Origin of the sequence: Benzoatithermus flavus (assembly GCF_037908215.1) — a bacterium.
Classification (GTDB): domain Bacteria; phylum Pseudomonadota; class Alphaproteobacteria; order Geminicoccales; family Geminicoccaceae; genus Benzoatithermus; species Benzoatithermus flavus.
The window spans coordinates 1-110,455 of the sequence record NZ_JBBLZC010000004.1 but is presented as its reverse complement, the minus strand read 5'-3'; the positions used below and the strand labels follow the sequence as shown (position 1 = coordinate 110,455).

The window sequence follows — 110,455 nt, the reverse complement described above, 5'->3', positions numbered from 1 at the left end:
ACCACCCGGTCCGGCGGCAGCTTGAAGTAGCGGTTCGCGGCGAGCGCCGTCGTGTTGAGGGCGATGAACAGCTTCTCCTCGATCCCGCCCATCTCGGGACGGGTGCTCGGGATCAACGTCTCGCGGCCGAGAAAGTAGCTGGTCGCCATCGGCTCGATCGCGAGGCCCAAGCTGCGGCACAATTCGAGCGCTTTGGGCACGTCCGGCTCGTCCATGAAGCCGTAGCTGGCCCAGACCTGGAAGAAGCCCTTGCCCAGGCGCTCGACCACCACGCGCTTCTTGTCCGGGACGTAAGGCACGTCCTCGGTGATCACGGTCATGAGCACGACCCGCTCGTGGATGACCTTGTTGTGGCGCAGATTGTGGAGAAGCGGGGTCGGGACCACGGCGGGGTTGCCGGTCATGAACACGGCGGTGCCAGCGACGCGCTGGATCGAGGGGCTCAGGTTCTCGATGAACTTCAGGGTCGGCATCGCGTCCTTGTAGAGCCGGTCGTAGAGCACGCTCCGACCGTGGCGCCAGGTCATGACCACCATCGAGAAGGCGCCGGCGAGCAGCAGCGGGAACCAACCGCCATGCGGGATCTTGAGGCTGTTCGCGGCGACGTAGCCGAGATCGCCCAAAAGGAAGGTGCCGAACACGGCACCGGCCACGAGGCCGGGCCAGCCCCAGAGCCAGACGGCGACGAGACCGGCGAGGACGGCATCGATGCTCATGGCGGCCGTGACCGAGATGCCGTAAGCCGCGGCGAGGTTGCTCGAGGTGCCGAAGCCCAGGACGAGCACGAGCACGCCCAGCATCAAGAGCCAGTTCACCCGCGGCAGGTAGATCTGGCCGATCTCGCTGGCCGAGGTGTGGCGGATCGCCATGCGCGGCAGGTAGCCGAGCTGGATCGCCTGCCGGGTCAGGGAGAACACCCCCGAGATCACCGCCTGGCTCGCGATCACCGTGGCGCAGGTCGCGAGCAGGATCAGGGGCCAGAGCAGGAAGGTGGGGGCGAGGTGATAGAAGGGGTGCTCGAGGGCGGCGGGGTCGCGCAGCACGAGCGCCCCCTGGCCGAAATAATTGAGGACGAGCGAAGGCAGCACGAGGCCGAGCCAGGCGACGCGGATCGGCGTACGGCCGAAATGGCCCATGTCGGCATAGAGCGCTTCGGCACCGGTGACGGCGAGCACGATGGCGCCCAGGGCGACGAAGGCCTGCCAGCCCGCGAGTTCGAACAGGGCGAGCGCGCGGGCCGGGTGCAGGGCCGCGAGCACGGCGGGGTTCTGTACGATCTGGGCGAGGCCCAGGACCGCGAGCGTGCCGAACCACACGATCATCACCGGGCCGAACAGCCTGCCCACGCTCGCCGTGCCGAAGCGCTGGATCATGAAGAGCAGGAAGAGCACGCCGGTTGCGATCGGCAGGACGTAAGGCTCGAGCTCGGGGGTTGCGGTCTCGAGGCCTTCCACGGCCGAGAGCACCGAGATCGCCGGCGTGATCAGCCCGTCGCCGTAGAACAGGGCGAGGCCCGCGATCGAGAGCCCCAGGACGAGGCGCCGGGCCTGCCGGCTGCTGCCGGCGCCGCGCAGGGCGAGCGCGCTCATCGAGAGCACGCCGCCTTCGCCGCGATTGTCGGCGCGCAGGATCAGGGCGACATATTTGAGGGTGACGATGACGATGAGCGACCAGAACACCAGCGAGAGCACGCCGAGCACCGCCGCCTCGCTCAGATGCAACCCGCCCGCCTCGCCGAACGCCTCCTTCAGCGTGTAGAGCGGGCTCGTCCCGATGTCGCCGTAGACGACGCCGATGGCGCCGATCACGAGCGTGCGCAGATCGGCATGGCCATGGCCGCCGTTCCCCGCATCGTTGGACGGCGTGCCTTTTTCCGCCTTGCCGGCGGCGACGGCGGGAGAACCGATCAGGACGGGAGCCATGCGGCCGATACGCTCTCCGGCCACGCCGCGCTGCTTGTGGCCAGGGGTCCGGGTTCGTCACGATGGAGAGCGGTCCACGCCCGCGGTGCGGACCATCCTCGACGCTGCGGGGCGGGACCGGTTCGACGATGCTTCTTGTCCATGTCGGCGTCGCCTAGCACGACCGGGATGGCGGTGGAAGTCCGTCCCTGTCGGGATCCGAAAGGGTCGCTCGGGCGCCATTTGCTTTATCCACAGACAATCCACAGACCGTCCCGAGGGCGACATCTGCTGCCATCGGCAGAAAACCTTGGAAGATCATATAGTTGAGAGAAAGGCGCGGATTGGTCCCCGATTCCTGTCCGTAAGACGTGTCGGTGAGTGCAGATTTTCTTCCGCAGGTTTCACAAGCTTTTCCACAGCTTTGCGACAGCATTCCACACCGGGAGGACGCGCACGGCCGGCGTGCGGGGCAGCAGCATCTGCACCGGGGACGCTGGCCCTTTCGCCGGGAACCGCCTATCTCCCGTCCAGCCAGAACCGGAGTGCCGGAGAGATGAGCAAGGATGCGACGCGGCCGCGGCCGACCGACAACGCGTTCCTGGGGCCGCTGCACGGCGGATCGAAGGAGCCGACCTATGCCGGTGCTCTGTCCTTCATGCGACGCCGCTACAGCCGCGATCTCGCCGGCGTCGACGTCGTGGTCTGGGGCATTCCGCTCGACGCGGCGGTGTCGAACCGGCCGGGTGCCCGCTTCGGGCCGCAGGCGATCCGGCGCGCCTCGGCGATCTTCGACGGCGACCCGCAATACCCGTTCGCCCGCGACCCGTTCGCCGAGCTCGCCGTCGTCGATTACGGCGACTGCGTGTTCGACTATGGCCGCCATGCCGAGATCCCGCGCTGCATCGAGGCGCAGGCCAGGGAGATCCTGGCCACGGGCGCCCATCTCGTGAGCCTGGGCGGCGATCATTACGTCACCTGGCCGCTGCTCAAGGCCCATGCGGCCCGGCACGGGCCTCTGGCGCTGGTGCAGTTCGACGCGCACCAGGACACGTGGGACGATGACGGCGAGCGGCTGGATCACGGCACCTTCGTGGCGCGGGCGGTGCGGGAAGGCATCATCGACCCGCAGCGCTCGATCCAGATCGGCATCCGTACCCATGCGCCCGACACGTGCGGGATCGGGATCCTCGACGCCTACACCGTGCACGAGCAGGGCGTGCGCGGAACCGTGGAGCGCGTGCTGGCGCGGGTGGGTGCCGGACCCGCCTACCTCACCGTCGACATCGACTGCCTCGATCCGGCCTTCGCGCCCGGTACCGGCACGCCCGTCGCGGGCGGCCTGAGCTCGGCGCAGGCGCTCATGATCCTCAAGGGCCTCGCCGGAATCGACTGGCGCGGGATGGACGTGGTCGAGGTCGCCCCGGCCTACGACCACGGCGACATCACCGCGATCGCGGCGGCGACCTTCGTGCAGCATTATCTGGGGATGCTGGCAGAGAGGCGGCGGGGCTGACGCCGATGCCGGCCGGTGGCATGATCGTCCCGGAGCCGGCGACGAGAAGCGGGCCATGGCGATGAACGCGGCGAGCGAGCGGACCGAGCGGCGCATGACGGTGGCCGAGTTCCTGGCCTGGAACGACGGCACCGAGACGCGCTACGAGCTGGTGAACGGCATGCTGGTCGCCATGAACCAGCCGGCCATCCGGCATGCGCTCGTCTGTGACAATATCGGCCGGGCGCTCGAGCGTCAGGTTCGGCCACCCTGCCGGGTCTTTCGCGCCATCGCCGGCGTGGCGCATGGCGAAGACGACCGTACCTGGCGCGAACCCGATCTCGTCGTCACCTGCAAGCGTCCCGCCGAAGGCTTCATCGCCGAGCCGCGCTTCGTCGTCGAGGTGCTCTCGCCCTCGACGGAGAGAGAGGACCGGACCGTCAAGCTCGACTTCTACGAGAGCTTCCCGACCCTCGAGGCCGTCCTGCTCGTCTAACAGGACGAGCGGCGCGTCCGGCTGCGTTCGCGCAGCGACGACGGCTGGCAGGACCACGACACGATCGGCTCCGGCACCGTGCACGTGCCGGTCCTCGGCGTCACGATCTCCATGGACGAGATCTATGCCGATCCTTGGGCCGAGGCCGGCTAGCGGATCTCGAGTTCGCCCGAGAGGCTCGTCCGCTCGAAGTCGGAGACGAGGAGGGATAGCGTCAGCCGCCAGCGCCCCGACATCGGGATCAGGAGGTCGGGAGCCGTGAAGCGGCCGATGCCGGCCGCCTGCAGAGGACGGGTCAAAGGCGCCATCCCGGCCTCGGGCCGCTCGAGCGCGAGCTCGGCCTCGAGCGCCGTCGCGGGATGGCCTTCGGCGTCGGTGAGGGTGACGTCGAGGCGGTTCGGGCCGACCAGACCCGGCTCCAGCCGGAGCACGGCCCTGAAGCCGCCTTCGTTCAGCGTGAGCGCACGCGCGGCCTGCATCGCCGCGTCGCCGACACGGCTCGCGGCAGGATGCGGCGAGGTCGCACTCAGCTCGGCCGTCGCGAGGAGGACGAGCCCGGCGCAGACGATCTCGGCGCCGATCGAGCGGCGCAGGGCATGCGCGGCATTCGTTCCGCCTGCCGCGAGCGCGGGCAGCAGGCGCTGGCGATTGAGGGTGCCCAGCGCCAGGAGCGCTGCGACGGCCGCGAGCTTCGTGCTCAGGAGCAGGCCGTAGCGTGTCGTCCACAAGGCCGGGGGCCCGTCGAGCTCGTGGCTCGCGAGGAGGATGCCGGCCGCAAGCAGGAGCGGGACGGCGATCGTGGCGAGACGGGAAAAGCGCTCGACGGTGACGACGGCCTCGGCGGCAGGACGCTCGCGCAGGAGCCGGAAGAGCGGCCACAGCGCGCCCAGCCAGAAGGACGCGAAGCCGACATGGAGGACGAGGGCGAGGGCCCAGGGCCAGCGCGGCACCGCAGCCGCGGTGTGCCCGGCCAGAGGAAAGGCACCGAGTGCCGTGGCGAGACCGAGGATCGCCCAGGGTTGCCGGCCTCTCGTGGCCACGAGCAGCATCAGCCCCAGGAGTGCCGAGCCGATGCGAAAGCCCAAAGGGCTCGCCCAGCCGCTCAGGAGCGCTTCCGGGTCGAGCGGGCCTTTACCCGAGAGCGCGCAGCCCCTGCACAAGACCGCCACCGCGCCGCCGACGAGCGCCACCGCCGCGGCGGTGGCCAGGGCAGGGCGCGATAGCGGTGGCCGGACCAGAAGCGCGAAGAGCACGAGACCGACGGCACCCAGCGTGCCGGCATAGAACAGGGCCTGCGCGAAAGGCTCGAGGGTCTCGGGCCAGGTGCCCGCCTCGGAGGGCGCCACCGCGGTCCGGGAGACATGGCCGACCGAGAGGACGAGCGAGCCCGAGACCGGATGGCCGTCGGCGCTGCGCACGCGCCAGGACAGGACGTGGCTGCCCTGGCCCAGCACCGGTGGCAGGGGAACGGTCAGGCTGCGGTCCGCCGGCTGCGGCGGTCCGGGTAGGGCTACGGCCGCGCCGGCCGGATCGAGCAGGCGTACCTCCAGCGGGACGACGGGCTCGCTGAAGCGCAGCCGCACGGATGGCGGCGGCGCTGCGAGAACAGCGCCGTCGGCGGGCTCGCTGCCGAGGAATTCGGCATGGGCCAGAGCACGGTTCGCCCATGCCATGAGCAGCAGGCCGAGGCTCGCCAGCAGCACGATGGAACGCATGGAACCTCTCCGCCAGGAGCGTCGGGGAGGATGGCGGCAGGAGGGCAGGAAGAAAGCCCCTTCCTGCCGCCGGCGCTTCACTTCTTCGGCAGGAGCTTCACCCCGGGCGCGGGCAGCTTCAGATCGTGGGCACTCTGCCCGGCCTTGGGGATCTCGACCCAGCAGAGCCTGCCGCGCTCGCATTCCTGGATGATCGGAAAATAGATCGTCGCGCCGGGGCGGTCCGGCAGCCTCACCTGCGCGACGAACTCGCTGTAGTCCTCGTCTTCCAGCCTGCCGGTCCAGTCGACCTCGACGACGCCCTCGGCCGCCGTGTCGTCCTGAGCATCGACGGCTGGGGTCACGAGCCTGCCGCGTACGAGGGTGATCTCCCAGCCGGGCTTGGGCTCGGGCTCGACGTTCGTGACGCCCTCGGGGATGCGCATGCGGATCTTGAGGGTCGGCGAGCCCTCGCAGCCGTGATTGATGCGCACCACGACCCTGTAATTGCTGCCGGCCGGGGCCTCCTTGGTCTCGAGCGTGGCGTGGGCCAGCGCCGGACCGGCGAAGGCCGGAGCGAGAATGGTGGCGAGAGTCGCCAGCACGGCGACGCGAGAACGGGATGGCATGTCCTGCCTCCTTCGACCTGAGACGGCATGGGGGAAATCGCGTCGGATCAGGCCGGCAGCGGCGGGGCGCGGGGCAGGGAGGGGCGAAGCAGGGGGCGCAGGCCCGGCAGCGCCGGCTTGGCCGCGTGCCGGACGAGGATGTAGCCGGTCGGCGCGGCAAGCGCCGCCGGGGAGGCCGGCAGGATCGCGATCCCGATCCGGCCCTGGCAGAGCGGGCACTTCAGCCGGTCGAACGGCGCAGCCGGGGGTGCATCGTGGCGCCGGTGGCCACCGGCCGCGGCATGATCGTGCCCGCCGTACGCCGCGACGCCCGGCGCTGCCGCGTCCATGGGAAGCCAGCAGTGGCTCACCGGCATCAGGAGCGCCAAAAGCGCCAGCAGAGTCGCGAGCACGGCCGTGGTCGACCCGAGCCTGCGCGTGCTTCCAGACGCTCCTGCTTTCATCGTGCCCTGCGTCCCGCTGGCAGCGGTACGATCGGTCCTCGATGGAGACCGGGCCGTCTCGTGTCAAGCCCGCGCGCGATCGTGCTCAGATCTCGATCTGCGTGCCCAGCTCCACGACCCGGTCGGGCGGGATGCGGAAATAGGCGGTGGCGCTCACGGCGCTCGTGGACAGGAAGACGAAGATCTTCTCGGCGATGGGCCCCAGCTCCGGCCGCTTCGCGGGCACCAGGGTCTCGCGGCCGATGAAGAACGAAACGAAGTCGAGATCGATGGCGAGCCCGTGCTCGCGGCAGCGGGTCAGCGCCTTCGGCACGTCGGGCTCCTCCATGAAGCCGTAGCTGGCCGTGACCCGGAAGAAGCCCTTGCCCAGGCGGTCGACCTCGAGCCGCCGGTTGTCGGGGACGAAGGGCTCGTCCACGGTCCGCACCGTCATGAGCAGCACGCGCTCGTGCAGGACCTTGTTGTGCTTCAGGTTGTGCAGGAGCGCTGCCGGCGTGACGCTGCCGTTGCCGGTCATGTAGACCGCGGTGTCGGGCACGCGTGCGGCGCTCTTGTCGATGTGGGCGATGAAGCTCTGGATGGGCATGGCATCGGCATAGAGCCGCTGGCTCAGGATCCGCCGCCCGCGCTGCCAGGTCACCACCGTGTAGGAGAGGGCGGCGGCGATCAGGAGCGGCAGCCAGCCGCCGTGGGCGATCTTGAGGACATTGGCGGCGATGTAGGTGAGCTCGATCAGGAACAGGCCGCCGAACACCAGGGTCGCGGTCGCGGGCCGCCAGCGCCACAGACGCACCGCGACGATGCCGGCCAGGATCGTGGAGGTGCCCATCGTTCCGGTCACCGTGATGCCGTAGGCACCGGCGAGGTTGCTCGAGCTGCGGAAGGTGAGCGCGATGGCGAGGACGCCTGCCGCCAGGAGCCAGTTCACCGCAGGCAGATAGATCTGGCCCCGTTCGGTCGCCGAGGTGTGCCGGATGGTGAGGCGTGGCAGGTAGCCGAGCTGGATCGCCTGCCGGGTGACCGAGAACAGGCCCGAGATCAGGGCTTGGCTCGCGATGATCGTGGCCACGGTGGCGAGCCCGATCAGAGGGTAGAGCAGGTCCGCCGGCACCAGATGGTAGAAAGGGTCGGCCAGCGCCGCAGGTTCGCGCAGGATCAGAGCGCCCTGGCCGAAATAGTTGAGGACGAGCGAGGGCAGCACGAGGCCGAGCCAGGCGATGCGGATGGTCGTGCGGCCGAAATGGCCCATGTCGGCATAGATCGCCTCGGCGCCGGTGACGGCGAGCACGATGGCGCCCAGAGCGACGAGAACCCGAAGACCGGCGACCGCGAACAGGTCCAGCGCATGGCGCGGATCGAGCGCGCGCAGAACCGCGGGGTTCTCGGCGATCTGGGCCGCCCCGAGCACGGCGAGGACCGCGAACCAGACCACCATGACCGGGCCGAACAGCCGGCCGATCCTGGCCGTGCCCGAGCCCTGGAGCAGGAACAGGCCGGCCAGCACCACGGCTGCGATCGGCAGGACGTAAGGCTCGAGTTCGGGGGTCGCGGTCTCGAGGCCTTCCACGGCCGAGAGCACCGAGATCGCCGGCGTGATCAGCCCGTCGGCGTAGAACAGGGCGAGACCGAAGATGGCGAGCGCCAGCGTCATCCGGCGCAGCCGGGATGTTCGCCGCGTGCCGCGCAGCGCCAGAGAGCCGATGGCGAGGATGCCGCCTTCGCCGCGATTGTCGGCGTGCAGCATCACCAGAATATACTTGATGGTGACGATGAGGATCAGGGACCAGAAGATCATGGACAGCGCCGCGAGGACGGAGCGCTCGTCCGCGGCGAGGCCGCCGGTGGCATGGAAGGTCTCGCGGATCGTGTAGAGCGGGCTCGTGCCGATATCGCCGAAGACGATGCCCAACGCACCCAGCACCAGCGCCTGCCGGCTGCGCGTGCGGCGATCCGGCTCCGGGGAGACGGCGGCCTCGGCGGCTGGCGTGATCGAGGTCGTCATGATGTTCCCTGCTGCCCATCCCGGCTTCGGCTTTGAGCAGGTCGGCTCGTACACGGCAACCCTCGACCTGCGCCTCGAGCGGCCCGCGGTCTTCTCTTCCCCGCGCCCTGTGGCGTCCGGCCCATTGGCGCGGGGAAGGAAACAATCCATTTCGCGCGAGCGGGCTGGTGATCGCGCGGCTCCACCTTACCTTGCCGTGCATGCCGCAACGGTGAAGGAGAGACCGTAATGACCAAGGTGCTGGTGCTGTATTACAGCGCATACGGCCATATCGAGCAGATGGCCTACGCCGTCGCCGAAGGGGCGCGCCAGGTGGACGGGGTCGAGGCCGTCGTCAAGCGCGTGCCGGAGTTGGTGCCGGAAGAGGTGGCGAAGAAGGCCGGCATGAAGCTCGACCAGCCCGCCCCCATCGCGACCGTGGACGAGCTGCCCGACTATGACGCCATCATCGTCGGCACCGGCACGCGCTACGGCGGCATGACCTCGCAGATGCGCAGCTTCTGGGATCAGACCGGCAGCCTGTGGATGAAGGGCTCCCTGATCGGCAAGGTGGCCTCGATGTTTTCGAGCTCGGCCACCCAGCACGGCGGCAACGAGACCACGATCGTCACCGGCATCCCGCTCTTCCTGCACCAGGGCATGGTCTATGTCGGCCTGCCTTATAGCTGCCAGGAGCAGATGGGCCTCGACGAGATCAAGGGTGGCAGTCCGTACGGCGCCACGACGGTCGCGGGTGGCAAGGGCGAGCGGCAACCTTCCGAGCAGGAGCTCGCCATGGCGCGCTTCCAGGGTCGGCACGTCGCCGAGATCGCGAAGAAGCTCAAGGGCTGAGGAGCCGGGGCGGCGCCGGCGCGCCGCCCGCATATCCGGAGAATGGGATGACCATCGAGGTGCGGCCCTTCGCGGGCCTGGGCAAGTTCCGCATCGACTGGCTGAACGCCACCCACCATTTCAGCTTCGGCCACTATTACGATCCAGCGCGGATGGGCGTCGGCCCCTTGCGGGTGTGGAACGACGACGAGATCGCACCGCACACGGGCTTCGACCCGCACCCGCACCGCGACATGGAGATCGTCACCTATGTCCGGAAGGGTGCGATCACGCATCTGGACAGCCTCGGCAACCAGGGCAGGACCGAGGCCGGCGACGTGCAGGTGATGTCGGCCGGCACCGGCATCCGTCATGCCGAGTACAACCGCGAGGGCGAAGTCACCACGATCTTCCAGATCTGGATCACGCCGCGCACCCGCGGGCTCGAGCCGCGTTGGGGGCAGCGGGCGTTCCCGAAGGCCGACCGGGCCGGCGCGCTGGTGCCGCTGGCCTCGGGCATGGCCGGGCACGACGGGGCGCTGCCGATCGACCAGGATGCGGCCGTCCTGGGCGCCACCCTCGCGGCCGGCCAGAGCCTCACGCACCGGCTCGCACCCGGTCGCCAGGCCTATCTCGTGGCCGCGACCGGCCGCTACCGTGTCAATGGTGTGGAGGCGGCAGCGCGCGACGGTGTGGTCGTGCGCGGCGAGGACGCGATCCGGATCGAGGCGCTCGAGCCGACCGAGATCCTGCTTGCCGACCTGCCGCCGGGCTGAGGCGTGTCATGGGCCTCCTGATCGACGGCAAGTGGCACGACCAGTGGTACGACACGGCCAGGTCGGGCGGCCGCTTCGTGCGCACCGCGGCACGGTTCCGCAACTGGATAACACCCGACGGCGCGCCCGGACCCTCGGGCGAAGGCGGCTTTCCGGCCGAGCCCGGACGCTATCATCTCTACGTCTCGCTCGCCTGCCCCTGGGCGCACCGCACGCTGATCTTCCGCAAGCTGAAGCGGCTCGAGGGCATGATCGGCGTCTCGGTCGTGCACTGGCTCATGGGCGAGCAGGGCTGGACGTTCGACCCCGCTCCCGGAGCCACGGGCGACGGGCTCTACGGCAGCCGCTACCTCCACGAGCTCTACACACGCGCCGTGCCCGACTATACCGGCCGGGTGACGGTGCCGACCTTGTGGGACAAGGAACGGCGGACGATCGTGAACAACGAATCGGCCGAGATCATCCGTATGCTGAACGCCGCCTTCGATGGCGTGGGCGCCGCCCCCGGCGACTACTACCCGGAAGGGCTCCGGGGCGAGATCGACGCGGTCAACGAGCGTGTCTACACGAGCGTCAACAACGGGGTCTACCGGGCAGGCTTCGCCACCAGTCAGGAAGCCTACGACGAGGCGGTGAGCGAGCTGTTCGAGACGCTCGACTGGCTCGAGGAGCGGCTCGCGCGGCAGCGCTACCTCGCAGGGGACCGCATCACCGAAGCCGACTGGCGGCTGTTCACGACCATGGTGCGGTTCGATCCGGTCTATCACGGCCACTTCAAGTGCAACCTGCGCCGGATCATCGACTATCCGAATTTATGGGCCTGGACGCGCGAGCTCTACCAGTGGCCGGGTGTCGCCGAGACCGTGAACTTCCGGCACATCAAGGGCCACTATTACGGCAGCCACAAGACGATCAACCCGACCGGCATCGTGCCCATGGGCCCGCTGCTCGACTTCACGGCGCCGCACGGGCGCGAGCGGCTCGCGGCTGCGTCCGCCTGATCGGAGCGGACATGGCCGCTATTGAACGTTCGCTGCACCACCCCCCTCGGCGAGCCAGCGGTCGATCTCGGGCAGGCGCTCGCTGCGGACCTTGGCGCGCAGCTCGATCACGGCCGCGGCTCGGTGCGTGTCGGCACGGGCATCCTCCGGGATGTGGTCGGCGGCGAATTCCTCGAGCTCCCTCGCGCGCGCGGCATCGGCGAAGTTCGCCGCGATCGACGGCGGGAGCCGGTAGCGCCCGAGCGAGTCCAGGCTGGCCGTCACGGCGTCGAAGTGCTCGACCATGAACGTCCAGGCGAGATCGGGATGGCGCCCGTTCGCGGCGACGCCGCGCAGCAGGAGCGGACGAAGCTGTGTCGGCAGCTCGTCGCTCAGGCTGAAGGCGAGGGTGCGCCCGGCCAGCGCCGGGTCGCGCGCATAGGTGAGCGCCTCGTAGATCTGCTGCTTCTGCAGGAAGGAGGTCGTCTGCCGAGCGGCCGTATGCAGGGCATCGTAGGCCGAGGCATCGGCACGGGCCGCGGCGACGCGCAGCACCACGAGCCGCGTCGGCCCTTCCAGACTCGCCGGGTCGTTCCGGAACATGCCGAAACGCCGCTGCACCTCCGCCACCACCATCGGCTCGCCGAGGAGGCCCAGGAGCGTCAGGATCTGCTGGCGCAGGATCGCATCGTTGGCGGGCTCGCCGGGTTTTGCGTCCCAGCCCAGGCGGGCCGCGACGGGGGCGAGCACCGAGCGGGCATAGGCCTGGAACGCCGCCCGGCCCGGCGCTCCCTCGTAGAGCTCGTCGAGATAGGACAGCGTGTCGAACACCTGCCGCCAGACGGCATAGTCGGCATCGGCCGCGATCTTGCGGGTGAGGGTGAGATAGTTTCCGACCGGTGCCCGTCCCGCCTCGCTCAAGGCCCAGCTATCGGAGAGGACGGTCAGGGCGTCGGCCGGGGAAAGATCGGCGAACCGCCGGGTAAGGGCTGCAAACAGAGCGGGAGCATAGGCGACACGGTAATAGCCGATCCCGTCCGCGTTGGCGGTGACGGCGGCCTCCTCGCCGCACGACCCGAGCGGCACGGTTGCAGCACCGTCGAGCAGGATCTCGGCCGTGGCGGCTGGAGTGCCCACCGTCCGCAGCCCAACCGGCACCTGCCACGAGAGCGGCGGCGGGTTCGGGTCGTCGAGCGCGAAGCGCTGCTGGCGCAGCTCGATGGTACGCCGGCTGCCCTTGCAGGCACCCGGTTCGGCGGCGACGAGAGGAACGCCCGGCTGCCGGGTGAAGGACGCGGCGACGTCCGCCACCTTCTTTCCCGAGGCTGCGGCGAGCTGCTCCCAGAGATCGCCGGTCACCGTGTTGCCGTAGGCGTGGGCGCGCATGTAGCGCCGGATGCCGTCGCGGAACGTATCCGGCCCCAGATAGGCCTCGAGCATGCGGATGACGGCCTGCCCCTTCTGGTAGGTGATCTCGTCGAAGGCCTGGTCGGCCTGGGCAGGCGTCTCGATCGGCTGCACGATGGCGTGCGTGGTGCACAGCGCGTCCGAGCGCATGGCCCGGTCGCGGGCGCTCTTGGCCTGGAGCCAGATGCTCCATTCGGGATGGAACCGGTCCGTGGCCTTGTTCTCCATCCACGAGGCGAAGCCTTCGTTCAGCCAGAGATCGTCCCACCAGCGCATGGTCACGAGATCGCCGAACCATTGATGCGCCATCTCGTGTGCCACCACCACGAACACGCGCTGCCGGTCGGCTTCCGAAGAGGCGGTGGGGTCCAGGAGCAGGGCGGGCTCGAAGTAGAGGATGGCCCCCCAGTTCTCCATGGCGCTGAAGCCGCCGGCACCCGGCACGGCGAGGAGATCGAGCTTCGGCAGCGGGAAGGGGGTGCCGAAATAGTCATTGTAGTAGCGCAGGAGGCCGGCCGCCGCTTGAAGCGCGAAGCGGCCCTTCTCCGCATCGCCGCGCTTGGCGACGACGGCGACCCGCGTTCCTCCCACGTCGGTGGTGATCGATTCGAGATCGCCGACGCCGAGGAACAGGAGATAGGTCGACATTCTGGGCGTGGTGGCGAAGGTCACGCGCTGCTTGCCGGACCCCGCGGGCGTGGTCGCCGCCACCGGCATGTTCGAGACCGCGACGAGTCCGGCCGGGATCGTCGCGGTCAGATCGAAGGTCGCCTTGACCGCGGGCTCGTCCCAGCCGGGAAAGACGCGGCGCGCGTCGGCGGCCTCGAACTGCGTCGTCAGCATCCGCGCCGTGCCTTGCGGCGTCTGGTAGGGCGTCACGAACAGACCGGCGGCGGACTCGCTCACCTTGCCGTCGTAATCGATGGCCAGCGTCGAGCGGCCGGCGGGCAGGGGACGGTCGAAGAGCAGTGTCGCGGTCTCTGCCTTCTCGTCCACGACCACCCGCGCCGGATCGCTCTCGCGTCCGACGACGACGGCCCTGCCGATCGTCAGCTCCTTGGCATTGAGGACGACACGGTCCGTCGGTGCGGCGACGGTGACGTCGATACGGGTTGCGCCGCGAAAGGTCGGTGCGGCGGGGTCGACGTCGAGTGCGATGGCATAGTGCGTCGGCGTCACGCCCGCCGGGAGGCCGCCGGGCGTCGTCTCGGCTGCGGCAGTGCCTACGATCGGGAGCACCACCCCGAGCACCAGAAGCGCGAGCCCCCGGAACGCCATATGCCTCGACCACATGCCCGATACTCCGCTCGGCCGGATAACGCATCAGCATACGCTGGGGCTGCATCGCGAGCCAGGGCGAGCACCGCAGCGGTCCGATGCTGGCCGAGCGGACCGCCTGCTTGCCGGCGTTGGTCGCGCCGCCTAAAGCTGAGCCGCTTCGATCTGCGAGGGAGCTGCATGCGCAGGCTGGCGCTCTCGGGATTCCTGCTGCTGGCAGCCTGCACCACGGATGGAGGAGACGGGCCGCGGCGCCCTCCGGTCGAGATGCCGGCACCGCTGGCCGTGGTCGATCCGGCGCTCGTGGTCGGCACCTGGCAGTGCCGGGATCTCAACCCCTATCCCGGGCAGCCGGAGCAGACCGTCACCTCGACCTACGACGCGGACGGCAGCTTCACCGACCGCTCGCGCGTCGCGGGGCCGCCGCCAGCCGGCGGTGCCATCGACGTCGTCGCGCGCGGCCGCTGGGCGGTCGAGGGCGGGCGGATCGTCACGCGCGAGGTGCGGACCGAGGCGCACGCGGCCGGTGGCGACCCGAAGCTCGACGAGATCGCCGCCCTGAGCGCGGAATTCCTGAACAGCCGGCCACGGCACGAGCGCGACGGGGCCGTGGACGTGCTCCGCCTGTCGCCGGACGAGCTCGTGCTCCGCCCGGCCGAGGTGGAGGACCCCGCGATCGTGCGCTGCCTGCGCTGATGCAGCCGTACCGGCCTATTCGATCCTCACGGTTCCGCTTGTCAGGGGTGCCGTCGGCTGGTTCCCTGGCCGGTCACGAACCGAGGGAGGGACGCCATGCAGGGGTGGCCGGGCCGGATCGGCTTCGCAGGGACGGCGATGCTGCTCGCGGGATGCGCCATGGGCGGTGGCGGCAGCGAGGCCAGGCGGCCGCCGGTCAGCGTCGCCGACGAGGTAACAAAGGTTCAGCGCGACATGCTCGTCGGCGCGTGGCGCTGCCGCGAGCTCAACCCCTATCCCGAGCTGCCGAAGGCGTCCCGCACCATCACCTTCGGCGCGGACGGCACCGTCGTCGCCGAGGTGCGGACCGAGAACGACCCGCGCTACGGACCCCTGCAGGGTATCTCGCGCGGCAACTGGTCGGTCGAAGGCGACCGGCTCGTCATGCGGAACATGAAGCTCGAGGCCAGAGCCGCCGAGGGCAGCGCCAATCCCTTCGGCGGGTTCTTGGCCGGGCTCACCGCCACGGTCGCCAACACCTTCATGCGCAGCCAGCAGGACAGCACGAGCGACGTGCTGAAGCTGACCCGGAGCGAGCTGATCTTCCGCGGAACCGGCGAGGACCCGCCGATCGTCGCCTGCACGCGCTGAAGAAGGCCGCCCTCAGCGTCGCACGGCGCGGATCAGGGTCGGGGCGATCCTGGCCTCGCGCAAGTTGCGTAGGAGATTGTCGCGCATCTCGGCGAAGACCGGCCCGAACAGCAGGTGGAGGCCCACGGGCGGCGGGCCGCCCGCAGCCGCGGCCCGCGCCGCCATCGCCTCGAACCATTCGATGCTCTCGGCCGTCCGGTCGCGTATCTCGAGCACCTCGAAGCCGGCATCCGCGAGCAGCCGGCACAAGGCCGGCGGATCGACGAGAAAGCTCGTCCTGCCGTCCATCGACCACGGGGTCGGGTAGGCGACCTCGCCGCCCGGCCCCTGCAGGATGTCGTAGATCACGAACGCGGCGCCGGGCACGAGCACGCGCGCGGTCTCGCCATAGAGCGCCTCCTTGTCGGCGATGTTCATGGCGGCGTGCACCGTCACGGCCGCAGCGAAACTGCCGCTCGCGAACGGCATCCGGGTAGCGTCGGCCTCGAGAAAGCGCACGCGATCTTCGAGGCCACAGCGCCGGGTCAGCTCCCGTGCTGTGGCGACACATTGCGGCGTCAGGTCGATGCCCGCGACCTCGAGCCCATACCTGGCGGCGAGATAACGCGCCGGGCCGCCGATGCCGCTGCCGATGTCGAGCACCTCGCCCGTGATGCCGGCAGGCAGAGCCGCCGCGATCTCGACCGTCGCCTCACGGCCGCGGGCGTGGAACTCGTCGATCGGCGCCAGATCGTCGATCGTGAGCCGGGTCGGGTCCTTGCCGAGCTGGCGCAGCGCCGCGTCGAGCCGGGCCAGAAGCTCGTCGCGGCCGTAATGGGCGGCGACGTCGGTCTGCAGCGTCATGGTGACCTCCCCAAGGAGCACGAGCACTCCCCAGGGGCGATGTTAGCCCCGGCTCGGGTAAGTGCCAGAGAGGAAGAAGTCCCACACGCCGTAGGCGACGACGCCGAGGGCGAGCCAGAACCATAAGCCGCCGGGCTCGTACCAGCCCTCGAAAGCGAGCCAGGCCACGGCGAGCCCCAGCACCGCCACACGGCGGGACAGGGGCATCAGCCAGGGATGCGGCTCGGCCACGGAACCCGACGGCCGATCCGCTCAGGCCGCCATGGGCATGACGCCCAGCGCATCGTCGAGCCCGGCCTCGAGCCGGTCGAACAGGAGATCGATCTCCTGCTCGCTGATGATCAAGGGCGGGCAGATCCCGATCGTGTCGCCCGGCAGCGGCCTTAAGATCAGGCCGTGAGCGAGGCACTTGGCCACGACCTGCGCGTTGGCCTTGAGCTGCTGGTCGAACTGCTCCTTCGTGGCCTTGTCCTTGACGATCTCGATGCCGCCGATCAGGCCGACACCGCGCGCCTCGCCGACCAGAGGATGGCTCTCGAGCCGGCGCAGCCGCTCGAGGAAGCGGGGCGCCACCGCCTGCACGTGCTCGATCGTGTGGTCGCTCTCGTAGATCTTGAGCGTCTCCAGCGCCACCGCGGCCGCGACGGGATGGCCGCCATAGGTGTAGCCGACGCCGAGCGTGCCGAGATTGGCGCTCTGGTCGGCCAGGACCTGATAGAAGGCGTCGCTCATCAGAAGGCCCGCGATCGGCAGATAGGCCGAGCTGAGCTGCTTGGCGCAGGTGACGAGGTCGGGGGCGATATCGAAGGTGTTGCAGCCCCACCAGTTGCCGGTGCGGCCGAAGCCACAGATCACCTCGTCGGCGACGAACAGCACGTCGTATTTCTTGAGGATCGCCTGGACCTTCTCGAAATAGCCCTTGGGCGGGACGATGACGCCGCCCGCCCCCTGCACGGGCTCGGCGAAGAACGCCGCCACCGTCTCCGGGCCCTCGGCGAGGATGAGCTGCTCGAGCTCGTCGGCGAGCCGGTCCACGAACTGGGCCTCGCTCTCGCCCTCGAGGCCGTAGCGGTAATAGGAGGGGGCGGTGACGTGCCGGAAGCGGTCCATCATCGGCAGGTCGAAGCCGCTCGAGGTGTAGGCGAGCGAGGCCGTGAGATGGCCACCGGCGAGCGTGATGCCGTGATAGGCGCGCTGGCGGGCGATGATCTTCTTCTTCTGTGGCAGGCCGCGCGCGTTCTGGTAGTACCAGATCAGCTTGATCGCGGTGTCGATCGCTTCCGAGCCGGAATTGACGAAGTAGGCCTTCCTGATGGGGGCAGGTGCGATACCGATCAGCTTCTCGGCCAGCTCGATCACGGGCTCGGACGAGCGGCCGGCGAAGGTATGGGTGTAGGGCATGCGCTCCATCTGCCGGCGCGCCGCCTCGACCAGGCGCTTCTCGCTGAAGCCCAGCGACGTGCACCACAAGCCGGCCAAGCCCTCGATGTAATCCTTGCCGTCGTCGTCGGTGACGTAGATCCCCTTGCCGCCGGTGATGACGAGCGGCCCCTGCTGCTCGTGCTGGCGGAGGTTGGTGTAGGGGTGGACGGTGTAGGCAATGTCGCGCGCCTGCAGCGAGTTGGGCGCCAGGGTCATCCTGCTGCTCCTTTAGGGCCGCGCTCGCCGGAACGGGCCTTCCGCTGCGGCCGGCTGTCCAGCGTCTGCTCACGATCGGCGCACTCTAGCGACGGCGGTGGCGGGCGGCAATCGGCCGGCGGGCAGGATGCGGATGAGCGCGGCGCATGGCAGGTGCCGATAGCCATCGGCCCGGCATCGCTCGCCGGAACCTGCGCCTCGATACGCGCGATGTCGCGTTCCTTCCGGCGTGCCCGATGCGCGGCCAAAGCGTTCCGCGCCGTGCCCATCGCCGCACCTTCCAGGAACCGGGAAGGCCGGAAAGGTTGCAAGGCACGATGACCGCCGGGCCAGTCGGCGCGGCTGAGCAGCGTGGCGAAGCCGACCGCCGATGTTCAGCGAGATTGGTGCGGCTCCCGCGGTCTGCAGCCGGCTGCACGATCGGGTGCGCGAGCTCTGCAGGCTCTAACCCTTCGTGCTTCGCCTCGCCATCTTGCCGCGCCGTCGGGTCCGCCTATCTGCCCGGCCAGGACGAGAGATCACGGGTGAGACGATGGACGCAGCGGGGATGATGACGCGGGGGCAAGGAGCGGCGGGCGCCGGGGCGCCCGCCTCTGCCGATGTGGGGCCGCTGCCGGCGGATCATCCGCGGGTGCAGAAGCGGCGGATCGGGGTCGTGCTCATGAATCTCGGCACGCCCGATGCCACCGACTACTGGTCGATGCGGCGCTACCTGAGCGAGTTCCTGTCCGACAAGCGGGTGATCGACTATCCGTCCTGGCTCTGGCAGCCGCTCCTGCAGCTCGTGATCCTGAGCAGGCGGCCGAAGAGCAAGGGCAGGGACTACGAGACGATCTGGAACAGGGAGCTGAACGAGAGCCCGCTCAAGACCGTGACCCGGAGCCAGGCGGAGAAGCTCGGGGCGAGGCTTGCCGCCCGCGATCCCAGGCTCGTGGTCGATTGGGCCATGCGCTACGGCAATCCGAGCATCAAGAGCGTGCTCGACCGGCTGGTAGCGCAGGGCTGCGACCGGCTGCTGCTGATGGCGCTCTACCCGCAATACGCCGCACCCACCACCGCCACGGCCTACGACAAGGCGTTCGACGCCCTGAAGCAGATGCGCTGGCAGCCGGCCGTGCGCACGATGGGGCCCTATCACGACCATCCCCGCTATATCGGGCTTCTGGCCGACAGTATCCGGAGCCATCTCGCCGGGCTCGACTGGCAGCCCGATCGCGTCGTCTTCTCCTACCACGGCATGCCGAAGCGCCTCCTGCTCCAGGGCGACCCTTACCATTGCCACTGCCAGAAGACGACGCGGCTCGTGCGCGAGGCGCTGGGCTGGGGGCCAGAGCGGATCATGGTCTGCTTCCAGTCGCGCTTCGGCAGCGAGGAGTGGCTGCAGCCCTATCTCGACGAGACGATGAAGGCGCTGCCGGGCAAGGGCATCAGGAAGGTGGCGGTGATCTCGCCCGCCTTCGCCACCGACTGCCTCGAGACGCTCGAGGAGATCCAGGGCGAGAACCGCAGGCTCTTCCTCGAGGCCGGAGGCGAGCGCTTCACCTACATTCCCTGCCTCAATGACGGCGACGGCCACATCGCCTTCCTCGAGGATCTGGCCCTTGCCGAGCTCGGCGGGTGGGTGTAGCGGCAGGATCCGCCCTTCGTGCGACGCGGCGAGCGTTGCGCGGTGCGGCGCTCCTGTGCCATCGCTCCACCAGGACGGATCGCACCGGGGCGCCGGTGGCACGAGAGAAGGCCTTTCGCGCATGAGCCTCGCGCGCTCGCTGACGCTGAACATGCTGCTCCTGACGGTCGGCCGGGTGCTGACGATCGTCATGAGCCTCGTCACGATGGTGCTCCTGACCCGCAGCCTGGAGCCGACCGGGTTCGGCTTCTATCGCAGCATCACCGCCTATCTCGGGCTCGCCGGCATCTTCTCCTATCTCGGGTTGCACCTGATCTTCGTGCGCGAGTTCTCGCGCGAAGGCGCGCACCAGCCGACGCTTCTGGGGCAGGCCCTGAGCTTGCGCCTCGTGAGCGCCACCGTGCTCCTGATCGGCGCTGCGGGGCTCGCTTGGCTCTTCCCTTACGAGCCCGTGGTGCGCTGGGGCATCCTGCTCGGCGTTCCGGGCTTCATCGCCCTTGCCGCGCATCAGCTCCTCACGGGCGTGTTCCAGGAGAAGCTCCGCCAGGCGCCGCCGGTGGCGGCCGAGGTCGCGGGCGGGATGCTGACGCTCGGCCTGATCCTCGTGATGCTGCAGGCCGGTGCGGGGGTGATCCCGGTGCTGCTCGCGTTCGTCCTCGGCAACCTGCTCACGCTCGCGATCTCCTGGTGGGCTGCCTGGCGCCTCGTGCCGTTCCGACTCCAGATAGGCCTCGCGAGCTGGAAGGGGCTCCTGATTCCGGCCCTGCCGATCGCGGGTGCTCAGATCCTGCAGCAGACCTACTACAAGACCGACGTGATCGTGCTCTCGCTCCTGCGCCCTGCGGCCGATGTCGGCCTCTACAGCGTCGGACGGCAGATCCTCGACACCTTCGTCGGCTTCGCGCTCATGTACGCGGGCCTGATCATGCCGCTGCTCTCGCGCCATGCCGGCAAGGACACGGGCGCGTTCGCGGCGCACCTGCGCGACGGCTTCGACACGCTGGCGGTGGGCTCGATCGGTGCCGCCATGCTGTCGGTGGCCTTCGCTGCCCCGATCGCCACTCTCATCGGCGGGCACGGCTTCGCCGCCGCGGGCGACTCGCTCGCAGCACTGGCGCCCTTGATCGCGCTCTATCCCTTGTGCCTGATCTGCCGCTTCGCCGTGACCGCCCTCGACCGTCAGGCCGATCTCTTGCGCGGCTACGTGGTCGCGGCCGTGCTCGGGGTGGCGTCGTTCTTCCTCTTCGTCCCCTGGCTCGGCCCGGCCGGGGCCGCCGCGGGCCTCCTCGTCGGCGAGGCGGCCGTGTTCCTCGTAGCACTCGGGGTCCTGCGCCGTGTTGCCGGGGTGGGGCCGTCCTGGATCATCCCGGCGAAGGCCCTGGGCTGCGCCGCACTCGCCTACCTCGTCGCCCGCCTGCCGCTCGTGCGCGACCTGCCCTGGATCCCGGGTGCCGCCGCCACCGGGCTCGTCTATCTCGCGCTCCTGCTCGTCACCCGCGCCGTCCCGGCTCATCTTCTCGCCATGTTGAAGCGGCCGAAGACGCCGGCGGAGCCGAAGCTCGCTACCGAGTAGGGCGGCTACGCCGGATCCCTTCCCGGCGACTTCGGCCGGGAAGGGCGGGCGGTTCCGTTCAGCGGCCCGCGAACGGGCCCCAATCGTCGCGGATGCTGAGCCGGGTGCCATCCAGGCCGGCGAGCCATTCGGCGCCGATCTGGGTCAGGGTGTAGCCGCCGCCGGTCGAGTAGCGGGCGGCCCACTGCATGAAGGAGTTGCGCACCGACGGCCGCAAGATCCCCCGCCGGGCGAGCTCCCAGGCCGCGTCGAAGAACGGCACCGAGGCGTCGTAGGTGCGCTGGTCCTCGATCGGCGGCCGCGGCCGGATGCCCTGCACCTCCTCGAGATAGCGGGCGGCGTAGTCGCTGACCCAGAAATCGAAGCCGTCGCGGTCGAACTTGGCCGGCCCCTCGGTCCTGAGCTTCGTGAGGATGAAGTTGAGCGCGTCGTCGACGCTGATCGTCGTGGTCATGGATCGTCCCCTCGGTCGCGTGACGGCTCAGGCGAGGCCCAGATACTGGCCGAGCCCGAGCAGGCAGGCGATGGCGTAGACCGCCGTGATCAGCACCGTGCCGATGGCCGGGGTCGTGTAGTTGCCGGGGTACTGGGCGAAGCCCCAGAGATGAAGGAGGAATCCCGCGGTCAGGAGCAGGCCCTCGAGCCACATGACGGCCGGCGAGGCGCCGCCGCGCTCGATCAGGAACATCAGGAGCAGGGCGAGCGGCATGTACTGCGCCATGTGATCCCGGCCGTGGCCGCAGCGGTCGTACCAGCGCAGCGGCCAGTCGACCTGCTTCTTCCGGGACAGACGTCGCAGCCAGATCATGTACCAGGCCACGCACATGTAGAGGCCGGCCAGCAGGACGGCGAACAGGGTCGTTATCATCGGTGGTCGTGATCTCGTCTCGTGGAGCACCGCTCGGGGCACGCACCGCGCGGCCGATGCCGCCGACGCCTTCCTCTAGCCGATCCGGCCGCGCGCACCAATGCTGAGAATTGCCCGAGGCGGTTGGATCCTAGGAGTTGTGGAGGCGCCGGGCTGCCGCTGTAACGAGCCGCGCGGCGGATCCCGGCACGGCGAGCACCGGCGCCGCCGCCTCGGCGCATCCGGCCCTTGCAAGCCGGCTCGTTCCGGCCCCACTGTGTCGGCCGATGCGAACGAGGTCGGGCTCATGCATCCTTCGCAGGCGGTCGTCGGCTCCCCGGCGCTGGGTGGCAATCTCCTGGCCTTGCTCGGCACGGCCTTGTGGGCGAGCTCGTTCCCCGCGACCGAGCATCTGCTCCGCGGCTGGGATCCCCTGCTCTTGTGCTTCGCCCGGCTGGCGGGCGCAGCGCTCTGCCTCGCCTTCCTGGCGCTCGCGACCGGGCGCGGCGCGGAGCTGCGCCGTGCTCCCTGGCGCGACGTGCTGTACCTCGGCGCTCTCGGCGTCGCAGCACCCGTCTTCCTCCTGATCCTGGGTCAGACGCGCGCCGATGCGGTGACGGTCGCGGTCCTCAGCACCATGCTGCCGCTGATCTCGGCCGTCATGGGCTGGGCGCTCGACGGCGAGCGTCCGCGAGCGCCGGTGCTCGCCGGCATCCTGCTCGCGATCCTGGGCGGCAGCCTCGCGAGCCTCGCCGGCAGCGGTCCGGCCGCGGGCCCGCGCGGTGGCGAGGTGCTGGTGCTGGCCTCGATGGTCCTGTGGATCTGGTACTCGCGCGCGGCGCTGCGGCGGCTCGCCGGCCTCGGCGATCTCGCCATCAGCGGCCTCACCATGGCCGCGGGCGCTGCCGTCGTGGGGCTCGTCGGCGCCATGGCGTTGGCATCGGGGTTCGCGGCGCCACGCTTCGATCCGAGCCCGTCGGCGCTCGTCGTGCTCGCCTGGATGAGCATGGCCGCGATCGGACTCTCGACCCTGCTCTGGTTCACCTGCGCCCGGCTCCTGGGCGTCACCGTGGCCGCGATCCACACCAACCTCGCCCCGTTCTACGTGATGCTGATCGCGCTCGCTTTCGGCGGCCGGGTAGTGCCGCAGCAGGTGATGGGGGCGGTGCTGGTCGTCGTCGGGGCTCTTCTGGCCCAGATCGCGAGCCTGCGGCGCCGCTGAGGGCTCCTCTTCGCATCTGCAGCAGCGAAGCCGTAGACCTCGCCGGCCGCGATCCGCTAGAGCGGACGGCGAAGACGAGGACCAGACGCCCATGATGCCGCTGCAGCGCCTTCAGGCCAGGATCGCGAGCGGCGAGCTGCGCGCCGACCCGCTGCAGCTCGCGGCCGCCGAACGTCTCGACCGGCTCGCCCGCGAGCTCGCGAGCTGGCGTCCGGCGGCGCGGTCTTCCGGCGGGAGCAGCCTGCTCGGCCTCTTCGTCCGCCGCAGCGAGCCCGAGCCGCCGGCTCCGAAGGGAGTCTATCTCCACGGCGATGTCGGCCGGGGCAAGTCGATGCTCATGGACCTCTTTTACGAGGCGGCCCCGACCGAGCCCAAGCGCCGGGTCCACTTCCATGCGTTCATGCTCGAGGTGCAGCGGCGTCTGCACGCGCTGCGGCAGGACGGCAACCGCCCGGACCCGCTCAAGGTCCTGGCCGCCGAGCTGGCCAAGGAGAGCCGGCTCCTGTGCTTCGACGAGTTCCACGTCGTCAACATCGCCGATGCGATGGTCCTGGGCCGGCTGTTCGAGGGCCTGTTCGAGCAGGGGGTGGTCGTGGTCGCCACCTCGAACTGGCCGCCGCGGCGGCTCTACGAGAACGGCCTCAACCGCGACCGTTTCCTGCCGTTCATCGACCTGCTCCTGCGCAAGGTCGATGTGGTGGCCCTGGAAGGGCCGGTCGATTACCGGCTGCAGCGGCTGCGCGACATGCCGGTCTACCATCACCCGCTGGGTGCAGAGGCCACGGCGCGGCTGGAGCAGGTGTTCCGCACGCTCGCCGACGGCGAGGAGCCGAAGGCGGAGGAGATCTCGGTCGGCACGCGCCGCCTCGTCGTGCCCAAGGCCGCGGACGGGGTGGCCTGGCTCGAGTTCGCGGACCTGTGCGAGCGGGCGCTGGGAGCGGCCGACTATCTGGCGCTGACCGAGCGCTACCACACGCTGATTCTGAACGGCGTGCCGCTGCTGACACCCGACAAGCGCAACGAGGCGCGGCGGTTCATGACGCTGGTCGACGCGCTCTACGAGCGGCGGGCGATGCTGTTCGTCGCGGCCGAAGCACCGCCCGAGAGGCTCTATGCCAGCGGCGACGGCGCCTTCGAGTTCCAGCGCACGGTGAGCCGGCTCATGGAGATGCAATCCACGGACTATCTCGAGACCTGCCGCGACCGCCGCCCGGACCAGTTGCCCGCGACCTTCTCGCCCTTCGCGCTCACGAGCGACCTGACCTGACGCGGCCGCAAGGCCGCTATTGCAGGGTGGCGGGCCCCTGGACCGTGGGTGCGGGCAGGGTCGGCCGCTTGTCGCGGCGGCTGGCGATCGCGTCGCGCATCCGCTCGGTCGCCACCGCTAGCGCGTCCACGGCCGCCGCCGGCGTGTGCGACAGCCCGACGACATAGCCGAGCTCGACGAGGAGGCTGCCGGCGAGCCTGTGCTTCTCGATGCCGATCTCGTTGGCGAGCTGTGGCAGGAGCTGGACGATGATGGCCTCGGCGAGCCGCATCGCCCGGTCTTCTGCATCGGCCTGGATGCTCTTATCGGGCGAGGGCTCGGGCATCTCGACGTCGAGGGTGACGGTCAGCTTGATGGACATCGCGCAATTCCCGCAGTGCCAGCAGTCGGGCTCGATGAAGGTCGGGCCGGTCGGTCGTCAGCGAACGGCCGTAGCGGAGCACGTTCCTGTCCCGAGATGCAAGCGCGTGCGGCAACATTGCCTGCCGTTCCATCCGAACGGGCGGGCTGCGGCGCAGGGACGCGGCAGCCGCTGCTCCTTCGGAGCGCGAAAGTGACGGATTATTATCAACTTATAGGCGATAAACTTCGATGTGTCAAAGGCCGCACTGGCGCCACGGGCCGATATCGACGTGCAGGTGGTCCTGGTGCCGGCGATCGCTCTCCGGTGTGAGGGTGACGCTGAAGCGGCGGCAGGCGGCGCTCGCGACCGCGCGCAGGAAGCGCTGCTCGGCCCGCGTGCCGCGCCAGCCCTCGTGGACGGTGACGATCCGCCCGTCCGCGAGCCTGAAGCCCGAAATGTCGAGGGCTCTGGCACGGGCATGGAGGCTGGCGCGGCCGGCATTGCCGGTCATGCTGCGGCAGGCGTAGCTGCCGTAATGCTGGACCGCGACGACCGGGCTTCGCAGATGGGTCCGCGCCGCCCGGTTCACCTCGGCCTCGAAGTCGCTCCAGGCCACCAGCATGGCGCAGCTCGTCTCGAGCGGCGGGACGAAGCTCGCGAGCCTGCCGCTGCCGGCGCGGACCGGCGTGTCGACGCGGCAGGAGCGGTCGGGGATGTGCTGCCAGCGGCCGACCGCGATGCCCCGCTCCCGGAGCACGGCGAGGCAGGCCGCCCCGGAGAGACGGTAGGGCTCCGCACCCCTGATCCCCTGCGCCCGCTCGCTGCTGCACCCGGCCGGCAGCAGCAGGGCCAGGAGTGCGACGAGCCTCATCGTCGTGCTGCGTGGCGGCTTCATGCGTCGGCGAAGCACCTCCCGCCGGTCTTCTTACGGCAGGTGCCGTCGCTTTCACAGCCGCTCGGCGGCCCTGACGGGCGGAGAGGAGCCCGTGGCCACGTCAGCCGGCCGCTCCGTCGAGGAGACGCCGCACGGCTCGGACGGCCTCCGGGCCGTCCCACCGGGCGATGCCCAGCACGCGGCCGGTCTCGTTGCCGGCCTTGTCGACCAGGATCGTCGCCGGCAGGCCCGGCACGCCGACCGCGCGGGTTGCCGCCGCCTTGGGGTCGCGATAGACGTGCAGCCGCTGGACGCCGATCTCGTTCAGGAACGCTTCGACCCGCTCGGGTCCGGCGCGATCCACCGACAGGGCGAGCACCACCACCGGCTGATCCTCGAACCGTGCCTGCAGGCGGTCGAGGGAGGGCATCTCCTCGCGGCAGGGCGCGCACCACGTGGCCCAGAGATTGAGGACGACGACCTTGCCCCTGAAGTCCTCGAGGCTGGCCGGCTTGCCGTCCATGGTCTCGAAGGCGAGCGGCGGCAGCGGCTTGGGCTCGCTGGTCCGGATCGGCGCCTCGGCCGTGGCGGCGCCGGCGATCCCGGCGAGAAGCAGGCCCGAGGCGGCGAGGAGGCGCAGCGTGCGGCGCAAGGCGGTCTCCGGAAGGCTCGTGGAGGACGAAGGATGACGGAACAGGCCCGCAGCGGGCGCTCGCTCTGGGGTGGCCACTTCGAGGCCGACCCCGCACCCCTGATGACGCAGATTAATGCCTCGATCGGCTTCGACAAGCGGCTCTACGCTCAAGACATCGTGGGCTCGATGGCGCACGCGCGCATGCTGGCTGCGGTCGGCATCCTGAGCCCCACGGATCGGGACGCGATCCTGGACGGGCTGGAGCGCATCCGCGGCGAGATCGAGCGGGGCGAGTTCGTCTTCACGACCGAGCTCGAGGACATCCATCTCAACATCGAATCCCGCCTCACCGACCTCGTCGGCGAGCCCGGCCGGCGGTTGCACACGGCGCGCTCGCGCAACGACCAGGTCGCGACCGACTTCAAGCTCTGGGTCCGCGACGCCATGGACCGGGCCGATGCACGGTTGAAAGAGCTGCAGCGGGTGCTCCTCGGGCTCGCACGGACCCATGCCGCCACCGTGATGCCGGGCTTCACCCATCTCCAGGCGGCGCAGCCCGTGACCTTCGGCCATCATCTCATGGCCTACGTCGAGATGTTCGGCCGCGATCGCTCGCGCTTCCAGGACGCGCGCCGGCGCCTCAACGAATCGCCTTTGGGTGCGGCGGCGCTGGCCGGCACCAGCTTTCCGATCGACCGCGCCATGACGGCCGCGGATCTCGGTTTCGACCGGCCGATGGCGAACTCGATCGACGCCGTCTCGGATCGCGACTTCGCGCTCGATTATCTCGCGAGCGCCGCCATCGCCGCCGTCCATCTCTCGCGGCTCGCCGAGGAGCTGGTCTTGTGGTCGACGCCGCAGTTCGGGTTCGTACGGATGCCGGAGGCGTTCACCTCCGGCAGCTCGATCATGCCGCAGAAGCGCAATCCCGATGCGGCCGAGCTCGTGCGCGGCAAGTCGGGCCGCATCCTGGGCGACCTGCAAGCGCTCCTCGTCGTCCTGAAGGGCCTGCCGCTCGCCTATTCCAAGGACATGCAGGAGGACAAGGAGGGCGTGTTCGACGCCGCCGACAGCCTCGAGCTGTCCCTTGCGGCCACGGCCGCCATGCTCGACGGGATCACGGTCTTCCCGGAGCGGATGAAGGCGGCGGCCGGGGTCGGGTATACCACGGCGACCGACCTCGCCGACTGGCTCGTGCGGGTGAAGGGCGTGCCGTTCCGCGAGGCGCACGGGATCGCCGCGCGCGCGGTGAAGCTCGCCGAGAGCAAGGGCTGCGGGCTCGAGGATCTCGGCCGGGACGAACTTGCGGGCATCGACGCGCGCATCGACGCCGGCGTGTTCGAGGTTCTGGGCGTCGAGCGTTCGGTGGCGAGCCGACGCAGCTTCGGCGGCACGGCGCCGGAGCGGGTGCTCGAGGCGGTGGCGGCGGCGGAGGCGCGCTATCTCTAGGCCGCCTTGCGCCGTGCCTTGCGTTCCAGGGCCGCGAGCCGGCGGCGCCGGTGGCGGTTGAGCGGGCGCATCGGCGCGGGTTCGCTCGTGCCGTTCCGCAGCGGTGCCGGCGCCGGGCGGCAAAGGCGCGGGCTCGCCGGGCCGGCGGGTGGCGTTCGGGGCCGCGCGCCCCTTGCCCTCGGCGGTGACGGGACCGTGCGAGCGGGCGCCGTTGACGCGGGACTGCTCGGCGCGGGAAAGGATGGTGGCGGTGGTCATGGGTGAGCCTCGATGGCGGAGCTCCGGGGAGGCGGTTTTCATCCTATGGCCGTCGCCGCATCAACCACAGGTTAAGTGGCGCCCGACACGATGGCGAGAACGCCAGCGCGGGCAGGCGGACCGGAGGGGCAGGAGTGAGCTTCGTCCATCTCATCGTGGCGGTCGCGTTCGAGGTCGTCGGCACCTCGGCGCTCAAGGCGAGCGAAGGCTTCACCCGCCTCAAGCCCTCGCTCCTCGTCCTCGTGAGCTATGCCGCGGCTTTCTACTTCCTGTCGCTGACCTTGAAGACCATCCCGGTCGGCATCGCCTATGCCTTGTGGTCGGGGATCGGCATCGTCCTGATCTCGCTCGTGGGCTATGTCTGGTATCGACAGAGCCTCGATCTTCCGGCCATTGTCGGCATCGCGCTGATCCTGGCCGGCGTTCTGGTCACGAACCTGTTCTCCCGATCCGTTCCGCACTGAGCGGGCCGGCCGATCGCGTTTGCCCCCGCCGCTTCAGCACGGTAGCATCCTGTCATGGCTCGTCCCCATCTCCCGCCCGATGCCGGCACGCTCTTCGCGCGGCGCGGCCTCTTTCTGCTCGCCGCCGCGGCGGGCCTCGCCGGTTGCGGCCGCAAGCCCCGCGAGCTGAAGCCGCCGGAGGAGCCGAAGCCGAGCGAGCAGCAGAGCCAACCGGAGCAGGGGAAGTCGCCGTGAGCCCGTTCCATTACGCGCACGAGGCGCTCGTCGCCGACGGGGTGCCGCTCGCGGACATCGCGGCCGAGGTGGGCACCCCCTGCTACGTCTATGCCGCGAGCACCATGCGCGAGCGGATCAGGGCCTTCCGGCAGGCGTTCCGGGGCGGGCCGGAGCCCCTGTTCTGCTACGCCGTCAAGGCCAACAGCAACCTCGCGGTGATCCGGCTGTTCGCCCAGGAAGGGGCCGGGGCCGATACGGTCTCGGGCGGCGAGATCGCGCGGGCCCTCGCGGCGGGTGTGGCACCTTCGCGGATCGTCTATGCCGGGATCGCCAAGACCGACGAGGAGATCCGCTTCGCGCTCCAAACGGGCATCCTGCAGTTCAACGTCGAATCGACGCAGGAGCTCTTGCGGATCGCCGAGATCGCGGCCGGGATGGGCAAGACGGCGCCGGTGGCGCTGCGCATCAACCCCGACGTCGCCGCCGGCACGCACGACAAGATCAGCACGGGGCGGAAGCACGACAAGTTCGGCATTCCCTGGGACGAGGCGGGCGAGGTCTTCGCGCTGGCGCAGCGCCTCGAGGGGATCGAACCTTTGGGCCTGCACCTGCACATCGGCTCGCAGATCACCCGGCTCGAGCCGTTCGAGGCCGCCTACCGGCGCGCCGTCGATCTGTTCGTCGCGCTGCGGACCGCCGGCGTTCCCTTGCGGCGGCTCGATCTCGGCGGTGGGTTCGGCGTGCCGTACAAGGACGAGCCCAGGGTCGAGGCCGAGGCCTTCGCCGATCTCGTGCGCCGACTGACCCGAGGGCTCGACGTCGAGCTGGTCTTCGAGCCGGGGCGGAGCCTCGTCGCCGAGGCGGGTGTCATTCTCTCGCAGGTGATCTATCTCAAGGAAGCGGGAGGCCGGCGCTTTCTCGTGCTGGACTCCGGCATGAACGTGCTGATCCGGCCGGCCATGTACGGCGCCTACCATGCCGTGCTGCCGGTGCGGGAGCCGCGCCCGGACGAGGAGCTGGTGCCGATGGACGTGGTGGGGCCGATCTGCGAGAGCAGCGACGTGCTCGGGCGCGATCGCCTTCTGCCCTTGCTCCGGCCAGGCGATCTCGTGGCGATCACGGGTGCGGGCGCTTACGGTTCGGTGATGGCGTCGCACTACAATTCGCGGCCGAGCGCTGCCGAGGTTCTGGTGGAGCGTGGCCGGTTCGCCGTGATCAAGCCGCATCTGCCGCCCGAGCGGCAGTTCGCCGACGAGCGGATACCGGATTGGCTCGGCGGCAGCGGGAAGGACTAGAGCGAGGCTGGAGGGCGGCATGACGAGCGGCACGGACCCGCGGCAGACGCGAAGCTTCCGCTTCCTCCTCCTCCTCGCCCGGCTGGTCGTCACCTTCGAGCGGCTGTGGCCCGGTTTGTGGCCGGGCCTCGCCGTCGTGGGCGTGTTCGTCGTCCTCTCGCTGTTCGGCCTCTGGCTCCACCTGCCGCTGGCACTCCACCTGCCGCTCCTGGGCCTGTTCGCGGCGGCGCTCGCCTGGACGTTGTGGCGGACGGTGCGGCTTCTGTCGCTCGCCTCGCGCGACGCGGGGCTCGCCCGGCTCGAGACCGACAGCGGCACGAAGCACCAGCCCCTGCGGGCGCTCGCCGACACCCTGCCCGAGTCCTTCTCCGACCCGGCGACGCGGCGCTTGTGGGCGCTGCATCGCGAGCGGCTGATCGCGAGCCTGCGGCGGCTGCGTCTGGCGCCGCCGCGCTCCGACCTGCCGCGGCGCGATCCTTGGGCGCTGCGCGCGGCCCTGCTCCTCGTGCTGGTGGTGGCGCTGGTCCACGCCAGGGACGACATCGGCCCGCGGCTCACGAGCGCCTTCACCTTCACCGGACGCTCCGCCGCCGCGACCCTGCCACCTATAGTGGATCTGTGGATCACGCCGCCCGCCTATACCCGGAAACCGCCGCTCGTGAGCGAGCAGACCAGGGGCCAGGCCTCGCTCACCGTGCCGGCCGGGAGCGAAGCACGGGTGCAGGTGCATCATCTGCCGACGGAGGCGACGGCGCAGCTCGTCTTCGGTGACGGCAGGACGCCGTTCACGGCGCTCGGCCCCGGCAGCGGCGAGGCCAAGCTGATGCTCGGGACCGACGGGCTCCTCGGGGTCGTGGACGGAGCGGGACGCGAGATCGCGCGCTGGTCCGTGGACGCGGTGCCCGACGCGGCACCTTCGGTGCGGTTCGCGGGCACGCCCAAAGCGACCCATCGCGGCGTGCTCAAGATCGATCTCGAGGCCGAGGACGATCACGGCGTCGCCGAGCTGGCGCTGCTCCTGGCCCCGGTCGGGCGCGAGGGCGAGGTGGAGCGGCTGCTACTCCTGAAGCCGGGCAGCCAGCCGCCGAAGCTCGAGATCGGCACCTACCAGGATCTGACCCCGCATCCCCTGGCCGGGCTGCCGGTGAAGTTGCAGCTCGAGGCGGTGGACGCCATCGGGCAGAAGGGCCGCAGCGAGCCGCTCGAGATCGTCCTGCCGGCGCGCGAGTTCCGCCATCCGCTCGCGAAGGCGGTGATCGAGGAGCGACGCAGACTGGCGGGCGCTCCCGACAGCGCCATGAACGTGGCGGGCCGGCTCGCGGCGCTCGCCGAGACCAGGGCCGCGCAGGAGCAGCCCATTGCGGTGCCCTTGACCCTGCGCTCGGCGGCGTCGCGCCTGGCGCTCAACGAGAGCGATGCGGCGAGCCGGCGCTCGGTGATCGACATGCTCTGGGAGCTGGCGCTGTTCATCGAGGACGGCTCGCTCTCGGTCGCGGAGCGCAAGCTGCGCGACATCCAGCAGGAGTTGCAGAAGGCGCTCGAGGAGGGGGCGAGGGACAGCGAGCTCGAGCGGCTGATGGAGGAGCTGCAGAAGGCCATGGACGAGTTCCTGGAGGAGCTCGCCCGCCAGGCCATGGAGCAGGGCCAGCCGCCGCCCCAGGATCTCCAGCCCCTGGACCAGAGCCAGGTGGTCGACCGGCGCGATCTGCAGCAGATGCTCGATCGCGCGCGCGAGCTTCTGAAGAGCGGGGCGCGCGATGCGGCGCGGGACATGCTGGCCCAGCTCCAGGAGATGCTCGAGAACCTGCGCGCGGGTCAGCAGCAGGCGCGCCGGCCTTCCCAGGGCGAGCAGGCCCTGAGCGATCTGCAGAAGATGATCCAGCTCCAGCAGAACCTGCTCGAGCGCAGCTTCCAGATGAACCGCGAGCAGGGGCAGGAGGGCCAGCCTCAGCCGCGCGGCCAGCGCGGGCAGCCGCAGCAGGGGCTACCGGGTCAGCAGCAGCGCGGGCAGGGGCAGGACCCGATGGGTCAGGCCCAGGCCGAACAGGAGGCGCTGCGCCGCGCTCTGGGCGAACTCATGCGCCGCATGGGCGAGGCCGGGATGGAGATCCCGCGGGCGCTGGGCCAGGCCGAGATGCAGATGCGGGGTGCCCGCGACGCGCTGGGCGAGGGCGAGCCGGGGGTTGCCGCCGAGGCGCAGACCCAGGCGGTCGACGCGATGCAGCGCGCCGGGCAGGCGATGATGGAGCAGCTCCAGGAGCAGATGGCGCGGCAGCAGGGCGAAGGGCCGGGTGGTCAGCCTCAGCCCACAGGAAGGCGCGGCCGGGACCCGCTCGGACGGGCGGCGCGCAACGACGGCGGGATGGACACGCACGGCGTACAGGTGCCGGAGGAGAGCGATCTCGGCCGGGCGCGCGACGTGCTGGAGGAGCTCTACCGCCGCTCCGGCGACCGGCGGCGGCCGGCGCTCGAGCTCGACTACTACCGCCGCCTGCTCGACCGCTTCTGACCGTGCTGTCGCCGAACTGGAACGAGCGGCCGGCGGGCGCGCCGATCGACATGCTGGTCCTGCACTATACCGGCATGCCCACGGCCGCGGCGGCGCTGCGCCGGCTGTGCGATCCCGCCGCCGAGGTCAGCGCGCACTATCTCGTCGACGAGGACGGCACCGTCACGGCGCTGGTGCCGGAGGAGAAGCGCGCCTGGCACGCCGGGGCGAGTTGGTGGCAGGGCCGGGCCAACCTCAACGACGTCTCGATCGGCATCGAGCTCGTCAACCCCGGGCACGCGTGGGGCTACCGTCCGTTCCCGGCCGCGCAGATGCGGGCCGTCGCCGCGCTCGCGCGGGACATCCTGGGGCGCCGGCCGATCCCGCCCTCGCGCGTGGTAGCGCACAGCGATATAGCACCCACCCGGAAAGAGGATCCGGGCGAACTGTTCGACTGGGCCTTCCTGGCGCGGACCGGGGTGGGCTTGTGGCCCGAGGCGGCGGGCGAGGCCGAGCCCGAGCCGGCCCGCGCTGCGGCGTGCCTCGCCCGGATCGGCTACCCGCTCGCGCCGCAGGGTGTTCCCTTCGCGGCGGCGCTCGCGGCGTTTCAGCGCCGCTTCCGTCCGGCCTGCTGCGACGGCCGGCTCGACCCCGCCACGATGGGCCGCCTGCTCGCGGTCGCGGCCTTGTGCGAAGCTGGTCCGGCCATTACCTAGTTTCCTGGTGCAGGCGGCCGGATGGCCGCTCCCGTCTTCGGGCGGGGGAGGAAAGTCCGGGCTCCACGGGAACGCGGTGCCGGGTAACGCCCGGCGGGGGCGACCCCAGGGAAAGTGCCACAGAGAGCAGACCGCCCGCCGGGGCGGGGCCTTCGGGCTCCGTCTGCGGGCAAGGGTGAAAGGGTGCGGCAAGAGCGCACCGCGCCGGCGGCAACGTCGGTGGCACGGCAAACCCCACCGGGAGCAAGACCAAGTAGGGACGACGGTGCGGCGCTTTCGGGCGTGCGGCACAGGCCCGTTCCCGGGCCGGTCGTCCGGGTCGGTCGCGCGAGGCCCGTGGCGACACGGGTCCCAGAGGAATGGCCATCCCCCGGCTTTGCGGCCGGGGACAGAACCCGGCTTACAGGCCGCCTGCGCCCGTTCGGCCGCCTGCTCGTGCCGAGCGCGTCTTTCCTGCCGGCCCGGCAAGATCACATGTTTTCACCATGCTTGTCCACAGAGAGGGTGCGGCCGTCGTTTTCTCTTTTTTGGCAGGGTCTTATCGCCGTATGCTAGAAATGCCCTTGACCTTGCGGCGGGTTGACGATAGCGTTCGAAAACCTAGATCGGTGTCGGGTTTTCTTTCACGTCCGAAGTAAATCGGTCGCCTGGCGTGCCCGTGCCGATTCGTTTTCGAGAAACGTTCAAGTACAAAGGCCGGATCGGCTGGCATATCACGGGATCTTTGGGTGAGGTTGCTGACGTGCTGCGAGGACGGGGATTGTGCGCTGATTCTGCGTCGCGCGTTTTTTGCCGCCTTGCGATATATTAACTTTGCGGTTGATTTCGGTCTGTTCTTTTCGACCTGAGGTTGTTCGCGTATGCTCGGTGGTCGAAAGGGCATGTCGGGAGGTGGTGGCTCGGCCGGTCCTCTGTGAATAACCTGGATGGTGGATAGGCGACGTGGCTCATCGGCCTGTGCTCCTCGACGAGGTTCTGGAAACTTTGCAGCCGCGGGACGGCGGCCTCTATGTCGATGCGACGTTCGGGGGTGGCGGCTATAGCCGGGCGATCCTGGCGGCGGCGTCCTGCCGGGTGATCGGCATCGACCGTGATCCCGATGCGGTCGTGCGTGGCGAGGCGCTGGCGGCCGAGTGTCCGCGCTTCGCCATCGTCCACGCCCCGTTCGGCACCATGCGCGAGCACCTTGCCGCTCTCGGTGTGAGCGAGGTGGATGGTGTCGTCTTCGACCTCGGCGTGTCCTCCTTCCAGCTCGACGAGGGCGGGCGCGGCTTCTCCTTCCAGGCCGACGGTCCTCTCGACATGCGCATGGAGAAGAGCGGGCCCACGGCCGACGACATCCTGGGCGAGATCGACGAACGCGAGCTGGCGCGGGTGCTCTTCACCTATGGCGACGAGCCGCAGGCGCGCGCCGTGGCCCGCGCCATCGTCGCGGCTCGCCGGCAGGGGCCGATCGGGACGACCGGGGCGCTCGCCGCGATCGTCGCCCGGGTCAAAGGCGGGCGGCACGGGCCGCGCGATCCGGCGACGCGGACGTTCCAAGCGCTCAGGATGCTCGTGAACGACGAGCTGGGCGAGCTCGAGCGCGGGCTCGCCGCGGCCGAGACGCTGATCCGGCCGGGCGGGCGGCTGGTCGTGGTTTCGTTCCATTCCGGCGAGGACACGACGGTCAAGCGCTTCGTCAACGGCCACGGCGGACGCCAGGCGCAGCCCTCGCGCCATCTCCCGCCCGTGGCGCTGCCGCCTCCGCGCTGGCGCTGGGTGCGGCACGGCATCGTCAAGCCGGGTGCAGCCGAGGTGGCGGCCAACCCGCGCTCCCGCTCGGCCCGGCTGCGGGTGGCCGAGCGTCTGGCCGGCACGGACGAGCGCGTGCACGACCGTCGTCGTGGCGAGAAGGAGACGCCCGAATGGCGGCCCGCCGCGTGAGTCTGCGCTATCTCGTGACCGCGATCTGCCTCTCGCTCGGAGCGGCGGGAGCCACCTTCCAGCTCAAGCACGCCGTGCGCGACCGTGAGCGCGAGCTCGCCTCGGTCAGGATGGAGATCGCGCGCGAGCGTTGGGCGGTGCAGGCGGCGCGCGCCGATCTCGCCTATCTCACCCGGCCCGACCGGCTGGTGATGCAGGCCGCCCAGCTCGGCATGGTGCCGGTCCGCGGCACCCGCCTCGCCCAGGTCGACCAGATCGTGCCCTGGCAGCAGGTCCACTTCGCGAAGGCACCGATCACCGCCACGCTGCCCTCGGGAGCCGAGGTGGAGCTGCGGCTGAAGCCGGCGCCGCTCATGACCCTGGTCGGCCTGGAGGGCGACTGATGGCGGCGCGCATCCCTGCGACGGCCACGCGCGCCGAGGACCCTTCGCTCGCGACCGGGCGCAGCCGGCTCAAGCTGATCGCGATCGGCTTTGCCGTCGCCTTCTCGAGCATCGGCCTCAGGCTGATCGACATGGTCGAATGGCAGCGCGCGGCGGAGCTGCCTCAGTCCGTGCTGACGCCCGCGGCCAAGGCGGCGCTGCCCGTGGCCGAGCAGAAGATCGATCCGCCGGCGGCGAAGGAGGACGATCTGTTCGCGGCGTCGCGCGCCGACATCGTCGACCGCAACGGCGTCGTGCTCGCGACCAACCTCCAGGTTCCGAGCGTCTACGCCGATCCGTCCCTGCTCGCGGACAAGGCGGCGGCCGCCCGGAAGCTCGCCGCGATCCTGCCCGGTGTCGATGCCGCGGAGCTCGCCCGCCGCTTCGAGGCGTCGCGCCGCTTCACCTGGATCAAGCACCGCATCACGCCCGAGGAACAGCGGGCCGTCCTCGACCTCGGGTTGCCGGGGGTGAGCTTCCAGCTCGCCGAGCATCGGGTCTACCCCAAGGAGGAGCTGACGAGCCACGTCACGGGCTACGTCGATCTCGACAATCGTGGGCTCGCCGGCATCGAGCGCTCGCGCGACCAGCGCCTGCGCTCGAGCAAGGAGCCCCTGGCGCTGAGCCTCGATGTCCGCGTCCAGCAGATCGTGCGCGAGGAGCTCGACCGCGCCTACAGGCGCTTTCGCGCCATCGGCGCCAACGCCATCGTGCTCGACCGCCGCACGGGCGAGATCCTCGCCATGGTCAGCCTGCCCGACTTCGACCCCAACCGGGTCGGCGACGTGAGCCGGATCGAGTACCTTAACCGCAACGTCGCGGGCCTCTACGAGCTGGGCTCGGTGTTCAAGATCCTCACGATCGCGATGGCGCTGGACTCGGGGAAGGTGTCTCTGGTCGACCGGTTCGACGCCACGGGCAAGCTGCAGATCGGCCGCTTCCGGATCGGCGACGACCACGCCAAAAACCGCTGGCTCAGCGTGCCCGAGATCTTCAAGTATTCCTCCAACATCGGCGCCGCGCGGATGGCCTTCGCCGCCGGCGGTGCCCAGCCGCTCGAGCAGTTCTTCAAGAAGATCGGCCTCTACGGCCCGCCCGAGATCGAACTCGCCGAGGTGGCGCGCCCGCGGGTGCCCAGGCGCTGGGCCGACGTCACCGTGGCGACCGCCTCCTTCGGCCACGGCATCGCCGTGACACCGGTTCAGTTCGTCGACGCCGTCTCGGGCCTCATCGGCGACGGCACCCACATCCCGATGACGCTCCTCAAGCGCGAGCCCGGTGCCGAGCTGCCGCAGACCCGCTTCGTCTCGGCCCGCACCGCCGACATCATGCGCTGGCTGATGTGGCTCACGGTCGAGGAGGGTACGGGCACGCACGCGAAGCTTCCCTCCTACCTCGTCGGCGGTAAGACCGGCACGGCCGAGAAGGCCGGACGGGGCGGCTACAGCTTCGACCGGGTCCTGGCCTCCTTCTTCGGCGCGTTCCCGATCAACGACCCGCAATACATCGTGTTCGTGTCGGTGGACGAGCCGCAGGGCGACGCTGGCACCCACGGGCTGCGCACCGGCGGCTGGATCGCGGCCCCGGTGGTGGCCTCGATCATCGACCGGATCGGGCCGCTGCTCGGCGTGCGCCCGACCCCGCCCGAGGTGGCCGAGGCCATGCGCGCCCGGCTCGCCGCGGTGCAGCCCGCCGTCGCCACCGTCGGCGCCAAGTCCGCTCCCGCGAAACATCAGCCCACCGCTCGGCAGGAGGCGAGCCTTGAAGCTGGCATCGCTCTCCGATGACCGGATCCGGCTGAGAGGTCCGGGCGAGGTCGAGATCGAAGGCATGGCGGCGGACTCGCGCGAGGTCCGGCCCGGTTTTCTGTTCGCGGCCCTGCCGGGCACGCGCACCGACGGCAGCCGCTTCCTGGCCGATGCCCTGGCCAGGGGCGCCGTCGCCGTTTTGGGCGGACCCGGCCTCGTCCTGCCGGACGGCGTGCCGGCACTGATCACCGACGAGCCGCGCGCAGCGCTCGCCCGTGTCGCGGCCCGCTTCTTCGGCCGTCAGCCGCGCATCGTGGCCGCCGTCACCGGCACCAGCGGCAAGACCTCGATCGCCGTGTTCACGCGGCAGCTCTGGCGCCGGCTCGGCCATCCCGCGGCCAGCATCGGCACACTCGGCCTGCAGACCTCGGATGCGCCCGGCGAGGGCAGCCTCACCACGCCCGATGCCGTAGCGCTGCAGCGCATGGCGGCCGGGCTCGCGAGGGCCGGCATCGAGCATCTCGTGATCGAGGCCTCGAGCCACGGCCTCGATCAGCACCGGATCGACGGGCTGGTTTTCGCCGCCGCCGCCTTCTCCAACATCAGCCGCGACCACTACGACTATCACGGCAGCCCCGAGGCCTATTACGCCGCGAAGCGCCGCCTGTTCGCGGAACTGCTGCCAGCGGGTGCGGCGGCCGTCCTGAACGCCGATGCGCCCGAGTTCGCGGACCTCGCCGGGCTCGCGCGCGAACGGGGGCTCGAGGTTCTGGACTATGGTGCTACGGCGAAAGTGCTTCGCCTCGTGCGCCGCGTGCCCACCGCCGACGGGCAGGAGATCGAGATCGAGGCGCTCGGCCGGCGGCATGCCTTCAGGAGCCGGCTCGTCGGCGCCTTCCAGGCGCACAATCTCCTCGCGGCCCTCGGCCTCGTGCTCGGTGCCGGCGGCGCGGCCGTCGAGGCCGTGCTGCCGCATCTGGCCGGGCTCGCCGCCCCGCCGGGACGGATGCAGCTCACCGCGCGCCATGCCAACGGGGCGCCGGCCTTCGTCGATTACGCCCACAAGCCCGAGGCGCTGGTGAAGGCCCTGGAGGCGCTGCGGCCGCACACGCGAGGCCGGCTCGTCGTGGTGTTCGGCTGCGGCGGCGACCGGGATGCCGGCAAGCGGCCGATCATGGGCGAGATTGCCACCCGGCTCGCCGACAAGGTCGTCGTCACCGACGACAACCCGCGCACCGAGGACCCGACCGCGATCCGCCGGGCGATCCTCGAGGCAGCACCAGGGGCGCTCGAGATCGGCGACCGGGCGGAAGCGATCCGCGCCGCCTTCCTGGCGCTCGGGCCCGGCGACACGCTGCTCGTCGCCGGCAAGGGGCACGAGAACTATCAGATCGTGGGCGAGCGCACCCTGCCGTTCGACGACGCCGAGGTGCTGCGGACCGTGGCGCGCGAGAGCGGGGGAAGCGTCGCATGACGGCCTTGTGGACGGCCGAGGCGGTGGTGGCGGCGACCGGCGGCGAGACGGCGGGCGGCTGGGTCGCGAGCGGAGTCAGCATCGACACGCGCACCATAGCACCGGGCGATCTGTTCGTGGCCCTGATCGGCCCCAATCGCGATGCTCACGACTTCGTCGCCACAGCACTCGACAAGGGGGCGGCCGCGGCTCTGGTGAGCCGGGTGCCGGAGGGCGCCGACCCGGCCCGCCTCGTGCTGGTGCCGGACACGCAGATCGCCCTCGAAGGACTCGGCCGCGCCGGCCGCGCCCGCAGCGCCGCCAGGATCGCCGGTGTGACGGGCAGCGTGGGCAAGACCGGGACCAAAGAGGCGCTGCGCCACGTGCTCTCGCGCCAGGCCCCGACCCACGCGAGCGCCGCGAGCCACAACAATCATTGGGGCGTGCCCTTGAGCCTCGCCCGGCTGCCCGAGAGGGCGAGCTACGGGGTGCTCGAGCTCGGCATGAACCATCCGGGCGAGCTGCGGGCGCTCACCCGGATGGTTCGGCCGCATGTGGCGATCATCACGACCGTCGCCCCGGCGCATCTCGCGTTCTTCCCCTCGGTCGAGGCGATCGCGGACGCGAAGAGCGAGATCCTCGAGGGCCTCGAGCCCGGCGGGGTGGCCGTCCTCAACCGCGACAGCGAGCATTATCCGCGGATGCGCCGGCACGCCGAGCGCTCGCCCGCGGGCCGGATCGTCACCTTCGGCCAGCACGAGGCGGCGGACTGGCGGCTCGAGAACGTGGAGCTCGGGCCCGGGCACAGCGAGGTCACGGTCTCGATCCGTAAGCAGCACCGCCTCGCCTATCGCCTGGGGCCACCGGGGCGGCACTGGGTCCTCAACAGCCTGGGCGTGCTCGCCGTGGTCGAGGCGCTGGGCGCGGACGTCGCGCGTGCCGCAAGAGCGCTCGCCGATCTGCGCCCGCCCGCGGGCCGGGGCGAACGGCAGCAGGTGAGGCTGCCGGGCGGCGGCGAGGTGCTGCTTCTGGACGAGAGCTACAACGCCAATCCGGCCTCGATGCGGGCGGCGATCGAGCTTCTCGGCCAGATGCCGGGGCGGCGGATCGCTGCCCTGGGCGACATGCTGGAGCTCGGCGAGCATTCCGCCGCACTGCACGCGGCACTCGCGGAGCCGATCCTGGCTGCCGGGATCGATCTCGTGCTCACCTGCGGGCCGCAGATGGCCCATCTGCACGCGGCGCTGCCGGCCGAGCGGCGAGGCGCTCACGAATCGGACTCGACCTCGCTCGCCGCTGCCGTAAAGGAGGCGCTGCGTCCCGGCGACACCTTACTCGTCAAGGGCTCTCTTGGTAGCCGCATGGCGCGAATCATCGACGCCCTGCAGGCCGAGGAGAAGCCGACGGTCTCGCGAGCGGCGCTGTGAGGAACGGATCTCGATGCTCTATCACCTGCTGTTTCCGCTCGCGGAGCACATCAGCGTCTTCAACGTCTTCCGCTACATCACCTTCCGGACCGGCGGGGCGATCATGACCGCGCTCCTGGTCAGCTTCTGGCTCGGTCCGGGTCTGATCCGCTGGCTGAAGAAAAAGCAGCGCGAAGGACAGCCGATCCGCCTCGACGGGCCGGAGAGCCATCTCCTCACGAAGAAGGGCACGCCCACCATGGGCGGCGTGCTGATCCTCCTGGCGCTCGCTTCCGCGACCCTGCTCTGGGCCGATCTCACCAACGGCTATGTCTGGGTGGTCCTGATCGTGACCCTGGGCTACGGCCTGATCGGGTTCGCCGACGATTATCTGAAGCTCACCAAGCGTTCGAGCGGCGGCCTGCCCGGCCGGCTCAAGCTCCTGGGCCAGGGCATGATCGGCGTGGTCGCCGCCGTCGTGCTGATGCGGCTCACCACGCCGCAGCTCGCGACCAGCGTGGCGGTACCGTTCTTCAAGGACATCCTGATCCCCTTGGGCTTCACCTTCCCGCTGTTCGGAGCGCTCGTGATGATGGGCTCCTCGAACGCGGTCAACCTGACCGACGGGCTCGACGGGCTCGCCATCGTCCCGGTGATGATCGCGGCCGCCTGCTTCGCCTTCATCGCCTATCTCGCGGGCAACGCGATCTTCGCGAACTATCTCGGCATCCCGCACGTGCCGGGCACGGGCGAGCTCGCCGTCTTCGGCGGGGCGGTCGTCGGCGCCTCCTTGGGTTTCTTGTGGTTCAACGCGCCCCCGGCCATGGTGTTCATGGGCGACACGGGCTCGCTCTCGATCGGCGGGGCTCTGGGGGCGGTCGCGGTCGCGACCAAGCACGAGCTGGTGCTCGCCATCATCGGCGGGCTGTTCGTGCTGGAGGCGGTCTCGGTGATCGTGCAGGTCGCCTCCTTCAAGCTCACCGGCAAGCGCGTCTTCCGCATGGCGCCGCTCCACCACCACTTCGAGAAGAAGGGCTGGCAGGAGCCCACCATCGTCATCCGGTTCTGGATCATCGCCATGATTCTGGCGTTGATCGGTCTTTCCACTTTGAAGCTGCGCTGAGGGCGGAACGATGGTCCTCGAGCGCTACGAGGGGCGAAAGATCGGTATTCTCGGCCTGGCACGGAGCGGCCTCGCCGCGGCTAGGGCGTTCGCCGCGGCCGGGGCCGAGGTGCTGGCCTTCGACGACAGGCCCGAGGTGCTGGCCGGAGCCGGCTACCGGGCCGGCAGCATCGCGGATGTGTCGGATCTGGCGCTGCTCGTGCCGAGCCCCGGCGTGCCGCTCACCCACCCCGCACCCCATCCGGTGATCGCGGCCGCGCGCATCGCCGGGGTGCCGATCCGCGGTGACGTCGATCTGTTCGCCGAGATCCTGGGCGAGCGCCGCCCGATCGTCGGCATCACCGGCACCAACGGCAAATCGACGACGACGGCGCTCGTCCACCATCTTCTGGTCAAAGCCGGGGTCGATGCGGCGCTGGGCGGCAATATCGGCCGGCCGGTGTTCGAGCTGGAGCCGGGCCCGGAAGGCCGGGTGTTCGTGCTGGAGCTCTCCTCCTTCCAGCTCGATCTCTGCGAGCGCCTGCGCTGCAGGGTCGCCGTCTGGCTCAACCTCACCTCCGACCATCTCGACCGGCACGGCGATCTCGAAGGCTATGTCGCGGCGAAGAGGCGGATCTTCCGCAACCAGGGTACGGGCGACGTCGCCGTGGTCGGGCTCGACGACGCGCCCAGCCGCGAGGTGGCCTACGGGCTGAAGCGGGAGGGGCGGCGCGTGATCGGCGTGTCGCTCGATGCGGCCGTGCCGGGTGAGGTCGAGGTCGCGGACGGCCGGCTGATCGACGCGATCGACGGTGCGCCCATCGAGGCACTCGACCTCGGGGCGCTCGATAATCTGCGCGGCCGGCACAACTGGCAGAACATCGCGACGGCCTATGCCGCCGTGCGAGCACTCGGCCTCTCGCCCGAGCAGGCGATCTTGGGCCTTGCGAGCTTTCGCAGCCTGCCGCACCGGATGGAGGAGGTCGCCCGTGCCGGAACCGTGCTCTGGGTCAACGACAGCAAGGCGACCAACCCGGATTCGGCCGCGAAATCCTTGAGCAGCTTCGCGAACATCTTCTGGATCGCCGGCGGCAAACCCAAGCCCGGCGGGTTCAGGAGCCTCCGGCCGTTCATGGGGGCGGTGCGTGCCGGCTATCTGATCGGCACGGCCGCGGCCGAGATCGCGGCGGATCTCGGCGATCTGGCACCAATGCATCAGGTCGGGACGCTGGAAGCGGCCGTGAAGGCGGCGAGCCGGGCCGCGCGCGCGGCCGGCGGGCCGGAAGCCGTGGTGCTGCTCGCCCCGGCCTGCGCCTCGTTCGATCAGTTCCGGAGCTTCGAGCATCGGGGCGACGTGTTCCGGGAGCTCGCGGTCGCCGAAGCCGGGGAAGGAGGAGCCGGATGATCTATGTCCCGCGCACCGATCGCACGCTCGTCGGCAACTGGTGGTGGACGGTCGACCGCTTCATGCTGGGCGGCGTGGCGCTGCTCGCCGTGGTCGGCACGATCCTGATCTTCGCGGCGAGCCCTGCGGTCGGCGAGCGGGTCTACGGCGCGGAGATGCACTTCGTCGTCAAGCATCTCTTTTTCCTGTTGCCGGCGAGCTGCATGCTCGTGGTCGTGTCGCTGCTGGCACCGCTGGGCGTGCTGCGGCTCGCGGTCGGCATGCTGGGGCTTTTCGGCTTCCTCCTCGTCCTCACTCTCCTGTTCGCACCCGAGGTGAAGGGGGCACATCGCTGGCTCGTGCTCTTCGGCATGCCGCTGCAGCCGAGCGAGTTCGTGAAGCCGGCGCTGATCGTGGTCACGGCCTACCTGCTCTCGCGCCGCGAGCGCGCGAAAGCGATGCCGACGACCGCGCTTCTGGTCCTGCCGGTGCTGGCCGTGCTCGCGAAGCAGCCCGACATCGGCATGGCCGCCGTGATCAGCCTCGTCTACTGCGCCCAGCTCTTCGTCGCCGGCATCGCCTGGATCTGGGTGCTGGCGCTGATCGGGGCGGTGGTGTTCGGCGCCTGGCAGGCCTATCTCTGGCTGCCGCATTTCACCGAGCGCGTGAACGGCTTCCTCGATCCGGATTCTCTGGGCTATCAGATCGAGCGGGCGCTGCGCGCGGTGGCGGCCGGCGGCCTGTTCGGCCGCGGCCCCGGCGAAGGCGTGCAGAAATGGCATCTCCCGGATGCGCATGCCGACTTCATTTTCGCTGCCACGGCGGAAGAGTTCGGCATCATCGCCTGCCTGTTCCTGGTGGTGGTGTTCGCTTCGCTGATCCTGCGCGGGCTGTGGCGCGTGCACGAGACGACCGACCGTTTCATCCAGCTCGCCGCCGTGGGCCTCGTCGCCCAGTTCGGCCTGCAGGCGCTCATCAACATGGCGGTGAATCTCAACCTGATGCCGACCAAGGGCATGACGCTCCCCTTCATCAGCTATGGCGGCTCCTCGCTCCTGGCGCTCGCCATCGGCATGGGCATGCTGCTCGCACTCACCCGCCGCGGCGCCAGGCTGGAGCTGCCGCTCCGCCCGGAGCTCCTGCGGTGACGGGGCCGATCCTGATCGCGGCCGGCGGCACCGGCGGGCACATGTTCCCTGCCCTGGCGCTGGGGCAGGCGCTGGCCGGGCGGGGGCAGGCCGTGACCCTGATCACCGACCAGCGCGGTGCGCGCTATGTCGGCGGGGACCTGCCCTGCACGGTCGTGACCGCCGGCAGCCCGTCGGGCAGCGCCGCCGCGAAGGTGCAGGGTCTCGTCCGGCTCGCCCGCGGCTTCGTGGAGAGCCTGGGCGTCCTCCGCCGCAAGCGGCCGGTGGCGGCTGCGGCCTTCGGCGGCTACGCTTGCGTGCCCGCGGCGCTCGCGGCCGCAGCGCGAGGCGTGCCGGTGCTGATCCACGAGCAGAACGCCGTGTTCGGCCGCGCCAACCGGCTGATCGCCAGCTTCGCGCGCGAGGTGGCGCTGAGCTTCGAGGCGACGAGCGAGGTGCCGGCGCGTGCGGACCTGCGCCGGATCGTCACCGGCAACCCGACCCGGCCGGGCTTCACGGCAGCCGCGGCTCCGGCCCGCAGCGACAACCGGTTCCGCGTGCTGGTCCTGGGCGGCAGCCAGGGGGCCCGCGTCTTCAGCGACGTCGTCCCGGCTGCCCTCGCCCGGCTTGCGCCCGAGCTGCGGGCACGGCTCGACCTCGCCCAGCAATGCCGGCCCGAGGATCTCGCACGCGTGCGCGAGGCCTATGCCGGCCTCGGCCTCGACGTCGAGCTCGCGAGCTTCTTCTCGGACGTGCCGGCCCGGATGGCGGCGGCCGATCTCGTGATCGCGCGCTCGGGCGCTTCCACCATCGCCGAGCTTCTGGCCCTCGCCCGCCCATCGCTGCTCGTTCCCTATCCGCATGCCGCCGATGACCACCAGACCGCCAATGCCCGCGCCCTCGATGCCGCCGGTGCCGCCGTCCTCCTGCCGCAGCCAGCGCTCACGCCCGAGCGCCTCGCGGCCGAGCTGGAGCGCCTGATGCACGATCCCGACAGGCTCGAGGCCATGGCGAGAGCGGCGCACCGCCTCGCCCGGCCCGATGCCGCCGAGCGGCTGGCCGATGCCGTGCTGGCGCTCGCCGCGGAGGCCCGCCCATGACGATGGTGCCCATGAACGCAGGTCCGATCCACTTCGTCGGGATCGGCGGGATCGGGATGAGCGGAATCGCCGAGATCCTGAAGAATCTCGGCTACAGCGTGCAGGGCTCGGACGTGGCCGACAACGCCAACGTCCAGCGCCTGAGGAAGCTCGGCGTGCCGGTGGCGATCGGGCACGACGCCGCCAATCTCGGCAGGGCGCGCGTGCTGGTCGTCTCCTCGGCGATCCGGCCCGACAATCCCGAGCTGGTGGCGGCACGCAGCAAACGCCTGCCGGTCGTGCGCCGTGCCGACATGCTGGCCGAGCTGATGCGGCTCAAGCGCGCCGTCGCGGTCGCCGGCACCCACGGCAAGACCACGACCACGGCGATGATGGCCGCTCTCTTCGAGGCCGCCGGGCTCGATCCCACCGTGGTCAACGGCGGCATCATCAACGCCTACGGCACCAACGCCCGGCTCGGCCAGGGCGAGTGGATCGTGGTCGAGGCCGACGAGAGCGACGGCAGTTTCCTGCGGCTGCCGGCCACGATCGCGGTCGTCACCAACATCGACCCCGAGCACATGGAGCATTACGGCAGCTTCGACGCCGTGCGCGAGGCGTTCCGCACCTTCGTCGAGCACGTGCCGTTCTATGGGTTCGCCGCACTCTGCATCGACCACCCGGAGGTCCAGGCTCTCTATGGCAGGATCACCGACCGGCGCGTCGTCACCTACGGCTTCAGCCCGCAGGCCGACGTGCGCGCCCTGCCGCCGGTCGCCGAGGCCGACGGCGAGGTGTTCGACGTCGTCATCCGCGCCAAGAACGGCGAGGGCGAGCGGCGGCTCGAGCGCGTGCGCCTGTCGCTGCCGGGCCTGCACAACGTCTCGAACGCGCTCGCCGTCATCGTCGTGGCGCGCGAGCTCGGCATCCCGGACGAGGTGGTGCGCCAGGCCCTTTCCGGCCTCGAGGGTGTCAAGCGCCGCTTCACCCGCACGGGTACGGTCGACGGTGTCGCCATCATCGACGATTACGGCCATCATCCGGTCGAGATCAAGGCGGTCTTACGCACCGCGCGTGCGCGCACCAAGGGCCGCGTGATCGCCGTGGTCCAGCCGCACCGCTACACCCGCCTCGCGAGCCTGTTCGACGAGTTCTGCACCTGCTTCCACGATGCCGACACGGTCCTGGTGGCGCCGGTCTACGCTGCGGGCGAGGCGCCGATCGAGGGAGCGAGCCGCGATGCGCTCGTGGACGGCATCCGCCGCCACGGCCATCGCGACGTGCGCGCCATCGACGGCCTCGACGATCTGGTGCCGCTCGTGGCAGAGATCGCTCATCCAGGGGATCTCGTCGTCTGCCTGGGTGCCGGCAGCATCACGCAATGGGCGCACGCCCTGCCGGGGCGGCTCGCGGAGCAGGAGAAGGGGACGGGCGAGGCATGAGCAAGAGCTGGGCCGATACCCTGCCGCCGCTGCGCGGGACCTTGCGCCGGAACGTGCCGCTCGCGCCCTTGACCTGGCTTCGCGTCGGCGGATCGGCCGAGTTCGTGTTCCAGCCGGCCGATGCCGACGACCTCGCCGCCTTCCTGGAGGCGCTGCCCGAGGACGTGCCGGTGCTGCCGATGGGGGTCGCCTCGAACCTGCTCGTGCGCGACGGCGGCCTCGAAGGTGTCGTGATCCGCTTCGGCGGACCGCTCGCCAAGGTCGAGGCTCGGGGCGGGACGATTCTCGCCGGGGCGGGCGCCCTCGATCAGCGGGTGGCGCAGGAGGCGCAGCGCGCCGGCCTCGCCGGGCTCGAGTTCCTGATCGGCATTCCCGGCACCGTCGGGGGGGCGGTGCGGATGAACGCCGGTGCCTTCGGCGGCGAGACCAAGGACCGGCTGCTCTGGGCCGAGGCGCTGGACCGCAAGGGTGCGCTGCACCGCCTGAGCAACGCCGAGCTCGGCTTCGCCTATCGCCGGAGCGCTCTGCCTGCGGACTGGATCGTGGTCCGGGCGGCATTCCAGGGTGTTCCGGGCGACCCGGAGGCGATTTCGGCCCGTATGGACGCCATCAAGGCCGAGCGCGAGGCGGCGCAGCCGCTGCGGGTCGCGACCGGTGGCAGCACCTTCAAGAACCCGCCCGGCCACAAGGCGTGGCAGCTCATCGACGCCGCCGGCTGCCGCGGCCTGCGTCTGGGTGCGGCCATGGTCTCCGAGAAGCACTGCAACTTCTTGATCAACACCGGCGGCGCCAGCGCCGCCGAGATCGAGGCTCTGGGCGAGCTCGTGCGGCAGCGCGTGCGCGAGACGAGCGGGGTCGAGCTCGACTGGGAGATCGTCCGGATCGGCAGGAGGACGGCCATGGAGCTCGCGGCATGAAGAAGCGTGTGGCCGTTCTCATGGGCGGGCGCTCGGCCGAGCGGGAGGTCTCGCTGGTCTCGGGCGAGGCCTGCGCCCGCGCCCTCGAGGAGCGAGGCTGGCCCGTGACCCGGATCGACGTCGGCACGGATCTGCCAGAGGTGCTGCAGCGGGTCCGGCCCGAGGTCGTGTTCAACGCGCTCCACGGCCGCTACGGCGAGGACGGGCGCGTGCAGGGCCTGCTCGACCTCATGGCGATCCCCTACACCCACTCCGGGGTGCTGGCCTCGGCGCTCGCCATGGACAAGCCGATGGCGAAGCGCGTCTTCGCGAGCGCCGGGCTGCGCTGCCCGGAAGGGGTCGAGACGACGCTCGAAGCGCTCCTGGCGGAGCCGCCGATCGCCCCGCCGTTCGTGGTCAAGCCCGCGGCCGAAGGCTCGAGCGTGGGGGTCGTGATCGTCCCCGACGACGATCTCCGCCCGCTCACGGACCGCAACGACATCGACCCGACCTGCCGCCTTCTGGTCGAAAGCTACATTCCGGGGCGCGAGCTGACTTGTGCCGTGCTCGGCGACGAGCCGCTCGCCGTGACCGAGATCCGCCCGAGCCAGGGCTTCTACGACTATCGCGCCAAATACACCGAGGGCTTCGCCTCGCATCTGGTGCCGGCCCCCCTCGCGCCCGCGATCTACGAGCGCGTGCTGGAGCAGGCTCTCGCGGCGCACCGCGCGTTGGGCTGCCGCGGCGTCAGCCGGGCCGATTTCCGCTTCGATCCGGACCGAGGCGAGGACGGGCTCTACCTGCTCGAGGTCAACACCCAACCCGGCATGACGCCCTTGTCGTTGGTGCCGGAGCAGGCCGCGTTTCGCGGAATCGGCTTCGCCGATCTGGTCGAGCAGCTCCTGGGGTGGGCGCGATGCGACACGTGAACCGTCTCGCTCGTCGGACGCGGGCCAGCCTGCGGCGGCCGCCGCCGCGGCGTTGGGCGACGCGGGCGCGCTCGGCCGTGCTCGCGGTGGTCGGTCTCGGTCTCGCAGGCTATGCCGCCGAAGCGCTCTGGCGCTCGCCCGCCATGGCGCGCTTCACCGCGAGCATGAGCCGGCAGCTCTTGGAGGCCTCGGCCGGTGCCGGCTTCGTCGTCACCCGCGTCTACAGCGAGGGCCGGGTGCTCGCGGACGAGCAGATTCTACAGAAGGCGCTTGAGCCTTACTATGGAAAGCCTATACTGCAGGTTGATCTGGGTGAGCTCAAAGAACGTGTCGAGAATGTGCCCTGGATACGGTCGGTCAGCGTCGGCCGGCGCTTGCCGGACACGCTCTGGATCCGACTGGAGGAGCACCGCCCGATCGCGCGCTGGCTCGACGGAAGCCGTCAGGTGCTGGTGAGCGACGCGGGTGAGGTCGTGCGCATCAAGAACGCGGGCAGGTTCCGTCACCTGCCGCTCCTGTTCGGCGACGGTGCCCCGGCACGCGCCGAGGAGCTGCTGCGGCTCGTGGTGCGGGAGCCCGAGCTGGCGCCGCACGTCACCGGAGCCCGGCTGGTCGGTCAGCGGCGCTGGGACATCTATCTCGATGGCCGCATCGAGGTCCGGCTGCCGGCCGAAGGTGCCGATGCGGCGTGGCGCCGTCTCGCGGCCGAGCAGCGCGCCTCGGCCATCCTGGGCCGCGCCATCACCGCGATCGATCTGCGCAATCCGGAGTGGCTCACGGTCCAGATCGCGAACGACGCCCTCGAGAAGCACGAGACGGGGCCGGGCGCATGAGCAAGGCCGTCGCTTCCGCCTGGCGCAGCCTCGTCGGCAGCGGCCCCTGGGGCCGAGGTGCTGCGTTCGGCGTGCTCGACATCGGCTCGAGCAAGCTCTGCTGCTACATCGCCCGGCCACGGCCGGGGCGCGGCGTGCAGCTCATCGGCCGCGGCTACCAGCTCGCCGAGGGGATCAAGGCCGGCGAGATCGTCGACGCGGAGGCCGCGGAGACGGCGATTCTCGCCACCTTGCACGAGGCCGAGCAGCAGGCCGGCGAGACCTTGCGCGAGATCGTGCTGGCGGTGAGCGGGGGGCGGCCGCAGTCGACCTATGTCCGCGTGGCGAGCCAGCTCCACGGCCGCGCCGTCGCCGAGAGCGACATCCGGCTGCTGCTCGACCGCGCGCGCCGTGCCGTGTCCACGCCGGAGCGCGAGGTGCTGCACGTCGTCCCGCTCGAGGTGACGATCGACGGCGGCCGGCCGCTCAAGGATCCGTGCGGGCTCTCGGGCCAGCGGCTCGAGATCGTGGCCCATCTCGTGATGGCCACCGGCACGGCCTTGCGCAACCTCCTCGCCTGCCTCGAGCGCTGCCACATCGAGGTCAAGGGCATCGTCTGCGCCTCCTACGCGGCCGGTCTCGCCTGCCTCGCCGAGGACGAACTCGAGCGCGGCTGCCTCGTCATCGAGCTCGGCGGCGGCATCACGGGGCTCGCCTGCTTCGCCGGCGGCCGCCTCACCCTCGTCGAGCAGGTGCCCTATGGCGGCGATCACGTCACCGGCGATCTGGCCTATGGCCTCTCGACCAGCCGGCAGCACGCGGAGCGGATCAAGAATCTGTTCGGCAGCGTGCAGTTCCGGGCCTGCGACGACAATACCCGGATCGAGGTCCCGCTCCTGGGTGATCACGCCGATCTGCCGACGGGCGAGGTGCCCCGCACGCGGGTCACGGAGATCGTGCGGGCAAGGGTTGAAGAAACGCTCCTCTTGGCTCAGAAACGATTGCAGGAGCATGACGAGCTCTTGGCGGCGCGGCCGCCCCGCTCGATCGTGCTGACTGGCGGTGGCAGCCAGCTCGAGGGGATCGAGGAACTGGTCCAGGAGATGTTTCGTCTGCCCGCCCGCTGCGGCCGGCCGGGTGCCCTGCAGGCACCGCCCGGCCGCATGGAGGATACGCCCTGCTGTGCCGCCGCGGCCGGGGCCGTGGGGCTGACGCTCGGCGACGATGGTGGTCTCGGCTGGAGCGAGCAGATCGAGGTCTCGATTCTGTCCAGCCGGCTGGCCCGTCTGGGCCAGTGGTTCAAAGAGAATTTCTGACGGTTTTCGATCCGCGCGGCCGGTCCTTGCCCCCGGCCTCGCGGTTGCAGCCCGAACCGAAAACGGTCGGGATGTGCCTGTGGAGGAGAATATGACAATCAATCTCAGTCTGCCCGTCACACACGAGCTGAAGCCCAAGATCACCGTTGTCGGCGTCGGCGGTGCCGGCGGCAACGCCGTCAACAACATGATCACCTCGCACCTCGAGGGGGTGGAGTTCGTCGCCTGCAACACCGATGCGCAGGCGCTCGCCAATTGCCTGACCGACCGCAAGATCCAGCTCGGCCACACCGTCACCCACGGCCTCGGTGCAGGTGCCAGGCCCGAGGTCGGCCGCGCCTCGGCGGAAGAGGCGCTCGACGAGATCCTCGACCAGCTCTCCGGCAGCCACATGGTGTTCATCACCGCCGGCATGGGCGGTGGCACCGGCACCGGCGCCGCCCCGGTGATCGCGCGCGCCGTGCGCGAGCAGGGCATCCTCACGGTTGCGGTCGTCACGAAGCCGTTTCACTTCGAAGGTGCCCATCGGATGCGGCTCGCGGAGGCGGGCCTCGCCGAGCTGCAGCAGTACGTCGACACCCTGATCGTCATCCCGAACCAGAACCTGTTCCGGCTCGCCAACGAGCGCACCACCTTCGCCGAGGCCTTCCGCCTCGCCGATCAGGTCCTGCACATGGGCGTGCGCGGCGTCACCGACCTCATGGTGATGCCGGGTCTGATCAATCTCGACTTCGCCGACATCCGCACCGTCATGTCCGAGATGGGCAAGGCGATGATGGGCACGGGCGAGGCCGAGGGCGAGCGGCGCGCCATCGAGGCCGCCGAGGCCGCGATCTCGAACCCGCTCCTCGACGACGTGTCGATGAAGGGGGCGCGGGGCGTGCTGATCAACATCACCGGCGGCCTCGACATGACCCTCTACGAGGTCGACGCCGCGGCGAACCGCATCCGCGAGGAGGTCGACCCCAACGCCAACATCATCTTCGGCTCGACCTTCGACGATTCGATGCAGGGCCGGATGCGGGTTTCGGTCGTGGCGACCGGCATCGACCTGCCGCAGGAGCGGCCGGCCGTGGCGCAGGCCAGCGTGGCCGAGCCCCAACCCGAGCCCGCGCGCGCCACCGCCGGTCCGTTCCGCTTCCAGCCGCAGCGGGTGCAGGCCGTGCCGTTCCCCGGCGCCGCCAAAGCTCCCGTCCGCCGGCCCGGCGAGGTGAGCCCGGCCGTGCATCTCAGGGCCGCGGCGGCGCCGGAGCAGCCGCGGCCGGAGCTGGCCGAGGCGGCGGCCGCCTTCACCCCGGCACCTGCCCAGGAAGCGGCGGCGCCCGCGGCCGAAGCGATGGATGCCGCTCCTGCTCCCGCCGCGGACGTTTCCTATCGCTCGGCTGCGCGCAACGAGGAACGCCCGCTCAACCTGTTCGACCGCGTCAAGGAGTTCGCCTTCGCGCGCAGCGGAGGCGGGGCGGCGGACCGGGGCGGCGAGCGGCAGGCGCCCCGGCTCAGCGACCGCCCGTTCCGGCCGGTCGCGAGCGGCCCCGCACCTCTGTCCGGTGCTCTCGACGAGATCGGCGACATCCCCTCCTTTCTGCGCCGCGAACGCGTCGAGGGCTGAGGCCTGAGTTAAGGTATCGCTTTAACTCTGCTCTGCAACAATCGGTCAGACGATGTGATTTGCCCCGCCCGCCATGCTCTGCGAAGAGCATGGCGGGCGGTGTCGTCCCGAGGCTCCGGCAAAAGGTGCGCCGGCGTCGCGGGCCGCCGGGGCAGGCATCGATCCATCCTGAAGCGCCGTGGGCAAGCGGCTGGGAAAGGACGCGGCGGAACCCGAAGCACAACGAGCCTTGGTTCGCGAGGATGCAGCGGCAGAAAACGCTTCGTCACGTGATCGGTTGCGGTGGTGTCGGTCTCCACAGCGGCGCCCGCATCGGCCTCACGCTTCGCCCTGGGGCCGAGGGCTCCGGCATCCGGTTCCGCCGCGTCGATCGCCCCGGCTCCGAGCCGATCCCGGCGCATCTCGACCGGATGATGGAGGCTCCTTTGGGTACCAGCCTCGGCCAGCGGCCGGGGACGAGCGTGCGCATGGTCGAGCGGCTGATGGCGGCGCTCGTCGCCTGCGAGATCACGAACGCGCTCGTCGAGATCAGCGGGCCCGAGCTGCCGGCCATGGACGGAAGCGCGCTCCCGTTCGTGCGCCTGATCGAGTGCGCCGGCACGGTCGAGCAGGATCTGCCCGTGCCGCGACTCGAGGTTCTGCGGCCGGTGAGCGTCGCGCAGGGCGACGCCTTCGTGCGCCTCGAGCCCGCGGACGGGCTCGAGATCGTGATCGAGCACGGCCGCGGCGCGGTGCGGCCGCCGTTCCGCTTCGCCTTCTCGCCCGAGGCCACGAAGCGCGAGCTCGCCGCCGCCCGCACCGCCGCGGAGCCGGCGGAGGGCGCGCGCTTCGCCGACGAGCCGGCCCGGCGCGAGGCGCTGCACGCGCTGGGCGACATCGCCCTGATCCCGGCCCGGCTCGAGGCACGCTACGTTCACAGGGGCGCTGGCCCCGGCCTGCGGCGGACGCTCCTGTGCCGGCTTCTGGCCGATCCCGCCGCCTGGCGGCTGTCCGAGCCCGTGGAGCCTGTCACGACCGTCTCCGCCAGCGCAGCCCGGTCGAGATTCGCACCCGCTTTCCTCTCTTGAGAGAAAATCTTCACCTCGTTCTGCCGCTTAAGGCGTCCAAAGATTGCCGCGGGCGCGATGCCGGCCCATACTGTGGCCGCAAGGTCCGGGCGCTCGACCCGGAGCCGTGGACGACCGCGCGGTGCCGAAACCGGCGGTCCCGCGAGGACGGCCGAGGAAACATCATGACCACACGGGAGCAGAAGAGCGCCACCCGGCGCTCCAACGCGCTGTTCGTGGACCGTCTGCTCTACGAGCGACGGCCGGGCGGCGGACGCTTCGTCACCTTCACCCGTCGGGCGCAGCTCGCTCTCTTCGCCGTGTTCCTGATCTGCCTCGGCCTTGCCGTCGTCTCGACCGCCGGCCTCGTTCTGGGCTACCGCTTCTATCGCGAGCAGGTGGCGATGGCGAGCGGCCACGACCGGGTCGCCGATCCGGCCGGGGACGGGGAGGCGCTCGCCGAGATGCGGCGCGAGAACGAGCGGCTGCGCGCCGCCCTCGAGGCCGCGCGCAGCGAGCGCCGGACCGAGGCGGGCACCCTGGACGAGGCGCGGTCGGCGCTCGAGGTCGAGAAGCGCGCGATCGCCGCCGAGCTCGAGACCGCCCGCGCCAAGGAGGCTCTCCTGACGACCCAGCTCGAGAGTGCGGAGCGGACGCGGGCGAAGCTGGCCGCCGAGCTCGAGGAGGCAAAAGGCCGGATCGCGACGCTGGAGCGGACGCCGGGCGCGCAAGGGACGGGCGCGGGCATGGTCGCCGGTAACGAGGAGCGCGACCGGTTGGCCGCCGAGCTCGCCCGGATCAAGACGCAGCGCGACGAGCTGGAGCAGGCGCTCGCCGCGGCCAAGGGCCAGGCGGCGAGCCCGGACGGGAGCGCGCAGACAGCACTTCTGGCCGAGCGCGACCGGCTCCTGGCCGAGAACACGAGCCTCGCGACGCGGAGCCGCGAGCTCGACGAGGAACTGGCTAAGGTCAAGAATGCCTGCGCCCGGCCCGCCGCGACGGACCTGATGGAACGGCTGAGGACGGCGGAGGAGCGCCGAGCGGCGCTCGAGGCCTACCTCGCCCAGCGGGCGCCGACACCGCCGGCGCCGGCACCGCGCTGATCCGGCAGGAGCCTTGCGGCTCAGTGCGACAGAAGGACCGGGACGGTCATGTGCTCGAGCAGGTGGCGGGTGACGCCGCCCACGATCATTTCCCGCAGGCGGGAATGGCCGTAGCCGCCCATCACCAGAAGATCCGCGCCCTCGTCGCTCGCCGTGGACAGGATCACGTCGCCGATGCCGAGCCCGCCGCTCTGCGCCTGCCTGACCTCGACGCGCACGCCGTGACGTGCCAGGTGGGCCGCCATGTCGGCCCCCGGCTGCTCCCCGAGATAGGCCCGGCGCTCGTTGGCGTCGACGACGAGCACCGTGACTTCCTGAGCGAGACGCAGGAAGGGCAGCGCGTCGTTGGCGGCACGGGCCGCCTCGCGTGAGCCGTCCCAGGCCACGATGATGCGCCGGGGCGGCATGGTGTGCGCGCCGATATAGGGGATCACCAGCGCCGGCCGGCCGCTGTCCATGAACGCGGCCTCGACCAGGAGCGCGTCGTCGACGCCGTTCACGTCGGGGTCGGGCTGGCCCATGATGACGAGATCGGCATGCCGCACCTGGCGGGCCAGCATCACGGGCAGCCGGTCGAGCATGCCGGTCTCGCGGCGAGTCGTGAGGGCGATGCCGCGGCGCTGCCCGGCCTCGCGCGCGGCGGCGAGCACCTGATCGGCCTCGCGCTCGGCCTGGGCGAGCTGCTCCTGCAGGAGATCGGCCGGAATCGGCATGCCGACGATGGCCGGGACGAACGGCTCGGGTACCAGGTAGAGCGCCGTCAGATGCGCCTCGAACCTCTCGGCCAGCGTCAGCGCCACCTCGAGCCGGTGCTGCGCCGCTGCGCCACGATCGATATGGACGAGGAGATCCTTGAACATGCGGCCCCACTCCCCCTTTCCTGTCGTCGATGTCCGCCCGATAACAACCGAATCGCCGACCCGTATGCATTGATCTACATCAGTCGAGCCGATCCGATCGAGGAGCCTCGCCTTGCCCGACTCGCCGCCGCTGGAGGTCGAGCTCAAGCTCGAGACGACCACGGACGCCATGGAGAAGCTGCTCGCGAGTCCGCTCCTGCGCGAGCATGCCCGCAGCACGATCCGCTCCCGCCAGCTCGTCACGACCTATTACGACACGCAGGACCATCGCCTCGGCCGCCGCAAGCTGGCGCTCCGGGTCCGGCAGAACGGCAGGAGCTTCGTTCAGACCCTCAAGACCGAGGGTACCGGCGAAGGGGCGGCGACGCGCCGGGGCGAGTGGGAGGTCGAGCTGCCGGACGGCACGCCGCGGCTCGCCGCCTTCACCGATCCCGCCGTGCGCGAGCTCACCGGCCTCGTTCTCCCGGACGAGCTGACGCCGGTGTTCGAGACGCGCTTCCGACGTCAGGCGCTCGTGGTCGAGTGGGTCGACGGCAGCCGCATCCCGGCGCAGATCGAGGTCGCCCTCGATCGCGGCGCCGTCAGGGCGGGCGAGCGCGAGGCGCCGATCCGCGAGGTCGAGCTCGAGCTGAAGCAGGGCGACCCGAGGGCGCTGTTCGAGCTCGCCGAGGCGATGCACGAGCTGGTGCCCTTGCGTCTTCTGGCCCTCGACAAGGCCACGCGCGGCTACATGCTCGCGACCGACAGCCCGCCACCCTGGCGCAAGGCCCGGCCGGTGACGCTGAGCCCGGACATGCTGGTCGACGACGCGCTCCAGACCGTGCTCGGGGCGTGCCTGCGGCACTGGATCGACAACGAGGCGGCGGCACGCGACGGCCGGGACCCCGAGGGCCTGCATCAGCTTCGCGTGGCGCTCCGCCGCCTGCGCTCGGCCATGAGCCTGTTCAGGCCGGCGCTCGGCGAGGAGGTGCGGGCCGGATGGAACGAGGAGCTGCGCTGGCTTCTCGGATCGCTGGGGCCGGCGCGGGATCTCGACGTGCTCGCGAGCGAGATCATGGCCCCGGTGTGCGCTGCTCGTCCCGACGATCCGGCCTTGGCGGCGTTCGCGGCCGCCGCGGCGGAGCGCCGGCAGGAGGCGCAGCGGGTCGTCCGCGAGGCGCTCGCATCCGACCGCTACGGCTCCCTGGCGCTGCGGCTCGCCTGCTGGGTGGCGCGACGCGGCTGGCGGCAGGGGGCCGATGTCGACGTCCTCCTCGTGCAGCGGCAGCCGGTCGCGGGCTTCGCCGCCGCCATCCTCGAGAAGCGGCACCGCCGGGTGCGCAAGAAAGGACGCGGCTTCGCCCGGCTGGACCCGGAGCGGCGGCACGAGCTGCGCATCGCCTTCAAGAAGCTGCGCTACGGCGCCGAGTTCTTCGGCTCGCTCTTCCCCGAGAAGCGCGTGGAGCGCTTCCGCAAGGTAACGGCCCGCATGCAGGACATCCTGGGGCACCTGAACGACGTCGCGGTGGCCGAGAGGCTGGCCCGGGACGTGCTCGAGCACGCCCGGTCCGGCTTCGAGCCGAAGGACGCGGCGCTCGGCGCCGGACAGGTGATCGGCTGGCATCTGCGTCAGGCCGGCGAGCGCGAGCCCGAGGCGATGCGGGCGTGGAAGGCGTTTCGCGCCGTGGAGCCTTTCTGGGAGAACTGACGCGGGGGCGGCAAAGGGGAGGCGCGGGGGAAGGATGCTGCGGGTTCTCGTCACCAACGTCAAAGGCGGCTGCGGCAAGACCACGATCGCCACCAACCTGGCCTCGGCCTTCGCCGCCGGCGGCTTCGCCACCGGGCTCGCCGAGGTCGACCGGCAGCGCTCCAGCCTGTCGTGGCTCTCGCTGCGCGGCGATCGCGCCAGGCCCATCACGCCGCTCGACTGGCGCAAGGATGCGGGCGAGGTTCCGGACGCCATCGAGCGCCTGATCATCGATGCGCCCGCCAACCTGAAAATGCGGCACGTGGCCGAACTGATCCAGGCGGCCGACCTCGTCGTCGTGCCGGTGCTGGCCTCGGTCTTCGACGAGGGCAGTACGGCCCGCTTCCTCGAGCGGCTCGACGAGCTGAAGCCGGTCCGCAAGGGCCGCAAGAGCATCGCCCTCGTCGCCAACCGGCTGCGGCCGCGCTCCAAGGCGACGCAGCGGCTCGAGGCTTTCCTCGAGCGCCTGCGCCAGCCCATCGCCGCCCGGCTCGGCGACCGCGCGATCTACGGCGAGCTCGCCGTCTCGGGACTCGGCATCTTCGACGTGGACGGCCAGGCCGTTCGGGCCGTGCGCGAGGAGTGGCGCCCCTTGCTCGGGATCATCGACGGGCTCGGCTGAGGCGGGCGGCAGGGCGAGGCCGCCCATGTCCGTCCGCGGCACCGTTCGCCGACGGCCTTGCGATGCGTGCGGGCCTGGGCCACATCCTTGCCGTGCTGGCGGTCTGGGCCTCCCTTGGCTATGGTTGCCGCGCAGAACGGCTGCCGCACTCTACCCATTGGTTCGCCCGGGCGGCAAGGCAGCGCGTATCGAGCGAGCGGATGATCTCCTGAGCTGGGTCAAGTGGATGTATTCGAGGCCGTCTTCGTCTGCAGCGCTCCATGGGGCGCGCCGTCTTTCCCTGGCGGCGGGCGCCGTTCTCCTGCTGCTCGCGGGCTGTGCCAGCGGCAAGCTCGACGACGACCGGCTTCCCGACCAGCCGCCCGAGGAACTCTACCGCCAGGGTCAGCAGAAGCTCGACCAGGGCAATTACGAGGCGGCCGCCAAGGCGTTCGAGGAGGTCGAGCGGCAGCATCCCTACTCGCAGTGGGCGACGCGCGGTGAGCTGATGGCGGCCTTCGCCTACTATCAGGCCAACAAGTACGACGAGGCGATCGGCGCCGCGCAGCGCTACATCGACCTCCACCCCGGCAGCAAGGACGTGCCTTACGCCCATTACCTCATGGGCCTGTGCTACTACGAGCAGATCTCCGACGTCGGCCGCGACCAGGAGATGACGCAGAAGGCGCTCGATACGTTCAGCGAGCTGGTCCGGCGCTACCCGGAGAGCCAGTACGCAGCGGACGCCAAGCTCAAGATCGACCTCGTCCGCGACCATCTCGCCGGCAAGGAGATGGAGGTCGGCCGCTACTACGAGCGCCGGAAGCTCTGGCTCGCCGCCATCAACCGCTTCCAGAACGTGGTCCAGAACTACCAGACCACGACACACGTGCCGGAGGCGCTGCACCGTCTGACCGAGAGCTATCTGGCGCTCGGCATGAAGCAGCAGGCGCAGGAGGCCGCGGCCGTGCTCGGCTACAACTTCCCGGGCAGCGAGTGGTACCAGCGTTCCTACGCTCTTCTGAAGGGCGAGAACCTCGAGCCCGGCAGGAGCGGGAGCGGCTCCTGGCTGAGCCGCCTGTTCTGAGCAGCCGGGAGCCCGGCGGTCGCGCGCCATGCTGAGAAGCCTGTCGATCCGCGACATCGTCCTGATCGAGCGCCTCGAGCTCGGCTTCGGTGCCGGCCTCACCGCGCTCACGGGCGAGACCGGGGCCGGCAAGTCGATCATCCTGGACGCGCTGGGCCTGGCGCTGGGCGGCCGCAGCGACCGCGGCCTCGTGCGCAGCGGTGCCGAGCAGGGCTCGGTCGTGGCCGAGTTCGAGCCGCACGAGCCCGCGGCCCTGGAAGCCCTGCTCCACGACAACGGCATCCCGTTCGAGGGCGAGCTGATCCTGCGGCGCATCGTCACCGCCGACGGCCGCAGCCGCGCCTTCGTCAACGACACGGCGGTGAGCACGGCGCTCCTGCGGCAGGTCGGCGAGCTGCTGGTCGAGGTTCACGGCCAGTTCGAGCAGCGCGGCCTCATGAACCCGCAGGCGCATCGCGGCATCCTGGACGCGTTCGGCGGGCTCGGCCCGCTCGTGGCCCAGGTGCGCACGGCCCATGCCGCCTGGCGCAAAGCTGCCGGCCGGCTGGCCGAGTTCAAAGAGCAGCTCGCCACCGCCCAGCGCGAGGAGGACTATCTGCGCCATCGCGAGCGCGAGCTTTCCGACCTCGATCCCAAGGCGGGCGAGGAGGAGGAGCTGGCGCTGCGCCGGCAGAGCCTCATGAACCGCGAGAAGCTGATGACGGCGCTCGGCGAGGCGCTCGCGGCCGTGAGCGGCAATGGCGGGGCGCTGGAGCGCCTGGGTGCCGCCGAGCGCAAGCTCGAGCGCAGCGCCGGCATGGCGCCCGAGCTCCTGGAGCCTGCGGTGGCAGCGCTCGGCCGGGCGCTGGTCGAGGTCGGCGAGGCCGAAGCCGTGATCGAGAGCGCGCTGCGCGGCCTCGAGGACGGCAGCGGCACGCTTGAGGCGGTCGAGGAGCGGCTGTTCGCCTTGCGCGACGCGGCGCGCAAGCACCGTGTCCCGGTGGATGCGCTGCCGGATCTCCTCGCCGAGACGCGGACCCTGCTCGAGCGGATCGACGCCGGGGCCGGGGAGGTGGAGGCGGCCGAGCGCGAGGTGGCGGCGGCGCGCGCCGCTTATCGCGATGCCGCGAGAGTGCTTTCGCAGGCGCGTGCCGAGGCGGCGGCGAAGCTGGCCGAGGCGGTCATGGCCGAGCTGCCGCCTCTGAAGCTCGAGCGGGCGAGGGTGCGCGTGCGGCTCGAGCCGCTGCCCGAGGAGGAATGGGGCCCGGAGGGGGCGGAGCGGGTGGCGTTCGAGGTCAGCACGAACCCCGGCCAGCCCTTCGGTCCCATCGGCAAGATCGCATCCGGCGGCGAGCTCAGCCGCTTCATGCTGGCGCTGAAGGTGGTGCTGGCCCGGCTCGATTCGGCCGGCACCCTGATCTTCGACGAGGTCGACGCCGGGATCGGCGGGGCGACCGCCGCGGCGGTGGGCGAGCGCTTGGCGCGGCTCGGCCTCGAGCGGCAGGTGCTGGTCGTGACCCATGCGCCGCAGGTGGCGGCCTGCGCCGATCACCAGTGCAGCGTCAGCAAGCATGTCGAGGGTGGGAGGACGCGCGTGGCGGTGCGCGAGCTCGAGGCGAGCGAGCGGCGCGACGAGATCGCCCGCATGCTGGCCGGGGCCGAGGTCACGGACGCCGCCCGCGCCGCAGCGGAGAGCCTGATGCGCGTGGCAGGGGTGGCCGGATGAAGAGGCCAGAGACCTTCGAGCGGCCGGTGGAGGCGCTGAGCGAGCAGGAGGCCGCGGCCGAGCTCGCCTGGCTCGCGGAAGAGATCGCCCGCCACGACCGGCTCTACTACCGCGACGCGGCACCGGAAATCTCGGATGCCGAGTACGACCATCTCCGCGCCCGCAACGCGGCGCTGGAACGGCGCTTCCCGGCGCTGATCCGGGCCGACAGCCCTTCGCTGCGCGTCGGCGCCGCCCCGGTCGAGGCGTTCGGCAAGGTGGTCCACACCGTGCCGATGCTTTCGCTCGACAACGCCATGACCGAGGAGGACCTGCGCGAGTTCGTGGCGCGCATCCGCCGCTTCCTCAACCTGCCGGCCGATGTCCCGCTCGACTTCGTGGCCGAGCCCAAGATCGACGGGCTTTCCTGCTCGCTCCGCTACGAGAACGGGCTGCTCGTGCGCGGCGCCACGCGCGGCGACGGCACGGTGGGCGAGGACGTGACCGCGAACGTGCGCACGATCCGCGACATCCCGCAGCGCCTCGCCGTCGCCGACCCGCCGGCCGTGCTCGAGGTCCGGGGCGAGGTGTTCATGGAGCGGCCGGATTTCCTCAGCTTGAACGAGCGCCGCGAGGCCGCGGGCGAGCCACCCTTCATGAACCCGCGGAACGCCGCGGCCGGCTCGCTCCGCCAGCTCGACAGCAGGATCACCGCGAGCCGGCGCCTGCGCTTCTTCGCGTATGGCTGGGGCGAGGCCGATCCGCCGATCCGGGGCACCTACAGCGGCTTCCTCGAGCGCCTGAAGGCCATGGGCTTTCGGGTGAACCCCGAAGCCCGGCGCTGCGCCAGCGTCGAGGAGCTCCTGGAATATCATCGCGCCATCGGCGAGCGGCGCCATGCGCTGCCCTACGACATCGACGGTGTCGTCGACAAGATCGATCGGATCGACCTGCAGGAGCGCCTGGGCTTCGTCGGCCGGGCGCCACGCTGGGCCATCGCCCACAAGTTCGCCGCGCAGCAGGCCGAGACGGTGGTGAAGGCGATCACGATCCAGGTCGGCCGCACCGGGGCGCTCACACCCGTGGCCGAGCTCGAGCCGATCACGGTGGGCGGTGTCGTCGTCTCCCGGGCGACACTCCACAACCAGGACTATATCGAGGCCAAGGACATCCGGGTCGGCGACACGGTCGTGATCCAGCGCGCGGGCGACGTGATCCCACAGGTGGTGGCGGTGGTGGCGGGCCGGCGACCGGAAGGCACGGTGCCCTTCGTCTTCCCCGACCACTGCCCGCAGTGCGGTTCGCTCGCCGTCCGGCCCGAGGGCGAGGCGATCCGGCGCTGCACGGGCGGCCTGATCTGCCCGGCCCAGCTCGCCGAGCGGCTCAGGCACTTCGTCTCCAGGAACGCCTTCGACATCGAGGGGCTGGGCAGGAAACAGGTGCCGCAGCTCCTCGCTGCCGGGCTCGTGAAGAGTCCGGTCGACCTCTTCCGCCTCGCCCGCGACGAGAGCAAGCTGAGGGCCCTCGCCAAGCTCGAGGGCTGGGCGGCGCGGAAGGTGCAGAAGCTCAAGGAGGCGATCGAGGCACGGCGGACGATCCCGCTCGACCGCTTCATCTACGCGCTCGGCATCCGCTTCGTGGGCGAGGTCAATGCCCGGATGCTGGCCCGCCATTACGGCACCTACGAGCGCTGGCGCGACGCCATGCTGGCGCTGGCACGAGGCGACGAGGAGGCGAAGGCCGAGCTCGACGTGATCGACGGCGTCGGTCCGGCGCTGATCGAGCAGCTCGCCGACTTCTTCAAGGAGCCGCACAACATCGAGGCGATCGAGGATCTCGCGGCCGAGCTCACCATCGAGCCCGTGGCTGCCGTGAAGACCTCCACCTCGCCGCTCTCCGGCAAGACGATCGTGTTCACCGGCAGCCTCGAGCGGATGACCCGTGCGGAAGCCAAGGCGCGGGCCGAGGCGCTCGGCGCCAAGGTCGCGGGCTCGGTTTCCCGGAGCACGGATTACGTCGTGGCGGGGGCGGAGGCCGGATCGAAGCTCGCCAAGGCGCAGGAATTCGGGGTAAAGGTCCTGAGCGAGGCCGACTGGCTCAGCTTGGCGGGGCGATGATGGGACGACTGATGGCGATCGGGCTCGGCTACGGCTTTCTGGCGTTGGGCGTGCTCGGGCTGTTCCTGCCGATCCTGCAGGGGGTGCTGTTCATCGTGATCGGCCTGCTGATCCTCTCGCGGTACACGGCCTGGGCCGAGCGACTGCTGGCGCGGCTGGCCGAGCGTCATCCCCGCCTCTATCTCGTGATCGAGCGCGCCGAGGTCCTGCTCTCGGGCTGGAGGCAGGCCGTCGCCGCGCGGCTCGGGCGCCTGTTCCCGAACCTCTCCGACGGCTGAGGCGACCGCTTGGTCGAGGCGCCCGCTGGCCTGATCTTGCGCGCTGCGCGCCTCGACGACGCCGAGGCCTTGTGCGCCCTCGCCAACGAGGCGAGCTATCGCTGGGGCACGCTGCGGCTGCCCTACCAGAGCCTCGAGGAGACACGGCGCTGGCTGCAGGGCCTGAGTGCCGACGACCTGCTGCTAGTGGGCGAGCTCGGCGGCAAGGTGGTCGGCAATGGCGGCCTGCACCGCGCCACCGGCCGACGGCGGCACGCGGCCGTGCTCGGCATGGGCGTCGCCGAGGCCTGGCAGGGGAAGGGCATCGGCCGGGTCTTGCTCGCGGCCCTGATCGACGCGGCCGACAACTGGCTGGACCTGCGCCGGCTGGAGCTCACGGTCTACACCGACAACACCCGCGCCATAGCGCTCTACGAGCGCTTCGGCTTCGCACGCGAAGGGGTGATGCGCGCCTACGCCTATCGCGACGGAAGCTACGTCGACGCCCTCCTCATGGCACGGCTGCGCGGGCTGCCTTGAAGCGCCCCGTCAGAGCGGGGCCGTCGCCGCCTCGAGCCAGGGGCCGGCCTCGCCCACGAGCGGCAGGAGCTCCTCGCGCACGCGCGCGTGGTAGGCGTCGAGCCAGGAGCGCTCCTCGGCCGTGAGCAGCGCCGGCTCGATCAGGCGGCGGTCGATCGGGCAGAGGGTGAGCGTGCGAAAGCCCAGAAGTTTGCGCTCGCCGCCTTCGGGCTTCTCGCGCGGCTCGACCGCGACCAAGTTCTCGATCCGGATGCCGTAAGCACCCGGCTTGTAGTAGCCGGGCTCGTTGCTGAGGATCATGCCGGGCTCGAGCCGGGCCGTGCCGAGCTTGCTGATCCGCGCCGGGCCCTCGTGGACGCAAAGATAGGAGCCGACGCCGTGGCCGGTGCCGTGGTCGAAGTCGAGCCCGTGCCGCCAGAGCGCCAGCCGGGCGAAGGCGTCGATCTGGGCACCGGTGGTGCCTTCCGGGAAGACGGCGAGCGAGATCGCGATCATGCCCTTGAGCACGAGGGTGAAGCGCTCGCGCATCTCTTCGCCGGGCGTGCCCAGCGCCACCGTGCGGGTGATGTCGGTGGTGGCGTCGAGATACTGGGCGCCGCTGTCGACGAGATAGAGCGTGCCGCCGGTGAGCGGGCGGTTGGTCGAAGGGGTCGAGCGGTAGTGGGGCAGGGCGGCGTTGGGGCCGTGGGCCGAGATCGTCTCGAAGCTCGGGCCGCGGAAGAGCGGGTCCTTCGCGCGCTCCTGCGCCAGCCGCGCCGCTGCCCCGAGCTCGTCGAGGCTGCCGTCGAGCGGCCGATCGTCGAGCCAGGCGAGAAAGCGCACGACGGCGGCGCCGTCGCGGCGCTGCGCGTCGATCGCACCCTCGATCTCGACCGGGTTCTTCTGTGCCTTGGCGAGAACGCAAGGGTCCTCGCCCTCGATCAGCCTGGCTCCGGCCGCCTTCAGCCGCTCGAGGAAGCCGACATGCGCCGAGGTCGGATCGACCAGGACCTTGGCCCCTGCGCGGCCGAGCGCATCGAGCGCCGTCACGAAGCCGTCGACCGGCTCGACCGCGACCGCGTTGGGCAGGGCGAGGCCCTTGGGCAGCTTGCGCGGGTCCACGAACCAGCGGCAGGTACCGTCCCGGCCGAGGAGCGCGTAGCTCAGGACCAGGGGATTGAACGGGATGTCGCCGCCGCGGACGTTGAGGAGCCAGGCGATGGAATCGGCCGCCGTGAGCAGGAGCACGTCCGCCCCCTTCTCGCCCACGGCCTTGCCCATTCGCTCGCGCTTATGAGCGCTGCTCTCGCCGGCGTAGCGCTCGTCGTGGAGGTGCACGGGGGCTATGGGCCGCGGCGGGCGGTCGGTCCAGATCGCGTCCACCGGGTTGGGATCGAGCGACACCAAGGTGCCATCCTTGGCCGCGGCCACGGCTTCCAGCCGCTGGACCTCGGCGCGCTTCGCGAGCCAGGGATCGTAGCCGAGCCGGGCTCCTTGCGGCAGATGCTGCTCGAGCCAGCGGGAGGGGGGCTCGTCGACGATGTGCCGGCGCTCGAACAGCGCGGGATCGACCTCCTGCTCGATCTGCACCGTGTAGCGTCCGTCCGTGAACACGGCTGCCCGATCCATGAGCACGACCGCGGTCGCGGCCGAGCCCGTGAAGCCGGTGAGCCAGGCGACGCGCTCGGCATAGCCCGGCAGGTACTCGCTGCCGTGCTCGTCCGTGCGCATCAGGACGAAGCCGTCGACACCGCGCCGGCGCAGCTCGTCGCGGAAGCGTGCCAGCCGCTCGGCGCGGTCCGGTGCCGCGGCCGGCGGGGCGCCGCGCAGGCGCTCGCGCCGCTCGCGCAGCGCCGCCACGAGCGGCTCGGGCAGGTCGCTGCCGATCAAGGCGAGCCAGGCATCGGGCTCGCGGGCGGGAGGTGCGGCCAGGGTGCCGGCCAGGAGGGCGTCGAGCGCCCCGAGATCGTCCGGCAGCCCGGCCTGCCGGAGAAGGGCTGCCAAGTCGGATGATCGGCTCATGAATGATCCTCGGAGCGGCTTCTGGAGGTGGCTCGCGCCGTCGCGGGATTCTGCCGCCGCTCGCGCTCGGAGGCCAGCCAGCCGGCGTGCCGGGTCAGGACGAGGCGGATCGCCTCGCCCCGGCTGCGCACGCCGAGCCGGCGATACGCGGCCTGAAGGTGGATCTTCACCGTGCGGGCGCTGAGGCCCAGCCGGTCGGCGATCTCCTCGTTCGAGGCACCGCGCTCGACCAGCTCGAACAGCACGTCCCGCTGGCGCCGGGTGAGGCGCAGCTCCCCGTCCCGCCCGGTCGCGGTCTCGCCGCGCCGGCCGAGCAGCAGGAGCGCCATGAGATCGGTGGCGGCCCAGAGCACGTGCTCGGACCAGGCATCGAGCGGCGGAGCGCTGCGCAGGCCCACCTCCAGCACGCCCAAGGCGCGCTCTCCGACCAGGATCGGGACGACGGCCCAGCTATCGTCCGGTGCAGCAGCGGGATCGGTTCCTTGCACGATGGCCTGCTCGGCCATGGCGCGCACGATGGCCATAGCGCGCGCCCGTCCGGCAGGCGCACGCTGGTGCCCGGCATGAACGATGTCGCGGAGCTGCCGGCCGTCTTCCGCCAGCGCCACCCGGACCCAGCTCACCGTGGCGAGGCGCGCGAGCTCGCCGGCCATGGCGCACAGGCCCGCTTCGGGCTCGGGATCGGCCAGCGCCACCTCGCTGAGCCGCAGGAGGCAGAGCAGCTCGGCGCAGCAGCGGGGCATGGAATCACCCTCAGCCGCAAGGCACGGCCTGTCCGGCGGCAGCATGGCGAGGGGTGCGGCTTACTTCGTCGGTGCCAGCACCATGATCATCTGCCGGCCTTCGAGCTTCGGCATCTGCTCGACCTTGGCGATGTCGGCGACCTCGGTGCGGATCTTCTCGAGGATATCCATGGCCAGGTGCTGGTGCGCCATCTCGCGGCCACGGAAGCGCATCGTGATCTTGACCTTGTCGCCTTCCTCGATGAACTCGCGCACCTTGCGCATCTTGATGGCGTAGTCGTTGTCGTCGATGCCCGGGCGCATCTTGATCTCCTTGATCTCGATGACGCGCTGCTTTTTCCGGGCGGCGTTGGCCTTCTTCTGGGCCTCGTACTTGAACTTGCCGTAGTCGAGGATCTTGCATACCGGCGGCGTCGCGTTCGGAGAGATCTCGACGAGGTCGAGGCCGGCCTCCTCGGCCCTGGCCAAAGCTTCCCTGAGCGGCACGATGCCGATCATGGTGCCTTGTGAGTCGATCAGACGAACCTCGCGTGCCTCGATCCGGTAGTTGACGCGATAATCTTCCTGCTGCGCGGCCGTTGCCATATGGGTCGAAAATCCTCCGTTGCTACACCAAAGGGGCCGCCCCGCCTCCGCTGAGCGACCCGTGAACGACACCTTCCCGGCGCTGCCCCGTCCGGGCGCGCCACGCCCGGAGCCGACGGACCGGTCATGCGTCGGGGGGCACCGATTCCCGCTGACACAAAGCGACCGCCTCGTCAAGCGCGAGCACGGTCTGCTCCGTGCTGCCCAGACGCCGCAGACTCACCTTGCGCTCGGCCTGCTCCCGCGCGCCGACCGCGAGCAGGAGCGGGACCTTGCGCAAGGAATGCTCGCGGACCTTGTAGCCGATCTTGTCGGCCCGCGTGTCGGCCTCGGCCCTGATGCCTGCGGCCATCAGGCGCTGGGTGACCTCGAGCGCGTACGCGTCGGCATCGTTCGTGATGGTCGCGACCACCGCCTGGACCGGTGCCAGCCACATCGGCAGCCGGCCGGCATAGTGCTCGATCAGGATGCCGATGAAGCGCTCGAGCGAGCCTAAGATCGCCCGGTGCAGCATCACCGGCCGGTGCTTCGCGCCATCGGGACCGATATAGTTGGCATCCAGCCGTTCCGGAAGGACGAAGTCCACCTGCAGCGTGCCGCACTGCCAGTCGCGGCCGATGGCATCGCGCAGGACGAACTCGAGCTTGGGGCCGTAGAAAGCGCCTTCGCCGGGATTGAGCGTGCACTCGAGCCCGGCGGCCTTGACCGCTTCCCACAAGGCGGCCTCGGCCTTGTCCCAGATCTCGTCCGCACCTGCGCGCACGGGCGGGCGATCGGAGAACTTCACCCGCACGTCGGTGAAGCCGAAATCCTTGTAGACGCTCATGAGAAGATCGCAGAAGGCGACGCTCTCCTCGGTGATCTGGTCGGGCGTACAGAAGATGTGCGCGTCGTCCTGGGTGAAGGCACGCACCCGCATGATACCGTGCAGAGCGCCCGAGGGCTCGTTGCGGTGGCAAGAGCCGAACTCGGCCATGCGGAGCGGTAGGTCGCGGTAGCTGTGCAAATGCTGGTTGAAGATCTGCACGTGGCCAGGGCAGTTCATCGGCTTCAGAGCGAGATGGCGATCCTCGGCCTCGAGCGCGAACATGTTCTCGCGGAACTTCTCCCAGTGGCCGGAGCGCTCCCACAGGACGCGATCGACGAGTTGGGGCGTCTTGACCTCGACATAGCCCGCGCGCTGCAGCCGGCGGCGGACATAGTTCTCGACCGCGCGCCACAGCGTCCAGCCGTGCGGGTGCCAGAACACCGAGCCCGCCGCCTCCTCCTGGACGTGGAAGAGGTCCATCTCGCGGCCGAGCCTGCGATGGTCGCGGCGCTCGGCCTCCTCGAGCTGGTGGAGGTAGGCGTCGAGCTGCTGCTTCGTCGGAAACGCCGTGCCGTAGATGCGCTGGAGCTGCGGGTTCCTGGCGTCGCCGCGCCAGTAGGCGCCCGCCACCTTCATCAGCTTGAAGGCACCGATCCTGCCGGTGGAGGGTCCGTGCGGCCCGCGGCAGAGATCGAACCAGCCGTCCTGGTGGTAGAGCGTGACCGGCTCATCCTCCGGGATGGCGTCGAGCAGCTCGAGCTTGAAGCGCTCGCCCATGCTCTCGAACTTCCTGCGCGCCTCCTCGCGGCTCACGACCTCGCGCGTGAAGCGCTTGTCGGCCTTCACGATCTCGGCCATGCGTGCCTCGATCCGGGCGAGGTCCTCGGTCGAGAACGGCTCGTTGCGGTAGAAGTCGTAATAGAAGCCGTTCTCGATCGCTGGCCCGATCGTGACCTGCGTGCCGGGGAACAGCTCCTGCACGGCCTCGGCCATGACGTGCGCGCAGTCGTGGCGGATCACCGGCAGCGCTTCCGCGTCCTCGGCGCGGATCAGGCGTACCCGCGCATCGTGCGTGATCGGCCGGTCGAGATCCCAGAGCTCGCCGTCGACCTCGACGACGATCGCACTCTTGGCGAGGCTCTTCGAGATCGAGCGCGCGATCTCGGCCCCGGTCACGCCGCTCGTGAAGGTCCGCGTGCTGTGATCGGGAAACGTGATCGTGATCGATCCCTGCACAGGCGCGTCGACTGGGGCGGAAGCCGAAAGGTTCATGAGATCCAAGCCTGGAGTTGGATGAGGGACGACGAGGCGTCGGTCCCGGCGGCACGACCGGACGGGCGCACCCTCTAGGGCGGAGATGTCACCTGTCAAGCCGAGGCGGATGGACTCTTATAGATGGAGCGTCAGCCGGCTTCCACCAGCGAATTGCCGTAGGCCTCGCGCCGGCGGGGTGCGGGCCGGGCCAGCTCGCGGTAGACGTCGAGGGTGCGGGCGCACATCGGCCCCATCCCGAACTCGCTCACCACGAAGGCGCGCGCCCGCGCCGCGAGGCGCTGCACCACGTCCTCGCTCAGGGAAAGCGCCAGCTCCAGCGCGCGCGCAAGCTCGTCCACGTCGTCGGGCGGCAGGAGCCAGCCCGTGGCCGCGGGCAGGACGCTCTCGCTGAGCGCACCATGGTTCGTGACGATCACGGGCTTGCCCATCGCCTGGGCCGCGACCGCCATGAAGCCGGAGGGATCGGGCCGGGTCGTCGGCAGCACCACGACGTCGGCCAAGGTCAGCGCCGCCGGCAGGTCTTCGGCCTCGCCGCCGAAGCGCACCCGCTCGCCGAGGCCGGTGCGCCGGAGCGTGGCCAGGATTTCCTTCACGTAGGCGCTGTGCGGATCGAGGTCGCCCACGAACAGGACGACGAAGTCCGAGCGCTCGATCCGGGTCAGCGCGGCCAGGAGCAGGAGATGGCCGCGGCCCCTGATGACGCTGCCCGGCATCATCACTACCTTGGGGCCGGGACTGATGCCCCAGCGCTCGGCCAGCGCCACGACCCGATGGCCGCGCACGCGCACCGGGTCGAACTCCTCGGGGTCGATCCAGCGCCGGACGACCCGGATGCGCGCGGGATCGACCTTGAACCGGTTGGCCAGCTCCTCGGCGATGAAGTCCGAGACCGCGATCACCCGCTCGCCCGCGGCCATGATGCCGTAGTAGCGACGGCCGAGGACACCCTTGATCGGGTAGACGTCGTGGAAGGTGGTCATGAAGGAGGCATCGGTGCGGCGGGTGGCGAAAGCTCCGCTCCAGGCCGGCCCGGGCGCCCTGGCATGGACGATGTCGATCCGGTGCCTGCGGACCGCCCTGGCGATGCGTCGGGCGTTGCGCCAGATGGCGAGCCAGCCGGCGCGGTCGAGCGGCAGGCGGAGATGGGTGCCGCCCGCGACCGCAAGGTCGCGCTCCAGCGGCCCGCCGGCCGAGGCGACGATGGCGCGCCAGCCCTTCTGGCGAAGGTAGCGGGCCATGTCCACGGTGCTGCGGCCGAGCTCGTCGCGCTCGAGCCGCGGCAGAAGTTGAAGCACGGCGGGGCGGCCGCGATCGGGGGCGGAGGCGTCAGGCATGGGACGAGGAGGCACCGTTTGCTGGCAACAGGTCAACAGACATCCCAGGCTCCACGAGCCAGTGGCGAGCGTCCGCACCCCGTGCCCGACGGCCAGCGCGCTGACGGATGAGATGACCCAACGATGAACCTAACGGATCTCGCCTGATCATGCAAACGACCCTCGGCCGTCTCAACCGACCCGGCCATCCCGCGCTGAGTTGGCGATACACGCCCGGAGCCCTGCCGACGGTGATGTTCCTGACCGGCTTCCGCTCCGACATGACCGGCAGCAAGGCCCTTCATCTCGAGCGGCACTGCGCCACGCGCGGCCAGGGCTACATCCGCTTCGACTATCGCGGCCACGGCGCTTCCGGCGGCCGGTTCGAGGAGGGCTGCATCGGCGACTGGACGGCGGACACCCTGGCCGTCCTGGATACGGTGGCACCGCCCGGTCCGGTCGTGCTGGTCGGCTCCAGCATGGGCGGCTGGATCATGCTGCTCGTAGCACTGGCCCGGCCGGATCGGGTGAAGGGGCTGGTCGGGATCGCGCCGGCTCCGGACTTCACCGAGGACCTGATCCGGCCGAACCTGGGACCGGAGCAGAAGGAGGCGCTGGCCCGGGATGGCATGTTCCTCGCCCCTTCGGCTTACGGCGAGCCGATACCGATCACGCGCCGGCTGCTCGAGGACGGTGCCAGGCATCTCGTCCTACGCGCACCCTTGCCGATCCGCTGCCCGGTCCATCTCCTGCACGGTCAGCAGGACCCGGACGTGCCCTGGCAGACCTCGCTCCGGCTCGCCGGAGCGCTCGCGAGCACGGCCGTGACGGTCGAGCTGATCAAGGACGGCGACCACCGCCTCTCGCGCGAGGAGGACCTGCGCCGGATCGCCACGGCGCTCGACCGGGTGCTGGAGCAGGTGGCTCAGGGCCCGTCGACCGGCAGCAGCGCCCGGAGCCCCTCGCGGTAGGTGGGATAGGCGAGCGTGACGCCTAGCTCCCGCTTGATCCGGTCGTTCCGCACCCGGCGGTTGTCGCGGTAGAAGGTGCGGGCCATCGGCGAGAGCTCGGCCGTCTCGTAAGGCTGCTCCGGCGGCGGGTCGGTGCCGGCAAGGGCGGCCGCATAGGCCACGACGTCCTGCGGCGGGGCGGGCTCGTCGTCGCAGACATTGTAGATCGCACCGGGCCGCGGGCGCGCCATCGAGGCCGCGAGCACGGTCGCGATGTCCTCGACGTGGATGCGCGAGAAGACCTGCCCCGGCTTCACGATCCGCCGTGCCGTGCCCTCCTTCAGGTTCACGAAGGCGTTGCGGCCGGGGCCGTAGATGCCGGCGAGACGGAAGATATGGACCGGCAGGCCCGATTCGCGCCATGCCGCCTCGGCGCGGGCGCGCCGGTCGGCCCGTGCCAGCGTCGGCTCGATCGGCGTGTCCTCGTCGACCCAGCCGCCCTGCCGGTCGCCGTAGACCGCGGTCGTGCCGAGATAGCCGATCCAGGCGAGGCCGGGAAGGGCGGCGAGATCGCGCGCGTGCAGGTCGAGCACGGGATCACCCGCCTCGTCGGGCGCGATCGAGGTCAGCGCATGGGTGACGCCCACCAGCGCTTCGGGCGGGAGAGGGTGCATACGGTCGAAGACGAACACGCGCCAGCCCTCGGCCGCGAGCGCTGCCGCCTTCTCGGGCCCGCGCGTGGTGCCCCGGATCTCCCAGCCCTGCCCGGCGAGCCGGCGGGCGAGGGTCAGGGCCGAGTAGCCGAGGCCGAAGCAGAACAGGATCCGGGACAAGGCTCCGTGCACCTCCGAGCGGAACGGCCGTCGACCGGCCGCAGCGGTGCCGCTTCTAGCCCGGATCGGGCGCGTCGCCTACCGCGCACGCCTGCCATTCGGCGCGAACCTCCGGGTCGGTCTCCAGAGGAAGGTGCACGGCCGCGAGGGCCTGCAGGCGCTCGGTCGGCAGAAGCTGCGAGAGCGCCCACACCGCCATGCCGCGCACGAGCGGGGAGGGATCGGCGAGGAGGCGCTCGGCGGCGGGGGCTAGGGTCGCGTCGCCGCTGTTGCCGAGTGCTATCAGCACGTTGCGCACGAACCGGTCGCGGCCGATCCGCTTCACCGGGCTGCCGGCGAAGCGCTGGCGGAAGGAAGCATCGTCGAGGGCGGCGAGCTCGGCCAGGGGTGGGCGCACGAGATCCTCGCGCGCCTTCAGCTTCAGCTCGGACGCGGCCACCGCGAACTTGTTCCAGGGACAGACGGCGAGGCAATCGTCGCAGCCGTAGATCCGGTTGCCCAAGGCCGGCCGCAGCTCGCGCGGGATCGGGCCTTTGTGCTCGATCGTGAGATAGGAGATGCAGCGCCGGGCATCGAGCCGGTAGGGGGCGGGAAAGGCGTCGGTCGGGCAGGCATCGAGGCAGCGCCGGCAGCGGCCGCAATGGTCAGTCTCGGGCACGTCCGCCGGCAGCTCCAGCGTGGTCAGGATCTCGCCCAGGAACAGCCAGGAGCCGAGCTCGCGGCTGACGAGGTTCGTGTGCTTGCCCTGCCAGCCGAGACCCGCCGCCTGTGCCAGCGGCTTCTCGAGCAGCGGGGCCGTGTCCACGAACACCTTGACCTCGGCCCCGAACTTCGCGGCGATCCAGCCCGCGAGCTCCTTGAGCCGGCCCTTGAGCACGTCGTGATAGTCGCGGTTGCGGGCGTAGACCGAGATATAGCCCCGATCGGGAGCTTCGAGCTCCGGCCGCGGATCGTGGCCCGGCCCGTAGTTGAGCCCGCAGACGATGGCCGTGCGTGCCACCGGCCACAGGCCTTCCGGCCGCTCGCGGCGCTCGGGCTCCCGCGCCAGCCAGTCCATCGTGCCGTGATGGCCGGCGGCGAGCGCCGCGCGGTAGCGGGCCGACACCTCGGCCGGCAGGGTCGCGGCCGCAAAGCGCAGCGGGCCGAGCCCGAGTGTTGCCGCCCGCTCCCGGATGGCGGCGGCGATGGCCGCAGGGGTAGCAGCGCTCATGCCGGTTGCCTTCGCCTGTTTCGCTGCTTCATGCCGTCCTTGTAGAACCCTGGAATGATCGCCATGGACGGCCATCTCGATCTCGCCGTGATCCGGGATTTCGCGACCGCGCTCCTGATCGGCGCCCTCATCGGCATCGAGCGCGAGAAGCGCATGGCCGAAGCGGGTGAGGGCGGGATCGGGGGCTTGCGCACCTTCATCCTCGTCGCCCTCGTCGGCGCCGTCGCCGGCCTGCTCGCGGGCGCCACGGGCCAGTTCTGGCTCCTGCCGGCAGCGCTCCTCGCCGTCGCGGCGCTCGCGATCGTCGGTTATATACGCACGAGCCGGTCCGACCCCAATGCCCTCGGGCTCACCACCGAAGTCGCAGCGCTCGCCGTGTGCCTGCTCGGTGCCATGACCATGCTGGGCCAGCAGGAAGTTGCGATCCTGCTCGCGGTCGTCACCGCCGCCGTCCTCGCCTACAAGCAGCCGCTGCACGGACTCGTGGGCCGGCTCGGCTGGGACGACGTGTTCGCCGGACTAAGGCTCCTGATCGCCACGTTCGTCGTCCTGCCGCTCTTGCCCGACCGGCCCGTCGACCCATGGCAGGCGCTCAATCCCTACGCCTTGTGGCTCCTCGTGATCCTGATCTCGGGTCTCTCGCTCGTGGGCTACGTCGCCACGCGCTGGCTCGGTGACGACAAAGGGGCGGCGCTCGCCGGGCTCACCGGTGGCCTCGTTTCCTCGACCGTCGTGACCCTGGCCTTCGCCCGCCAGAGCCGCGCGCACGACCGGCCCGCCGCCACGGCGGCGCTCGCCTGTGGCGTGCTCGTCGCCTGGGCCATGATGTTCGCGCGGGCCGTGGTCGAGGTGCTCGTGGTCAACCCGGCCCTGGTCCGGCCGGTGCTGCCGCCGTTCGCCGCCATGGGATTGGTCGCCGCCGGGCTCGCCTTCGTCTTCTACCGACGCAGCGTCTCGGCCCGGAGCGGCGGCGCGACGCCGATAGGCGAGGTGCGGCTCACCAACCCGTTCAGCCTGACGGCCGCGATGCAGTTCGCGGCCTTCTTCGCCGTCGTCCTCCTGGTCGTGGAGCTGGTCCGGCGCCATTTTCCCGGCCAGGGCCTCTACGTGGTGGCAGCGCTCACCGGCCTCACCAACGTGGATGCCATCACCCTCTCGATGGCCGAGTACGCCAGGGCCAACGACCCGGGCACGGCCGTGAACGCGATCGTCATCGCCGCGGTCGCCAACACGCTCGTGAAGTGTGGCATCGTCGCCGTCGTGGGCGGGGCGACGCTGCGCGCACCGGTGCTGCTCGCCACGCTCGTCGTCCTCGCCGTCGGCGCCGGCGTGCTGGTGCTCGCCTGAGGCTCAGAAATCCGGATCGTCGTAGTGCGCGGGCGGCTTCAGGCCGGTGAGCCGGTCGAGCAGGATCGGACGCATGGACGGGCGCGACTTCATCTTCGCGTACCAGTCCCTGGCTCCGCCGGCCACGTCCCAGGGCACGTCGCCCATGTAGTCGAGCACCGAGAGATGGGCCGCGGCGGCGATGTCGGCCAGGGTCATCTCGTCGCCGGCGAGCCATTTGCGGCTCTGGTAGAGATAGTCGATGTAGGTCAGATGAAAGCGGATGTTCTGCGCTCCCTCGCGCAGGACCTCCGAGCGCGGGAAGCCCTTTTTCGCCCAGCGCTTGACCAGCTTCTCGCGCCAGAGCAGCTCCGTCACCTCGCGGTTCATCTTGGTGTCGAACCAGGCGACCAGGCGCCGGGTCTCGTTGCGCTGGGCCTGTGTCTTCCCGAGCAGGCCGACCTCGGGATAGGCCTCCTCGAGATAGTCGGTGATCGCCTGGCTGTCGCAGACGACCGTGGTGCCGTCGATCAGGACCGGGGCTTCGGATGCCGGGTTGAGCCGCAGAAGGTCGTCCGGATGGGTCCAGGGCTGGACCTCGACCAGCTCCGCCGTGAGCCCCTTCTCGCGGAGCGCGATCCGGACCTTGCGGCAGAACGGGCACAAGGGGACGTGGAGGAGGCGCAGCATGTCCAGCACAGACGCGGCAGCAGGTCGCGCGGACCGGGCCGGCCCGCACCCCCGTTAAGCCCGAACCGGCCGGCGAGCGCAAGGCCCCCTGCGGATCACATTCCCGGATACATGCGCCCAGGGTTGAGGATGCCCTTGGGGTCGAAGCTGTGCTTCACGCGCTCGGTCAGCGCCCGCAAGGAAGCGGGCAGGGGCTGGAACGGCTCGATCTCGCGCCGGAGCCAGTCCGGCCCGCGTACGAGCGTGGCGTGTCCGCCACGGCCGGCCAACGCCTCGCGGATCGTGCCGGATTCGCGCGCCCAGCTTTCCTTGACCGCGAGCCAGATCAGGCCGCCGGCCCAGTCGAACAGGCGCTCGTTGGTGAGTTCGGCCGCCCAGGCCGCGAGCTCGGCCCCGGCCGTGGGCGCCACCGACAGGCGCCACAAGGGGCGCTCGCGGGTGAGCAGGGTCACGTTGCGGATCTCGCGCCAGAGGGTGAGCGACTCCTCGTGGCCGATGGTCTGGAACTCGATGCCGGGGCGGGCGAGCAGCCGCTGCAGCTCGCCGCTGCGATAGCGCACCGATGGCGCCACGCCTTCGAGTCGCACGGCGGCGATTCCGCGTCCGGCGCGCCCGACCGTGCCCACCGCGGACCGGCCGGCGGCGAGCGGCGGCAGGTAGGCGGCACCTGCGATCTCGCAGGGTGTCCCGGTAGCGGCGCGCAGGAGAGCGAGGAGCGTCACCTCGTCCGGGCCGGTGGCGAGCACCGTGAGGCTCGATTCGGCGCGCGGCAGGACCTTGAAGGTGACCTCGGTCATCACCGCGAGCGTGCCGTAGGAGCCGGTGAGCAGCTTGCAGAGATCGTAGCCGGTGACGTTCTTCACCACCCGGCCGCCGGTCTTGATCACCTGGCCGAGGCCGGTGACGCAGTGGAGCCCCAGGAGATGGTCGCGGGCCGCCCCGCTCTTGAACCGCCGGGGGCCGGACAGGTTGCAGGCGAACACGCCGCCGATCGTCTGTCCGCCGGGCGCTCCGCCCAGAAGCGCGCCATAGTCCGCGGGCTCGAAGGCGAGCTCCTGGCCATGCTCGGCGAGCGCCGCCTCGATCACGCTCAAGGGCGTGCCGGCGCCGGCACGCATCACGAGCTCCTCGGGCTCGTAGAGATCGATCCCGGCAAGGCCCGCCACGCTGACGGCGTGGCTGGCCTCGACCGGCCGGCCGAGCCCGCGCTTCGTACCGGCACCCAGCACCTCGAGCGGCTCTTCCTCGGCCATGGCCCAGGCGACGAGGTCGGCGAGCTCCGCTGCGTTCTTGGGCCGCAAGATCGCCTGCTCCTCCATGTGCGCTCTCCCGCCGCATGATCACGAGCCGCTAGAGGCCACAGCGGCGGCAGGGTGGCAAGGCACGGCAGCGCAGGATGGGGGAGGATCGGGGCGGAACCGTTGGGGATGCGCCCGGTTGGCCTCTGACCGAGACGGGATCGTCCCTCCGGGTAGCGGGAGATGGATCATGGCAGGTCAGGGCAGCGAGGCCGGCGCCGGCAACGAGGCGCATCGGGGGCCGGGCGAGAGCGGGCAGGCGGAGGGAGCCTTCGTGCCCGAGCGTCCTTACGAGGATTTCCAGCCCGACGTGCCGCGCCCCTATCCTCATCCGGAGACGCCCGACGAGGAGGCGGCAGGGTCGCAACGCGACAAGGTCGAGCGGATCGGCAACGACCCCGGCCCCGGCTGACGCCGGACGGGGGCGAATCGTCGTTCGGATGACGGATCTCCGGGCTGAAGCCGACCGGCAACGCTCGCCGCTCCCCGGCTTTTCCCGTGTCAACACTGCCTTGCCAATTCGGCCGTGTCGGGGATAACCGAGCATGGGCGAGATTCCGGGACGGAAGCCGATCGGACGGCCGTGACGCCCACACGGCCGAGATGCGAAGAGCAAGGAGGAAGGCGATGACTGCATCGTTCGGCCGCAAGACGGCCGCCGTGGCGATGCTTCTCGGTCTGGGCCCGGCGCTGACCGGCTGCGGTGGGGACAGCCGGGATCTCTGGGGCGTCGACAAATCGAAGACCGTGCAACTGCCGCCCTCGGATTATCCCGCTCCCGACAACAATCCACCGCCCAAAACGAGCGCGCCGACACCGCAGCAATAGAGGCGGGATCGCCAGTGCCGGACCCCGCCACCTGGAACGGAGCCGGCCGGCACTGGCGTTGCGGTCGCCTGTCAGGCCCGGCGCAGCTTCGCCAGCGTGGCCAGCGCCAGGCGCAGGCCGTGCTGTTCCCGCTCGTCCAGATCGCTCTGGGCGAGGATGGTCATCACGCGGCGGATCTGCGCCATGGCTCCTTCCAGGGTTCGTGCGGGCGTGCTCAGGAGCAGATCCTCGAGATGGGCGATCTGGGCGCAGACGGCCTGGAAGGTCTGCTCGTCGGCGGTCCCGAGATCCATCGCATCCAGCTTCTTGACCTGACGTTCCCAGACGAGATGGACGTCGACCACGTGTTCTGCCGACGGCAGAGCGCGCGGCACGGCGACGGTGCCGGCCATGGCGGTGCTGCCCGCCCTCGAGCGCTTACCCATGCGTTTCGACCCTATCGTCTCGCAGCATGCGCTGCCTGTTGTCATCGAGTTTGCGGGCCGGCTCATGAGCAGCGCCCGTCTTCGTGGTCATCTGGCCATCGGGAACGTGCAGCGAACTATTCATCGCAACTCGAGCAGCCAATATGATCTTCCCCCGGCAGGGACGGCATCGATGCCGCCACTCCGTCCGGTTCGCCAACCTGAAGCGATGCTAGGGCCCCCGGGCCTCGGAGGCGGAGACGGTAACTTTGCGCGCGACAATTTGCACGTATGAAAATCTTTCAAGCTGGGTGAATTATTACTGATAAGCAAATCGATCCCGACCGCCGGCAACCCGAAATGTGGATTGTGTATGTAACGGGCCGACATGCATCGTCGGCGGCGAGAAGAACGCAAGAAACGAAAACGGCCCGGGAGGGTTTCCCCTCCGGGCCGTGGACAGCCGGACCGACCTGTCGTCAGGCCGCGAGCGCGCGGCGGCCGCGATCGTTGGCGGCCGCCGCCAGCATGGCCTTCTGCACCCGCTCGAAGGCGCGGACCTCGATCTGGCGGATGCGCTCGCGCGAGACACCGTAGATCCGGGCCAGCTCCTCGAGCGTGACGGGCTCGTCCTTCAACCGCCGCTCGATCAGGATGTGACGCTCGCGCGGGGTGAGGATCTCCATGGCATCGGCCAGCAGGCCGCGGCGCCAGGCGAGTTCGCTCGCCTCGGCGATCTCGTGCTCCTGGTCCTGGCTCTCGTCGACCAGCGTGTCGCTCCACTCGCTGTCGGAATCGTCCGTGAGTCGGGCGTTGAGCGAGGCGTCGCCCGTGGCGAGCCGGCGGTTCATCTCGACCACCTCGCCCTCGCCGACCTCGAGGTCGCGCGCGATGCTGGCGACGGCCTCGGGCGGCAGATCGCCGCCCCCGGTCTCGCCGAGCTGCGCCTTGAGCCGGCGCAGGTTGAAGAACAGCTTCTTCTGCGCGGCCGTCGTGCCGAGCTTCACCAAGGACCAGTTGTGCAGGATGTGCTCCTGGATCGCAGCCTTGATCCACCACATGGCGTAGGTCGCGAAGCGGAAGCCGCGCTCGGGATCGAACTTCTCGAGCGCCTGGACGAGACCGACATTGCCCTCGGCGACCAGCTCGGCGAGCGGGAAGCCGTAGCCGCCGTAGCCACGGGCGAGCTTGACGACGAGGCGCAGATGACTCGCGACCAGCTCGCGTGCCGCTTCCGGATCGCGCTGTTCGCGCCAGCGCTCGGCGAGCTCTCGCTCGCGCTCGGCGCTGAGAATGGGCTGCTGGCGCGCCTGCTCGAGATAACGGCCGAGATCGTCCGTGAAGTGCCCTGAAACGAGATTAGCCTTCATATGCCCCCTACCCGAGCCCCGAACGGAACCATGTCGCCTCGGCATCGTACCAACGACGACGAAGACAGCCGATGGCGCCTGGGATGTGGCTCCAGGCGCCATCGGCTGTCTTCGGGTCGTTCGGGGAGACGGATCTTATATAAGCGCCGGCCCGGTGCTGACAAGAGGCCGATCATTGAAAAGCGAAACAGGGTCTCGAGGCTGCGCCGAGCGGAGCGCCAGTCGTGTGCCGTCGATAGCTGAAAGAACCGGGTAAAATCACGTGCGCTGCGACTCGATGCGGCACTTGATTACTGGTGCGCTGGGTATGAATCTTTCTTCATCGGCCGGAGCGAGGCTGCCGATGCGGCGCCTTTTCCAGTCCTGCAGTCCTGTCCAGACCGCAGCCCGATCCCGGAACGCCTCGCCCGGCCTGCCGTTTCTTCCCGGAAACGGGCGTGGCGAACGGTCCGTGCGCGCCGCTGCCGCCGAGGAGGAAAGGGATGACCGAGCTGGCGTTGCGATCGACGTCCGAGACCACGTTCGTCGAGGTCGATCCGGGCAGCGTCATCGGTGCCGTGCGCGCCGATGGCGGCGAGGTCGAGGTATCGGGCCGCGAGCGGGGCGGTGGAGGAGAGCGCAGCCTCCGTCTACGACCCACCGGCGACGATCTGGGCTGGGTGACCCTGCCCGAGAATGTCGCATGGACGCGCTTTCGCGCCGTCGAGCAAGATGCCACCTGCACCGTGGAGCTCGTGCCGCGCGAGCGGGACGCCTGAACGGCGGCTGGCTCAGGGAGCAGCGCCGCCGGAGCCGGCGATCCCACCGCCGGAGCCGATCGCGTCCCCCGCACCGGGCCCACCGCCGCTGCCCAGAGCAGGGCTGTCGGTGGTTGTCTGTGGTCCGCTGGAGCGGCTGGTCGGGGTGACGTCCCGGCTCAGCGAGGGACCGATACCATCGGACCGGCTGCAGGCAGCCAGAGCCAGAGTCGCCGCCACGAGGACCAGCGCTCCGACCGGACGTGAGCGCCGGAGCGCGTCGCCGACGTACATGCTCTCGCGCATCGAACCCTCCTTGCCGAGATGCTGCTCGCCGAAGCGGTGCAGAGGGGAAGGGGCGGGCTCTCTCACGGGTTCCCTCGGGACTTTGCCCGCTGCCGGCGGCGCTCGCGATCTTTCCCGATCGGATACTTGCGATAGAGAAAAACGATCCGATCATCTCATCTTTGGATGCTGCAATCGGTCGCGTCAACTTCGGGGTCGCAGCGACAGATTGACTTGGCCTCTTTTCAGGCGATCCAGAATGCTCTACGTCATCGGTGTCTGTTTAGCCTCCCTGATCCTTGCTGCTTCGGCCGGGTGGAGCGATCCGCCCGGCCGTTTTTCGTTCGGACGGCCGCTGCTCGGCGAACGCTCTAGAACCGCGGCAGGTCGGGGAAACGCAGCTCGCCTCGGTGAACGTGGACGCGGCCGAGCTCGGCGCAGCGGTGGAGCGTGGGGAAGACCTTGCCGGGATTGAGGATTTGGCTCGGATCGAAGGCGCACTTGACCCGCTGCTGCTGCTTCAGATCGTCCTCGTTGAACATGGTGTCCATGAGATCGCGCTTCTCGACGCCGACCCCGTGCTCGCCGGTGAGCACCCCGCCCACCTCCACGCACAACTTCAGGATGTCGGCACCGAACGCCTCGGCGCGTTCGAGTTCGCCGGGCTTGTTCGCATCGTAGAGAATGAGGGGATGCAGGTTGCCGTCGCCGGCGTGGAACACGTTGGCGACGCGCAGCCCGTAATGCTGCGACATCTCCTCCATGCGCCGCAGCACGTAGGCGAGCTGGCGGCGGGGGATGGTGCCGTCCATGCAGTAATAGTCGGGCGAGATGCGCCCGGCGGCGGGGAAGGCGTTCTTGCGGCCCGCCCAGAACGCGATGCGCTCCTCCTCGCTCTCGGACGCCTTGATGTAGGTGGCGCCGTGCTGCCGGGCGATTCCCGAGACTACGCCGATCAGATGATCCACCTCGGCCGCGGGCCCATCCAGCTCGCAGATCAGAAGGGCCTGCACGTCGCGCGGGTAGCCGGCGTGACAGAAGTCCTCGGCGGCGTTCAAGGCCGGGTGATCCATCATCTCGAGGCCGCCCGGAATGATGCCGGCGGCGATGATCGCGGCGACGCAATCGCCACCCTGCTCGACCGTGGGAAAGCCGATCAGCACCGCCCGCGCGGTCTCGGGCTTCTGCAGGATGCGGACCGTGACCTCGGTGACCACGCCCAGAAGACCCTCCGAGCCGGTCATGAGGCCCAGGAGATCGTAGCCCTCGGCGTCGAGATGTTTGCCGCCGAGGCGGACGATGTCGCCGTTCGGGAGCACCATCTCGAGGCCGAGCACGTTGTTCGTGGTGAGGCCGTACTTCAGGCAGTGCACGCCGCCCGAGTTCTCGGCGATGTTGCCGCCGATCGTGCAGGCGATCTGCGAGGAAGGGTCGGGGGCGTAGTAGAAGCCCGCATGCTCGACCGCACGGGTGATGCCGAGATTGGTCACACCGGGCTGGACGGTGACGGTGCGGTTCTCGAGGTCGATGTCGAGGATCTTGTTGAACTTGCCCATGCCGAGCACGATGCCATCGGTGAGCGGCAGCGCCCCGCCCGAGAGCGAGGTGCCGGCCCCGCGCGGGACGACCTTGATCCTCTCCTCGTGGCACAAGCGCAGGATGCGCGAGACCTGCTCGGTCGTGCTCGGCAGCACCACGGCCATCGGCACCTGACGATAGGCGGTGAGCCCGTCGCACTCGTAGGCGCGCATCTCGTCGGCGCTCACGATCACGCCCTCGCCCGGCACGATCTCGCGCAGCGCGCCCACGATCCGGTCACGCTTGGCGAGCGCTTCGGGGTCCGGTTCCGGCATTTTCACCATGGCGGCACTTCCTTCCGACCGACGGGCGGGAGCATGGTCGCCCGGAGCGGTACGGTCAATTCGCGAAGGCGGCGATGCAATCCATCAACGTGGCATGCACGATGGTCGCATCCAAGGTGCGGAACTCACCGGTTCGCGCGAGGATTTCTTTGTCGTGTCAGTAACTTGCCGTCATGTCGGCTGTGCCGGGCGCAGCCCTTCGGCAATAACCGCTCACGGCCCCGGCCCGCGCCGGCCTGCTGCGGAGAGCCGACACGACCTTACGGATCGCCGAGGGGCGAGCCGTCCTGAACGGGTGCGGGCTCCTGCCGGAGGCCAACATCGCCGCCATGGGCCGGATGTGGGCGCATCCGGCCAAGGGCGTGCTTCTGCCGAAGAGCCAGGTCGTGCGCGCGATCCCGCACGGGATCCAGAACGGCGCGGTCCCACCGTTCACGGCAGCGAACCTGCCGCCGATCCGGACCGAACCCCGTCGGGCCGAGCGCATCACCTGCGACGGCCGCGAGCTCCGCATCCCGGACTGAGCACCGCCGTACGGTTCCGATGCCGCTTTCCAGCGGGGACCCGCCGTTCTCGACCCGCAGGACAAATCATGAAATCATTATAGAATCCTGCTCGGGATATGGTGAGTCCTCAAGACGAGGATTTGAATGGATGCAAATTTTCCGTTGACCATCCACCGGATGAAGCGCAGATTTGTCTTTTCCGAATCGATTTCTGACTGACTCATCGGCAAGACGGTCGGATGTCTTGTCATCCGATGCCGGTCTCGCAGCGAGCCGTGCCGACCACGGCAGGCCCGTGCTCGGCAAGACGGGAGGCCACATCCATGCGCCACATGACGGCGGTGCTGCTCGCCGCGACGTGCGCCGCGGGCTTCGGCCTGCCCGCGATGGCGGGCGACGCGGCGAAGCTGCCACAGAACGGCAAGGTGAAGTTCCAGGTGTCCTACGTGCAGTGGACCGGCCGCGACATTCAGCTCGACGGCAAGACCAGCTTCGGCACGTTCGAGTTCGCCGGCATCACCCGCAACGTCGAGGGCAAGCCCTGGTTCGACCGCATGACCGAGCACTGCACCGGCCAGTACTATGCCGGCGAGAAGCGCTCGGCAGCCACCAACGGCTCCTGCCTCTACGTCGATCCCGACGGCGACAAGGTGATGATCAACTGGACGGGGGGCACGGTCCCTTACGCCGGGACCAAGCAGGTCGTCGGCGGCACCGGCAAGTATGCCGGCATCACCGGGCAGGGCACCTACACCGGGACCGACCTCAAGACGCCTGCCGAGGGGATGGATCTCTGGCTGACCGACGTCGAGCTCGACTTCCAGATCAAGGCACCGACCCAATAGCCATCGACGAGCCGACGCAAAAAGGCCGGGGCCCCTCGGGTCCCGGCCTGCCGCCAAGCACGGCTGAAAACAGGCTCAACCCTGACGCGCCTTGAAGCGCGGGTTGGTCTTGTTGATGACGTAGACCCGACCCTTGCGCCGCACGAGCCGGCAGTCCTTGTGCCGGGTCTTGGCCGTCTTCAGCGAATTTCTGATCTTCATGGTAGCGATCCTTCGGGCCGCGCCGGCGCTTACTTCTTGCGACGGAAATTCTGGAAGCGGCGGTTGAACTTCTCGACCTGACCACGCTCGATGATCTGCACGGTGCCGCCGGTCCAGGCCGGGTGCGACTTCGAGTCGACGTCGAGGTGGAGCGTGTCCCCCTCCTTCCCGTAGGTGGATCGGGTCTTGAAGGTCGACCCGTCGGTCATCACCACGGTGATCTCGTGGTAGTCAGGATGGATGTCGGGCTTCACGGCTCTTTACCTCCTTGGCGGGCGGCCGGTATATAACGGGCGGTCACGCGCAACTCAAGGGGTGCCGCGCGCACCCTTTGTCGTCCCTCGATGATCCCAGCCCAGAAGTGAGGTCTCGCATGGAGGGAGCCGATCGTTCGCTCTCCCAGGCCGACGCCAGGCGCGCGTCGACCCGCAATCTCGGTCAGCTCCGGCGTCTTTCCGTCTATCTGCGCCCTTATCGCGGGCACGTGCTCGGCGCTCTCGTGGCGCTGGTACTGGCCTCCGCCGCCGTCCTCTCCCTGGGTGCGGGCCTCAAGCACCTGATCGACGGCGGCTTCGGCGCCGGCCGGCCGCAGGCCCTCGACCATGCGATCGAGGCGGTGGCGATCGTCATCGCCGTGCTGGCGGTCGCGACCTTTCTTCGTGCCTATCTCGTCACCTGGCTCGGCGAGCGGGTCATGGCCGACCTCCGGCGCGACGTCTACCGCCACGTCGTCCATCTCTCGCCGGGGTTCTTCGAGACCACCCGCACGGGCGAGGTGGTCTCGCGCATCACGACCGACACGAGCGTGATCCAGACCGTGATCGGCTCGAGCGTGACCCAGGCCCTGCGCAACCTCCTTCTCCTGGTCGGCGGCCTGGCCCTTCTGATCTGGACCAACCCGCGGCTCACCGGGCTCATCCTCGTCATCGTGCCGGTCGTCGTGATTCCGATCGTCGTGATCGGGCGGCGCGTGCGGCGGTACTCGCGCGAGGCACAGGATCGGATGGCCGACGTCTCGGGTACGGCCGAGGAGACGATCAACGCCATTCGCACCGTGCAGTCCTTCGCGCAGGAGGATCGGGAGAGCGCCCGGTTCGCGGCGGCGACCGAAGCCGCCTTCGCCGCCGCCGCCCGCTACGCCAAGGCGCGGGGGCTGCTCGCCGCGGTCGTCATCACGCTCGTGTTCGGCTCGATCGCGGTCCTGCTCTGGATCGGCGGCCACGACGTGCTCGCCGGCCGGATCAGCGCCGGCGATCTCTCGGCCTTCGTGTTCTACGCCAGCGTCGTCGCCGGTGCGGTGGGCGGCCTGAGCGAGACCATGGGCGATCTGCAGCGCGCCGCAGGCGCCACCGAGCGTCTGTTCGAGCTGCTCGAGGCCCGCTCCGAGATCACGGTTCCGGCCGAGCCGGTGCCGTTGCCGGCCCGGAGCCAGGGTGCGATCCGGTTCGAGCGGGTGAGCTTCGCCTATCCCTCCCATCCCGAGCGGCGGATCCTGAACGGGCTCGATCTCGACATCCGGCCCGGCGAGACCGTGGCCCTGGTCGGCCCCTCGGGTGCCGGCAAGACCAGCGTGTTCCAGCTCCTCATGCGCTACTACGATCCGAGCGAGGGGCGGATCCTGTTCGACGGTGTCCCGATCACCGATCTCGACCCGCGCGCCTACCGCTCGCGCATCGGCCTCGTGCCGCAGGAGCCCGTGATCTTCTCGGGCGATGCCTTCATGAACATCCGCTACGGCCGCCCCGACGCCAGCGACGAGGAGGTGCGGGCCGCCGCCGAAGCCGCGGTCGCGACCGAGTTCCTGGACCGGCTGCCCGACGGCTTCTCCACCTTCCTCGGCGAGAAGGGGGTGAGGCTCTCGGGCGGCCAGCGCCAGCGGATCGCCATCGCCCGCGCCATCCTGCGCGATCCCGCCGTCCTTCTGCTCGACGAGGCGACGAGCGCTCTCGATGCCGAGAACGAGCGTCTGGTCCAGCTCGCGCTCGAGCGTCTGATGCGGGGCCGCACCTCGCTCGTGATCGCGCACCGGCTCGCGACCGTGCTCAAGGCGGACCGGATCGTCGTCCTCAACGAGGGCCGGGTGGTCGATCAGGGCCGTCACGAGGATCTGCTCCGGCGGGGCGGGCTCTACGCCAAGCTCGCCGAGCTGCAGTTCAACCTGGACCGGGCGGCTTAGAGGCGGCCGGGGTGCACCCCGGCGCCTTGCGGAACGGTCCAGGACCGATGCCCCTGTCTTCGAGCCCCATCTGGCCCGGCGTGCCGGCGGCACTGGCCTCCGCACTCCTGTTCGGCGCCAGCACCCCGGCCGCCAAGCTCCTGCTCGGCGCGGTCGATCCCTGGCTCCTGGCGGCGTTCCTCTATCTGGGGGCGGGCCTCGGGCTCCTGATGCTGCAGACGGGCCGGCGCCTCGGCGGGGCAGAGCCGGCCGAGGCGCCGCTGCGCCGGGCCGATCTGCCCTGGCTCGCCGCCATGGTAGCGGTGGGCGGCATCGCGGGACCGGTGCTGCTGATGCTGGGCCTCACCCGCAGCGAGGCCTCGTCCGCCGCCCTCCTCCTCAACCTCGAAGGCCTCGCCACCATGGCGATCGCCTGGCTCTGGCTCCGCGAGGGCGTCGACCGCCGCCTGCTGCTGGGGGCCGTAGCGATCCTCGCCGGCGCCGTCGTGCTGTCGTGGCGCGGCGCGGTCGGCGGTGGCTGGGGGATGCTCCTGATCGCGGGCGCCTGCCTCGCCTGGGGCATCGACAACAATCTGACGCGCAAGCTGTCCTCGGCCGACCCCGTCCGGATCGCCACCATCAAGGGCATCGTCGCCGGGAGCGTCGATCTCGCCCTGGCGCTGGTACAGGGCGCGGCGCTGCCGGCCGCCGCGCTCGTGCTGGTGGCCGCCCTGATCGGTCTTTTCGGCTACGGCATCAGCCTGGCGCTCTACGTCATGGCACTCCGGCATCTCGGCGCCGCCCGGGCCGGGGCCTATTTCTCGACCGCACCCTTCGTCGGCGCCGTCGTCGCGGTCGTGCTCCTGGGCGAGCCTTTGAGCCCGCAGCTCGTGCTCGCGGGCGGACTCATGGCGTTGGGCGTGTGGCTCCATCTCACCGAGCGGCACGAGCACTGGCACGAGCACGAGGCGCTCGTGCACGAGCACGCCCACATCCACGACGAGCACCATCGCCATGCACACGGACCCGATGCGCCGCCGGGCGAGCCGCACAGCCATCCGCACCGCCACGAACCCCTGCGGCACAAGCATCCGCACTTTCCGGATCTTCATCACCGCCATACGCATTGATGGAGCGGACCGGCATACGATCTTTCGTGCGCCGGCCTCGTGCCTCCCGCAGGTGATCGGATGCCCGCCCTCGAGCTCGTCATCGTCCTCTGCCTGATCCTCCTCAACGGCTTCTTCGCCATGTCCGAGCTCGCCGTGGTCTCGGCCAGGAAGCCCCGGCTCAAGGCGATGGCGGATGCGCGCCAGCGCGGGGCAGAGGCGGCACTGGCATTGATCGAGAACCCGGGCCGGTTCCTCTCGAGCGTGCAGATCGGGATCACGCTGATCGGCGTGCTCGCGGGCGCTTTCAGCGGCGCCACGCTCGCGGGCCATCTCGCGGTCGAGCTCCGCCGGCTCGGTATCGGCCCCGGCTTGGCCGATACCGTCGCGGTCGTCGTCGTGGTGGCGGCCGTGACCTATCTCTCGCTGATCGTGGGCGAGCTCGTGCCGAAGCAGGTGGCGCTCAGAAACCCGGAGCGGATCGCCGCCCTCGTGGCACGGCCCATGGGCCTGCTCGGGCGGATCGCCGCCCCCGCGGTATGGCTGCTCGAGGTCTCGTCCCGGTTCGTGCTGCGCCTTCTCGGCATGGGCGAGCAGCCCGAGCAGCGCGTCACCGAGGAGGAGATCCGTCAGCTCATCGCCGAGGCCGAGAGTGCCGGCGTGGTCGAGCCCATGGAGCGGCGGATGATGACCTCGGTCATGCGCCTCGCCGACCGCTCGGTCCGCAGCCTGATGACCCCGCGCCACGAGGTCGAGTGGCTCGATCTGGCGCTGGACGAGGCGAGCCTGAGGAGCCGGCTGCTGTCCTGCCGCCATTCCCGGCTGCCGGCCGGCGAGGGCGGCATCGACGAACTGCGCGGCATCGTCGTCGTCAGGGAGGCGCTGGTGCGGACCCTGACCACCGGCCGGCTCGACGTCATGGCCGCGCTCCGGCCGCCCACGGTGGTACACGACGGCATGGACGCGCTCGACGCCCTCGACAGCCTGAAGCAGTCGCCCACCGACATGGCGATCGTGGTCGACGAGTACGGCACGTTCGAAGGTGTCCTGACCACGACCGACCTGCTCCACGCCATCACCGGTGCCTTGGGCCTGCAGATCGGCGAGACCGAGCCCGACGCGCTTCAGCGCGAGGACGGCTCCTGGCTTCTCGACGGCATGAAGCCCGTGGAGGAGGTGGCCGATCTCCTGCGCCTGCCGCTACCGGCCCGGCGCGACTACCATACCGTGGCCGGCTTCATGCTCGACCGGCTGCGGCGCATCCCTCAGCTCGGCGACGCGATCGAAGCCGGCGGCTGGCGGCTCGAGGTGGTCGACATGGACGGCCGCCGGATCGACAAGGTGCTGGCGCAGCCGCGGCCGGTCCGCCCGGGCAGCTATCGGCCGTGACGCCCGGCGCCGGCTATTGCTGGGTCGTGCCGGTCGAGGGCGCCGGCGTCGTGGGAGCAGGGGTGGCGGGTGCCGGCGTCGTGGGAGCAGGGGTGGCGGGCGCCGGCGTGGTCGGCGCCGGCGCGGTTTCGGTCGACGTCGGGCCCGTGCGGAGGACTCCGAAGGCGTAGGCCAGGGCCACCACGACGATCACCGCCAGGACGATATAGAGCACGGTCCGCTGGTTCATGGGCGCTCCCTCCCGTTCGTGGGATCGCACGTTATTACTATGAAGTCACGTCTCGGTCATCCTCCGAGCCGGCTTGTCATCCGATCGTCAGGGCGTGGTGAGCCTGAGCTCGATCCGGCGATTGCGGCTGCGGGCCTCCTCGGTCCGGCCGGGCACGAGCGGCTGCCGGTCGGCGAGCCCGGTGACGACGAGCCGGTCCGAAGGCAGGCCGGCGCCGATGAGATGATTGGCCACGGCCTCGGCGCGCGCTTCCGAGAGAGCCTGGTTCGAGCCGAAGCGGCTGAAGCGGACCGGGGTGTCGTCGGTGTGGCCCTCGACGTGCAGGGTCCACGCCGTCCCGGCCGGCAGCTTGGCGATGGCCTCCCGCAGCCGCTGCGCTACCTTCTCGAGCTCGGCGCGCCCGTGCGGGCTGAGCTGCGCCCGCCCCGGCGCGAACAGCCCGGCGGCGCCCAGAATCAGCCGATCGCCGACGGCCTCCACTCCCGCTGCAGCCGCCACGCTCGAGCGAATGTCGGCGAGGAGGGAGGCAGGATCGGGCGAGGGCGAGACTCCTACCGCTCGGCTGCCGGTGACGAATGAAGGCTCGATACCTGCCATCGCGCTGCCGGTGTCGGCTGGCGACGGCGTTCGGGTACCGACCGGGGGCGGCTCCTCCTCGCTCGTTGCCACGAGCGGGGTGAGCGCCGCGGTCCGCAGCGCCGTCGCGAGCTCGCCTTTGAGGGCGGCGAGCTGCTGCTCGAGCGACGATCGCTCCGCCTGGAGTCGCTCGCGCTCCTCGGCCGCCACGGCGCGAGCACCGTCGCTCTCCTTGGTCCGGGCCTCGGCGATCTCGAGCCGGCCCACCAGCGTATCGGCGCGCTCCTCCGCCGCCGCCCGTGCCCGATCCGCTTCGGCGAGACGGTCGGCGGCTTCCTGGGCCGCTCGGCGCGCCGCGTCCCGCTCGCCGGCGAGCCGGTCGCGGTCGGTCGCGGCTTGGTCGCGCTCGGCGGCGAGGCGATCGCGCTCCGCCACGAGAGCCTGGACGCGCTGCGCCGTTTCCGCAGACCGGGCTTCGCTCTCGCGGCGCAGGTTGGCCAATGCCGTGTCGCGTGTGGCGATGGCCCGGTCCATCTCGGCGCCGGTGGCCCGTAAGGCCGCGATCTCCTCCTGCGCCCGAGCGAGCTGTTCCTGCAGCCGGGCGACCGCGGCCCCGTCTCCTGCCGCGTTCTCCTCCTGCTCGGTGGAACGTGCCGCGAGCTGCGCCTTGGCTTCCACGAGCGCCGTCTCCGCTGCCGCGAGCCGGGCGCGCAGGCTCTCCGCCTCCTGCTCGAGGCCGAGCGCCCTGGCCGACTGCTCGTCGAGCGTGGCTCGAGCCGTGGCGAGATCCGCCTCGGCGCGCGCCCGGCGCTCGCGCTCGGCGGCGAGCTCGTCCTCGGCCCGGCTGTGCTCCGCACGCATGGCGCGGAGCTGCCCGAGCTCGGCGCGCATCCCGGCCAAGGCCTGCTCGCTCGTCTCCGCCCGCCGCAGCGCTTCGGCCTGGCCCTGCTCGGCCCGGTCGATCTGGCTCTCGGCGAACCAGACGAGGCTGCCGGCCACGGCGACCGGCACCAGAGCAAGCCCCAGCGTGCGGGCACGGTTGCGGCGCTCCCAGGCCTCGAGCTGCTGCTCCAGCTCGGCGATCCGCTCGGTCATCGACATCTCACCCTCTCGCTGGCCGGCGATGGAGTCGAGCGATCAGCTCCACGAACGCCTGATGGGCCTCCTGCTCGCCTCTCGCCGCGAGTGTGCGCCATTCCTCTTCCAGGACGGCGAGCCCTTCGGCCCGCTCGCGCTGCTCGATTGTCCGTGCGAGCGGCAGAGCGGCGAGCGCCGCTAGCAGGAGACCCACGGCGAGCATGGTCAGCTTCGGCATGCCGGGCAGCGAGAGCCCCGCGGTGGCGATCAGGATGCCGCTCGCGGCCATGGCGATTGCAACGTGCCGGTAGAAACGTCCGGCGCGCTCATGGCATCGGCACATCGGCGTGAGATCCGGCGCATCCGGCTTCTGCACGTACGTTTCCCAGATTTGTTCAGCTTGAGCGATAATAACTGCTCATCGCCCTAGCGCAGCTGGATGACACGGCGCCACAGAGAAGTTGCCGCGCTGGCCTCGGCCCGCTCAGCGTGTGGTGAGCTTGATCTCGATGCGGCGGTTGCGGCGGTAGGCTTCCGGGCTGTCGCCGGGGTCGAGCGGCTGGAACTCGGCGAAACCACGCGCCGCCACCCGGTCGGCCGGGACGCCCTGACCGATCAGGAACTGCGCCACCGCGATGGCGCGTGCGGTCGAGAGCTCCCAGTTCGAGGGGAAGCGCGGCGTGCTGATCGGGATCTTGTCGGTATGCCCGTCCACCTGCAGCACCCAGGGGAGGTCCGGCGGGATCTCGGCCATGATCTCCTTGAGCGCGGTCGCGATCTTGGCGAGCTCGTCCCTGCCGCGCGGCTCGATCTCGGCCGAGCCGCTGTTGAACAGCACCTCGGACTGGAACACGAACCGGTCGCCGACGGCGCGGATGTCCTCGCGATTACCGAGCGCCTGCCGCAGCCGGCCGAAGAACTCGGAGCGATACTGCGACAGTTCCTCGACCTTGCTCGCGAGCGCCATGTTGAGGCGCTGGCCGAGATTCTCGATCGTGGCCTTCTGCTGGTCGATCTGGCTCTGCTTGATGTCGAGGGCCTTCTCGAGCTGAGCGAGCTGCTGGCTGAGCGTGCGGATCTGCTCGGTCAACGCCTGCACCTGCTGCACGGCCTCCTCCTTGGCGCTCGTCTCGCCGCCGAGTCGGTTCTCCAGCTCCTTCGAGCTGCGCAGGAGTTCCTCGATCCTGAGATCGCGGGCCTGGATCTCCTTCTGCGCCAGCATGGTCCTGTCGTTGGCGTCCTCGAGCTTCGCTTCGAGCGCCTTCGAGCGGTCGCGCGTCGTGCCGAGTTCCTCCAGAAGGCGCCGTCGCTCCTCGTCGGTCGCGGACAGGTTCGTAGAGAGCTCGGCCACCCTGCCTTCGAGATCGGCGCGGACCTTCTGCAACGCTTCGATGTCGCGGCGGAGCTGGACGAGCTGGCCGAGCTGGACCTCCATCTGCTCCTTGCTGGTCTTGACGCTCTCGCGCGCGGCCGAAAGCTCGCGCTCGAGATCGGCCGCACGGGCCTGCGCCTTGCTCTGCTCGAGGCGCATCTCCTCGAGCGTGCGCTGCAAGAGCGCCTGCTCGCGGGTGAGGTTGCTCACCTGCTCGGAGAGCTGGGCGCGCGCCTGCTCGCTCTCGTTGAGGTCGGCCGAGAGCTCGTCGCGATCCAGGAAGGCCTGCTGCAGGTCGGCGTTGATCCGGGCGAGCGTGCGGCGCAGCTCGGCCGCCGCGTCCTGCTCGAGCCCGAGCTTCGAGGTGAGGTCCTGGACCTGGCCCTCGAGGCGGCGGACCGCCTCGTTGCGGCCCTGCAGGAGCTGGCCCAGGAAGAACTGCGCCAGCACGAACACGACCAGGAGAAAGATGATCGAGAGGATGAGCGTCGAGAGCGCGTCGACGAAGCCGGGCCAGATGTCGACGACGTGCCGCCCTTCGCGCCGCGTGCGTGCCATGGCCGGACTACTCCCCCACGGCCTGCGGCTCGCCGGCGACGATGGCGATGGTGCGTGCGACGAGCTTGATCTCGTTCCTGATCTCGCGGCTCAGCTCGTGCCGGCCGCGCGTGACCTCCTCGAGCAGCCGGCCGAGCTGGACGTCGGTGTTGCGGATGTGGTCGCGGGTCACGGGGTCGAGGCCGCCCGCTTCGCCGCGATGGCCGAGCTGCTGCAAAAGGGCCTGCTGGCCGCCGACCATGCGCTCGAGCAGCTCCTGCTCGCGGGCGAGCCGGTCGCCGAGCGCGGCGAGGTTCTGGTTGAGCTGGTTCATGGTGCCCTGCAGCACTGCGCGCTCGCTCTCGCCGCGTGCCACGAGCTGCTGCAGGCGGTCGAGATTGTCGGCCGTCTGCTGCAGCAGCGCCGAGACGTAGGCCGGCAGCGCCGGGCCGCCGCCGAGATCGGGGAAAGCGCCTTCCGGCACGGCGAGCCGGGTGATGCCCGAGAGCCACTCCTCGAGCTCGTTGTAGAAGCTGTGCTCGGCCTGGCTCGCCTGGAGATCGAGAAAGCCCAGGATCAGGGAGCCGGCGAGGCCGAACAGCGAGGCACTGAAGGCCGTGCCCATGCCGGAGAGCGGCTGCATCAGGCCGTTCTTGAACTCGTTGAACGCGGCGACGAAGTCGCCCGAGCCCAGGGTCAGGCCGGCGATCACCCCGCCGATCGAGCCGATCGCCTGGATCAGGCCCCAGAACGTGCCGAGGAGGCCCAGAAAGATCAGGAGGTTTCTGAGGTAGGTGGCGATGTCGCGGTTCTCGTCGAGCCGCGAGCTGATGCTGTCGAGGAGATGGCGCAGGGAGATCGCCGAGAGCGAGGCGCGGCCGCGCCGCTGCCGCTCGCCGAGCACGGCCGCGATCGGGGCCAGGAGGTGCGGCGCTTCCTGCATCGAGAAGCCGGGAGCGTTCGTGCGGAACGCCTCGATCCAGCGTGCTTCCGGCTTGAGGCGGAAGATCCGGCGCAGGTTGAGGAAGACCCCGAACAGCAGGATCGCCAGAATCAGGCCGTTGAGCCAAGGATTGTGCTGAAACGCCTGCCAGACGATCCGGTGCAGAACGCCGGCCACGACCGCGGCGAGCAACAGGAAAACGAGGCTGCGGTAGACGAATCGCTGCGGGGTCATTGCCGGTCTCGTCGCGTGGTGATCCAGCATCTGCACCGGACTCTACCGCGTGCAGCACATCCCGCCACCGCCAAATTCACCTATCTGGCGCCAAACGCCTGATTGTGGCCGAAGGAACGCTTCGTCGCAGGCGGAATTCCTTGTCCGAGCCGCTTGGATGGACAAGCGTGCCCGCACGGGCGCATGAATGTCGAAACGAGCACGAGGCCGGGCCGCGGGCGAGGCGAGCCGGCTTTCTCTGGAGTGGCGTCATGCTGACCATCAACCCGGACATCGTCTGCCGGATCATCTACAAAGCGCGCGCCTTCGACGCGAAGACCGACGTGGTCGAACCCGATCCCGGCTCGAACATGGCCGAGGACGAGATGCTCGAGGTGATCGAGGATTATCCCGACGACGCCACGCAGCAGGAGATCGCCGAGTTCATCAACGGGCTGAACGAGGACGAGCAATGCGAGCTGGTGGCGCTGGCCTGGATCGGGCGCGGCAGCTACAGCAAGGACGAATGGCGCGAGGCCCTGCGTGAGGCGCGCCATGCCCACAACGGCCGCACCGCCGAATATCTCCTGGGCATGCCGCTCTTGGGCGACTATCTCGCCGACGGCCTCGCCGAGTTCGGCTACTCCTGCGAGGAGTAGGCGCCGCGAGGCGCGCGGCTCTCGGGGGAGGCGGCATCGGGGCCTGCCGACCGGCTCGGCTCCAGGACGGCCGTTGCCGTCATGCCGCCATGCGGCGGCAGCTCTCGGCACAGGCCCGGCAGGCCTCGACACATTCCTGCATCTCGCCGACCTGCTCGCAGCTCCGGGTGCAGGCCTCGCACAGCGCAGCGCAGGCAGCGCAGCTATGCTTGTGCTCGGGCACACCCAGGAGCATCACGTGGGCGCTGGCGCGGCAGGCCTCGGCACAGGCCAGCATGAGCCGGAGATGCGCGGGCTCCACGTGCTTGCCGCCGGCTTCCAGGCAGTGCTGCGAGGCTTCGGTGAGGCAGACCTGGTAGCAGCGTAAGCATTCCTCGATGCAACCGCGCATGTCCGGGCTGATCGTCAGCATGTTGGCCTCCTGATGCTGTCATCGAGCGGATGCCGGTGGTCCGGCGCGAGGCTAACGCCGCCTTATGGGCACCGGTTCCCCTCTTGCCCGCGAGCGGCGGGGACGGCACCTTCGCGCGGGCAAGGATCGGGAGGCCTCGGATGCTGAAGGTCTGGGGGCGAGCCAACTCGCTCAACGTGCAGAAGGTGATGTGGGCCGTCGCCGAGCTCGGCCTGCCGTACGAGCGCATCGACGTCGGCGGCGCCTTCGGCGGGCTCGACACGCCGGCCTACGCCGCGCTCAACCCGAACCGGCTGATCCCGGTGCTCGAGGATGGCGGCACGGTGGTGTGGGAATCGAATGCGATCGTGCGCTACCTCGCGGCGCGCTACGGGGCCGGAACTTTGTGGCCCGAGGACCCGGCCACGCGCGCTGCGGCCGACCGCTGGATGGACTGGCAGCTCACCACGCTGCAGCCGTCCCTCTCGCCGGTCTTCCTGGGACTCGTCCGCACTCCGCCCGAGCAGCGCGATATGGCAGCGATCGGCATCCACGCCGAGCGCCTCGGTCAGGCGATGCGCATCCTGGACGATCATCTCGCCGGCCGCCGCTTCGTCGCGGGCGACGCGCTCACCATGGGCGACATCCCCCTCGGCTGCGTCTACTGGCGCTACGTCAACCTCGCGATCGACCGGCCCGAGCTGCCGAACCTCGCGGCTTGGCACGAGCGGCTGGCGGCGCGCGAAGCCTACCGGCAGAACGTCATGCTGCCGCTGACCTGAGCCGGCGCAGGGGACGGGACGGCCGGGGAGCAGCCGCCCTTGCCGGAGACGCCGCTCTCCCGGCCTGCCGTCGTGGCTCCCGGCGTGCCGATGCCGCCCTCTCCGGCGAGGCGCTCGTTCGGCTCCGATGCCGGTCGAACGGCGCTGTTCATCCGTAAGAAAAATTCTGCTATCGTGAGGAAAATAGGATGGCGACCCCGGCATCGTGGCCGGGACCGCCGGAGCGATCGGGAGAGCCGGGTTGAGCATGCCGTCTGATATCGAGATCGCCCGTGCCGCGCGCTTGCGGCCGATTCAGGCCGTGGCCGAGCGGCTTGATATTCCGGAGGAGGCGCTGCACCCGTACGGGCGGCATATCGCCAAGCTCGATCTCGGCTGGATCGAGGGACTGGCCGGCCGGCCCGACGGCAAGCTCGTGTTGGTAACGGCCATCAATCCCACGCCGGCGGGCGAGGGCAAGACCACGACCACGGTGGGTCTGGGCGACGGTCTCAACCGGATCGGCAAGCGGGCGGTGATCGCCTTGCGCGAGCCCAGTCTCGGCCCCTGCTTCGGCATGAAGGGCGGTGCGGCCGGCGGCGGTTATGCCCAGGTCGTGCCGATGGAGCAGATCAACCTCCACTTCACCGGCGACTTCCACGCCATCGGCAGCGCCCACAACCTGCTGGCAGCGCTCCTCGACAACCACGTCTACTGGGGCAACGAGCTCGGGCTCGACGAGCGGCGGATCACCTGGCGGCGCGTGGTCGACATGAACGACCGGGCGCTGCGCTCCATCGTCTCCTCCCTGGGGGGGATCGCGAACGGGTTCCCGCGCGAGGACGGCTTCGACATCACCGTGGCCTCCGAGGTGATGGCGGTGTTCTGCCTCGCGCGGGATCTCCGCGACCTCGAGCGGCGGCTCGGGCGGATGATCGTGGGCTATACCCGCGACCGGAAGCCCGTGACTGCCTCCGACCTCAAGGCCGAAGGTGCGATGACCGTCCTTCTGAAGGACGCCCTCGCTCCCAACCTCGTCCAGACGCTCGAAGGCAATCCGGCCTTCGTCCACGGCGGTCCGTTCGCCAACATCGCGCACGGCTGCAACTCGGTCATGGCCACCCGGACCGCGCTCAAGCTCGGCGAGTACGTCGTGACCGAGGCGGGCTTCGGTGCGGATCTCGGCGCCGAGAAGTTCTTCGACATCAAATGCCGCAAGGCCGGCCTCGAGCCCGCCGCCGCCGTGATCGTCGCCACGGTCAGGGCGCTCAAGATGCACGGCGGCGTCGCCAGGGATGCGCTCAAGACCGAGGATCTGAAGGCGCTCGGCAAGGGGCTCGCGAACCTCGCCCGACACGTGCGCAACGTGCGCAAGTTCGGGGTGCCCTCGGTCGTGGCGCTCAACCGCTTCGTCACCGACACCGAGGCCGAGCTCGAGCTCGTGCGCGACTACTGCCGCCACGAGCTGGGCGTGGAGGCGCTGGTGTGCGAGCACTGGGGCCGCGGCTCGGCCGGGACCGAGGCGCTCGCACGCCACGTCGTGGAGCTGTGCGAGGCGCCGCATCCTCTGGACGGGCGCGGCTTCACCCATCTCTACCCGGCCGAGATGCCGCTCTGGGAGAAGATGCGCACGATCGCGCGCGAGATCTATGGAGCCGAGGACGTCATCGCCGACCAGCGGATCCGCGATCAGTTCAAGGACTTCCAGACGCGCGGCTACGGCCACTTCCCGATCTGCGTCGCCAAGACCCAGTACAGCTTCTCGACCGACCCCGACCTGAAAGGGGCGCCCTCGGGCCACGTCGTCCCCATCCGCGAGCTCCGGCTGGCCGGCGGCGCCGAGTTCCTGGTCGTGATCTGCGGCGAGATCATGACCATGCCGGGCCTGCCCAAGAACCCGGCGGCGCACCAGATCCGTCTCGACGAGAATGGGCAGATCCAGGGCCTGTTCTGAAAAAGCCTCGGCTGGTGGCAGGCGCACGATGGTGCCGGCCACCGGCCTTCGGCATCGGCTCGCGTTCAGCGCAGCAGGACGCTGCCCGCTTCCGGCTCAGCTCCTGTAGTGACGGGCATCGACGACGAACAGGCAGTGGGCGAGCAGATCGTTGATGTCCCGGATGACTGCCCTGACGTCCCGGCGGCGAGGCCGGCGATCGTCGTGCCGCTCGTCCTTGCGGTCATCGTGGCCGTGGTCGTTGTCATCGTCGTCGCTGTCGAGAAGATCGGCCAACTCGCACAGCAGCATCTTCAAGTCGGCGACGGAACACTTGCCCTTGGTCCGGATGTCGTCGAGCTTGACCGCGTTGGGATCGATGTCGACGGTGACCTTCCGGCCATAATAGCGAACGTCGAGGCGGATCTTGCCGATGTCGAGGACGAGATCGCGGCACGCGTGATCATCGCGGCGATGCCACCAGTCGTCGCCCGATCTCCACTGGCCCCAGTCGTCCCTGCTGGTCAGGGTGCAGTAGGTCCGGAACGGCTCCTTCTTGAAGGTGGCTATGGCGCCGCGACGGCCGCTCTTGTAGATGCTGCCGGTGATCTTGCCTTCTACATAGAGCTGCTTGCCGTACCTGAACTTGCTGACAAGAATTTCGCCTTTGAAGTAGTAATCGTCTTCATAATGGTAGTGATCTTTCCTGTCGTCGCCTCGGAAGTCGACGGAGCCCTTCACATTCTTGAGAAGCAGCCCTTGGGAATGATCGTTCGAGGAATTGGGGTGCTCACCCGACGCCGCGGCTGCGAACGCGACATCGAAAGGATTCGAGCCCGCCAGAATAGGCGTTGCCGCAGCAATAGCTGCGCCGGAGAGCAGAAGCCGACGATTCATGATGTACCTCCGTTCCAAATGACGATACAGATCAATTCGTCTGCATCACCGCACCTTCCATCGAGGGTGCGGTGATGCAGACGACAATCGAAAGCATTGGTGCGTAAAGGCATCGAGAAAATATCTGCATGTCTGCTTATATTCCCTTAATCGAGAACATGATGATATCTCGGGTGTTTCGGGGGGGGGTCAACCGTGCTGTTGCGTGTCTGGTGAATCCTCCCAGATAAAAATCTATATTAGTCAATGATGATCATACCATGAAGCCAAAGTTATCTTCTATGGGAAGTTTAAAGATTGTGCAATGTCGTTTCCAGGTAAGCAGATGCGATCATCATCTACTCGAAAGAGTATTATAAATTACAAGCAGTATGGATTTTAGTATTTCTCTCTTTGAGGGATATTTTGGAGTTGATGACGGGAAGGGCTCGGGAGCGTGAGAGCGGGCCTTCGCGTCGAGCCGTGCGGCATCGGCCTGCAAAGGAACCCGGAATATCGACCATCTGTTGCTGATGGGCCATGCCCGATTTGTCCGCCTGCCTGCCCTGCGTACCGTTGGCGCCCGCGCTGCTCGCGTCCGCGCTGCTTCTCGCCGCCTGCACCGGGCCCGACGTCGTCAGCGGGCCTGCCGCCAATCCGTCCGCCGCGCGTGGGCTTCTGGTCGCCGCTGCGGCCGAGGGGCGGGCGGTTCCGCTCGCGATCGATACCGTGCCACCCGTCTTCTCCGGCGGCTCCGCCGAGATCGCCGGCACGGCGACGGCTGGCGTGTCCTGGCTGCGCGCGCGGTTCGAGCCGGTGGGGCTCGGCAACGTCGATCACGGTCGGCGCCGGCTCGTGTTCCGCTTTGAGGACGTGCCGCACGATCCGGTCGCGACCTGCTCGGCGAGCCCGCCGCGCGGCGGCCTGCCTCCGCCGCCGCTGCAGCTCTACGCCGTGTTCTGCGACGGCCCGCGTCCGGTCGCGGACGTGAACGGCAGGGCCGCCGACAGCGGGCCCGCGGCCGCCGATCAACTCGTGGCCGCGGTCACGAACCGGCTCTTCCCCGGCAGCGACACCGGCTACTCCTACTTCCCCGGCATCTCGCTCGGGGTCGGCGTGGGCAGCGGCGGTGGCTGGGGCCTGGGCGGCGGCCTCCATTTCTGAAGGTCCGCCGCAGCGGCATCGCGATCAGGGCGTGATCGCGACCTTGAGCACGCCGTCGCGCTGATGCGCGAACAGATCGTAGGCCTCCTCGATCTGGTCGAGCTTGAAGCGGTGCGTCACGAGCGGCCGCAGGTCCGCACGGCCGGAGCGGATTACGTTCATGAGCCGGCGCATGCGCTCCTTGCCGCCGGGGCACAGCGTGGTGACGATCGTGTGATCACCCAGTCCCGCCGCGAAGGCGCCCAGTGGAATCCTGAGATCGCTGGAATAGACGCCCAGGCTCGAGAGCGTCCCGCCCGGCCGGAGCGAGCGCAGGCACGCCTCGAACGTGCCTTGCGTGCCGAGCGCCTCGATCGCGACGTCGACCCCGCGTCCGTCGGTCAGGCGCATGATCGCTTCCACCGGGTCCTCGGCCCGGAAGTCGACGACGTGGTCGGCACCCAGCCGCCGCGCCATCTCCAGCCGTGCCGGGACCGTGTCGACCGCGATCACGGTCGTGGCCCCCATCAGCCGCGCCCCCGTCGTGGCGCAGAGCCCGATCGGCCCTTGCGCGAACACCGCGACCGTGTCGCCGATGCGGATCCTGCCGCTCTCGGCACCCGAGAAGCCGGTCGACATGATGTCCGGGCACATTAGGACCTGCTCGTCCGTGAGATCGTCCGGCACCGGCGCCAGGTTGGCCATGGCGTCCGGCACCAGCACGTACTCGGCCTGGCAGCCATCGATCGTGTTGCCGAACTTCCAGCCGCCGATCGGCTTCCAGCCGTGCGCCGTCCCGGCACCGTCCTGGGAGTGACAGCCGCACAAGGACGCATTGCTGTAGCCCGAGGGCGTGATGGCGCCCGCGATCACGCGCTGGCCCTCGCGATAGCCCCGCACGGCCGAGCCCAGCTTCTCGATCACGCCCACCGGCTCGTGCCCGATGGTCAGCCCCTTGGCGACCGGGTACTCGCCTTTGAGGATGTGCACGTCCGTGCCGCAGATGGTCGTGGTCGTGATCCGGATCAGTGCGTCGAGCGGCCCGACGTCCGGGATCGGCTTCTCGTCCAGCACGATCCGGCCGGGTTCGACGAAGACGGCGGCCTTCATTCTTGCAGCCATGATGCTCTCCCCTTTCAGCCACCACCGGCTCGAACCCTACACCAGCAGGCCGGGGGGCGCAGCCCTCGATCGGGCACGGCTCTACCGCACCCCGATCGGGATCGCGGTCGTCTCCTTGACCTCCTCCATCACGACGAGGGTCTTGGAGTTGCGCACCCCGGGCAGGTGGCGCAGAAGCTCGCCCAAAAGCTCGCGGTAGGCGTTCATGTCGGGGATGCGCGCCTTCAGGAGGTAGTCGAAGTCGCCCGAGACGAGATGGCATTCCAGGACCTGCGGCAGCTTCTGGATCGCGCGCTTGAATTCCTGGAAGATGTCGGGCGAGGTGTAGGTGAGGCTGAGCTCGATGAAGACGAGGAGCCCGGCGTCGAGCGCGCGCGGCTCCAGGATCGCGGTATAGCCCTTGATGACGCCCGCCCGCTCGAGCCGGCGTACCCGCTCGAGGCAGGGCGAGGTGGTGAGCCCGACCTTGGGTGCGAGATCGGTGAACGAAATCCGGCCATCCGCCTGCAGCTCCCGCACGATCCGCAGGTCGATCGAATCCAGCTTGACTTTCCGTGGCTTGGCGCGCGAAGCAGCAGCTCCTGTGGCAGAAAGGACGTCAGGCCGGGAAAGATTCCGTACTTCGTCGTAATTTGCAAACATTTTCGGGAATTTTTGGCTAGATTCCGCGGCACCTGGCCGCAGCGAGCCCGTTTCGTCCTCCATAGACAACGGGAGTCTTTGGCTCGCGAGCCCGGCACAGCCAGTCATTCAGGGAGCTTCGTGGCATGCGCGTGATCGTGCTGGGCGGTGGCGTGATCGGCATCACCTCCGCCTACTATCTCGCCGAAGCGGGGCACGAGGTCGTGGTCCTGGACCGCCAGGAGGGCCCGGCGCTCGAGACCAGCTTCGCCAACGCCGGCGAGGTCTCCCCCGGCTACTCCTCGCCCTGGGCCGCACCCGGCATCCCGCTCAAGGCCTTGAAGTGGCTGTTCATGCGCCACCGGCCGCTGTTCATCTGGCCCAAGCCCGATCCCGACCTGATCCGCTTCGGCCTGAGAATGCTGCAGAACTGCACCGCCGCCGCCTACGAGCGCAACAAAAGCCGCATGGTGCCGATCGCCGAATACAGCCGCGATCTCCTGCGCGCGCTGCGCCAGAAGGCCGGGATAGCGTACGACGAGCGGTCCAAAGGCCTGCTCCAGCTCTTCCGCCAGCAGAAGCAGCTCGACGGCACCGCCAAGGACATCGCCATCCTCGGGAAGTTCGATGTGGCTTACGAGCTCCTCGACGTCGAGGGCTGCGTGCGCCACGAACCGGCACTCGGCTTCGTGCGCGAGAAGTTCGTGGGCGGCCTGCGCCTGCCCGGCGACGAGACCGGCGACTGCTTCAAGTTCACCAACGCGCTCGCGGCCCTGTGCCGGCAGCTCGGGGTCGAATTCCGCTACGGCACGCGCATCGACGCGATCCTGACCGAAGGCGGCCGCGTCACCGGGATCGCGACACCGGCCGGGACGGTCACGGGTGATGCCTACGTCGTGGCGCTCGGCAGCTACTCGCCCCTGCTCCTGCGCCGGATCGGTATCGATCTGCCGGTTTATCCGGTGAAGGGCTACTCGCTCACCGTGCCGATCACCGATCCCAAAGGTGCCCCGGAATCGACCGTCATGGACGAGACCCACAAAGTCGCGATCACGCGCCTAGGCGATCGCATCCGGGTCGGCGGCATGGCCGAGCTCGACGGCTACAACACCAAGCTGCGGCCTTCGCGGCGCGCGACGCTCGAGTACGTCGTCGGCGATCTCTATCCCAAGGGCGGCGACGCCACGCAGGGCACGTTCTGGTGCGGGCTGCGGCCGATGACCCCGGACGGGCCGCCGGTGATCGGCAAGGCGAAGTACCCGAACCTCTGGCTCAACACCGGCCATGGTACCTTGGGCTGGACCATGGCGTGCGGCTCGGGCCGCGTGCTCGCCGATCTGCTCTCGGGCAAGGAGCCCGAGATCGACGTGCGCGAGCTTGCGATCGACCGCTACGCGCGCGCTGCCTGAGACGCTGCCCGAGCCGAAGGGGAGAGCCATGCGTCCCGCCACTGCCGTGATCGATCTTGCCGCCCTGCGCCACAACCTCGCCGTCGCGAAGGCGCGCGCCGGCGGCGCGCGGGTCGTCGCGGTGGTCAAGGCCAACGGCTACGGTCATGGCGCTGCCCGCCTCCTGCCGGCGCTGGGCGCTGCCGACATGCTGGGTGTCGCCTGCATCGAGGAGGCGCTGGGCTTACGCGAGGCCGGCGCCGTCCAGACGATCCTCCTCATGGAGGGCGTGTTCGAGGCGGACGAGCTGCCCCTCTGCGCCCGGCTCGGCTTCGACATCGTCGTCCACGAGCCGGGGCAGATCCGGATGCTGGAACAGGCGCGCCTCGATCACCCGCTCGCGGTCTGGCTCAAGATCAACACCGGCATGAACCGGCTGGGTTTCCGCCCCGAAGAGGTGCCGGCCGCCCTGGACCGCCTGCAGGGCTGCGTCGCCGTCGCTTCCGGCATCCGCCTGATGACCCACTTTGCCAGCGCCGACGAGCCTTCGAGTCCGGCGACACGCGAGCAGATCCGCCGCTTCGCGGCGACGGCCGAAGGGCTCGGGCTCGAGCGCTCCTTCTGCAACTCGGCCGGCCTCCTCGCCTGGCCCGAGGCGCATGCCGAATGGGTGCGCCCCGGGATCATGCTCTACGGCGTGTCGCCGCTGGAGGGACGCACCGGCGCCGAGGAGGGCCTGCGGCCCGTCATGACGCTCGAGACCCGGCTCATCGCCGTCAGGGAGGTGCGCGCCGGCGAGGCGGTCGGCTATGCCGGCACGTGGCGGGCGGAAGCCCCGACCAGGATCGGCATCGCCGCCATGGGCTATGGCGACGGCTACCCGCGCCACGCGCCATCGGGCACGCCCGTGCTCGTGAACGGCAGCGAGGCGCCGCTCGCCGGCCGGGTCTCCATGGACATGCTGGCGATCGATCTGAGCGGGCAGCCCGAGGCGCGGGTGGGCGATCCTGTGATACTATGGGGCGCTGGTCTCCCGGTCGAGACGATCGCCGCCGCTGCCGGGACGATCGCCTACGAGCTGCTCTGCGGCATCACCGGCCGGGTCCACGTCGAGCTGCGGGACGGTCCGCCGCCGGACTGAAAGCCCATCCTTCATCGATAAACGGCGGCTCGTGTCGAAGCCGCCCGATAACCATTCGTCTGCGCGGGACAAGGCGATCACGCCGGCTCCAACGAGTCGCGGCGTGGCGTTGCACGCGCCGCGGCCGCATGGATCATGCATCGGGGAGTGCTCAGCATGCACGACACGCGAGCCATATCGAACCTCCTCCGCGAGGAGGAGCAGCATGAACGCGAGGATCTCGTCCGTGGCCTCAAGGACCGCCACGTCCAGCTCATCGCGATCGGCGGCGCCATCGGCGTGGGCCTGTTCCTGGGCTCGGCCACCGCGATCTCGCGCGCTGGTCCGGGCCTGGTCCTGGCCTACGCGCTGGGCGGCCTCGCCATCTTCTTCATCATGCGGGCCTTGGGCGAGCTCTTGACGTATCGTCCGGTCGCGGGCTCGTTCGCCTCTTATGCCGAGGAGTTCGTCGGCCCCTGGGCCGGTTTCTTCACGGGCTGGTCCTACTGGTTCATGTGGGTCGTCACCGGCATGGCCGAGATCACGGCCGTCGCGGTCTACGTCAATTTCTGGTTTCCGAGCGTCCCGCAATGGATCCCGGCCCTGGCCACGCTGGTCGTGCTCTACGGGGTCAACCTGATCGCGGTGAAGGTGTTCGGCGAGCTCGAGTTCTGGTTCGCGCTGATCAAGGTGATCACGATCGTCGCCATGATGGTGATCGGCCTCGTCGTCATCCTGTTCGATGTGGGTGAGCTCGGCCAGACCGCGAGCTTCGCCAATCTCTGGAACCACGGCGGCTTCTTCCCGACCGGGATCCTGGGTGTGGTGCTCGTGCTGCAGATCGTGATGTTCGCCTACCAGGGTGTCGAGCTCGTCGGCGTCACCGCGGGCGAAGCCGAGAATCCCGAGAAGACCCTGCCGCACGCGATCAACAGCATCGTCTGGCGCATCCTGCTGTTCTATATCGGGGCGCTCGTCGTCATCATGTCGCTCCTGCCCTGGACCGAGTTCCAGCCGGGTGTCAGCCCCTTTGTCCTCGTGTTCGAGCGCATCGGCATCCCGGCCGCGGCCAGCATCATCAACTTCGTCGTCATCACCGCTGCCGCCTCGTCCTGCAACAGCGGCCTCTTCAGCACGGGCCGGATGCTCTACACCCTGGCCCAGTTCCGTCAGGCACCGCACGCCTTCGCTCGCGTCAATGCGCGCCACGTGCCGGCGGCCGCGATCACCGTCTCGGCGGCGCTCATGCTGATCGGCGTCGTACTCAACTATCTCGTGCCCAAGGAGGTGTTCGTCTGGGTCACGAGCGTGGCACTGGTGGGCTCGCTCTGGACCTGGGGCATGATCATGTATGCTCATCTCAAGTTCCGCGAGGCGGTGGCGGACGGCCGCGCCCCGGCCGTGGGCTATCGCATGCCGGGCGCTCCGGTCGCGAACTGGCTCGTCATCGCCTTCCTCGTCCTGATAGCGCTCTTCCTCGGCATCGACGCCGACACCCGTGTGGCCCTCTACGTGGCGCCGATCTGGTTCGCGATCCTCGCCATCGGCTACCGGCTGAGCCGGCCCGAGATGGAAGCGGCCCAGCCCGCCTGAGCCTGCGAGACGCATCGGCGGCGGGGACTTCCTGCCGCCGACGACGCAGGTGGCGCAGGAACGCCGTGCCGCAACGCGTGTTGCATTGCGGTCATGAGCAGGAGACGACGAATGAAGAATCCGTTCCTCAGCCTCTGGCTGAGCCAGGCCAACGCTTGGGCGGGTGCCATGCACGGGCTCTGGGCCGCCGAGCTGCAGCGCCAGCAGACCCGGATGTTGCACGAGATGACCCGGCAGATGCTCCACTTCTGGTCCGGAGCCTGGATGATTCCGTCGGCCTCGACTCACGCCGAGCGCAAGCCGTCCTCCTCCCGCCGCTGACCCGCCACAGCGCCGCCCCCGGCCGTCAGGGATTGCGGGCGACCTCGAGCCCTCTGGCCCGGTAGAAATGATGGCCGCCGATCCGGGCCGTCCGCTCGAGCACCTTGGTCCAGCGCGGCATACGCTGGCCGCGCGCCTTCAGGACCTTGGGCGCCACGAAGTGGGTGGCGCCGTCGGTCGGGTCCTGGTAGCCGTCCTCGAGCGCCATGCGCCAGACCAGAAGCCGCGCCATCTGCAGGGCCGCAGCGTCGGCGGTGCTGCGCGGGCGCGGGAAGGGTGCCAGCGCGTTGCGCTCGAGGGCCTGCACGGTGGCGCGATAACGGCCCTTCGCCACCGGCTCGAACGCGCCCGTCTGCGCGATGACGCTGCAGGGATGCACGGAATAGGCCGGGTCGCTCGCCCGGTTCAGCACCACGGCCACCACCGCCCGCATGCCGTCCACGCCGTCGGAGCGGGCCTCCGCCCAGGCGATGAAGGCGAGGCAGCGCATGGCCCGCTCGCGTTGCCCGGCCGGGAGATGGTCCAGAAGCACGAAGCGTCGCAAGGTCCTGGGGGCGATGAGCGGCCGCCTCTCGTCGGGCCGCCAGGCGAGCGTGCCGGTGAAGGCACGGCACTCGAGGTCGTCGCGCGCGCAAGGTGTCAGCTTCGCGTGTTCGGCAAGGGCCACGTGCGCCGGGTAAGGGTCGCGGCCTTTGCGTGGGGGATAGGTATCGGCCTCCGTCGGGGTAGGTGCCGCCGCCACGTTCAGGGCGGCCAGCAGGGCGGACACCAGCAGGGTGTCGCGAGCGCACGGCATCGCCGCTGGCGACCTCGCCGGCGGTCAGGCGGAGCCGCTCCAGGCGTTGCAGCGAGCATCTCTTCTCGTCTCGAGGCAAAGGCCAAGCCGCCGCCCAGCGATGCTCGCGCGCATCGGAGTCCTCCCAGTGTCACCCGTGCGGGCAGGCTAGCCCGCTTTCCGGCGCAGGAAGACGACGATCGTCAGCAGGTTCCCTCGGGGGAGGCAAAATCGGGATCACGAAGCCGTGTTATAATTTTAAAGATAATTTTCATGACATTTGAGCAGTTAAAACGTTTTATGTCGGTTTTATGCCAATATTGTATATGCTCGAACACAAATCGCCAATGCATGGTTGGGTAAACGTTCGCCGGCGGCACCACAGCCGCAGGAAGCCGTTCCTTCCCCGGGGCGGGCAGGGGCCTCGAAAGGAAGGCCGAGGTCCGTCGGTCAGGAACCGCGCGGTTCCTCCTTCGTTGCTTGCGCGGGCGAGAGCGTCGCCACGCCTGAAGCCGGTGTCAGGAGAAAAAGGGAATGGAGCGGACCCACGCAGGCGATCAACATGAGACCGGCCGCAATGATGCCGCCTCTGCGGGTGCCAGGCGCGCGACCGCTGGAGCCGGCACGACTCTGCCCCAGCTCCTGCTGGGCCTCGGCGTGGCATGGCTGGCGCTCGTCCACCGTCGCGGCGGAAGCAGCCATGCCGCTGGAGGGAGCGATCGGGCCGAGCGCTCCGGATCGGCAAGCCCGGCCGGACGGCGGCCCATGCCGGCGGGCGGCGCCGGGCGTACGGCGGCCAGCCCGACCGAGATTCCGGCCAAGGGGTGGTGGGCGGTCGTGCAGCGGGTCTGGGCCGAGATCGGCAAGGACAACATGACGATCATCGCCGCCGGCTGCGCCTTCTATGCCATGCTCGCCCTGTTCCCGGCGATCACGGCCCTGGTCTCGATCTATGGCCTCGTCGCCGACCCCGCGGCCATCGAGCAGCACATCGGCACGCTGCAGGGCGTCCTGCCCCAGGAAGCGGCGAAGCTGATCGTGGATCAGATGCACAGTGTGGCGAGCACCACCACGGGTGCTCTCGGCTGGAGCGCGGCGCTGGCGATCCTCCTGGCGCTCTACAGCGCCTCCTCGGGTGTCAAGACGCTCTTCACCGCTCTGAACGTCGCCTACGAGGAGGAGGAGGACCGCAGCTTCCTCCGCTTCAACCTCACCGCCTTGGTGTTCACGTTCCTCGCGATCGTGAGCATCATCATCGGGCTCGGCATCATCGTCGGCGTGCCGGCGGTGCTCGCCTATCTGCCGCTCGGGCCGTTCGCGGAGTGGGGCGTGCGGATCGCCTCCTGGCTCGTGCTGCTGGCCCTCGTCATCGTCGGGCTCGCCATGATCTACCGCTTCGGTCCGAGCCGGGCGCCGGCGAACTGGCGCTGGCTCACGCCGGGCTCGATCACCGCCGCCGTGCTCTGGCTGCTGGCATCTGCCGCGTTCTCCTTCTACGCCGCGCACTTCGGCAGCTACAACAAGACCTACGGCGCGCTCGCCGGGGTCATCATCCTCCTGATGTGGCTCTACATCAGCGCCTTCGTGATCCTGCTCGGAGCCGAGCTCAACGCGGAGCTCGAGCTGCAGACGGAGAAGGACACGACCACCGGCCGGCCGGAACCCATGGGCGAACGCCAGGCTTACGTGGCGGACCATGTCGTGGGAGGACGTACCGTCTGATGGCGGGCGCATCACCCTCGCCGTTTCTTCCCGGCCGCTCCGTTCACCGATCCTAAACCGGCCGGCGCGCACAATCCCCTCGTCACGCCGCTCCCCGGCTGCGGCGCGACGGCGATGGGATGGCGCTGCCGATGCATGTCGATCCGGCTCTCGTGCTCACCGCTCTGGCCGTGCTCGCGGGCATGGCCGGGCTGCACCCGTTCCTGACCTATCCTTTGAGCCTCGTCCTGCTCCGGCCGCTGGTCGCCGCCGGACGACGTCCCTCGCCGCGTGCGGCCGATGCCGTCGATCCGTCGGTCGCCATCGTCTGCTGCGCCCACAACGAGGAGCGCTCGCTGCCCGCGAAGCTCGCGAATCTCAGGGCCCTGCAGGCGCGCCATCCGGAGCTTTCCGTCCACCTCTATTCCGACGGCTCGACCGACCGGACCAACGAGATCCTGCGCGAGCAGGCGGAGGGCTTTCGCGTCGTGATCGGTGCCGAACGCCAGGGCAAGAGTGTGGGCATGAACCGGCTCATGGCCGAGGTCACGAGCGACCTGGTCCTGTTCACCGACGCCAACATCGAGCTCGACCTCGGGGCGGTGGCGAACGTGAAGCGCTACTTCGCCGATCCGGACGTGGGCTGCGTCTGCGGCCATCTCGTCCACACGCTGGCCACGGACCGTGGCTCGCCCGTGGCCATCTCCCGCTACTGGCGGCTCGAGCAGGCCATCAAGCGCCTCGAGACCGCCCTCGGCACCACGATCGCGGCCGACGGCGGGCTGTTCGCGATCCGCCGCGCCCTGTTCCGGCCGGTGCCGCCCGACATCATCGACGACATGTTCACCTCGGTCTCGATCTTGTGCGACGGCTACCGCCTCGTGCAGGCCCCGGACGTGGTCGGCGACGAGGAGCCGCAGGCGAGCCCGGGCGCCGAGATGCAGCGCAAGCGCCGGATCGCCTGCCGCTGCTTCCGCTGCCACCGGCTGTTGTGGCCGCGGCTGCGGCGCCTGCCGTGGCTCAGGCTCTACATGTACCTCTCGCACAAGCTCCTGCGCTGGTTCAGCGGCGCGCTGCTCGTGAGCGCGGTGTTCCTGATGCTGCTGGCGTTCGCCCTGCTCGCTCCGATCGTCACGATCGTGGCACTGCTGTCGGCCGCCGGCGGCGCCGGCCTCGCCCATGTTCTGGCCCGGCGGCATTACGAGACCGGCAAGGCCGTCCTCGCCGCCCTCCTCTCTCCGAGCCTGGGCGTGCTCGACGCCGTGCAGGGCAAGACCTACACCGTCTGGACCCCGGTGCGCGGCTACTCCTGAGGCGGCAGGGGGAGGGGCGGTCGGCAGAGCGCGATCCGGCCGATGCTGTGGATCGGATCGCGCCGGACGGCGGTGCGGGCTGCCGTGGCGTCCTCTCGGCGGGAGGTGCACGTCATGACGGCTCGGCTGCGCGTTTCGGCGCTGCCTCGTCCGTCCGGCGCGTCGTTCTCCGGCTCGGATGCATCCTTGTGCCCGGCTCGGTGGTCGATTTCCGTGCCGTCCCGCCATTGCCGGCAAGCAGCGGCTTCCGATGCTGCCGGCCAGTCGTTAGCATCCTCTCGAGCGGTGAAAGGGCAGCGAGACCATGCGCGTTTGTGTCATTCAGATGAGCTCGGTCAACGACAAGGTGGCGAACCTTGCGCAGGCGCGCACCCTGATCGAGCAGGCCGTCAAGGAGGACCGACCCGATCTCGTGCTCCTGCCCGAGGTATGGGCATTTCAGGGTGGGACGGCCGAGGAGCGTCAAGCGGCGGCCGAGATCGTTCCTGGCGGGGAGGCCTACCGGCTCCTGCAGGATCTCGCCAGGCGGCACGGCATCCTGATCCACGGCGGCAGCTTTCTCGAGAAGGGCGAGAAGCGGCTCTTCAACACGACCGTGGTCCTCGACCGGCAGGGCAGGGAGATCGCGCGCTACCGCAAGCTCCATCTGTTCGACGTCGTCACCCCCGATGGCCGAGAATATCGCGAGTCGGCTCTGGTCGGCCGGGGCGAGGAGATCGTCACCTACGACGTGGAGGGAGCGCGCATCGGCTGCTCGATCTGCTACGATCTCCGCTTCGGCGAGCTCTATCGTCAGCTCGCCGCCAAGGGTGCCCAGATCCTCATGGTGCCGGCCGCGTTCACGCTCCAGACCGGCAAGGACCATTGGGAGGTGCTGCTGCGCGCGCGGGCGATCGAGACCCAATGCTATGTCGTGGCGGCAGCCCAGGTCGGCGCCTTCCCGGCGGGGAAGGATGTGCGCCACAACTGGGGGCACAGCATGATCGTCGATCCTTGGGGCAAGGTGCTGGTGCAGGTCTCCGACCGGCCCGGCTTCGCCACGGCCAAGCTCGACCTCGACTATCTCCGGCGCGTGCGCGAGATGATCCCGGTGCAGCAGCACCGCGTGCTGCCGGGATGAGGCCGGAGCGCCACCCGGCCGCACGGCTCCGATGGCGCTCCGGCGGGTCGGGCTCAGTAGGTCGAGTGCCTGATCGCCCGGCCGGTCTGCTCGACGTCCTCGCCGGCGCCGCGGATCGTGTTGCAGGCGGTCAGCGTCGAGCTGGCGAGAAGGGCTGCGAGCAGAACCCAGACGAGTGACGACGAGCGCTTCTTCACGGAAAAGAACGAGGGCATCGTTGATCTCCTGACGGGGTCGCGATCGGCCGGGCCGATCAACTGCCGGGAACCAACCAGCAGCCGTGATCCGGGTTCCGGACCGGCGTTCGGGAGCCATCATCCGGTACGAGACCAGCGACAGTCATGGAGCACGAGTCTGGCGGGAAAAGGCTGCAGGATATTTCGGCAATGCACTCGTCGGTGCATCGGCCGCTTCCATGGCATTGCTGGAACCTTTTCATTAGTTCAACGTTATATGACTCTCGTATACGCGTGACGTGTAAGGACGTGACGCGTGAGGAAATATCGAACGGAGAGCCCATGAGGAACGATGCGTTCGCGGCCGGTCCCGGTAACGACAGGGCGCCGGAGACCGAAGGTATTCGCTGGCGCTCGCTCAAGGAGCACGTGCAACGCTATCTCGAGCGGGAAGGCGTCCCGCTGGCGCAGGCCGAGCGGTACAGCCACGAGATCGTCGTGCTGTGCGCGCACGATCTCGAGGCTTCGGATCGCGATGCTCTCGACGAGCGCGCACTGAGCGAGGCCGAGACCATGCTGCGAGGCTGGCAGGCGGCACGGCGGGAGACCCTTCTCGAAGGGGTCTGATCGCGTGAAGGGTCTGATCCCGTCTTCTCGTTCGCACCCCGGAAAAAGACCGGTCGCGGCCGGTCGTTTTTTCGGGAATCCGAGACCCGCTCCGATGGTCGGGCGGCGCTTCCTTCCAAGGCGGCGCATCGAGGGCTTCGGCCGGTTCCCGGCGATCGGCCCGGCCGGTGAGCGCGCCGTCCGGGCCGTCGATGCGCCATGCATATGGATGGAATGTGCAGGACGTATTCGCCTCAAGACCCGTCACCGCTTGCGGTGAGCCCGCCGAAATGGAAGAGCCGCACGTCCGCGCGGCGGGGGACGGCCGGTCCGAGCCCGACGAGCTTCCAACACTACCCTGCCAGTTTCATAGCCGGAGATGGTGGGCGAATGACCCTGCCCCCGTTGTGCCCTCACTCATAAGGGGAGTCTGTTCCGGTTCTGGTCCATTCGGGACCGGTTGGCATACTCGATCGGTGTGAGCCCATTCAGGCTGGTGTGGG

Annotated in this window: 104 protein-coding genes and 1 other RNA gene (1 of these 105 cut by a window edge); 64 read left to right on the top strand and 41 right to left on the bottom strand. The window is 69.9% G+C overall.

Annotation, left to right across the window (positions count from 1 at the left end):
* A protein-coding gene (locus tag U1T56_RS05645; protein ID WP_418158596.1) for a potassium transporter Kup crosses the window boundary here: on the bottom strand, positions 1-1,907 show its 5' portion. 28 nt of this gene lie to the left of the window's left edge; the window shows 1,907 of its 1,935 coding nt (coding positions 1-1,907); it begins with the start codon at positions 1,905-1,907; its stop codon lies off the left edge, out of view.
* A gap of 550 nt (positions 1,908-2,457) precedes the next feature.
* Here U1T56_RS05645 and speB point away from each other — a divergent pair.
* Both speB and U1T56_RS05635 read left to right on the top strand, forming a co-directional pair.
* Entirely contained in the window at positions 2,458-3,417 is a 960-nt protein-coding gene (speB, locus tag U1T56_RS05640) for an agmatinase (RefSeq protein WP_418158469.1), read from the top strand.
* A gap of 55 nt (positions 3,418-3,472) precedes the next feature.
* Positions 3,473-3,892: a Uma2 family endonuclease gene (locus U1T56_RS05635; protein ID WP_418158468.1), complete on the top strand. Its 420-nt coding sequence runs from the start codon at positions 3,473-3,475 to the stop codon at positions 3,890-3,892.
* A 149-nt stretch (positions 3,893-4,041) separates the two neighbouring features.
* On the opposite strand, the gene U1T56_RS05630 is transcribed toward U1T56_RS05635, so the two are convergent.
* The 4 genes from U1T56_RS05630 to U1T56_RS05615 form a co-directional block, all read right to left on the bottom strand.
* On the bottom strand, positions 4,042-5,607 hold the full coding sequence (locus U1T56_RS05630) for a copper resistance CopC/CopD family protein (protein WP_418158467.1): 1,566 nt from the start codon (positions 5,605-5,607) through the stop codon (positions 4,042-4,044).
* Positions 5,608-5,684: 77 nt separating this feature from the next.
* Positions 5,685-6,215: a YcnI family copper-binding membrane protein gene (locus tag U1T56_RS05625; RefSeq protein ID WP_418158466.1), complete on the bottom strand. Its 531-nt coding sequence runs from the start codon at positions 6,213-6,215 to the stop codon at positions 5,685-5,687.
* A gap of 47 nt (positions 6,216-6,262) precedes the next feature.
* Positions 6,263-6,607 (bottom strand): DUF2946 family protein, encoded by a 345-nt coding sequence (locus U1T56_RS05620; protein ID WP_418158465.1) that lies wholly within the window; start codon positions 6,605-6,607, stop codon positions 6,263-6,265.
* A 136-nt stretch (positions 6,608-6,743) separates the two neighbouring features.
* Positions 6,744-8,660, bottom strand: coding sequence for a potassium transporter Kup (locus tag U1T56_RS05615; protein ID WP_418158464.1), 1,917 nt, complete (start codon positions 8,658-8,660; stop codon positions 6,744-6,746).
* A 228-nt stretch (positions 8,661-8,888) separates the two neighbouring features.
* Here U1T56_RS05615 and wrbA point away from each other — a divergent pair, with 228 nt between their 5' ends.
* Genes wrbA through U1T56_RS05600 form a run of 3 tightly spaced genes read left to right on the top strand, consistent with a single transcriptional unit; the run spans position 8,889 to position 11,247 of the window.
* Complete coding sequence (gene wrbA / locus U1T56_RS05610) at positions 8,889-9,491, top strand: NAD(P)H:quinone oxidoreductase (protein WP_418158463.1); 603 nt, start codon at positions 8,889-8,891, stop codon at positions 9,489-9,491.
* Positions 9,492-9,538: 47 nt separating this feature from the next.
* Positions 9,539-10,246 (top strand): pirin family protein, encoded by a 708-nt coding sequence (locus U1T56_RS05605; protein ID WP_418158462.1) that lies wholly within the window; start codon positions 9,539-9,541, stop codon positions 10,244-10,246.
* 8 nt (positions 10,247-10,254) lie between these two features.
* The gene (locus U1T56_RS05600) at positions 10,255-11,247 is read left to right on the top strand and encodes a glutathione S-transferase family protein (protein WP_418158461.1); all 993 of its coding nucleotides are present in this window, start codon (positions 10,255-10,257) and stop codon (positions 11,245-11,247) included.
* A gap of 18 nt (positions 11,248-11,265) precedes the next feature.
* On the opposite strand, the gene U1T56_RS05595 is transcribed toward U1T56_RS05600, so the two are convergent.
* A complete protein-coding gene (locus U1T56_RS05595) occupies positions 11,266-13,926 on the bottom strand; it encodes a M1 family metallopeptidase (protein WP_418158460.1) in 2,661 nt (886 codons plus the stop codon).
* A 165-nt stretch (positions 13,927-14,091) separates the two neighbouring features.
* Between U1T56_RS05595 and U1T56_RS05590 the strand changes: the two genes are divergently transcribed.
* Both U1T56_RS05590 and U1T56_RS05585 read left to right on the top strand, forming a co-directional pair.
* Positions 14,092-14,607 carry a hypothetical protein gene (locus tag U1T56_RS05590; RefSeq protein ID WP_418158459.1) on the top strand — a complete coding sequence of 172 codons (516 nt, stop codon included), beginning with the start codon at positions 14,092-14,094 and terminating at the stop codon, positions 14,605-14,607.
* 96 nt (positions 14,608-14,703) lie between these two features.
* Positions 14,704-15,237 carry a hypothetical protein gene (locus U1T56_RS05585; RefSeq protein ID WP_418158458.1) on the top strand — a complete coding sequence of 178 codons (534 nt, stop codon included), beginning with the start codon at positions 14,704-14,706 and terminating at the stop codon, positions 15,235-15,237.
* Positions 15,238-15,249: 12 nt separating this feature from the next.
* Here the strand turns inward: U1T56_RS05585 and U1T56_RS05580 are convergent, their stop codons facing one another.
* The 3 genes from U1T56_RS05580 to U1T56_RS05570 are packed head-to-tail and all read right to left on the bottom strand — an operon-like array spanning position 15,250 to position 17,718.
* Positions 15,250-16,080 (bottom strand): class I SAM-dependent methyltransferase, encoded by an 831-nt coding sequence (locus tag U1T56_RS05580; protein ID WP_418158457.1) that lies wholly within the window; start codon positions 16,078-16,080, stop codon positions 15,250-15,252.
* 42 nt (positions 16,081-16,122) lie between these two features.
* Positions 16,123-16,311 carry a DUF3329 domain-containing protein gene (locus U1T56_RS05575; RefSeq protein ID WP_418158456.1) on the bottom strand — a complete coding sequence of 63 codons (189 nt, stop codon included), beginning with the start codon at positions 16,309-16,311 and terminating at the stop codon, positions 16,123-16,125.
* Between the two features lie 21 nt (positions 16,312-16,332).
* A complete protein-coding gene (locus tag U1T56_RS05570; protein ID WP_418158455.1) occupies positions 16,333-17,718 on the bottom strand; it encodes an aspartate aminotransferase family protein in 1,386 nt (461 codons plus the stop codon).
* Positions 17,719-18,268: 550 nt separating this feature from the next.
* Here U1T56_RS05570 and hemH point away from each other — a divergent pair.
* Both hemH and U1T56_RS05560 read left to right on the top strand, forming a co-directional pair.
* Positions 18,269-19,345, top strand: coding sequence for a ferrochelatase (hemH, locus tag U1T56_RS05565; protein WP_418158595.1), 1,077 nt, complete (start codon positions 18,269-18,271; stop codon positions 19,343-19,345).
* 121 nt (positions 19,346-19,466) lie between these two features.
* The gene (locus U1T56_RS05560) at positions 19,467-20,918 is read left to right on the top strand and encodes an oligosaccharide flippase family protein (RefSeq protein WP_418158454.1); all 1,452 of its coding nucleotides are present in this window, start codon (positions 19,467-19,469) and stop codon (positions 20,916-20,918) included.
* A 58-nt stretch (positions 20,919-20,976) separates the two neighbouring features.
* Here U1T56_RS05560 and U1T56_RS05555 read toward each other — a convergent pair whose 3' ends face one another.
* Positions 20,977-21,372: a hypothetical protein gene (locus U1T56_RS05555; protein WP_418158453.1), complete on the bottom strand. Its 396-nt coding sequence runs from the start codon at positions 21,370-21,372 to the stop codon at positions 20,977-20,979.
* Between the two features lie 27 nt (positions 21,373-21,399).
* On the bottom strand, positions 21,400-21,786 hold the full coding sequence (locus U1T56_RS05550; protein ID WP_418158452.1) for an MAPEG family protein: 387 nt from the start codon (positions 21,784-21,786) through the stop codon (positions 21,400-21,402).
* A 286-nt stretch (positions 21,787-22,072) separates the two neighbouring features.
* Here U1T56_RS05550 and U1T56_RS05545 point away from each other — a divergent pair, with 286 nt between their 5' ends.
* A complete protein-coding gene (locus U1T56_RS05545) occupies positions 22,073-22,987 on the top strand; it encodes a DMT family transporter (protein WP_418158451.1) in 915 nt (304 codons plus the stop codon).
* A 91-nt stretch (positions 22,988-23,078) separates the two neighbouring features.
* On the top strand, positions 23,079-24,254 hold the full coding sequence (gene zapE, locus U1T56_RS05540) for a cell division protein ZapE (RefSeq protein WP_418158450.1): 1,176 nt from the start codon (positions 23,079-23,081) through the stop codon (positions 24,252-24,254).
* Between the two features lie 16 nt (positions 24,255-24,270).
* On the opposite strand, the gene U1T56_RS05535 is transcribed toward zapE, so the two are convergent.
* From U1T56_RS05535 to U1T56_RS05525, 3 genes are all read right to left on the bottom strand, one after another.
* Positions 24,271-24,615, bottom strand: a complete 345-nt coding sequence (locus U1T56_RS05535; protein WP_418158449.1) for a hypothetical protein — start codon at positions 24,613-24,615, stop codon at positions 24,271-24,273.
* 235 nt (positions 24,616-24,850) lie between these two features.
* Complete coding sequence (locus U1T56_RS05530) at positions 24,851-25,492, bottom strand: extensin family protein (protein WP_418158448.1); 642 nt, start codon at positions 25,490-25,492, stop codon at positions 24,851-24,853.
* A gap of 100 nt (positions 25,493-25,592) precedes the next feature.
* Complete coding sequence (locus U1T56_RS05525) at positions 25,593-26,123, bottom strand: TlpA family protein disulfide reductase (protein ID WP_418158447.1); 531 nt, start codon at positions 26,121-26,123, stop codon at positions 25,593-25,595.
* A 33-nt stretch (positions 26,124-26,156) separates the two neighbouring features.
* Here U1T56_RS05525 and argH point away from each other — a divergent pair, with 33 nt between their 5' ends.
* The 24 genes from argH (at position 26,157) to U1T56_RS05405 (ending at position 53,791) form a co-directional block, all read left to right on the top strand.
* The gene (gene argH / locus U1T56_RS05520) at positions 26,157-27,554 is read left to right on the top strand and encodes an argininosuccinate lyase (protein ID WP_418158446.1); all 1,398 of its coding nucleotides are present in this window, start codon (positions 26,157-26,159) and stop codon (positions 27,552-27,554) included.
* A gap of 392 nt (positions 27,555-27,946) precedes the next feature.
* Positions 27,947-28,276, top strand: a complete 330-nt coding sequence (locus U1T56_RS05515; protein ID WP_418158445.1) for a DMT family transporter — start codon at positions 27,947-27,949, stop codon at positions 28,274-28,276.
* Between the two features lie 54 nt (positions 28,277-28,330).
* A complete protein-coding gene (locus U1T56_RS05510; protein ID WP_418158444.1) occupies positions 28,331-28,510 on the top strand; it encodes a hypothetical protein in 180 nt (59 codons plus the stop codon).
* On the top strand, positions 28,507-29,787 hold the full coding sequence (gene lysA, locus U1T56_RS05505) for a diaminopimelate decarboxylase (RefSeq protein WP_418158443.1): 1,281 nt from the start codon (positions 28,507-28,509) through the stop codon (positions 29,785-29,787). Before U1T56_RS05510 ends, lysA begins: the two co-directional genes overlap by 4 nt.
* Before the next feature lie 19 nt (positions 29,788-29,806).
* Complete coding sequence (locus U1T56_RS05500) at positions 29,807-32,296, top strand: TIGR02302 family protein (protein WP_418158442.1); 2,490 nt, start codon at positions 29,807-29,809, stop codon at positions 32,294-32,296.
* 2 nt (positions 32,297-32,298) lie between these two features.
* Positions 32,299-32,991 carry an N-acetylmuramoyl-L-alanine amidase gene (locus U1T56_RS05495; RefSeq protein WP_418158441.1) on the top strand — a complete coding sequence of 231 codons (693 nt, stop codon included), beginning with the start codon at positions 32,299-32,301 and terminating at the stop codon, positions 32,989-32,991.
* Between the two features lie 9 nt (positions 32,992-33,000).
* An RNA gene (gene rnpB, locus U1T56_RS05490) (RNase P RNA component class A) lies at positions 33,001-33,410 on the top strand.
* A 514-nt stretch (positions 33,411-33,924) separates the two neighbouring features.
* Positions 33,925-34,917: a 16S rRNA (cytosine(1402)-N(4))-methyltransferase RsmH gene (gene rsmH, locus U1T56_RS05485; protein ID WP_418158594.1), complete on the top strand. Its 993-nt coding sequence runs from the start codon at positions 33,925-33,927 to the stop codon at positions 34,915-34,917.
* On the top strand, positions 34,899-35,300 hold the full coding sequence (gene ftsL, locus U1T56_RS05480; RefSeq protein ID WP_418158440.1) for a cell division protein FtsL: 402 nt from the start codon (positions 34,899-34,901) through the stop codon (positions 35,298-35,300). Before rsmH ends, ftsL begins: the two co-directional genes overlap by 19 nt.
* Positions 35,300-37,126 carry a peptidoglycan D,D-transpeptidase FtsI family protein gene (locus tag U1T56_RS05475; RefSeq protein ID WP_418158439.1) on the top strand — a complete coding sequence of 609 codons (1,827 nt, stop codon included), beginning with the start codon at positions 35,300-35,302 and terminating at the stop codon, positions 37,124-37,126. Before ftsL ends, U1T56_RS05475 begins: the two co-directional genes overlap by 1 nt.
* Positions 37,101-38,561, top strand: coding sequence for a UDP-N-acetylmuramoyl-L-alanyl-D-glutamate--2,6-diaminopimelate ligase (locus U1T56_RS05470; protein ID WP_418158438.1), 1,461 nt, complete (start codon positions 37,101-37,103; stop codon positions 38,559-38,561). The genes U1T56_RS05475 and U1T56_RS05470 overlap by 26 nt, the downstream gene beginning before the upstream one ends.
* Positions 38,558-39,967, top strand: coding sequence for a UDP-N-acetylmuramoylalanyl-D-glutamyl-2,6-diaminopimelate--D-alanyl-D-alanine ligase (locus U1T56_RS05465; protein ID WP_418158437.1), 1,410 nt, complete (start codon positions 38,558-38,560; stop codon positions 39,965-39,967). Before U1T56_RS05470 ends, U1T56_RS05465 begins: the two co-directional genes overlap by 4 nt.
* A gap of 13 nt (positions 39,968-39,980) precedes the next feature.
* Positions 39,981-41,069, top strand: coding sequence for a phospho-N-acetylmuramoyl-pentapeptide-transferase (gene mraY, locus U1T56_RS05460; protein WP_418158436.1), 1,089 nt, complete (start codon positions 39,981-39,983; stop codon positions 41,067-41,069).
* A 10-nt stretch (positions 41,070-41,079) separates the two neighbouring features.
* Positions 41,080-42,453: a UDP-N-acetylmuramoyl-L-alanine--D-glutamate ligase gene (gene murD / locus U1T56_RS05455; protein ID WP_418158435.1), complete on the top strand. Its 1,374-nt coding sequence runs from the start codon at positions 41,080-41,082 to the stop codon at positions 42,451-42,453.
* The gene (locus U1T56_RS05450) at positions 42,450-43,580 is read left to right on the top strand and encodes an FtsW/RodA/SpoVE family cell cycle protein (protein ID WP_418158434.1); all 1,131 of its coding nucleotides are present in this window, start codon (positions 42,450-42,452) and stop codon (positions 43,578-43,580) included. Before murD ends, U1T56_RS05450 begins: the two co-directional genes overlap by 4 nt.
* On the top strand, positions 43,577-44,659 hold the full coding sequence (gene murG, locus U1T56_RS05445) for an undecaprenyldiphospho-muramoylpentapeptide beta-N-acetylglucosaminyltransferase (RefSeq protein ID WP_418158433.1): 1,083 nt from the start codon (positions 43,577-43,579) through the stop codon (positions 44,657-44,659). The genes U1T56_RS05450 and murG overlap by 4 nt, the downstream gene beginning before the upstream one ends.
* Positions 44,656-46,080 (top strand): UDP-N-acetylmuramate--L-alanine ligase, encoded by a 1,425-nt coding sequence (gene murC / locus U1T56_RS05440; protein WP_418158432.1) that lies wholly within the window; start codon positions 44,656-44,658, stop codon positions 46,078-46,080. Before murG ends, murC begins: the two co-directional genes overlap by 4 nt.
* Complete coding sequence (gene murB, locus U1T56_RS05435) at positions 46,077-46,997, top strand: UDP-N-acetylmuramate dehydrogenase (protein WP_418158431.1); 921 nt, start codon at positions 46,077-46,079, stop codon at positions 46,995-46,997. Before murC ends, murB begins: the two co-directional genes overlap by 4 nt.
* A complete protein-coding gene (locus U1T56_RS05430) occupies positions 46,994-47,905 on the top strand; it encodes a D-alanine--D-alanine ligase (RefSeq protein ID WP_418158430.1) in 912 nt (303 codons plus the stop codon). Before murB ends, U1T56_RS05430 begins: the two co-directional genes overlap by 4 nt.
* Positions 47,902-48,738, top strand: a complete 837-nt coding sequence (locus tag U1T56_RS05425) for a cell division protein FtsQ/DivIB (RefSeq protein WP_418158429.1) — start codon at positions 47,902-47,904, stop codon at positions 48,736-48,738. The genes U1T56_RS05430 and U1T56_RS05425 overlap by 4 nt, the downstream gene beginning before the upstream one ends.
* Positions 48,735-50,033 (top strand): cell division protein FtsA, encoded by a 1,299-nt coding sequence (ftsA, locus tag U1T56_RS05420; protein WP_418158428.1) that lies wholly within the window; start codon positions 48,735-48,737, stop codon positions 50,031-50,033. Before U1T56_RS05425 ends, ftsA begins: the two co-directional genes overlap by 4 nt.
* A gap of 91 nt (positions 50,034-50,124) precedes the next feature.
* Positions 50,125-51,642 carry a cell division protein FtsZ gene (ftsZ, locus tag U1T56_RS05415; protein ID WP_418158427.1) on the top strand — a complete coding sequence of 506 codons (1,518 nt, stop codon included), beginning with the start codon at positions 50,125-50,127 and terminating at the stop codon, positions 51,640-51,642.
* Between the two features lie 242 nt (positions 51,643-51,884).
* Positions 51,885-52,709 (top strand): UDP-3-O-acyl-N-acetylglucosamine deacetylase, encoded by an 825-nt coding sequence (locus U1T56_RS05410; RefSeq protein WP_418158426.1) that lies wholly within the window; start codon positions 51,885-51,887, stop codon positions 52,707-52,709.
* Between the two features lie 164 nt (positions 52,710-52,873).
* The gene (locus U1T56_RS05405) at positions 52,874-53,791 is read left to right on the top strand and encodes a hypothetical protein (protein WP_418158425.1); all 918 of its coding nucleotides are present in this window, start codon (positions 52,874-52,876) and stop codon (positions 53,789-53,791) included.
* Positions 53,792-53,811: 20 nt separating this feature from the next.
* On the opposite strand, the gene U1T56_RS05400 is transcribed toward U1T56_RS05405, so the two are convergent.
* Positions 53,812-54,651 (bottom strand): universal stress protein, encoded by an 840-nt coding sequence (locus U1T56_RS05400; RefSeq protein ID WP_418158424.1) that lies wholly within the window; start codon positions 54,649-54,651, stop codon positions 53,812-53,814.
* Positions 54,652-54,763: 112 nt separating this feature from the next.
* On the opposite strand from U1T56_RS05400, the gene U1T56_RS05395 reads away from it, so the two are divergent.
* From U1T56_RS05395 to U1T56_RS05365, 7 genes are all read left to right on the top strand, one after another.
* Positions 54,764-56,338, top strand: a complete 1,575-nt coding sequence (locus U1T56_RS05395; protein WP_418158423.1) for a CYTH and CHAD domain-containing protein — start codon at positions 54,764-54,766, stop codon at positions 56,336-56,338.
* 34 nt (positions 56,339-56,372) lie between these two features.
* Positions 56,373-56,999 (top strand): nucleotide-binding protein, encoded by a 627-nt coding sequence (locus U1T56_RS05390; RefSeq protein ID WP_418158422.1) that lies wholly within the window; start codon positions 56,373-56,375, stop codon positions 56,997-56,999.
* 226 nt (positions 57,000-57,225) lie between these two features.
* Positions 57,226-58,065 (top strand): outer membrane protein assembly factor BamD, encoded by an 840-nt coding sequence (locus tag U1T56_RS05385; RefSeq protein WP_418158421.1) that lies wholly within the window; start codon positions 57,226-57,228, stop codon positions 58,063-58,065.
* A gap of 28 nt (positions 58,066-58,093) precedes the next feature.
* Positions 58,094-59,770 carry a DNA repair protein RecN gene (recN, locus tag U1T56_RS05380; protein ID WP_418158420.1) on the top strand — a complete coding sequence of 559 codons (1,677 nt, stop codon included), beginning with the start codon at positions 58,094-58,096 and terminating at the stop codon, positions 59,768-59,770.
* Positions 59,767-61,866 (top strand): NAD-dependent DNA ligase LigA, encoded by a 2,100-nt coding sequence (ligA, locus tag U1T56_RS05375; protein ID WP_418158419.1) that lies wholly within the window; start codon positions 59,767-59,769, stop codon positions 61,864-61,866. The genes recN and ligA overlap by 4 nt, the downstream gene beginning before the upstream one ends.
* Before the next feature lie 11 nt (positions 61,867-61,877).
* Complete coding sequence (locus tag U1T56_RS05370; protein WP_418158418.1) at positions 61,878-62,144, top strand: PGPGW domain-containing protein; 267 nt, start codon at positions 61,878-61,880, stop codon at positions 62,142-62,144.
* A 9-nt stretch (positions 62,145-62,153) separates the two neighbouring features.
* Positions 62,154-62,663, top strand: a complete 510-nt coding sequence (locus U1T56_RS05365) for a GNAT family N-acetyltransferase (RefSeq protein WP_418158417.1) — start codon at positions 62,154-62,156, stop codon at positions 62,661-62,663.
* A gap of 9 nt (positions 62,664-62,672) precedes the next feature.
* Here the strand turns inward: U1T56_RS05365 and U1T56_RS05360 are convergent, their stop codons facing one another.
* The 5 genes from U1T56_RS05360 to U1T56_RS05340 all read right to left on the bottom strand — a co-directional run bounded on the left by U1T56_RS05360 (position 62,673) and on the right by U1T56_RS05340 (position 69,409).
* Positions 62,673-64,664: an aminopeptidase P family protein gene (locus U1T56_RS05360; protein ID WP_418158416.1), complete on the bottom strand. Its 1,992-nt coding sequence runs from the start codon at positions 64,662-64,664 to the stop codon at positions 62,673-62,675.
* On the bottom strand, positions 64,661-65,407 hold the full coding sequence (locus U1T56_RS05355; protein ID WP_418158415.1) for a helix-turn-helix transcriptional regulator: 747 nt from the start codon (positions 65,405-65,407) through the stop codon (positions 64,661-64,663). Before U1T56_RS05355 ends, U1T56_RS05360 begins: the two co-directional genes overlap by 4 nt.
* A 60-nt stretch (positions 65,408-65,467) precedes the next feature.
* Positions 65,468-65,992: a translation initiation factor IF-3 gene (infC, locus tag U1T56_RS05350; protein WP_418158414.1), complete on the bottom strand. Its 525-nt coding sequence runs from the start codon at positions 65,990-65,992 to the stop codon at positions 65,468-65,470.
* A 124-nt stretch (positions 65,993-66,116) separates the two neighbouring features.
* On the bottom strand, positions 66,117-68,072 hold the full coding sequence (thrS, locus tag U1T56_RS05345) for a threonine--tRNA ligase (RefSeq protein ID WP_418158413.1): 1,956 nt from the start codon (positions 68,070-68,072) through the stop codon (positions 66,117-66,119).
* A gap of 131 nt (positions 68,073-68,203) precedes the next feature.
* Complete coding sequence (locus tag U1T56_RS05340) at positions 68,204-69,409, bottom strand: glycosyltransferase family 4 protein (RefSeq protein ID WP_418158412.1); 1,206 nt, start codon at positions 69,407-69,409, stop codon at positions 68,204-68,206.
* A gap of 149 nt (positions 69,410-69,558) precedes the next feature.
* Between U1T56_RS05340 and U1T56_RS05335 the strand changes: the two genes are divergently transcribed.
* A complete protein-coding gene (locus U1T56_RS05335) occupies positions 69,559-70,359 on the top strand; it encodes an alpha/beta hydrolase (RefSeq protein ID WP_418158411.1) in 801 nt (266 codons plus the stop codon).
* On the opposite strand, the gene U1T56_RS05330 is transcribed toward U1T56_RS05335, so the two are convergent.
* Both U1T56_RS05330 and queG read right to left on the bottom strand, forming a co-directional pair.
* Positions 70,314-71,171: an SDR family oxidoreductase gene (locus U1T56_RS05330; RefSeq protein WP_418158410.1), complete on the bottom strand. Its 858-nt coding sequence runs from the start codon at positions 71,169-71,171 to the stop codon at positions 70,314-70,316. The genes U1T56_RS05335 and U1T56_RS05330 overlap by 46 nt on opposite strands.
* Before the next feature lie 55 nt (positions 71,172-71,226).
* Complete coding sequence (gene queG / locus U1T56_RS05325; RefSeq protein ID WP_418158409.1) at positions 71,227-72,381, bottom strand: tRNA epoxyqueuosine(34) reductase QueG; 1,155 nt, start codon at positions 72,379-72,381, stop codon at positions 71,227-71,229.
* Between the two features lie 63 nt (positions 72,382-72,444).
* Between queG and U1T56_RS05320 the strand changes: the two genes are divergently transcribed.
* Positions 72,445-73,728 (top strand): MgtC/SapB family protein, encoded by a 1,284-nt coding sequence (locus U1T56_RS05320; protein ID WP_418158408.1) that lies wholly within the window; start codon positions 72,445-72,447, stop codon positions 73,726-73,728.
* Positions 73,729-73,731: 3 nt separating this feature from the next.
* On the opposite strand, the gene U1T56_RS05315 is transcribed toward U1T56_RS05320, so the two are convergent.
* Both U1T56_RS05315 and U1T56_RS05310 read right to left on the bottom strand, forming a co-directional pair.
* The gene (locus U1T56_RS05315) at positions 73,732-74,397 is read right to left on the bottom strand and encodes a glutathione S-transferase family protein (protein ID WP_418158407.1); all 666 of its coding nucleotides are present in this window, start codon (positions 74,395-74,397) and stop codon (positions 73,732-73,734) included.
* Between the two features lie 95 nt (positions 74,398-74,492).
* On the bottom strand, positions 74,493-75,716 hold the full coding sequence (locus tag U1T56_RS05310) for an FAD-binding protein (protein WP_418158406.1): 1,224 nt from the start codon (positions 75,714-75,716) through the stop codon (positions 74,493-74,495).
* Positions 75,717-75,885: 169 nt separating this feature from the next.
* On the opposite strand from U1T56_RS05310, the gene U1T56_RS05305 reads away from it, so the two are divergent.
* Entirely contained in the window at positions 75,886-76,107 is a 222-nt protein-coding gene (locus U1T56_RS05305; RefSeq protein ID WP_418158405.1) for a hypothetical protein, read from the top strand.
* Between the two features lie 215 nt (positions 76,108-76,322).
* Positions 76,323-76,523, top strand: coding sequence for a hypothetical protein (locus U1T56_RS05300; protein ID WP_418158404.1), 201 nt, complete (start codon positions 76,323-76,325; stop codon positions 76,521-76,523).
* 71 nt (positions 76,524-76,594) lie between these two features.
* Here the strand turns inward: U1T56_RS05300 and U1T56_RS05295 are convergent, their stop codons facing one another.
* Positions 76,595-76,948, bottom strand: a complete 354-nt coding sequence (locus tag U1T56_RS05295; protein WP_418158403.1) for a hypothetical protein — start codon at positions 76,946-76,948, stop codon at positions 76,595-76,597.
* A 458-nt stretch (positions 76,949-77,406) separates the two neighbouring features.
* Positions 77,407-78,297 (bottom strand): RNA polymerase sigma factor RpoH, encoded by an 891-nt coding sequence (rpoH, locus tag U1T56_RS05290; RefSeq protein ID WP_418158402.1) that lies wholly within the window; start codon positions 78,295-78,297, stop codon positions 77,407-77,409.
* A gap of 482 nt (positions 78,298-78,779) precedes the next feature.
* Here rpoH and U1T56_RS05285 point away from each other — a divergent pair, with 482 nt between their 5' ends.
* Positions 78,780-79,055, top strand: coding sequence for a hypothetical protein (locus U1T56_RS05285; RefSeq protein ID WP_418158401.1), 276 nt, complete (start codon positions 78,780-78,782; stop codon positions 79,053-79,055).
* Positions 79,056-79,067: 12 nt separating this feature from the next.
* Here the strand turns inward: U1T56_RS05285 and U1T56_RS05280 are convergent, their stop codons facing one another.
* Together U1T56_RS05280 and U1T56_RS05275 are read right to left on the bottom strand one after the other, a co-directional pair.
* Complete coding sequence (locus U1T56_RS05280) at positions 79,068-79,406, bottom strand: hypothetical protein (RefSeq protein ID WP_418158400.1); 339 nt, start codon at positions 79,404-79,406, stop codon at positions 79,068-79,070.
* 284 nt (positions 79,407-79,690) lie between these two features.
* Positions 79,691-81,178, bottom strand: coding sequence for an FAD-linked oxidase C-terminal domain-containing protein (locus U1T56_RS05275; protein ID WP_418158593.1), 1,488 nt, complete (start codon positions 81,176-81,178; stop codon positions 79,691-79,693).
* 332 nt (positions 81,179-81,510) lie between these two features.
* Here U1T56_RS05275 and U1T56_RS05270 point away from each other — a divergent pair, with 332 nt between their 5' ends.
* Positions 81,511-81,705 carry a 3-hydroxybutyrate oligomer hydrolase family protein gene (locus U1T56_RS05270; RefSeq protein ID WP_418158399.1) on the top strand — a complete coding sequence of 65 codons (195 nt, stop codon included), beginning with the start codon at positions 81,511-81,513 and terminating at the stop codon, positions 81,703-81,705.
* 305 nt (positions 81,706-82,010) lie between these two features.
* Positions 82,011-82,532, top strand: coding sequence for a hypothetical protein (locus U1T56_RS05265; RefSeq protein ID WP_418158398.1), 522 nt, complete (start codon positions 82,011-82,013; stop codon positions 82,530-82,532).
* Between the two features lie 75 nt (positions 82,533-82,607).
* Here the strand turns inward: U1T56_RS05265 and ykgO are convergent, their stop codons facing one another.
* Positions 82,608-82,733: a type B 50S ribosomal protein L36 gene (ykgO, locus tag U1T56_RS05260; RefSeq protein ID WP_418158397.1), complete on the bottom strand. Its 126-nt coding sequence runs from the start codon at positions 82,731-82,733 to the stop codon at positions 82,608-82,610.
* A gap of 29 nt (positions 82,734-82,762) precedes the next feature.
* Positions 82,763-82,987, bottom strand: a complete 225-nt coding sequence (gene rpmE / locus U1T56_RS05255; protein ID WP_418158396.1) for a 50S ribosomal protein L31 — start codon at positions 82,985-82,987, stop codon at positions 82,763-82,765.
* A 119-nt stretch (positions 82,988-83,106) separates the two neighbouring features.
* Here rpmE and U1T56_RS05250 point away from each other — a divergent pair, with 119 nt between their 5' ends.
* The 3 genes from U1T56_RS05250 to U1T56_RS05240 are packed head-to-tail and all read left to right on the top strand — an operon-like array spanning position 83,107 to position 87,386.
* On the top strand, positions 83,107-84,909 hold the full coding sequence (locus U1T56_RS05250) for an ABC transporter transmembrane domain-containing protein (protein ID WP_418158395.1): 1,803 nt from the start codon (positions 83,107-83,109) through the stop codon (positions 84,907-84,909).
* 47 nt (positions 84,910-84,956) lie between these two features.
* A complete protein-coding gene (locus U1T56_RS05245; RefSeq protein WP_418158394.1) occupies positions 84,957-86,018 on the top strand; it encodes a DMT family transporter in 1,062 nt (353 codons plus the stop codon).
* A gap of 60 nt (positions 86,019-86,078) precedes the next feature.
* A complete protein-coding gene (locus U1T56_RS05240; RefSeq protein ID WP_418158393.1) occupies positions 86,079-87,386 on the top strand; it encodes a hemolysin family protein in 1,308 nt (435 codons plus the stop codon).
* A 13-nt stretch (positions 87,387-87,399) separates the two neighbouring features.
* Here U1T56_RS05240 and U1T56_RS05235 read toward each other — a convergent pair whose 3' ends face one another.
* The 5 genes from U1T56_RS05235 to U1T56_RS05215 form a co-directional block, all read right to left on the bottom strand.
* A complete protein-coding gene (locus tag U1T56_RS05235) occupies positions 87,400-87,615 on the bottom strand; it encodes a hypothetical protein (protein WP_418158392.1) in 216 nt (71 codons plus the stop codon).
* An 87-nt stretch (positions 87,616-87,702) separates the two neighbouring features.
* Positions 87,703-89,286, bottom strand: coding sequence for an OmpA family protein (locus tag U1T56_RS05230; protein WP_418158391.1), 1,584 nt, complete (start codon positions 89,284-89,286; stop codon positions 87,703-87,705).
* A 7-nt stretch (positions 89,287-89,293) separates the two neighbouring features.
* Positions 89,294-89,557 carry a hypothetical protein gene (locus tag U1T56_RS05225; RefSeq protein ID WP_418158390.1) on the bottom strand — a complete coding sequence of 88 codons (264 nt, stop codon included), beginning with the start codon at positions 89,555-89,557 and terminating at the stop codon, positions 89,294-89,296.
* A gap of 195 nt (positions 89,558-89,752) precedes the next feature.
* Entirely contained in the window at positions 89,753-91,198 is a 1,446-nt protein-coding gene (locus U1T56_RS05220) for a peptidoglycan -binding protein (RefSeq protein WP_418158389.1), read from the bottom strand.
* A 7-nt stretch (positions 91,199-91,205) separates the two neighbouring features.
* Positions 91,206-92,354: a flagellar motor protein MotA gene (locus U1T56_RS05215; RefSeq protein ID WP_418158388.1), complete on the bottom strand. Its 1,149-nt coding sequence runs from the start codon at positions 92,352-92,354 to the stop codon at positions 91,206-91,208.
* Between the two features lie 251 nt (positions 92,355-92,605).
* Between U1T56_RS05215 and U1T56_RS05210 the strand changes: the two genes are divergently transcribed.
* Positions 92,606-92,992: a DUF3775 domain-containing protein gene (locus U1T56_RS05210; RefSeq protein WP_418158387.1), complete on the top strand. Its 387-nt coding sequence runs from the start codon at positions 92,606-92,608 to the stop codon at positions 92,990-92,992.
* 79 nt (positions 92,993-93,071) lie between these two features.
* On the opposite strand, the gene U1T56_RS05205 is transcribed toward U1T56_RS05210, so the two are convergent.
* The gene (locus tag U1T56_RS05205) at positions 93,072-93,404 is read right to left on the bottom strand and encodes a four-helix bundle copper-binding protein (protein ID WP_418158386.1); all 333 of its coding nucleotides are present in this window, start codon (positions 93,402-93,404) and stop codon (positions 93,072-93,074) included.
* A 140-nt stretch (positions 93,405-93,544) separates the two neighbouring features.
* On the opposite strand from U1T56_RS05205, the gene U1T56_RS05200 reads away from it, so the two are divergent.
* Both U1T56_RS05200 and U1T56_RS05195 read left to right on the top strand, forming a co-directional pair.
* Positions 93,545-94,165, top strand: a complete 621-nt coding sequence (locus tag U1T56_RS05200; RefSeq protein ID WP_418158385.1) for a glutathione S-transferase family protein — start codon at positions 93,545-93,547, stop codon at positions 94,163-94,165.
* 247 nt (positions 94,166-94,412) lie between these two features.
* Positions 94,413-96,098 carry a formate--tetrahydrofolate ligase gene (locus tag U1T56_RS05195; RefSeq protein ID WP_418158384.1) on the top strand — a complete coding sequence of 562 codons (1,686 nt, stop codon included), beginning with the start codon at positions 94,413-94,415 and terminating at the stop codon, positions 96,096-96,098.
* Between the two features lie 96 nt (positions 96,099-96,194).
* Here the strand turns inward: U1T56_RS05195 and U1T56_RS05190 are convergent, their stop codons facing one another.
* Positions 96,195-96,974 carry a hypothetical protein gene (locus U1T56_RS05190; RefSeq protein WP_418158383.1) on the bottom strand — a complete coding sequence of 260 codons (780 nt, stop codon included), beginning with the start codon at positions 96,972-96,974 and terminating at the stop codon, positions 96,195-96,197.
* Between the two features lie 519 nt (positions 96,975-97,493).
* Between U1T56_RS05190 and U1T56_RS05185 the strand changes: the two genes are divergently transcribed.
* A complete protein-coding gene (locus U1T56_RS05185; RefSeq protein ID WP_418158382.1) occupies positions 97,494-98,117 on the top strand; it encodes a hypothetical protein in 624 nt (207 codons plus the stop codon).
* Positions 98,118-98,141: 24 nt separating this feature from the next.
* On the opposite strand, the gene U1T56_RS05180 is transcribed toward U1T56_RS05185, so the two are convergent.
* Together U1T56_RS05180 and U1T56_RS05175 are read right to left on the bottom strand one after the other, a co-directional pair.
* Entirely contained in the window at positions 98,142-99,218 is a 1,077-nt protein-coding gene (locus U1T56_RS05180) for an NAD(P)-dependent alcohol dehydrogenase (RefSeq protein ID WP_418158381.1), read from the bottom strand.
* Between the two features lie 81 nt (positions 99,219-99,299).
* Positions 99,300-99,761 (bottom strand): Lrp/AsnC ligand binding domain-containing protein, encoded by a 462-nt coding sequence (locus U1T56_RS05175; protein ID WP_418158592.1) that lies wholly within the window; start codon positions 99,759-99,761, stop codon positions 99,300-99,302.
* Between the two features lie 224 nt (positions 99,762-99,985).
* Here U1T56_RS05175 and U1T56_RS05170 point away from each other — a divergent pair, with 224 nt between their 5' ends.
* The 4 genes from U1T56_RS05170 (at position 99,986) to U1T56_RS05155 (ending at position 104,261) form a co-directional block, all read left to right on the top strand.
* The gene (locus tag U1T56_RS05170; RefSeq protein WP_418158380.1) at positions 99,986-101,248 is read left to right on the top strand and encodes a D-amino acid dehydrogenase; all 1,263 of its coding nucleotides are present in this window, start codon (positions 99,986-99,988) and stop codon (positions 101,246-101,248) included.
* Positions 101,249-101,276: 28 nt separating this feature from the next.
* Positions 101,277-102,368: an alanine racemase gene (alr, locus tag U1T56_RS05165; RefSeq protein ID WP_418158379.1), complete on the top strand. Its 1,092-nt coding sequence runs from the start codon at positions 101,277-101,279 to the stop codon at positions 102,366-102,368.
* Positions 102,369-102,524: 156 nt separating this feature from the next.
* A complete protein-coding gene (locus tag U1T56_RS05160; protein ID WP_418158378.1) occupies positions 102,525-103,940 on the top strand; it encodes an amino acid permease in 1,416 nt (471 codons plus the stop codon).
* 111 nt (positions 103,941-104,051) lie between these two features.
* Entirely contained in the window at positions 104,052-104,261 is a 210-nt protein-coding gene (locus U1T56_RS05155) for a hypothetical protein (RefSeq protein WP_418158377.1), read from the top strand.
* Between the two features lie 25 nt (positions 104,262-104,286).
* Here the strand turns inward: U1T56_RS05155 and U1T56_RS05150 are convergent, their stop codons facing one another.
* Positions 104,287-105,030, bottom strand: a complete 744-nt coding sequence (locus U1T56_RS05150; RefSeq protein ID WP_418158376.1) for a cell wall hydrolase — start codon at positions 105,028-105,030, stop codon at positions 104,287-104,289.
* 771 nt (positions 105,031-105,801) lie between these two features.
* Between U1T56_RS05150 and U1T56_RS05145 the strand changes: the two genes are divergently transcribed.
* The 3 genes from U1T56_RS05145 (at position 105,802) to U1T56_RS05135 (ending at position 109,170) form a co-directional block, all read left to right on the top strand.
* Positions 105,802-106,758: a YihY/virulence factor BrkB family protein gene (locus U1T56_RS05145; protein ID WP_418158375.1), complete on the top strand. Its 957-nt coding sequence runs from the start codon at positions 105,802-105,804 to the stop codon at positions 106,756-106,758.
* A 119-nt stretch (positions 106,759-106,877) separates the two neighbouring features.
* A complete protein-coding gene (locus U1T56_RS05140) occupies positions 106,878-108,050 on the top strand; it encodes a glycosyltransferase (protein WP_418158374.1) in 1,173 nt (390 codons plus the stop codon).
* 304 nt (positions 108,051-108,354) lie between these two features.
* Positions 108,355-109,170, top strand: a complete 816-nt coding sequence (locus U1T56_RS05135) for a carbon-nitrogen hydrolase family protein (RefSeq protein ID WP_418158373.1) — start codon at positions 108,355-108,357, stop codon at positions 109,168-109,170.
* Positions 109,171-109,223: 53 nt separating this feature from the next.
* Here U1T56_RS05135 and U1T56_RS05130 read toward each other — a convergent pair whose 3' ends face one another.
* A complete protein-coding gene (locus tag U1T56_RS05130; RefSeq protein ID WP_418158372.1) occupies positions 109,224-109,385 on the bottom strand; it encodes an entericidin A/B family lipoprotein in 162 nt (53 codons plus the stop codon).
* A gap of 303 nt (positions 109,386-109,688) precedes the next feature.
* On the opposite strand from U1T56_RS05130, the gene U1T56_RS05125 reads away from it, so the two are divergent.
* Entirely contained in the window at positions 109,689-109,973 is a 285-nt protein-coding gene (locus tag U1T56_RS05125) for a hypothetical protein (protein WP_418158371.1), read from the top strand.
* Positions 109,974-110,455 lie beyond the last annotated feature (482 nt).

What these genes read in the sequence shown, in the direction of transcription:
- speB (WP_418158469.1), top strand. Translation starts at nt 2,458, where the DNA reads ATGAGCAAGGATGCGACGCGGCCGCGGCCGACCGACAACGCGTTCCTG.
- U1T56_RS05635 (WP_418158468.1), top strand. Translation starts at nt 3,473, where the DNA reads ATGGCGATGAACGCGGCGAGCGAGCGGACCGAGCGGCGCATGACGGTG.
- U1T56_RS05630 (WP_418158467.1), bottom strand. Translation starts at nt 5,607, where the DNA reads ATGCGTTCCATCGTGCTGCTGGCGAGCCTCGGCCTGCTGCTCATGGCA.
- U1T56_RS05625 (WP_418158466.1), bottom strand. Translation starts at nt 6,215, where the DNA reads ATGCCATCCCGTTCTCGCGTCGCCGTGCTGGCGACTCTCGCCACCATT.
- U1T56_RS05615 (WP_418158464.1), bottom strand. Translation starts at nt 8,660, where the DNA reads ATGACGACCTCGATCACGCCAGCCGCCGAGGCCGCCGTCTCCCCGGAG.
- wrbA (WP_418158463.1), top strand. Translation starts at nt 8,889, where the DNA reads ATGACCAAGGTGCTGGTGCTGTATTACAGCGCATACGGCCATATCGAG.
- U1T56_RS05605 (WP_418158462.1), top strand. Translation starts at nt 9,539, where the DNA reads ATGACCATCGAGGTGCGGCCCTTCGCGGGCCTGGGCAAGTTCCGCATC.
- U1T56_RS05600 (WP_418158461.1), top strand. Translation starts at nt 10,255, where the DNA reads ATGGGCCTCCTGATCGACGGCAAGTGGCACGACCAGTGGTACGACACG.
- U1T56_RS05595 (WP_418158460.1), bottom strand. Translation starts at nt 13,926, where the DNA reads ATGTGGTCGAGGCATATGGCGTTCCGGGGGCTCGCGCTTCTGGTGCTC.
- U1T56_RS05590 (WP_418158459.1), top strand. Translation starts at nt 14,092, where the DNA reads ATGCGCAGGCTGGCGCTCTCGGGATTCCTGCTGCTGGCAGCCTGCACC.
- U1T56_RS05585 (WP_418158458.1), top strand. Translation starts at nt 14,704, where the DNA reads ATGCAGGGGTGGCCGGGCCGGATCGGCTTCGCAGGGACGGCGATGCTG.
- U1T56_RS05580 (WP_418158457.1), bottom strand. Translation starts at nt 16,080, where the DNA reads ATGACGCTGCAGACCGACGTCGCCGCCCATTACGGCCGCGACGAGCTT.
- U1T56_RS05570 (WP_418158455.1), bottom strand. Translation starts at nt 17,718, where the DNA reads ATGACCCTGGCGCCCAACTCGCTGCAGGCGCGCGACATTGCCTACACC.
- hemH (WP_418158595.1), top strand. Translation starts at nt 18,269, where the DNA reads ATGACGCGGGGGCAAGGAGCGGCGGGCGCCGGGGCGCCCGCCTCTGCC.
- U1T56_RS05560 (WP_418158454.1), top strand. Translation starts at nt 19,467, where the DNA reads ATGAGCCTCGCGCGCTCGCTGACGCTGAACATGCTGCTCCTGACGGTC.
- U1T56_RS05555 (WP_418158453.1), bottom strand. Translation starts at nt 21,372, where the DNA reads ATGACCACGACGATCAGCGTCGACGACGCGCTCAACTTCATCCTCACG.
- U1T56_RS05550 (WP_418158452.1), bottom strand. Translation starts at nt 21,786, where the DNA reads ATGATAACGACCCTGTTCGCCGTCCTGCTGGCCGGCCTCTACATGTGC.
- U1T56_RS05545 (WP_418158451.1), top strand. Translation starts at nt 22,073, where the DNA reads ATGCATCCTTCGCAGGCGGTCGTCGGCTCCCCGGCGCTGGGTGGCAAT.
- zapE (WP_418158450.1), top strand. Translation starts at nt 23,079, where the DNA reads ATGATGCCGCTGCAGCGCCTTCAGGCCAGGATCGCGAGCGGCGAGCTG.
- U1T56_RS05535 (WP_418158449.1), bottom strand. Translation starts at nt 24,615, where the DNA reads ATGTCCATCAAGCTGACCGTCACCCTCGACGTCGAGATGCCCGAGCCC.
- U1T56_RS05530 (WP_418158448.1), bottom strand. Translation starts at nt 25,492, where the DNA reads ATGAAGCCGCCACGCAGCACGACGATGAGGCTCGTCGCACTCCTGGCC.
- argH (WP_418158446.1), top strand. Translation starts at nt 26,157, where the DNA reads ATGACGGAACAGGCCCGCAGCGGGCGCTCGCTCTGGGGTGGCCACTTC.
- U1T56_RS05510 (WP_418158444.1), top strand. Translation starts at nt 28,331, where the DNA reads ATGGCTCGTCCCCATCTCCCGCCCGATGCCGGCACGCTCTTCGCGCGG.
- U1T56_RS05500 (WP_418158442.1), top strand. Translation starts at nt 29,807, where the DNA reads ATGACGAGCGGCACGGACCCGCGGCAGACGCGAAGCTTCCGCTTCCTC.
- ftsL (WP_418158440.1), top strand. Translation starts at nt 34,899, where the DNA reads ATGGCGGCCCGCCGCGTGAGTCTGCGCTATCTCGTGACCGCGATCTGC.
- U1T56_RS05475 (WP_418158439.1), top strand. Translation starts at nt 35,300, where the DNA reads ATGGCGGCGCGCATCCCTGCGACGGCCACGCGCGCCGAGGACCCTTCG.
- U1T56_RS05465 (WP_418158437.1), top strand. Translation starts at nt 38,558, where the DNA reads ATGACGGCCTTGTGGACGGCCGAGGCGGTGGTGGCGGCGACCGGCGGC.
- mraY (WP_418158436.1), top strand. Translation starts at nt 39,981, where the DNA reads ATGCTCTATCACCTGCTGTTTCCGCTCGCGGAGCACATCAGCGTCTTC.
- murD (WP_418158435.1), top strand. Translation starts at nt 41,080, where the DNA reads ATGGTCCTCGAGCGCTACGAGGGGCGAAAGATCGGTATTCTCGGCCTG.
- U1T56_RS05450 (WP_418158434.1), top strand. Translation starts at nt 42,450, where the DNA reads ATGATCTATGTCCCGCGCACCGATCGCACGCTCGTCGGCAACTGGTGG.
- murC (WP_418158432.1), top strand. Translation starts at nt 44,656, where the DNA reads ATGACGATGGTGCCCATGAACGCAGGTCCGATCCACTTCGTCGGGATC.
- murB (WP_418158431.1), top strand. Translation starts at nt 46,077, where the DNA reads ATGAGCAAGAGCTGGGCCGATACCCTGCCGCCGCTGCGCGGGACCTTG.
- U1T56_RS05430 (WP_418158430.1), top strand. Translation starts at nt 46,994, where the DNA reads ATGAAGAAGCGTGTGGCCGTTCTCATGGGCGGGCGCTCGGCCGAGCGG.
- ftsA (WP_418158428.1), top strand. Translation starts at nt 48,735, where the DNA reads ATGAGCAAGGCCGTCGCTTCCGCCTGGCGCAGCCTCGTCGGCAGCGGC.
- ftsZ (WP_418158427.1), top strand. Translation starts at nt 50,125, where the DNA reads ATGACAATCAATCTCAGTCTGCCCGTCACACACGAGCTGAAGCCCAAG.
- U1T56_RS05410 (WP_418158426.1), top strand. Translation starts at nt 51,885, where the DNA reads ATGCAGCGGCAGAAAACGCTTCGTCACGTGATCGGTTGCGGTGGTGTC.
- U1T56_RS05405 (WP_418158425.1), top strand. Translation starts at nt 52,874, where the DNA reads ATGACCACACGGGAGCAGAAGAGCGCCACCCGGCGCTCCAACGCGCTG.
- U1T56_RS05400 (WP_418158424.1), bottom strand. Translation starts at nt 54,651, where the DNA reads ATGTTCAAGGATCTCCTCGTCCATATCGATCGTGGCGCAGCGGCGCAG.
- U1T56_RS05390 (WP_418158422.1), top strand. Translation starts at nt 56,373, where the DNA reads ATGCTGCGGGTTCTCGTCACCAACGTCAAAGGCGGCTGCGGCAAGACC.
- U1T56_RS05385 (WP_418158421.1), top strand. Translation starts at nt 57,226, where the DNA reads ATGTATTCGAGGCCGTCTTCGTCTGCAGCGCTCCATGGGGCGCGCCGT.
- recN (WP_418158420.1), top strand. Translation starts at nt 58,094, where the DNA reads ATGCTGAGAAGCCTGTCGATCCGCGACATCGTCCTGATCGAGCGCCTC.
- ligA (WP_418158419.1), top strand. Translation starts at nt 59,767, where the DNA reads ATGAAGAGGCCAGAGACCTTCGAGCGGCCGGTGGAGGCGCTGAGCGAG.
- U1T56_RS05370 (WP_418158418.1), top strand. Translation starts at nt 61,878, where the DNA reads ATGGCGATCGGGCTCGGCTACGGCTTTCTGGCGTTGGGCGTGCTCGGG.
- U1T56_RS05360 (WP_418158416.1), bottom strand. Translation starts at nt 64,664, where the DNA reads ATGAGCCGATCATCCGACTTGGCAGCCCTTCTCCGGCAGGCCGGGCTG.
- U1T56_RS05355 (WP_418158415.1), bottom strand. Translation starts at nt 65,407, where the DNA reads ATGCCCCGCTGCTGCGCCGAGCTGCTCTGCCTCCTGCGGCTCAGCGAG.
- infC (WP_418158414.1), bottom strand. Translation starts at nt 65,992, where the DNA reads ATGGCAACGGCCGCGCAGCAGGAAGATTATCGCGTCAACTACCGGATC.
- thrS (WP_418158413.1), bottom strand. Translation starts at nt 68,072, where the DNA reads ATGAACCTTTCGGCTTCCGCCCCAGTCGACGCGCCTGTGCAGGGATCG.
- U1T56_RS05340 (WP_418158412.1), bottom strand. Translation starts at nt 69,409, where the DNA reads ATGCCTGACGCCTCCGCCCCCGATCGCGGCCGCCCCGCCGTGCTTCAA.
- U1T56_RS05335 (WP_418158411.1), top strand. Translation starts at nt 69,559, where the DNA reads ATGCAAACGACCCTCGGCCGTCTCAACCGACCCGGCCATCCCGCGCTG.
- queG (WP_418158409.1), bottom strand. Translation starts at nt 72,381, where the DNA reads ATGAGCGCTGCTACCCCTGCGGCCATCGCCGCCGCCATCCGGGAGCGG.
- U1T56_RS05320 (WP_418158408.1), top strand. Translation starts at nt 72,445, where the DNA reads ATGGACGGCCATCTCGATCTCGCCGTGATCCGGGATTTCGCGACCGCG.
- U1T56_RS05315 (WP_418158407.1), bottom strand. Translation starts at nt 74,397, where the DNA reads ATGCTGCGCCTCCTCCACGTCCCCTTGTGCCCGTTCTGCCGCAAGGTC.
- U1T56_RS05310 (WP_418158406.1), bottom strand. Translation starts at nt 75,716, where the DNA reads ATGGAGGAGCAGGCGATCTTGCGGCCCAAGAACGCAGCGGAGCTCGCC.
- U1T56_RS05305 (WP_418158405.1), top strand. Translation starts at nt 75,886, where the DNA reads ATGGCAGGTCAGGGCAGCGAGGCCGGCGCCGGCAACGAGGCGCATCGG.
- U1T56_RS05300 (WP_418158404.1), top strand. Translation starts at nt 76,323, where the DNA reads ATGACTGCATCGTTCGGCCGCAAGACGGCCGCCGTGGCGATGCTTCTC.
- U1T56_RS05295 (WP_418158403.1), bottom strand. Translation starts at nt 76,948, where the DNA reads ATGGGTAAGCGCTCGAGGGCGGGCAGCACCGCCATGGCCGGCACCGTC.
- rpoH (WP_418158402.1), bottom strand. Translation starts at nt 78,297, where the DNA reads ATGAAGGCTAATCTCGTTTCAGGGCACTTCACGGACGATCTCGGCCGT.
- U1T56_RS05285 (WP_418158401.1), top strand. Translation starts at nt 78,780, where the DNA reads ATGACCGAGCTGGCGTTGCGATCGACGTCCGAGACCACGTTCGTCGAG.
- U1T56_RS05270 (WP_418158399.1), top strand. Translation starts at nt 81,511, where the DNA reads ATGGGCCGGATGTGGGCGCATCCGGCCAAGGGCGTGCTTCTGCCGAAG.
- U1T56_RS05265 (WP_418158398.1), top strand. Translation starts at nt 82,011, where the DNA reads ATGCGCCACATGACGGCGGTGCTGCTCGCCGCGACGTGCGCCGCGGGC.
- ykgO (WP_418158397.1), bottom strand. Translation starts at nt 82,733, where the DNA reads ATGAAGATCAGAAATTCGCTGAAGACGGCCAAGACCCGGCACAAGGAC.
- U1T56_RS05250 (WP_418158395.1), top strand. Translation starts at nt 83,107, where the DNA reads ATGGAGGGAGCCGATCGTTCGCTCTCCCAGGCCGACGCCAGGCGCGCG.
- U1T56_RS05245 (WP_418158394.1), top strand. Translation starts at nt 84,957, where the DNA reads ATGCCCCTGTCTTCGAGCCCCATCTGGCCCGGCGTGCCGGCGGCACTG.
- U1T56_RS05240 (WP_418158393.1), top strand. Translation starts at nt 86,079, where the DNA reads ATGCCCGCCCTCGAGCTCGTCATCGTCCTCTGCCTGATCCTCCTCAAC.
- U1T56_RS05235 (WP_418158392.1), bottom strand. Translation starts at nt 87,615, where the DNA reads ATGAACCAGCGGACCGTGCTCTATATCGTCCTGGCGGTGATCGTCGTG.
- U1T56_RS05230 (WP_418158391.1), bottom strand. Translation starts at nt 89,286, where the DNA reads ATGACCGAGCGGATCGCCGAGCTGGAGCAGCAGCTCGAGGCCTGGGAG.
- U1T56_RS05225 (WP_418158390.1), bottom strand. Translation starts at nt 89,557, where the DNA reads ATGGCCGCGAGCGGCATCCTGATCGCCACCGCGGGGCTCTCGCTGCCC.
- U1T56_RS05220 (WP_418158389.1), bottom strand. Translation starts at nt 91,198, where the DNA reads ATGGCACGCACGCGGCGCGAAGGGCGGCACGTCGTCGACATCTGGCCC.
- U1T56_RS05215 (WP_418158388.1), bottom strand. Translation starts at nt 92,354, where the DNA reads ATGACCCCGCAGCGATTCGTCTACCGCAGCCTCGTTTTCCTGTTGCTC.
- U1T56_RS05210 (WP_418158387.1), top strand. Translation starts at nt 92,606, where the DNA reads ATGCTGACCATCAACCCGGACATCGTCTGCCGGATCATCTACAAAGCG.
- U1T56_RS05205 (WP_418158386.1), bottom strand. Translation starts at nt 93,404, where the DNA reads ATGCTGACGATCAGCCCGGACATGCGCGGTTGCATCGAGGAATGCTTA.
- U1T56_RS05200 (WP_418158385.1), top strand. Translation starts at nt 93,545, where the DNA reads ATGCTGAAGGTCTGGGGGCGAGCCAACTCGCTCAACGTGCAGAAGGTG.
- U1T56_RS05195 (WP_418158384.1), top strand. Translation starts at nt 94,413, where the DNA reads ATGCCGTCTGATATCGAGATCGCCCGTGCCGCGCGCTTGCGGCCGATT.
- U1T56_RS05190 (WP_418158383.1), bottom strand. Translation starts at nt 96,974, where the DNA reads ATGAATCGTCGGCTTCTGCTCTCCGGCGCAGCTATTGCTGCGGCAACG.
- U1T56_RS05185 (WP_418158382.1), top strand. Translation starts at nt 97,494, where the DNA reads ATGCCCGATTTGTCCGCCTGCCTGCCCTGCGTACCGTTGGCGCCCGCG.
- U1T56_RS05180 (WP_418158381.1), bottom strand. Translation starts at nt 99,218, where the DNA reads ATGGCTGCAAGAATGAAGGCCGCCGTCTTCGTCGAACCCGGCCGGATC.
- U1T56_RS05170 (WP_418158380.1), top strand. Translation starts at nt 99,986, where the DNA reads ATGCGCGTGATCGTGCTGGGCGGTGGCGTGATCGGCATCACCTCCGCC.
- alr (WP_418158379.1), top strand. Translation starts at nt 101,277, where the DNA reads ATGCGTCCCGCCACTGCCGTGATCGATCTTGCCGCCCTGCGCCACAAC.
- U1T56_RS05160 (WP_418158378.1), top strand. Translation starts at nt 102,525, where the DNA reads ATGCACGACACGCGAGCCATATCGAACCTCCTCCGCGAGGAGGAGCAG.
- U1T56_RS05155 (WP_418158377.1), top strand. Translation starts at nt 104,052, where the DNA reads ATGAAGAATCCGTTCCTCAGCCTCTGGCTGAGCCAGGCCAACGCTTGG.
- U1T56_RS05145 (WP_418158375.1), top strand. Translation starts at nt 105,802, where the DNA reads ATGCCGGCGGGCGGCGCCGGGCGTACGGCGGCCAGCCCGACCGAGATT.
- U1T56_RS05140 (WP_418158374.1), top strand. Translation starts at nt 106,878, where the DNA reads ATGGCGCTGCCGATGCATGTCGATCCGGCTCTCGTGCTCACCGCTCTG.
- U1T56_RS05135 (WP_418158373.1), top strand. Translation starts at nt 108,355, where the DNA reads ATGCGCGTTTGTGTCATTCAGATGAGCTCGGTCAACGACAAGGTGGCG.
- U1T56_RS05130 (WP_418158372.1), bottom strand. Translation starts at nt 109,385, where the DNA reads ATGCCCTCGTTCTTTTCCGTGAAGAAGCGCTCGTCGTCACTCGTCTGG.
- U1T56_RS05125 (WP_418158371.1), top strand. Translation starts at nt 109,689, where the DNA reads ATGAGGAACGATGCGTTCGCGGCCGGTCCCGGTAACGACAGGGCGCCG.